At 71.7% G+C, this 114,362-nt stretch carries 100 protein-coding genes, 2 tRNA genes and 2 pseudogenes (2 of these 104 only partly in view); 57 read left to right on the forward strand and 47 right to left on the reverse strand.

The genetic code is table 11. The features are described from left to right. Together OG933_RS24910 and OG933_RS24915 are read left to right on the forward strand one after the other, a co-directional pair. Positions 1-585: the 3' portion of an ALF repeat-containing protein gene (locus OG933_RS24910; protein WP_405633499.1), read on the forward strand. The gene continues 21 nt to the left of window position 1, outside the view; only the last 585 of its 606 coding nucleotides appear in the window; its start codon lies off the left edge, out of view; its stop codon occupies positions 583-585. 59 nt (positions 586-644) lie between these two features. Beyond that, positions 645-1,112, forward strand: coding sequence for a protease inhibitor I42 family protein (locus OG933_RS24915; protein ID WP_405628986.1), 468 nt, complete (start codon positions 645-647; stop codon positions 1,110-1,112). Positions 1,113-1,186: 74 nt separating this feature from the next. Here the strand turns inward: OG933_RS24915 and OG933_RS24920 are convergent, their stop codons facing one another. Further along, positions 1,187-1,645 carry a DUF4265 domain-containing protein gene (locus tag OG933_RS24920; protein ID WP_405628987.1) on the reverse strand — a complete coding sequence of 153 codons (459 nt, stop codon included), beginning with the start codon at positions 1,643-1,645 and terminating at the stop codon, positions 1,187-1,189. Between the two features lie 377 nt (positions 1,646-2,022). On the opposite strand from OG933_RS24920, the gene OG933_RS24925 reads away from it, so the two are divergent. Further along, positions 2,023-2,814: a hypothetical protein gene (locus OG933_RS24925; RefSeq protein ID WP_362522734.1), complete on the forward strand. Its 792-nt coding sequence runs from the start codon at positions 2,023-2,025 to the stop codon at positions 2,812-2,814. Positions 2,815-2,956: 142 nt separating this feature from the next. Further along, on the forward strand, positions 2,957-3,802 hold the full coding sequence (locus OG933_RS24930) for an LLM class F420-dependent oxidoreductase (RefSeq protein WP_362265556.1): 846 nt from the start codon (positions 2,957-2,959) through the stop codon (positions 3,800-3,802). A gap of 20 nt (positions 3,803-3,822) precedes the next feature. Here OG933_RS24930 and OG933_RS24935 read toward each other — a convergent pair whose 3' ends face one another. Beyond that, positions 3,823-4,536 carry a hypothetical protein gene (locus OG933_RS24935; RefSeq protein ID WP_405628989.1) on the reverse strand — a complete coding sequence of 238 codons (714 nt, stop codon included), beginning with the start codon at positions 4,534-4,536 and terminating at the stop codon, positions 3,823-3,825. 180 nt (positions 4,537-4,716) lie between these two features. Between OG933_RS24935 and OG933_RS24940 the strand changes: the two genes are divergently transcribed. Together OG933_RS24940 and OG933_RS24945 are read left to right on the forward strand one after the other, a co-directional pair. Further along, entirely contained in the window at positions 4,717-7,320 is a 2,604-nt protein-coding gene (locus OG933_RS24940; protein WP_362522732.1) for a bifunctional FO biosynthesis protein CofGH, read from the forward strand. Positions 7,321-7,417: 97 nt separating this feature from the next. Continuing rightward, positions 7,418-8,005, forward strand: a complete 588-nt coding sequence (locus tag OG933_RS24945; RefSeq protein WP_362522731.1) for a hypothetical protein — start codon at positions 7,418-7,420, stop codon at positions 8,003-8,005. A gap of 18 nt (positions 8,006-8,023) precedes the next feature. Here the strand turns inward: OG933_RS24945 and OG933_RS24950 are convergent, their stop codons facing one another. Further along, positions 8,024-8,551 (reverse strand): DUF2165 domain-containing protein, encoded by a 528-nt coding sequence (locus OG933_RS24950; RefSeq protein ID WP_362522730.1) that lies wholly within the window; start codon positions 8,549-8,551, stop codon positions 8,024-8,026. 127 nt (positions 8,552-8,678) lie between these two features. Here OG933_RS24950 and OG933_RS24955 point away from each other — a divergent pair, with 127 nt between their 5' ends. After that, positions 8,679-9,797, forward strand: a complete 1,119-nt coding sequence (locus OG933_RS24955) for an ADP-ribosylglycohydrolase family protein (protein WP_362522729.1) — start codon at positions 8,679-8,681, stop codon at positions 9,795-9,797. On the opposite strand, the gene OG933_RS24960 is transcribed toward OG933_RS24955, so the two are convergent. Together OG933_RS24960 and OG933_RS24965 are read right to left on the reverse strand one after the other, a co-directional pair. Then, on the reverse strand, positions 9,794-11,362 hold the full coding sequence (locus tag OG933_RS24960) for a sodium:solute symporter family protein (RefSeq protein WP_362522728.1): 1,569 nt from the start codon (positions 11,360-11,362) through the stop codon (positions 9,794-9,796). The genes OG933_RS24955 and OG933_RS24960 overlap by 4 nt on opposite strands. Before the next feature lie 138 nt (positions 11,363-11,500). Beyond that, a complete protein-coding gene (locus OG933_RS24965) occupies positions 11,501-12,286 on the reverse strand; it encodes an SDR family oxidoreductase (RefSeq protein ID WP_405628990.1) in 786 nt (261 codons plus the stop codon). A 92-nt stretch (positions 12,287-12,378) separates the two neighbouring features. On the opposite strand from OG933_RS24965, the gene OG933_RS24970 reads away from it, so the two are divergent. After that, a complete protein-coding gene (locus tag OG933_RS24970; protein WP_362522726.1) occupies positions 12,379-13,239 on the forward strand; it encodes a hypothetical protein in 861 nt (286 codons plus the stop codon). Positions 13,240-13,313: 74 nt separating this feature from the next. Here OG933_RS24970 and OG933_RS24975 read toward each other — a convergent pair whose 3' ends face one another. Together OG933_RS24975 and OG933_RS24980 are read right to left on the reverse strand one after the other, a co-directional pair. Further along, complete coding sequence (locus OG933_RS24975) at positions 13,314-15,314, reverse strand: MFS transporter (RefSeq protein ID WP_405628991.1); 2,001 nt, start codon at positions 15,312-15,314, stop codon at positions 13,314-13,316. Between the two features lie 170 nt (positions 15,315-15,484). After that, a complete protein-coding gene (locus OG933_RS24980; RefSeq protein ID WP_405628993.1) occupies positions 15,485-18,112 on the reverse strand; it encodes a D-alanyl-D-alanine carboxypeptidase in 2,628 nt (875 codons plus the stop codon). Positions 18,113-18,350: 238 nt separating this feature from the next. On the opposite strand from OG933_RS24980, the gene OG933_RS24985 reads away from it, so the two are divergent. The 3 genes from OG933_RS24985 (at position 18,351) to OG933_RS24995 (ending at position 20,694) form a co-directional block, all read left to right on the forward strand. Continuing rightward, positions 18,351-19,106 carry a GPP34 family phosphoprotein gene (locus OG933_RS24985; protein ID WP_028807190.1) on the forward strand — a complete coding sequence of 252 codons (756 nt, stop codon included), beginning with the start codon at positions 18,351-18,353 and terminating at the stop codon, positions 19,104-19,106. 315 nt (positions 19,107-19,421) lie between these two features. Beyond that, positions 19,422-20,291, forward strand: a complete 870-nt coding sequence (locus OG933_RS24990; RefSeq protein WP_028807189.1) for a helix-turn-helix transcriptional regulator — start codon at positions 19,422-19,424, stop codon at positions 20,289-20,291. Between the two features lie 211 nt (positions 20,292-20,502). Next, positions 20,503-20,694: a DUF397 domain-containing protein gene (locus tag OG933_RS24995; RefSeq protein ID WP_020131958.1), complete on the forward strand. Its 192-nt coding sequence runs from the start codon at positions 20,503-20,505 to the stop codon at positions 20,692-20,694. Positions 20,695-20,874: 180 nt separating this feature from the next. Here OG933_RS24995 and OG933_RS25000 read toward each other — a convergent pair whose 3' ends face one another. The 3 genes from OG933_RS25000 to OG933_RS25010 form a co-directional block, all read right to left on the reverse strand. Beyond that, the gene (locus OG933_RS25000; protein ID WP_405628994.1) at positions 20,875-21,747 is read right to left on the reverse strand and encodes a MerR family transcriptional regulator; all 873 of its coding nucleotides are present in this window, start codon (positions 21,745-21,747) and stop codon (positions 20,875-20,877) included. 115 nt (positions 21,748-21,862) lie between these two features. Continuing rightward, positions 21,863-22,366 carry a glutathione peroxidase gene (locus tag OG933_RS25005; protein WP_362522722.1) on the reverse strand — a complete coding sequence of 168 codons (504 nt, stop codon included), beginning with the start codon at positions 22,364-22,366 and terminating at the stop codon, positions 21,863-21,865. A gap of 83 nt (positions 22,367-22,449) precedes the next feature. Next, positions 22,450-23,421, reverse strand: a complete 972-nt coding sequence (locus OG933_RS25010; protein ID WP_405628995.1) for an ArsR family transcriptional regulator — start codon at positions 23,419-23,421, stop codon at positions 22,450-22,452. A gap of 97 nt (positions 23,422-23,518) precedes the next feature. Between OG933_RS25010 and OG933_RS25015 the strand changes: the two genes are divergently transcribed. Next, positions 23,519-24,721 carry an MFS transporter gene (locus OG933_RS25015; protein WP_405628996.1) on the forward strand — a complete coding sequence of 401 codons (1,203 nt, stop codon included), beginning with the start codon at positions 23,519-23,521 and terminating at the stop codon, positions 24,719-24,721. A 71-nt stretch (positions 24,722-24,792) separates the two neighbouring features. On the opposite strand, the gene OG933_RS25020 is transcribed toward OG933_RS25015, so the two are convergent. Beyond that, complete coding sequence (locus tag OG933_RS25020; RefSeq protein ID WP_362522865.1) at positions 24,793-25,227, reverse strand: MarR family transcriptional regulator; 435 nt, start codon at positions 25,225-25,227, stop codon at positions 24,793-24,795. A gap of 129 nt (positions 25,228-25,356) precedes the next feature. Between OG933_RS25020 and OG933_RS25025 the strand changes: the two genes are divergently transcribed. Further along, on the forward strand, positions 25,357-25,872 hold the full coding sequence (locus OG933_RS25025; protein ID WP_405628997.1) for a hypothetical protein: 516 nt from the start codon (positions 25,357-25,359) through the stop codon (positions 25,870-25,872). Between the two features lie 64 nt (positions 25,873-25,936). On the opposite strand, the gene OG933_RS25030 is transcribed toward OG933_RS25025, so the two are convergent. Continuing rightward, complete coding sequence (locus OG933_RS25030) at positions 25,937-26,449, reverse strand: DUF4396 domain-containing protein (RefSeq protein WP_405628998.1); 513 nt, start codon at positions 26,447-26,449, stop codon at positions 25,937-25,939. Positions 26,450-26,576: 127 nt separating this feature from the next. On the opposite strand from OG933_RS25030, the gene OG933_RS25035 reads away from it, so the two are divergent. Together OG933_RS25035 and OG933_RS25040 are read left to right on the forward strand one after the other, a co-directional pair. After that, complete coding sequence (locus OG933_RS25035) at positions 26,577-26,981, forward strand: BlaI/MecI/CopY family transcriptional regulator (RefSeq protein ID WP_405629000.1); 405 nt, start codon at positions 26,577-26,579, stop codon at positions 26,979-26,981. A 222-nt stretch (positions 26,982-27,203) separates the two neighbouring features. After that, positions 27,204-28,355, forward strand: coding sequence for an acyltransferase family protein (locus tag OG933_RS25040; RefSeq protein WP_405629001.1), 1,152 nt, complete (start codon positions 27,204-27,206; stop codon positions 28,353-28,355). Between the two features lie 6 nt (positions 28,356-28,361). Here the strand turns inward: OG933_RS25040 and OG933_RS25045 are convergent, their stop codons facing one another. Beyond that, entirely contained in the window at positions 28,362-30,746 is a 2,385-nt protein-coding gene (locus OG933_RS25045) for an FtsX-like permease family protein (protein WP_405629002.1), read from the reverse strand. Then, on the reverse strand, positions 30,743-31,429 hold the full coding sequence (locus tag OG933_RS25050) for an ABC transporter ATP-binding protein (protein WP_362522863.1): 687 nt from the start codon (positions 31,427-31,429) through the stop codon (positions 30,743-30,745). The genes OG933_RS25045 and OG933_RS25050 overlap by 4 nt, the downstream gene beginning before the upstream one ends. A 240-nt stretch (positions 31,430-31,669) precedes the next feature. On the opposite strand from OG933_RS25050, the gene OG933_RS25055 reads away from it, so the two are divergent. The 5 genes from OG933_RS25055 (at position 31,670) to chvE (ending at position 38,114) form a co-directional block, all read left to right on the forward strand. After that, positions 31,670-33,049, forward strand: a complete 1,380-nt coding sequence (locus OG933_RS25055) for a sensor histidine kinase (protein WP_405629004.1) — start codon at positions 31,670-31,672, stop codon at positions 33,047-33,049. Continuing rightward, positions 33,046-33,744, forward strand: a complete 699-nt coding sequence (locus OG933_RS25060; RefSeq protein ID WP_405629006.1) for a response regulator — start codon at positions 33,046-33,048, stop codon at positions 33,742-33,744. Before OG933_RS25055 ends, OG933_RS25060 begins: the two co-directional genes overlap by 4 nt. Positions 33,745-33,938: 194 nt before the next feature. Beyond that, a complete protein-coding gene (locus OG933_RS25065) occupies positions 33,939-35,138 on the forward strand; it encodes an NAD(P)/FAD-dependent oxidoreductase (RefSeq protein WP_405629007.1) in 1,200 nt (399 codons plus the stop codon). 106 nt (positions 35,139-35,244) lie between these two features. Beyond that, the gene (locus OG933_RS25070) at positions 35,245-36,141 is read left to right on the forward strand and encodes an RNA polymerase sigma-70 factor (protein WP_405629009.1); all 897 of its coding nucleotides are present in this window, start codon (positions 35,245-35,247) and stop codon (positions 36,139-36,141) included. A gap of 875 nt (positions 36,142-37,016) precedes the next feature. Beyond that, positions 37,017-38,114 (forward strand): multiple monosaccharide ABC transporter substrate-binding protein, encoded by a 1,098-nt coding sequence (chvE, locus tag OG933_RS25075; protein WP_405629010.1) that lies wholly within the window; start codon positions 37,017-37,019, stop codon positions 38,112-38,114. Between the two features lie 118 nt (positions 38,115-38,232). Here chvE and OG933_RS25080 read toward each other — a convergent pair whose 3' ends face one another. After that, a complete protein-coding gene (locus tag OG933_RS25080) occupies positions 38,233-39,942 on the reverse strand; it encodes a dolichyl-phosphate-mannose--protein mannosyltransferase (RefSeq protein ID WP_405633501.1) in 1,710 nt (569 codons plus the stop codon). A gap of 355 nt (positions 39,943-40,297) precedes the next feature. Here OG933_RS25080 and OG933_RS25085 point away from each other — a divergent pair, with 355 nt between their 5' ends. Then, positions 40,298-42,082, forward strand: coding sequence for an RNA polymerase sigma factor (locus OG933_RS25085; protein WP_405629012.1), 1,785 nt, complete (start codon positions 40,298-40,300; stop codon positions 42,080-42,082). A 268-nt stretch (positions 42,083-42,350) separates the two neighbouring features. Then, on the forward strand, positions 42,351-43,382 hold the full coding sequence (locus OG933_RS25090; protein ID WP_405629013.1) for an N-acetylmuramoyl-L-alanine amidase: 1,032 nt from the start codon (positions 42,351-42,353) through the stop codon (positions 43,380-43,382). 464 nt (positions 43,383-43,846) lie between these two features. On the opposite strand, the gene OG933_RS25095 is transcribed toward OG933_RS25090, so the two are convergent. Together OG933_RS25095 and OG933_RS25100 are read right to left on the reverse strand one after the other, a co-directional pair. Further along, positions 43,847-44,173, reverse strand: coding sequence for a GYD domain-containing protein (locus tag OG933_RS25095; RefSeq protein ID WP_362522707.1), 327 nt, complete (start codon positions 44,171-44,173; stop codon positions 43,847-43,849). Between the two features lie 104 nt (positions 44,174-44,277). Further along, on the reverse strand, positions 44,278-45,894 hold the full coding sequence (locus tag OG933_RS25100; RefSeq protein WP_362522706.1) for an MFS transporter: 1,617 nt from the start codon (positions 45,892-45,894) through the stop codon (positions 44,278-44,280). Between the two features lie 376 nt (positions 45,895-46,270). On the opposite strand from OG933_RS25100, the gene OG933_RS25105 reads away from it, so the two are divergent. Continuing rightward, positions 46,271-47,608, forward strand: a complete 1,338-nt coding sequence (locus OG933_RS25105; protein WP_405629014.1) for a hypothetical protein — start codon at positions 46,271-46,273, stop codon at positions 47,606-47,608. 204 nt (positions 47,609-47,812) lie between these two features. Here the strand turns inward: OG933_RS25105 and OG933_RS25110 are convergent, their stop codons facing one another. Both OG933_RS25110 and OG933_RS25115 read right to left on the reverse strand, forming a co-directional pair. After that, positions 47,813-48,094, reverse strand: coding sequence for a hypothetical protein (locus tag OG933_RS25110; protein ID WP_362522704.1), 282 nt, complete (start codon positions 48,092-48,094; stop codon positions 47,813-47,815). A 51-nt stretch (positions 48,095-48,145) separates the two neighbouring features. After that, a pseudogene (locus tag OG933_RS25115) lies at positions 48,146-48,241 on the reverse strand (cold shock domain-containing protein); the annotation flags it as partial. Between OG933_RS25115 and OG933_RS25120 the strand changes: the two are divergent. Continuing rightward, positions 48,235-48,400, forward strand: a pseudogene (locus tag OG933_RS25120) (site-specific integrase); the annotation flags it as partial. The pseudogenes OG933_RS25115 and OG933_RS25120 sit on opposite strands and share 7 nt — an antisense overlap. A 64-nt stretch (positions 48,401-48,464) precedes the next feature. Here the strand turns inward: OG933_RS25120 and OG933_RS25125 are convergent. From OG933_RS25125 to OG933_RS25135, 3 genes are all read right to left on the reverse strand, one after another. Continuing rightward, a tRNA-Arg gene (locus OG933_RS25125) sits at positions 48,465-48,540 on the reverse strand. 63 nt (positions 48,541-48,603) lie between these two features. Then, the gene (locus OG933_RS25130) at positions 48,604-50,223 is read right to left on the reverse strand and encodes a helix-turn-helix domain-containing protein (protein ID WP_362522695.1); all 1,620 of its coding nucleotides are present in this window, start codon (positions 50,221-50,223) and stop codon (positions 48,604-48,606) included. A gap of 359 nt (positions 50,224-50,582) precedes the next feature. Beyond that, entirely contained in the window at positions 50,583-51,908 is a 1,326-nt protein-coding gene (locus OG933_RS25135; RefSeq protein ID WP_362522694.1) for a M6 family metalloprotease domain-containing protein, read from the reverse strand. A 462-nt stretch (positions 51,909-52,370) separates the two neighbouring features. Here OG933_RS25135 and OG933_RS25140 point away from each other — a divergent pair, with 462 nt between their 5' ends. Together OG933_RS25140 and OG933_RS25145 are read left to right on the forward strand one after the other, a co-directional pair. Further along, positions 52,371-53,018 (forward strand): TetR/AcrR family transcriptional regulator, encoded by a 648-nt coding sequence (locus OG933_RS25140; RefSeq protein ID WP_020131925.1) that lies wholly within the window; start codon positions 52,371-52,373, stop codon positions 53,016-53,018. Between the two features lie 238 nt (positions 53,019-53,256). Then, positions 53,257-54,795 (forward strand): MFS transporter, encoded by a 1,539-nt coding sequence (locus OG933_RS25145; protein ID WP_362522693.1) that lies wholly within the window; start codon positions 53,257-53,259, stop codon positions 54,793-54,795. Positions 54,796-54,808: 13 nt separating this feature from the next. Here the strand turns inward: OG933_RS25145 and OG933_RS25150 are convergent, their stop codons facing one another. After that, positions 54,809-55,318 carry a MarR family winged helix-turn-helix transcriptional regulator gene (locus OG933_RS25150; RefSeq protein ID WP_405629017.1) on the reverse strand — a complete coding sequence of 170 codons (510 nt, stop codon included), beginning with the start codon at positions 55,316-55,318 and terminating at the stop codon, positions 54,809-54,811. Positions 55,319-55,508: 190 nt separating this feature from the next. Between OG933_RS25150 and OG933_RS25155 the strand changes: the two genes are divergently transcribed. Beyond that, on the forward strand, positions 55,509-56,318 hold the full coding sequence (locus tag OG933_RS25155; protein WP_405629019.1) for a DODA-type extradiol aromatic ring-opening family dioxygenase: 810 nt from the start codon (positions 55,509-55,511) through the stop codon (positions 56,316-56,318). 186 nt (positions 56,319-56,504) lie between these two features. Here the strand turns inward: OG933_RS25155 and OG933_RS25160 are convergent, their stop codons facing one another. Next, on the reverse strand, positions 56,505-57,044 hold the full coding sequence (locus tag OG933_RS25160) for a GNAT family N-acetyltransferase (RefSeq protein WP_405629021.1): 540 nt from the start codon (positions 57,042-57,044) through the stop codon (positions 56,505-56,507). Positions 57,045-57,229: 185 nt separating this feature from the next. On the opposite strand from OG933_RS25160, the gene OG933_RS25165 reads away from it, so the two are divergent. Then, positions 57,230-58,228, forward strand: a complete 999-nt coding sequence (locus tag OG933_RS25165; protein ID WP_020131920.1) for an RNA polymerase sigma factor RpoD/SigA — start codon at positions 57,230-57,232, stop codon at positions 58,226-58,228. A 917-nt stretch (positions 58,229-59,145) separates the two neighbouring features. Beyond that, entirely contained in the window at positions 59,146-59,880 is a 735-nt protein-coding gene (locus OG933_RS25170; RefSeq protein ID WP_405633503.1) for a TetR/AcrR family transcriptional regulator, read from the forward strand. Here OG933_RS25170 and OG933_RS25175 read toward each other — a convergent pair. Continuing rightward, on the reverse strand, positions 59,877-60,947 hold the full coding sequence (locus OG933_RS25175) for a helix-turn-helix transcriptional regulator (protein ID WP_405629022.1): 1,071 nt from the start codon (positions 60,945-60,947) through the stop codon (positions 59,877-59,879). The genes OG933_RS25170 and OG933_RS25175 overlap by 4 nt on opposite strands. A gap of 62 nt (positions 60,948-61,009) precedes the next feature. Between OG933_RS25175 and OG933_RS25180 the strand changes: the two genes are divergently transcribed. The 5 genes from OG933_RS25180 (at position 61,010) to OG933_RS25200 (ending at position 67,801) form a co-directional block, all read left to right on the forward strand. After that, the gene (locus OG933_RS25180) at positions 61,010-62,569 is read left to right on the forward strand and encodes an MFS transporter (protein WP_405629023.1); all 1,560 of its coding nucleotides are present in this window, start codon (positions 61,010-61,012) and stop codon (positions 62,567-62,569) included. Between the two features lie 427 nt (positions 62,570-62,996). Then, a complete protein-coding gene (locus OG933_RS25185; protein WP_362522688.1) occupies positions 62,997-63,758 on the forward strand; it encodes a DeoR/GlpR family DNA-binding transcription regulator in 762 nt (253 codons plus the stop codon). Continuing rightward, positions 63,755-64,702, forward strand: coding sequence for a 1-phosphofructokinase (gene pfkB / locus OG933_RS25190; protein ID WP_267022639.1), 948 nt, complete (start codon positions 63,755-63,757; stop codon positions 64,700-64,702). Before OG933_RS25185 ends, pfkB begins: the two co-directional genes overlap by 4 nt. Before the next feature lie 478 nt (positions 64,703-65,180). Next, positions 65,181-67,298: a fructose-specific PTS transporter subunit EIIC gene (locus tag OG933_RS25195; RefSeq protein WP_405629025.1), complete on the forward strand. Its 2,118-nt coding sequence runs from the start codon at positions 65,181-65,183 to the stop codon at positions 67,296-67,298. A 239-nt stretch (positions 67,299-67,537) separates the two neighbouring features. Then, entirely contained in the window at positions 67,538-67,801 is a 264-nt protein-coding gene (locus OG933_RS25200) for a hypothetical protein (RefSeq protein WP_362522686.1), read from the forward strand. Between the two features lie 29 nt (positions 67,802-67,830). Here the strand turns inward: OG933_RS25200 and OG933_RS25205 are convergent, their stop codons facing one another. The 4 genes from OG933_RS25205 to OG933_RS25220 all read right to left on the reverse strand — a co-directional run bounded on the left by OG933_RS25205 (position 67,831) and on the right by OG933_RS25220 (position 72,474). Further along, positions 67,831-68,577: a DUF6227 family protein gene (locus OG933_RS25205; protein WP_362522685.1), complete on the reverse strand. Its 747-nt coding sequence runs from the start codon at positions 68,575-68,577 to the stop codon at positions 67,831-67,833. Between the two features lie 177 nt (positions 68,578-68,754). Beyond that, a complete protein-coding gene (locus OG933_RS25210) occupies positions 68,755-69,981 on the reverse strand; it encodes an Ig-like domain-containing protein (RefSeq protein ID WP_362522684.1) in 1,227 nt (408 codons plus the stop codon). Positions 69,982-70,126: 145 nt separating this feature from the next. After that, positions 70,127-71,155: a P1 family peptidase gene (locus OG933_RS25215; RefSeq protein ID WP_362522683.1), complete on the reverse strand. Its 1,029-nt coding sequence runs from the start codon at positions 71,153-71,155 to the stop codon at positions 70,127-70,129. 50 nt (positions 71,156-71,205) lie between these two features. Then, on the reverse strand, positions 71,206-72,474 hold the full coding sequence (locus OG933_RS25220) for a low temperature requirement protein A (RefSeq protein WP_405629027.1): 1,269 nt from the start codon (positions 72,472-72,474) through the stop codon (positions 71,206-71,208). Positions 72,475-72,593: 119 nt separating this feature from the next. On the opposite strand from OG933_RS25220, the gene OG933_RS25225 reads away from it, so the two are divergent. Continuing rightward, the gene (locus OG933_RS25225) at positions 72,594-72,776 is read left to right on the forward strand and encodes a hypothetical protein (protein ID WP_054244066.1); all 183 of its coding nucleotides are present in this window, start codon (positions 72,594-72,596) and stop codon (positions 72,774-72,776) included. 76 nt (positions 72,777-72,852) lie between these two features. On the opposite strand, the gene mscL is transcribed toward OG933_RS25225, so the two are convergent. The 6 genes from mscL to OG933_RS25255 all read right to left on the reverse strand — a co-directional run bounded on the left by mscL (position 72,853) and on the right by OG933_RS25255 (position 78,640). Then, the gene (gene mscL, locus OG933_RS25230; RefSeq protein WP_362265431.1) at positions 72,853-73,320 is read right to left on the reverse strand and encodes a large conductance mechanosensitive channel protein MscL; all 468 of its coding nucleotides are present in this window, start codon (positions 73,318-73,320) and stop codon (positions 72,853-72,855) included. Positions 73,321-73,428: 108 nt separating this feature from the next. Next, the gene (locus OG933_RS25235) at positions 73,429-74,097 is read right to left on the reverse strand and encodes an RcpC/CpaB family pilus assembly protein (protein ID WP_405629030.1); all 669 of its coding nucleotides are present in this window, start codon (positions 74,095-74,097) and stop codon (positions 73,429-73,431) included. 165 nt (positions 74,098-74,262) lie between these two features. Continuing rightward, positions 74,263-75,105 (reverse strand): S-methyl-5'-thioadenosine phosphorylase, encoded by an 843-nt coding sequence (locus OG933_RS25240; protein ID WP_362522680.1) that lies wholly within the window; start codon positions 75,103-75,105, stop codon positions 74,263-74,265. A 77-nt stretch (positions 75,106-75,182) separates the two neighbouring features. Next, positions 75,183-75,503 (reverse strand): FmdB family zinc ribbon protein, encoded by a 321-nt coding sequence (locus OG933_RS25245; RefSeq protein WP_020128373.1) that lies wholly within the window; start codon positions 75,501-75,503, stop codon positions 75,183-75,185. Positions 75,504-75,570: 67 nt separating this feature from the next. Beyond that, positions 75,571-76,863: an MFS transporter gene (locus OG933_RS25250; protein ID WP_405629031.1), complete on the reverse strand. Its 1,293-nt coding sequence runs from the start codon at positions 76,861-76,863 to the stop codon at positions 75,571-75,573. 277 nt (positions 76,864-77,140) lie between these two features. Beyond that, positions 77,141-78,640: a potassium/proton antiporter gene (locus OG933_RS25255; RefSeq protein ID WP_362522853.1), complete on the reverse strand. Its 1,500-nt coding sequence runs from the start codon at positions 78,638-78,640 to the stop codon at positions 77,141-77,143. A gap of 267 nt (positions 78,641-78,907) precedes the next feature. Here OG933_RS25255 and OG933_RS25260 point away from each other — a divergent pair, with 267 nt between their 5' ends. After that, the gene (locus OG933_RS25260) at positions 78,908-81,688 is read left to right on the forward strand and encodes a penicillin acylase family protein (RefSeq protein WP_405629032.1); all 2,781 of its coding nucleotides are present in this window, start codon (positions 78,908-78,910) and stop codon (positions 81,686-81,688) included. A gap of 91 nt (positions 81,689-81,779) precedes the next feature. Here the strand turns inward: OG933_RS25260 and OG933_RS25265 are convergent, their stop codons facing one another. After that, positions 81,780-82,394, reverse strand: coding sequence for a 5-formyltetrahydrofolate cyclo-ligase (locus OG933_RS25265; RefSeq protein ID WP_405629033.1), 615 nt, complete (start codon positions 82,392-82,394; stop codon positions 81,780-81,782). A 104-nt stretch (positions 82,395-82,498) separates the two neighbouring features. Here OG933_RS25265 and galU point away from each other — a divergent pair, with 104 nt between their 5' ends. The 7 genes from galU to OG933_RS25300 all read left to right on the forward strand — a co-directional run bounded on the left by galU (position 82,499) and on the right by OG933_RS25300 (position 88,075). Further along, a complete protein-coding gene (galU, locus tag OG933_RS25270; RefSeq protein WP_054244072.1) occupies positions 82,499-83,401 on the forward strand; it encodes a UTP--glucose-1-phosphate uridylyltransferase GalU in 903 nt (300 codons plus the stop codon). Positions 83,402-83,406: 5 nt separating this feature from the next. Then, positions 83,407-84,732 carry a gephyrin-like molybdotransferase Glp gene (gene glp / locus OG933_RS25275; RefSeq protein WP_362523629.1) on the forward strand — a complete coding sequence of 442 codons (1,326 nt, stop codon included), beginning with the start codon at positions 83,407-83,409 and terminating at the stop codon, positions 84,730-84,732. 63 nt (positions 84,733-84,795) lie between these two features. Continuing rightward, the gene (moaC, locus tag OG933_RS25280) at positions 84,796-85,275 is read left to right on the forward strand and encodes a cyclic pyranopterin monophosphate synthase MoaC (RefSeq protein WP_020128380.1); all 480 of its coding nucleotides are present in this window, start codon (positions 84,796-84,798) and stop codon (positions 85,273-85,275) included. Then, on the forward strand, positions 85,272-85,808 hold the full coding sequence (locus OG933_RS25285) for a molybdenum cofactor biosynthesis protein B (protein WP_405629036.1): 537 nt from the start codon (positions 85,272-85,274) through the stop codon (positions 85,806-85,808). Before moaC ends, OG933_RS25285 begins: the two co-directional genes overlap by 4 nt. Positions 85,809-85,834: 26 nt before the next feature. Next, on the forward strand, positions 85,835-86,431 hold the full coding sequence (locus tag OG933_RS25290; protein ID WP_020128382.1) for a GNAT family N-acetyltransferase: 597 nt from the start codon (positions 85,835-85,837) through the stop codon (positions 86,429-86,431). 144 nt (positions 86,432-86,575) lie between these two features. Continuing rightward, on the forward strand, positions 86,576-87,919 hold the full coding sequence (gene glpR / locus OG933_RS25295) for a gephyrin-like molybdotransferase receptor GlpR (protein ID WP_405629037.1): 1,344 nt from the start codon (positions 86,576-86,578) through the stop codon (positions 87,917-87,919). 82 nt (positions 87,920-88,001) lie between these two features. After that, positions 88,002-88,075, forward strand: a tRNA-Ala gene (locus OG933_RS25300). Positions 88,076-88,180: 105 nt separating this feature from the next. Here OG933_RS25300 and OG933_RS25305 read toward each other — a convergent pair. Together OG933_RS25305 and OG933_RS25310 are read right to left on the reverse strand one after the other, a co-directional pair. Continuing rightward, positions 88,181-90,694 (reverse strand): ABC transporter permease, encoded by a 2,514-nt coding sequence (locus OG933_RS25305; protein ID WP_405629039.1) that lies wholly within the window; start codon positions 90,692-90,694, stop codon positions 88,181-88,183. Then, entirely contained in the window at positions 90,688-91,464 is a 777-nt protein-coding gene (locus tag OG933_RS25310) for an ABC transporter ATP-binding protein (RefSeq protein ID WP_054244077.1), read from the reverse strand. The genes OG933_RS25305 and OG933_RS25310 overlap by 7 nt, the downstream gene beginning before the upstream one ends. A 133-nt stretch (positions 91,465-91,597) precedes the next feature. Between OG933_RS25310 and OG933_RS25315 the strand changes: the two genes are divergently transcribed. Beyond that, entirely contained in the window at positions 91,598-92,980 is a 1,383-nt protein-coding gene (locus tag OG933_RS25315) for a sensor histidine kinase (protein ID WP_405629040.1), read from the forward strand. Between the two features lie 20 nt (positions 92,981-93,000). Continuing rightward, positions 93,001-93,612 (forward strand): response regulator transcription factor, encoded by a 612-nt coding sequence (locus OG933_RS25320; protein ID WP_028806619.1) that lies wholly within the window; start codon positions 93,001-93,003, stop codon positions 93,610-93,612. Between the two features lie 57 nt (positions 93,613-93,669). On the opposite strand, the gene OG933_RS25325 is transcribed toward OG933_RS25320, so the two are convergent. Then, complete coding sequence (locus OG933_RS25325; protein WP_362523643.1) at positions 93,670-94,152, reverse strand: GNAT family N-acetyltransferase; 483 nt, start codon at positions 94,150-94,152, stop codon at positions 93,670-93,672. A gap of 139 nt (positions 94,153-94,291) precedes the next feature. On the opposite strand from OG933_RS25325, the gene OG933_RS25330 reads away from it, so the two are divergent. Beyond that, positions 94,292-95,095 (forward strand): exodeoxyribonuclease III, encoded by an 804-nt coding sequence (locus OG933_RS25330; RefSeq protein ID WP_142264751.1) that lies wholly within the window; start codon positions 94,292-94,294, stop codon positions 95,093-95,095. Positions 95,096-95,227: 132 nt separating this feature from the next. Here the strand turns inward: OG933_RS25330 and OG933_RS25335 are convergent, their stop codons facing one another. Then, a complete protein-coding gene (locus OG933_RS25335) occupies positions 95,228-95,872 on the reverse strand; it encodes a MerR family transcriptional regulator (protein ID WP_142264750.1) in 645 nt (214 codons plus the stop codon). Between the two features lie 141 nt (positions 95,873-96,013). Between OG933_RS25335 and OG933_RS25340 the strand changes: the two genes are divergently transcribed. The 4 genes from OG933_RS25340 to OG933_RS25355 all read left to right on the forward strand — a co-directional run bounded on the left by OG933_RS25340 (position 96,014) and on the right by OG933_RS25355 (position 99,655). Then, the gene (locus OG933_RS25340; protein WP_405629042.1) at positions 96,014-97,531 is read left to right on the forward strand and encodes a flavin-containing monooxygenase; all 1,518 of its coding nucleotides are present in this window, start codon (positions 96,014-96,016) and stop codon (positions 97,529-97,531) included. Further along, a complete protein-coding gene (locus OG933_RS25345) occupies positions 97,528-98,403 on the forward strand; it encodes an alpha/beta hydrolase (protein ID WP_362523649.1) in 876 nt (291 codons plus the stop codon). The genes OG933_RS25340 and OG933_RS25345 overlap by 4 nt, the downstream gene beginning before the upstream one ends. Continuing rightward, positions 98,400-99,284: an SDR family oxidoreductase gene (locus tag OG933_RS25350; RefSeq protein ID WP_405629044.1), complete on the forward strand. Its 885-nt coding sequence runs from the start codon at positions 98,400-98,402 to the stop codon at positions 99,282-99,284. The genes OG933_RS25345 and OG933_RS25350 overlap by 4 nt, the downstream gene beginning before the upstream one ends. 92 nt (positions 99,285-99,376) lie before the next feature. Beyond that, a complete protein-coding gene (locus tag OG933_RS25355; protein ID WP_362523653.1) occupies positions 99,377-99,655 on the forward strand; it encodes a hypothetical protein in 279 nt (92 codons plus the stop codon). Between the two features lie 184 nt (positions 99,656-99,839). Here the strand turns inward: OG933_RS25355 and OG933_RS25360 are convergent, their stop codons facing one another. Further along, positions 99,840-103,235, reverse strand: a complete 3,396-nt coding sequence (locus OG933_RS25360) for a S41 family peptidase (protein WP_362523655.1) — start codon at positions 103,233-103,235, stop codon at positions 99,840-99,842. 171 nt (positions 103,236-103,406) lie between these two features. On the opposite strand from OG933_RS25360, the gene OG933_RS25365 reads away from it, so the two are divergent. The 7 genes from OG933_RS25365 (at position 103,407) to OG933_RS25395 (ending at position 109,474) form a co-directional block, all read left to right on the forward strand. After that, positions 103,407-104,012, forward strand: coding sequence for a TetR/AcrR family transcriptional regulator (locus tag OG933_RS25365; RefSeq protein ID WP_020128396.1), 606 nt, complete (start codon positions 103,407-103,409; stop codon positions 104,010-104,012). Positions 104,013-104,149: 137 nt separating this feature from the next. Next, on the forward strand, positions 104,150-106,447 hold the full coding sequence (locus tag OG933_RS25370) for an MMPL family transporter (protein ID WP_405629045.1): 2,298 nt from the start codon (positions 104,150-104,152) through the stop codon (positions 106,445-106,447). 26 nt (positions 106,448-106,473) lie between these two features. Further along, positions 106,474-106,758: a hypothetical protein gene (locus OG933_RS25375; RefSeq protein WP_405629047.1), complete on the forward strand. Its 285-nt coding sequence runs from the start codon at positions 106,474-106,476 to the stop codon at positions 106,756-106,758. Positions 106,759-106,810: 52 nt separating this feature from the next. Continuing rightward, entirely contained in the window at positions 106,811-107,302 is a 492-nt protein-coding gene (locus tag OG933_RS25380; protein ID WP_405629049.1) for a YbaK/EbsC family protein, read from the forward strand. After that, positions 107,299-108,144: a DMT family transporter gene (locus OG933_RS25385; RefSeq protein ID WP_362523663.1), complete on the forward strand. Its 846-nt coding sequence runs from the start codon at positions 107,299-107,301 to the stop codon at positions 108,142-108,144. The genes OG933_RS25380 and OG933_RS25385 overlap by 4 nt, the downstream gene beginning before the upstream one ends. Positions 108,145-108,197: 53 nt before the next feature. Then, positions 108,198-109,127 carry an arylamine N-acetyltransferase gene (locus OG933_RS25390; RefSeq protein WP_405629052.1) on the forward strand — a complete coding sequence of 310 codons (930 nt, stop codon included), beginning with the start codon at positions 108,198-108,200 and terminating at the stop codon, positions 109,125-109,127. A 74-nt stretch (positions 109,128-109,201) separates the two neighbouring features. Further along, a complete protein-coding gene (locus tag OG933_RS25395; RefSeq protein WP_020128401.1) occupies positions 109,202-109,474 on the forward strand; it encodes a dsRBD fold-containing protein in 273 nt (90 codons plus the stop codon). Between the two features lie 10 nt (positions 109,475-109,484). Here OG933_RS25395 and OG933_RS25400 read toward each other — a convergent pair whose 3' ends face one another. The 6 genes from OG933_RS25400 to OG933_RS25425 all read right to left on the reverse strand — a co-directional run. Next, positions 109,485-110,672 carry a serine hydrolase domain-containing protein gene (locus OG933_RS25400; RefSeq protein WP_362523668.1) on the reverse strand — a complete coding sequence of 396 codons (1,188 nt, stop codon included), beginning with the start codon at positions 110,670-110,672 and terminating at the stop codon, positions 109,485-109,487. 76 nt (positions 110,673-110,748) lie between these two features. Further along, positions 110,749-111,213: an organic hydroperoxide resistance protein gene (locus tag OG933_RS25405; protein ID WP_142264737.1), complete on the reverse strand. Its 465-nt coding sequence runs from the start codon at positions 111,211-111,213 to the stop codon at positions 110,749-110,751. 208 nt (positions 111,214-111,421) lie between these two features. Continuing rightward, complete coding sequence (locus OG933_RS25410) at positions 111,422-111,889, reverse strand: MarR family transcriptional regulator (protein WP_362523672.1); 468 nt, start codon at positions 111,887-111,889, stop codon at positions 111,422-111,424. An 11-nt stretch (positions 111,890-111,900) separates the two neighbouring features. After that, the gene (locus OG933_RS25415; RefSeq protein WP_405629053.1) at positions 111,901-112,665 is read right to left on the reverse strand and encodes an energy-coupling factor ABC transporter ATP-binding protein; all 765 of its coding nucleotides are present in this window, start codon (positions 112,663-112,665) and stop codon (positions 111,901-111,903) included. 11 nt (positions 112,666-112,676) lie between these two features. Next, complete coding sequence (gene cbiQ, locus OG933_RS25420) at positions 112,677-113,438, reverse strand: cobalt ECF transporter T component CbiQ (RefSeq protein WP_405629054.1); 762 nt, start codon at positions 113,436-113,438, stop codon at positions 112,677-112,679. A 4-nt stretch (positions 113,439-113,442) separates the two neighbouring features. After that, on the reverse strand, positions 113,443-114,362 hold the 3' portion of the coding sequence (locus OG933_RS25425) for an energy-coupling factor ABC transporter permease (RefSeq protein ID WP_362523675.1). It continues 151 nt past the right edge of the window; 920 of the gene's 1,071 nt are visible here — the last part of the coding sequence; its start codon lies off the right edge, out of view — the gene reads right to left on this strand; its stop codon occupies positions 113,443-113,445.

The following is a 114,362-nucleotide window of genomic DNA, read 5'->3' on the forward strand; positions in this document are numbered from 1 at the left end:
CTGCTCGTCACGGCCACCGTCCTGACGCCGGCCCTCCTCCTCACCACCCCGGCGTTCGCCACCGGCACGACGGCGGCAACGGTCCCGGCGACGACCACGACGGCGTCGGTGGTGACGACCGATACGCCGGTGGACGAGATGTCCGAGGAGGACCTCCGCGTCGCGATCGCGCGCATCCTGGCGGACGAGGACAGCGGCAGGAGGGTCCTCCGGGAGGCCGGCGAGGCCCTCGACGGCACCGCGGAGGACATGCGCACCTTTTTGAAGACCGGCTACCGCCTCGCCCAGGCCGAGGACGACGCCGTCGCCATCGCTCGGATCCTGGCGGACAAGAACTCCGGCAAGGGTGTCGTCCGCGAGGCCGACAAGGCCCTCGACATCGGCACCCCGGAGGCTCTGCGCGCCTTCCTGGAGACCGGCTACCGCCTGGCCCAGGCCGAGGACGACCGCGTCGCCGTCTCCCGCATCCTGGCCGACCCGAAGATCAGTGCCGCCCTGCGCGCCGCCGCCGAGGAGGTCATCGACGGGACGCCGGAGGAGCTGCGGTACTTCCTGGAGGTCGGCCGGTACGAGGTCGACGGCTAGGACTCGTCCGCCGGGCGGGTGTTGGCCTCCCGGCGGTCAAGATCGAAACGGGGGAGCCGATGACGGCCGGGTCGAGCAGGGGCACGCGGGCCGTCGCGGCGGCACTCTGCACCGTCACGCTGGTGGCGGGCTGCGCGTCGGGCTCCGACGTGGACGGGCCCACGAGTCACCCCACGCGGGACCTGAGCATCACCGCCGAGGTCGGCGAGCGCTTCACGCTCTCCGTCCCGGAGAACGCGTCCACCCGCGAGCACTGGTTCGTGGTCGCCCCGCAGCCGGACGCGTCGGTGGTCCGCGCCGCCGACCGCGGCTACGAGCCGGCCGACGACGGCAAGTCGGTCGGCGGTGGCGGCACCCTCGTCCTCACCTTCGAGGCCACCGGCAGGGGCAGCACCCGGATCGTGCTGCTGCACTGCACGTTCCCCACGGCGCAGACCACGGCCTGCGGCGGCGGCGCCGGCCCGTCCCCGACCCCGTCCCCGACGACCGAGCCGGAGCGGGTCACCTACCGGGTCGACGTGCGCTGACCGCGTCGAGCAGGGCGGCGAAGGCGGTGCGGGTCCGTGATCCACAGGTGGTGGACCGAGTCGCCCTTCGGCCGCTACTGAGCGGCCTCACCGTTTCCGAACCACCACGCCACGTGCCCGGTCCGGTCGGCCCAGGCGTCCAGCGCGTTCTCGAGGGCGGCGGGATCCGTGGAACGCTCGATCGTGATCACGGCGAAGCGCAGGGTGGCAGGGGACTCGACCAGCCCGCCCAGACCTTCGACGGCTTCGTGCAGCGCGGTCAGGGCTTCCGGTGAGAAGGTTCCGGCCTCCGGAGCGGCCTGGACGCAGAGCCAGGGGCCCTGTCGCGTCACCTCGAACCCCCCGTCGTCCGAGATCCGCAGCACGTCCCCGGCCGCGCATCCCAGGACCAGTCCCGGACTTCCGGCCAACTCGAAGAGATCCCCGTCGAGCGTGCGCGCGGGAAGCACCTCGTAGGCGGGCCGCCCGTTGCCGGCATATCCGGCGAGCAGCCTGACGTGGGTGTCGGCGGGAGGGAGCATCACAGACGTCATGGGCACGATCGTTTCATCCCCGGCACAGACCGCTCCTTCCCAAGCCCCAGGTAGTCGACGGCGCGTCGGTGGTCCGTGGAGTGTTCGTCCGCCTGACCGTCGTCCTCGTTCTCGTACGTGATCGCGGAAAGGCGGCGGTGAAGCTCGCTAAGAGGGGTGCGATGCCGATGCGCACGAGCGGCAACGGGAGCGCCGGCAGGCAGGGTTGGGGCCGCACTGCCGGTTCGCACGAACGGGCGTGGTCCGTACATGGATTCCTCGGCGCACGGGAAACTCCGGCATGTGAGCTGATCGGTGCGTTCCTGCCGTCGTCCCCGCCGCCGTCCCTGTCGCCGCCTCCGCCTCCGTGCGCGTCTTCGTCCGAGAGGAAGCCTGCCGTGAGTCAAGTGGACCTGCTCCTGGCCGTGTTGACGGCATTCTGCGTGGTGTACGCCGTGCTCGGCGTGCTGTGGTGGATCACCGACCGGGCCGACCGGGCCGTCGTCGCGCGGGTGGACGGGACGCGCGTCGACCCGTACCACGCGGTTGCCACGATCGACGGTGACCAGGGCGCGGACCGGGCCGCCGCCGCCGAGCTGCTGCTGGCCGGCCTGATCCGGATCGAGGAGGACGGACAGGCGACGGTCACCGACATGGGCGCGGACACCGCCCGGACGCCGGAGCATCCGGTCCCGGCCGCCGTACTGGTCACGCTGCGCGGGAAGACCGGGCCGTGGCCGCTGAACTGGCTGTATGTGGACGCCGAGCACCGCCGACGGCGCGACCCCTTCCTGCGGGCCGAGGACGCCAGGTGGCCGCGTTGGTCGGGGCACGCCGAGGACCGCCTCCAGATCGCCGCGATCCTGGTCGCCCCGCTGCTCGCGGGGTGGCTCGCCGCCCAGCTGATGTACGTGAGCGGGGCGTTCTCCGCGGGTGCGACCGAGATCGTGGTGGGCGTGGTCGCGGGCCTGCCGACGTGGGTCGTGTTCGCGCTGGTCCTGCACGTGGTGGTGATGACCGTGTGGCCGGAGCGCCGGGACCGGTTCGCGGAGTACTGCCGGGGCCTCCCGCCGCACCCGGCCGAGGCCGCCCTCGACGCGGCGCAGCGCGAGCGGCTCGGCCGGGCCATGGCGTACAGCCCTCCGTCGGAGCCGGACAGATGGCCGCTCGACACTCCCGGCGCGTTCTGACGCCGATGCCGCCCGGGTGCCGCCCCGATGCCGCCCCGATGCCGACCAGTCGGTATGGACAGTGGATCGTTCCGCAGGTAGAGATGGGATCGTCACTCGCGACGACGCCGTCGACAGAGCCGTACGCAGCGAAAGGCCCCCCATGCGCATCGCCGTCACGATCTTCCTCACCGACGAGACGATCACCCCCACCCGCCTCGCCCGTGAGCTGGAGCAGCGCGGCTTCGCCGGGCTCTATCTGCCCGAGCACACGCACATCCCCGTCGAGCGCACCAGCCCCTACCCGGCCGGCGGCGACCTGCCCCCCGAATACGGCCGCACCCTCGACCCCTTCGTCGCCCTCGGTCAGGCGGCGGCGGTGACGGAGACGCTGGGCCTCGGCACCGGCATCACGCTCGTCGCCCAGCACGACCCGATCGACCTCGCCAAGCAGATCGCCACCGTCGACCACCTGTCGGGCGGCCGCCTCACCCTCGGCCTCGGCTACGGCTGGAACGTGGAGGAGGCCGCCGACCACGGCGTCGAGTGGCGTACCCGCCGCGAGCTGGTCCGGGACCGGATGCGGCTGATGCAGGCCCTGTGGGCGGAGCAACCGACGGCGTACGAGGGCGAGTACGGCAGCGTTCGCGCCAGCACGGCGTACCCCAAGCCGGTGCAGAAGCCGCGCGGGCCGGTCACCGGCCCCCGCACCCTCGTCGGCGGTGCCGCGGGACCGAAGCTGTTCTCGCACATCGCCGAGTACGCCGACGGCTGGCTGCCGATCGGCGGCCGCGGCCTCTCCGAGGCGCTCCCCGTGCTGCGCTCGGCGTGGGCGGACGCGGGCCGTGAGCCGGACGCGCTCCAGGTCGTGCCGTACGCCGTCCACCCGTCCCCCGGGAAGCTCGCGTACTACGCCGAGCTGGGCATCGAGGAGGTCGTGGTGCAACTGCCGCCGGTGGGGGAGGCGGAGGCGCTGCGCGCCCTGGACGAGTTCGCGCCGTACCTCTAGGCCCCGTTCGCGCCGTGCCTTCAGGACCCGTTCCGCTTCGCCGTCGGCCCGAAGTCGGGCGGCCACAGCTCGTCCCCGGCGGGCTCGTCGTCGCCCTGCCGCCAACCCGGGTCCACGGCGCAGGGCGTGGAGGTGCCGCCGGCGAAGTAGTCGCGGTCCGCGAACCACTGGAAGGACATGCGCTCGTCGCCGTCCGAACGCGAGGCGTACAGAGCCCAGTAGTCCCCGGAGACGTTCTCCCGGTAGGAGGTGATGTCCCAGCCGGTGTCCTCCAGATGGTCGCGCAGCCGGCGCAGACCGGGCACCGCCTGCTCGGCGGGGACGTGGTCGAGCGCCCAGCTGTGACTGACGCTGTAGGCGCCGTCGACGGTCTCGTCGGTCAGACCGCCCCGGTAGCAGTGGTCGGAGCCGACCGTGTTCTCGGTGGAGACCCCGATCTCCTCGACACCGGGCCTGATGGTGCGGGTGAAGCCGAGGACGTCGTACGCCTCCCGGGAGCGGTCGACGGCCCGGCTCACCATCTCCTCGGGCGCGACCCGCGGGAAGTCCGACGCGTCCTTCGTCACCACGGCGAGCCAGCCGACGAAGGCGAGGACGAGGAGCAGCGGCACGGCGACGAGCACCGCGCAGCCGATGCCGAAGGCCTGCGCGGCGGTGCGGCCGGTCGCGGCGGGTGCGGACACGGGTGCCGGTACGGGGGTGGTGGCGGGGGCGGTGGTGATCTCCTCGGGCATGCGGCGACCGTAGGCCCGGCGGGGTGCGCGGGGCATCGGTACGGCTGCGTACGGGGGATGGGTACGCGTACTCAGAGTCCGCGGCGCCGGGGTCCGGGCCGGGCCCGGGTGCCGCTGCCGGTTCCGTTCCGGGCCCCGGTCCCGCCCCGGGCTCGGAAAACGTGATCGTATGCTCGAAGGATGACGACTTCCGCGACCTCCGGAACCGGCCCCGGCCCGACCCCCGGCCCCACCGAGAACTCCATGCGTCGCGCTCTCAAACGGGCCCGTGACGGCGTCGCCCTGGACGTCGGCGAGGCGGCCGTGCTGCTCCAGGCGCGCGGCGAGCGGCTGGAGGACCTCGCCGCCTCCGCCGCCCGGGTGCGGGACGCCGGCCTGGAGGCGGCCGGCCGGCCCGGTGTCATCACGTACTCGAAGAGCGTCTTCATCCCGCTCACCCGGCTCTGCCGTGACAAGTGCCACTACTGCACCTTCGTCACCGTCCCCGGCAAGCTGCGCCGGGCCGGACACGGGATGTTCATGTCGCCCGACGAGGTGCTCGACATCGCCCGGCGCGGTGCCGCCCTCGGCTGCAAGGAAGCCCTCATCACCCTCGGTGACAAGCCGGAGGACCGCTGGCCGGAAGCGCGCGAGTGGCTCGACGCGCACGGCTACGACGACACCATCGCCTATGTCCGCGCCATCTCCATCCGCATCCTCGAGGAGACGGGACTGCTGCCGCACCTCAACCCCGGGGTGATGAGCTGGACCGACTTCCAGCGGCTGAAGCCCGTCGCGCCCAGCATGGGCATGATGCTGGAGACCACCGCCACCCGGCTGTGGTCCGAGCCCGGCGGCCCCCACCACGGCTCTCCGGACAAGGAGCCCGCCGTCCGGCTGCGCGTCCTGGAGGACGCCGGCCGCTCCTCCGTCCCGTTCACCTCCGGGATCCTGATCGGCATCGGCGAGACCTACGAGGAGCGCGCCGAGTCGCTGTTCGCGCTGCGCAAGATCTCCCGCGCCTACCACGGCGTCCAGGAGCTGATCATCCAGAACTTCCGCGCCAAGCCGGACACCGCGATGCGCGGCATGCCGGACGCGGAACTCGACGAACTGGTCGCGACCGTGGCCGTGGCCCGCCACATCATGGGCCCGGCCGCCAACCTCCAGGCGCCGCCCAACCTCGTCGACAGCGAGTACGAGCGGCTGATCGGGGCCGGGATCGACGACTGGGGCGGGGTGTCCCCGCTCACCATCGACCACGTCAACCCCGAGCGCCCCTGGCCGCAGATCGACGAGCTCGCCGAGAAGTCCGCCGCGGTCGGTTTCGAGCTGCGGGAACGGCTCTGCGTCTACCCGGAGTTCGTCCGGCGCGGCGAGCCGTGGCTCGACCCGCGGCTGCTGCCGCACGTGCGCGCGCTGGCCGACCCGGAGACGGGACTGGCCGTGTCGGACGCCGTCGTCGAGGGCCGCCCCTGGCAGGAGCCGGAGGAGGTGTTCGTGCCGTCCGGCCGTACCGACCTGCACCGCACCATCGACACCGACGGCCGGACCTCCGACCGCCGTGACGACTTCGACGAGGTGTACGGCGACTGGGGCGCCCTGCGCGAGGCGGCCGCCCCCGGCATGGCGCCGGAGCGCATCGACACGGACGTACGCCAGGCCCTCGCGACGGCCGCCGACGATCCGACGAAGCTCACCGACGACGAGGCCCTCGCCCTGCTCCACGCGGACGGCCCGGCCCTGGACGCCCTGACCCGCATCGCGGACGACGTCCGCCGCTCGACCGTCGGCGACGACGTCACGTACATCGTCACGCGGAACATCAACTTCACCAACGTCTGCTACACGGGCTGCCGTTTCTGCGCCTTCGCGCAGCGCCGGACCGACGCCGACGCCTACACGCTCTCCCTCGACCAGGTCGCCGACCGGGCCCAACAGGCCTGGGAACTGGGCGCGGTGGAGGTCTGCATGCAGGGCGGCATCCACCCGGACCTGCCCGGCACCGCCTACTTCGACATCGCGAAGGCGGTGAAGGAGCGGGTCCCCGGCATGCATGTGCACGCCTTCTCGCCGATGGAGGTCGTCAACGGCGCGACCCGCACCGGCCTGTCGATCCGCGAGTGGCTGACGGCGGCGAAGGAGGCCGGGCTCGACTCCATCCCCGGCACGGCGGCCGAGATCCTGGACGACGAGGTCCGCTGGGTGCTGACCAAGGGCAAGCTGCCGGCCGCGACCTGGATCGAGGTCGTCACGACGGCGCACGAGCTCGGGATCCGGTCGTCCTCGACGATGATGTACGGCCATGTCGACCAGCCCCGGCACTGGCTGGGCCACCTGCGGACCCTGGCCGGGATCCAGCAGCGGACGGGCGGCTTCACGGAGTTCGTCACCCTGCCGTTCATCCACACGAACGCGCCGGTGTACCTGGCGGGCATCTCCCGCCCCGGTCCGACCATGCGGGACAACCGGGCGGTGACGGCGATGGCCCGGCTGCTCCTGCACCCGCACATCCCCAACATCCAGACAAGCTGGGTGAAACTGGGCTCGGAGGGGGCCGCCGAGATGCTCCGCTCGGGAGCGAACGACCTGGGCGGCACGCTGATGGAGGAGACGATCTCGCGGATGGCGGGCTCGTCGTACGGCTCCTACAAGTCCGTCAAGGACCTGATCGCGGTCGCGGACGCGGCGGGCCGCCCGGCCAGGCCGCGTACGACGCTGTACGGCGAGGTGCCGCAGGAGCGGCGGCTGGCGGCATCGGCGTCGGACGGCCATCTGCCCGAACTGCTGCCGGTGCTGGACTGAGGGGACCACTCAGGGGCTATTCAGGGACCGGGGAGCGGGCCCCTCGCAGTACGATGATCGGGCCCCGACCGGAGGGGTCCCGTAGCTGAGGAGATGCGTGCCCGTGCCTGCCCGACGGCTTCCCTCCTGGGTTTGGGTCACCGGCCTGACGACCGGCGCGATCGCCGCGGTCGTCTTCCTGACGGCGCAGGCCGAACAGGGCCCGCACCCGACGGCGTCGGCGGCGAACCGTCCGAGCGCCTCGGCGTCGGCGGGCGCGCAGCCCTCGGCCTCACCGAAACCGTCGGCCACCCCCAAGGCGGCCGAGGTGCCGGCCGCTTCGGGCACCGGCCGGCGGATCGTCTACTCGCTGGAGCAGCACCGGGTCTGGCTGGTCGACGCGGACGACACGGCCCGCCGCACCTTCACGGTCTGGCCCGGCACGGTGGACCCGGCCGTCGGCAGCTTCACGGTCTCGCTCCGCAAGGACGCCACCACGGGCTCCGACGGCGTGGCGATCGAGCACATCGTCTACTTCTCCGCCACCTCGGGCGTCAACATCGCCTTCTCCAACGCCGTCGACGGCTCCTCCCCGCCCCCGGCCGCCGCCGGCACGCAGACCGGCGGCATCCGGATGGCCAAGGCGGACGGGACGGCGCTGTGGGCGTTCGGCGAGACGGGGACGAAGGTCAGGGTCGTCGAGTAGGTCCCGGGACTTCGGGCGTCAGGCCCGGGAGTCGTCCCGCGCCTGTCCGGTCGGCAGCTGGTTCACGATCAGCACGACCCCGGCGAACAGGAAGGCCCGGGTCGCCGCGTCCAGCCCGTTCCAGGTGTCCGACTGCCACATCGAGAACCACTCCCCGCCGATCGCGATGAACCCGGCGCCGAACAGCAGCATCACCATGACCAGCCCGTACGTGGACAGCGACCGTCCGCGTATGTCGTCCCGCCGCGCCCAGAACCACGTCCCTGCGGCCAGCACCACGCCCGCGACGGTCTCCCACGCGATGATCGCGACGTAGGCGGCGTCCTGAAGCCCCTTGCTCGTCACCGCCCGCCACATCACGTCGTCGTCCTCGAACGTCGTGTCCATCGCCAGCACATGCCGCACGAACTGCTGGTTCGTGCCGAAGTCCGTGATGTTGCCGAAGGAGACGAGAAGCATGTAGAGCGCGACCGTCCCGGTGAGGAGGGCGGCGCTGAGCGGAAGCACGCGTGACGCGTGTGGGATACGTGTGGTGGGGGTGGTCATGCCGGTGTCCTTACCCCACCAGGTCTTCATCACCCCTCCACCGGACAGCACGTGCACCGGGCCGGAACGGAGCACTGTTCGATTACAGTGACGGACGTCGTATGTACGCACGGTGCGGGAGGACTGGGTGGGTGCGACTGCCGGGCCCGTCTGGGGCCGTGCCGAACAGCAGGACTTCCGCGGCCGGGTGCGTGGCACGCTGCTGGGCGCGGCCGTCGGGGACGCCCTCGGGGCGCCCGTCGACGGGCTCGGGATCGAGGAGATCCGGCAGGTGCACGGGCCCGAGGGGATCGTGGACCTGGCCCCCGCGCACGGGCGGCGCGGCGCGGTCACCCATCTCACCCAGCTGACCCTGTTCACCGTGGACGGGCTGATCCGCGCCCAGGTGCGGCGGGACACCGGCGCCTGGCATCCGCCGACCGATCTGCACCGGGCGTATCTGAGATGGGCGGCCACCCAGCGCGACTGGGGGCCCGACCTGCGCCGCAAGGACGACGGCTGGCTGGCCCGCGAGGAGTGGCTGTACGCCCGGCGCGATCCGACCCGGACGCTGCTGCTCGGGCTCGGCGACGAGGTCATGGGCACCCTGGACTCGCCGAAGAGCCCCGGCGCGGCCGGGCCCGAGGTGGTTCCCCGGTCGGTGCCCTTCGGGCTGCTCGTCGGCTGGGAGCCCCAACTGGTCGCCCAGCTCGCCGTCGAGTGCGCCGCCCAGACCCACGGCCACCCCACGGCGTACCTCGCGGCGGCCGCGTACGCCGTCACCGTGCACGCGCTGGCCTGCGGCGAGAGTCTCGACGGCGCGGTGCAGCGGGCACTCGCCCTGCTGGCCGCGCGGCCGGGGCACGAGGCGGTGTCGGAGGCGTTGCAGCACGCGCTGGGTGCCGTACGGCAGGGGCTGCCGGGGCCGGCGAGGGTGGAGGAGCTCGCGGGTGCGGGGACCGCGGAGGCCGTGCTGTCCGGTGCCGTCTACTGCGCGCTCGTCGCGGAGGACGTCCGGCACGGGCTGCGGCTCGCGGTGAACCACGGTGCGCCCTCGGGGCCGACCGCCGCCCTCGCCGGCGGCCTGCTCGGCGCCCTGCACGGCGAGACGGCCCTCCCGCCGGCCTGGCTGGCCGAGCTGGAGGGCCGTCCCACGATCCTGGAACTGGCCGACGACTTCGCCATGGAGATGACCCAGGGGCCGGCCCTGCACGGTCCCGCCGGGGCGTCCCCGGGCTGGATGGCCCGGTACCCCAGGGGCAGTTAGTCCGTCACCGCCGTGGGGACCTCGTCCTTGGGCCGCGGCACCTGCGCGGCGGCCGAAGCGCTGCCGTCCCCGTCCGTGTTGATCCGCTCGATGATCGCCAGGCGTTCCGGGGTGTCCTCGGGCTTGATGAACCCGATGAGGATGTAGAGGACCAGCGACACGGCCAGCGGGATCGACACCTGGTACTGGAGCGGCACTCCGCCGTCGACGTTCCAGTTGATCGGGTAGTTGACCAGCCAGAAGGCCAGCAGCCCCATCGACCAGCTGGTCAGCGCGGCCGTCGGGCCGGAGCGGCGGAACGGGCGCAGCAGGCCCAGCATCATCGGGATCGCCATCGGGCCCATCAGTCCGGCCACCCACTTGATGACGACCGTGATGATGTCCTTGAAGGCGGGGGAGTTGACCTGCGTGGCCGCCGCCATGGACAGACCCAGGAAGACGACGGTCGCCACCCGCGCCGCGATCAGCCCCGACCGCTGGTTCCACTCCCGTGCCCTGGCCCAGATCACCGGCGCGCAGTCCCGGGTGAAGACGGCGGCGATGGCGTTGGCGTCGGACGAGCACATGGCCATCGTGTGGGAGAAGAAGCCGACGATGACGAGTCCCAGCAGGCCGTGCGGCAGCAGCTGTTCGGTCATCAGGGCGTAGGAGTCGGAGCCGTCCGGCTTGTTCGACGTCACCAGCAGCGGCGACATCCACATCGGGAAGAACAGCACCAGCGGCCAGACCAGCCACAGCACCGCAGACAGCCGCGCCGACCGCTCGGCCTCTTTCGGGGTGGCCGTGGCCATGTACCGCTGGGCCTGGTTGAGCATGCCGCCGTTGTACTCGAAGAGCTTGATGAACAGGAATGCGAGCAGGAACACCGTGCCGTACTGGGCGACCAGGGGCTTGTCGTGACCCTGGAGTGCCGGCTGGTCCCAGGCGTCCAGGAATCCGATGCCCTTGTCGTTCAGCTTCAGCACGACGGCGACGAACATCGCGACGCCGGCCAGCAACTGGATGACGAACTGGCCGAGTTCGGTCAGCGCGTCCGCCCACAGACCGCCGATCGTGCAGTAGACGGCGGTGATCGCGCCGGTGATGAGGATGCCCTGGTTGAGGGAGATCCCGGTGAAGACGGACAGCAGGGTCGCGATGGCGGCCCACTTCGCGCCGACGTCCACGATCTTCAGCAGCATCCCCGACCAGGCCAGTGCCTGCTGGGTCTTGAGGTCGTAGCGGTTCTTCAGATACTCCAGCGGGGAAGCCACGTGGAGCCGCGACCGCAGCCGGTTGATGCGCGGCGCGAACAGCTTCGAGCCGATGGCGATGCCGAGCGCGATGGGGAAGGACCAGGTGACGAAGGAGGTGACGCCGTAGGTGTAGGCGATGCCCGCGTACCCGGTGAACATCACCGCGCTGTAGCCCGACATGTGGTGCGAGATGCCGGACAGCCACCAGGGCATCCTGCCGCCGGCGGTGAAGAAGTCGCTCACGTTGTCGACGCGCTTGTGCGACCAGACGCCGATCGCGACCATCACGCCGAAATAGCCGATGAGCACGGCCCAGTCGAGACCGTTCATGTGCGCCCTCCCAGGGTTCAGACCGGCGTTCAGTCCGGCGCTCATCGTGGGCGCTGCCGCGTGAACACGACAAGTAACCGTAAGGTCAAAGGGAGGTAAAGGAATTCGGTATGGTGGTTCGCGTTCACCTACATGAACTCATCGCATCAGCTCCCCGGCGTTGACCAGCAACGACTGTCCGGTGATCGCCCGCGCCCGGTCCGACGCCAGGAACGCCGCCGCGTCCGCCACATCCCCGTCCGTCGCCAGCTCGGGCAACGCCATCCGCTCGGTGAGCCGCCCCAGCACCTCCTCCTGCGCCACCCCCTCCGTCTGCGCGGTGAACTGGACGTAGGCCTGCACCGGCGGTCCCCACATCCACCCCGGCAGCACGGTGTTGACCCGGATCCGGTGCGGCCCCCACTCCCGCGCGAGCGAGTACATGGCGCTGGTCAGCGCCCCCTTGGAGGCCGCGTACGCCGCCTGCCGCACCTGCGAGGGAGCCGCCACGGCGGACTGCGTCCCGATGAACACCACCGACCCGCCCCGCATCCGCAGCCCGGCCAGACAGGCCCGCGTCATCCGCAGCGACCCCAGCAGGTTCACGTCGATCACCGACTGCCAGGTCGTGAAGTCGGCGTCCTCGACCCCGCCGAAGCAGGAGTCCCAGGCCGCCACGTTCACCACGGCGTCGATCCCCCCGAACCGCTCCCGCGCCAGCTCGGCCAGCGCCTCGCACTGCCCCTCGTCGGTGATGTCGGTGACCCGGTACGCCGTACGCGCCCCCTCCGGATCGATACCGGCCGCGCTCTTCGCGAGATTCGCCTCGGTCCGCGCCCCCAGCACGGCGTTCCCGCCGTCCCGGACGACCGCGGCGGCGACCTGGTGCCCGAGCCCGGCGCCGACTCCCGAGACGACGACGGTCTTGCCGTTGAGCAATGACATGAGCCCTCCTTGACTCCCGACCCTGGCGCATTAACTGACGGACCGTCAGAGTATGAGCGACCGCAGGAGGACGGAAGGGAAGGGAAGTTCCCATGTCCGAGGAGACGCACAGCGAGAGGTACGCCGAACTGGCCGCCGTCGGCCCCTACGGGGTGCGCCCCGGCCACGCCCTGATCACCATGGTCGAACCGCACCCCGGCCACGAGTACGCCTACAACCGCTGGTACGAGGACGACCACTACTACGCCGGTGCGATGGCGATGCCCTGGATGTACGCCGGCCGCAGGTGGGTGGCGACCCGCGACCTCCAGCTCCTGCGCCGGCCGGAGGAGTCGGCGATCGCCCGGCCGGTCACCGCCGGGTGCTACCTCTCCACCTACTGGATCACCGACGGCCGCTACGACGACCACATGAAGTGGACGGTCGCCATCAACAGGCGCCTCAACCGCGACGCCCGCGTCTACCAGGACCGCACCCACGTCTTCACGGCGTTCCAGGACCACGAGACGACCGTGTACCGGGACGGCGCCGCCGGTCCCCGCGACTTCCACGCCCTGGACCACCCGTACGCGGGCCTGGTGCTCGAGGTGATCGACACCGACTCGGCGCAGCAGCGCGCCGAACTCCTGGAGTGGCTGCGCGCCCGCCACCTCCCCAAGCGGGTGGCGGGCTCCCCGACGGCCATGGTCACCGTCTTCCGCCCCACCCCGCTCCCCGGCGACCGCATGACCTACGTCAAGCAGGTCGAGGGCGTCGACACCCGCCTGACCCTCCTGTGGTTCCTGGAAACCGACCCGAGGGACTGCTGGGACCCGCACTTCAGCGGCCTGGAGGAGACGCTGACGGAGTCGGGCCTGGGCCGGGTGGAACTGCTCGCACCCTTCATCCCGACGGTCCCGGGCACGGACCTCCACGTGACCGAGCTGCGCACTCCGAGCCCGTCCGGCGTTTGAGGACGAGGCCCGTTCAGGGCCGAAGCGGGGGTCTGGGGGCGGCAGCCCCCGGAGGCCCCGGCGTCAGGCCACGCTCACTTCAACTCGTCCGGACACGGCGTGCCCCGCGGCAGCTGATAGGGCGCGGCCAGCCGGTACACCCCCGCCCGCGGAGCGACCAGCATCGTCCACTTGTCCCCCTCCGCGTCCTCCTCCGTCTCGAACAGGCACCCGTCGACGTTGTCGTACGTCTTCGGCTCCCCCTCGGCCCGGTCCTTGGACGCGTCCGTCTCCTGCGGCGGCTTCAGGCTCTTGCCCTGCGCGTCGACGACGCTCAGCCACGGCGAGTACGGGATCCGGATCAGGATCCGCCCCGCCCTCTTCACGTCGATCGTCATCTCGTCCTGCTTGGCCCGCTGCACCACCGCGTTCGGCTCGGCGAGCGAGGCGGGGTCGGTGACCCTGAACAGCTGCCAGTTGGCGTCGCCCCAGATCTGCACCAGATACGGCAGCCCCCGCTGCACCAGCTCCCGCTCCCGTTCGCCGCCGTCCCCGTCCAGCGCCTCCTTCGGCACGACGACGAAGTGCACGGCCCACCGCTGGAGCCACTCGTGGTAGTTCGCCGAGTTGAGGGTGTCGTCGTAGAAGAGCGGGTTGCGCTCCATGTCGGCCTGGCGGTTCCAGCCCCGGGCGAGGTTGACGTACGGCGCGAGCGCGGACGCCTCGCGGTGCGAGCGGGCCGGTACGACCTCCACCCGCCCCTTCTCCGCGCCGATCTCCTGGAGTTCGTTGACGAGCGGCGCCAGCTCACGCGCCCAGGAGGCCGCCGGGGTCGTCCGCAGGACGTCGTCGACCGACTTGAAGCCGATCCAGCCCACGAAGCCGAGGAACGCCACGACGATCGCGTACCACTTGCGGCTGCGCGGCACGGCGAACGGCAGCGCCGCCATCAGCACCACGCCCGTGAACAGCATCGCGAGACGCGTGATGTTGGACCCGATCTGCGAGCTGATCAGCCACACCAGCAGGACGCCGAGCCCGTACACCGCCGAGGTGATCCGTACCGTCTTCCAGTCGCGCGGGACGACCGCGAAGACGGCCACCGCGGACAGCAGCGGCAGCGACGCCGAACCGAAGGACATCGGCTGGGTGCCGGAGAACGGGAACAGCCAGGCGGACAGGGCGACCACGGCCGTCGGCGCGAGCCCCAGCGCCCACGCGCCCGGCCGCCGCTTCTGGAGGAACAGCGCGGCGGCGACGAGCCCCACGAAGAGCCCCGCCACCGGCGAGCCCATCGTGGCGAGCGCGGCGAGCGGGGCGGCGCACAGCGCCTTCGCCCAGCGTTTGTAGCGCCAGCGGTACGGCCAGCAGAACACGACGGCGACCGCGCCCAGCGCGAACGTGTTGCCGAGCCCGAACGTCACGCGCCCGGAAGCCGCGTTGCACAGCAGGGCGAAGACCCCGGCCAGCGCCGGCCACAACGGGTTCTTCACCGGCCGGCAGCGCAGCAGGATCAGGGTGAGCAGCCCCGCCGACAGCGTCCCGGCGATCATCATCGTCGTCCGGACGCCGAGCAGGGACATCAGATACGGCGACACCATGCTGTACGACACCGGGTGCATGCCGCCGTACCAGGCGAGGTTGTACGCGGAGTCGGGGTGCCGGCCGACGAACTCGGCCCAGGCGTCCTGCGCCGCGAGGTCGCCACCACTGTTCGCGAACGTGAAGAACCAGACGAGGTGCAGGGCGCCGGACAGTCCCGTCATGGACAGCACGGGATGGCGTCGCAGCCAGCCGCCCAGCCGGTCGAGCGCTGATCTCATCCGGGACGGCTCACGCGCGGCGCCCGCGTCGCCCGTACGGCCGTCCGCAGGGTCGTCCGGTCGGCCGTCCGCGCGGCCGTCCGCGCGGCTGTCCGCCGCCTCGGGGTCCGGGACGTGGTCCCGTTCGAGCTCTACCATCGCGCCATGGCCGGCACGGTCGCCGCGGTCGTCACGGTCGTGGTCGCCCGACTGCGGGGCGGGCACCCTCGGTCGCGCGTCGGCGTCCGGGTCCGGACCGGTGTCGTCGGCGCGTGTCGGCTCCGCAGTGGCCACCTGAAGGCACTCCCCGTGTCCCGTCTTCTGCTCTCGGCCGCATGCCGTTCGCGTCCGCTTCACGGCTGCGTCCTTGCGACCGGCGACCTGTCCCGTTTCGTGACGCTAGCACGCACCCCGCCGGGCGGCTGCCCGACGGGGTGACGCAGGCGTACGTGCGGGGTCGCGGGTCAGCCGATGCGTGTCAGCTTGTCCGAGAAGCCCGGCTCGGTCAGATCGGACTGCAGGGCGACGGGCACCTTCACGGCACTGCTGGTGCCGTCCCCGACGGTGAGCGTGCCCACCTGGGTGCCGGCCTTCGCCGTGTGCGGCACGTCGTCGGCGGTGAAGGACAGCTTCACCGTCATGCCCGCCCAGCCGACCGCCGAGACGTCCTTGGTGATGACGACGGGCGTGCGGCCGCCCAGCTGGTCGTCCACGTACCCGACGACGTCGCCCTTCTTGAGGATCTTCGCCGAGGTGAGCGCGTCCTGGGCGGCGAGCAGCGCCGTCTTGCTGACCGCGTTGACCGTTTCGAGGATCTTCGGCTTGTGCTGGCCGAGGACCGCGCCGACGAGGGTCACCGTCTGCCCGTTCACCTTCTTGCGGGAGGCGAAGAGCAGGTTGCCGCCGGCCGCGGTGGTGCTGCCGGTCTTGATGCCGATCGCGCCGATGTAGTACGGCAGGGTGTTGTAGTTGTTCCAGTACTTGCCGGACGGGTCGGTCCAGCTGGCCGCGCTGGAGATGGAGACCAGGGCCGGGACCTTCACGAACGCGCGGCCGAGCTTCACCTGGTCCTCGGCCGTGGAGACGGTGGTCTCCTTCAGGCCCGAGGGGTCGGTGTACGTCGTGTCGCTCATCCCCAGTTCCTTGGCGGTGGCGTTCATCTTCTTCACGAACGCCGCCTCCGTACCCGCGTCCCAGCGCGCGAGCAGCCGCGCGATGTTGTTGGCGGAGGGGATCAGGACGGCCGACAGGGCCTGCTTCTCGGTGAGCCGGTCGCCGGCCTTGACGGTGTTGAGCGTCGACTCGTCGCCGGAGACGTCGTAGCCGCCCTCCTTCTCCGCCGTCGCGTCGACCTCGATCTCAGGGCCTTCCTCCCCGGCCTTCATCGGGTGGTCCTTGAGGATGATGTACGCCGTCATGGTCTTGGCGACCGAGCCGATGGCCACAGGCGTCTGCTTGCCGAAGCTGCCCACCGTGCCGACGCCGTCGGCGTCCATCCAGCCCTGCCCCTCACTCGGCCAGGGCAGCTGCGTCTTGCCGCCCTCGAAGGTGTACGAGTCCTCCGCGGTGAGGGCCAACGCGGTCGCCGGCAGCGGCCGCACGGCCTGCGCGATCGCAAACGCGACCAGCAGCAGGATGACCAGGGGCGTCCAGATCTTGAGCCGCCGTCCGAGCGTGCGCAGCGGGGTGGGCGGGGGCGGCGGGGTGTTCGTCAGCTCCGCCAGCAGGTCCAGCGGCGGCCTCGGCGGCAGCGGCTGCTGGGTGGTGCGCTCGGGGCCGACCTGCGGGACCAGGGCGGTGACGTCGGCCTGCTTCGGCGGCCGGGGCTCGTCGAGCGGCTTGAGCGCGACGAACTTGCTGGTCCGCTCGGCAGGGGCCTCGGGCTCGGCCGGCCGGCCGGCCTTCGGGGCGTCCTTCGCAGCGGCCTCGTCCTCGTCCGGCTCGGGCTTGGTGGCGCCGCCCAGCTTCAGCATGGTGGTCGGCTGGTCGACGGCGGGCCTGGGCCGGGGCGCCTTGAAGACGGCGGTGGGCTGGTCGACGGGGGAGTGGTCGGGCTCGTCGGCGTCGGCGTCGGCGTCGGTGCCGGCACCGGCGTCCTCGGCCCGACCGGGCTTGGCGTCTTCGCCGGCTTCCTCGTCGGTGTCCGACGCCCACTTCGGCGCGGGCTTGGAGGCCGACTTGGGCGTGGACTTGGGCGCGGAGGCGGACACGGAGGCGGCCTTGGCCTCGGCGTCCGGCTTCGCGTCGGAGGGCTCGTCCGCTTTGTCGTGTTCGTCGGATTCATCGGCTTCCGCGGCGTCGCTCGCGGAACGTTCCTCCGCTTCGGCGCCGGCGCCCCGGTCCGAGGCGCCCCGGTCCGAGGTGTCCTCGTCCGAGGTGTCCTCGTCCGAGGCGTCCCCGTCCGAGGTGTCCTCGTCCGAGGCGTCCCCGTCCGCCGCCGAGTCCGTCGCGGACTCCGCGGCGGAGCCCTTGTCGTCCGCCGAGGCCACCACCCACTGGGCCACGGCCTCCCGCAGGCGCTCGTCGCTGCCCCCGGAAGCGCCCCCGGCGGTCCCGGACGCGCTCTCGGCCGCCTCGGCGCCCTCAGGGCCGTCCTGGGCGCCCTCGGAGCCGCTCTCGGCGTCCTCGGCCTCGGTGGACCCGGTCCTGGCGGCCGTGCCGCTGTTTTCGGCCTCTGTGGCCTCGGCGTCCTCGGTGGCCTCCGCGGGCTCCTCGGCGTCGTCGGCCCCGGTGCCGCCCTCGGGCGCCTCCGTGCCCTCGGCCTCCGTGGCGTCCTCGGCGGGCTCGCTCGCCGTGGCCTCGTCGCCGTCCCCGGTCCCCGTGGGCTCCTCGCCCTCCTCGGGTTCCGCGGACGCCTCGGGCTGTTCGGACTCCGCGGTCTTCAGGTCCCGTACCGAGAACACTCGCGTCGCCGTGTCCACGCCGCCCCGTGACGCCGACGGCTCGGCCTCCCGCGCCACGGCGACCCGCGGATCGCGGACTTCGCGGGAATCGCGAGGCTCACGCGCCTCGGGAACCGTGCTCGCGCTCCCCGACGTCGGTTCTGCCGACGACTCGCGCTGCTTCGACCTGTCGGGGGACTCGCCCGCCACCGATGCCTCCTCCTGTGCCGCACGCCCACCGCGCGCTCGTGCCGAACCGTGAACCGCCCGCCCGAGACACGCCTCACGGCATGTCCGAACCATGTACCAGTGTCCTGTGTAGAGGGCTTGGCTCCTGCGGTAGACGAGAACGACATACCTACTGGTTCCACTACAAACAGGTCACGCACCCTCGACAGACCAATGTGAGAGGGGTCACCCTGTCATTCATCCACGCGGGGAGGCATGGATGGGCAGGAGCCGCAGAACAATTCCGGAAGAGCTTTTGTTGCTGGCGCTGGACCCGACCACGGGTACCACCGCACAGCCGCAGTCGCTCGACCTCGGTCTGGCCGGAGCACAGCTAGTGGAGCTGGCGCTGGCCGGACGGATAGCCCCTGACGGGGATCGTATCGCCGTGGTGTCCCCACGGCCGACTGGAGACCCAACGCTGGACTGCGCGTTGGAGTTGCTGCGAAGGCGTGGCGCTCCTGTACGTGCCGTCCACTGGATCGGCGGGCCGCGTCTCGGGCTACGCCAGACCTACCTCTCGCATCTGGAGCGGTGCGGCATGGTTCATGCCGTGGCGGGACAGATGTGCGGAGTGCTGCCGACGACTCGCTACCAGGCGACGGACACCGACATCAGCCGGGAGATCAAGGCCCGGCTGGACTCCGCGATCCGCACCGGCGTACCGCCGGACCCGCGGACCGCGGCGCTCGCCGCACTGGCGCACGCGGTCGGCCTCGGCAAGCACCTGTATCCGGGCAACGAGGGACGTTCGTCCCGCTCCCGGCTGCGGGATCTGATCAGGCACGACCCGATGGGCGGCCTCGTGGCGCACGCCGTGATGGACGTCCAGAACGGCGCGGTGGCACAGCCGCGTCGTAACCAGGCACCACCCGGCCGGCAGGCCGGACCCGGTGCCAGGCCCGCACCGGAACCCGCCCGTGGCGTTCCGGCGCAGCCGCACCGCGGTCCCATGGCGCGTGTCGTGGCTCACTGAGCCGCAGTCCCACGACATCGCGCCGGCCGGGCCGGAGAACCGCAGGACGTAGGAACCGCAGGACGTAAGACCCGCAGGGCCAGTTGGACCCGTCGGACACAGGACCCGTTCCGGGAGCCGCAGCGGCCGCGCGGGGTGGTGGACGTATCGATCCGCCACCCCGCGCGGACGCATGTCGGGGGACGGACCCGAACTGGCGTGTACCCGCCGCATATCCACCGTTTTCCAGCGGTAGAAAGCGCCCTGGTGGCAGTCTGCTGAACAGCAGATACGCAAAGTGTCAGTTACAGACACGCAGCCGGAGGTGCACGTCCCGTGGCGTCCAATGTCAATCCCACTGTCAGGCGACGCCGGCTCGGCCAGGAGCTGCGTCGGCTCCGTGAGCTCAAGGGCATGACGGCCGAAGAGGTGGCCGAGCGCCTGCTGGTGTCCCAGTCGAAGATCAGCCGGCTGGAGAACGGCCGGCGCAGTATCAGTCAGCGTGACGTCCGTGACCTGTGCGGGGTGTACGAGGTCGAGGACCAGCGGATGGTCGACTCGCTGATGGAGATGGCCAAGGACTCCCGCCAGCAGGGCTGGTGGCATGCCTTCGGCGATGTTCCGTACAGCGTCTACATCGGCCTGGAGACGGACGCGGCGAGTCTGCGCGTGTACGACCCGCAGGTCGTGCCCGGGCTGCTCCAGACCCGTCAGTACGCGGAGGCGCTGATCTCGGGCGCGCTGCCGGAGGCCCCGCCGGCGGACATCGAGAAGCGGATCCAGGTGCGCCTGCGCCGACAGGAACGTATTTCCACAGCCGACAACCCGCTGCGTCTGTGGGCGGTCCTGGACGAGGCGGCGCTGCGCCGCGAGGTCGGCAACCGGCAGGTGATGATCGAGCAGCTGGACTACCTGCTGGAGATGTCCCAGCTGCCGCACGTGACCGTGCAGTTGATCCCGTTCACCATGGGAGCGCATCCGGGGGTGAGCGGCCAGTACGCGATCCTCGAGTTCCCGGACGCCGCCGACTCCAGCGTGGTCTACATCGAGGGAGTCACCAGCGACCTGTACCTGGAGAAGCCGCAGGACGTGCAGAAGTACAGCGTGATGTACGAGCACCTGCGGGCGCAGGCCCTGAACGCCGACCAGACCCGGGAGTTCATCGCGAAGGTGGCGAAGGACTACGCCAGGGAGGTCGCCCCGTGAGGCGCCGCAAGGTACACCTTCGGCCGGGCCGGAGGGAAGTCCCTATGGAATATGCCATCCGGACGGGTGAATAGTCGCTCCGCATCACGATGTTGGCGAGTAGCGTCGATCACGCCATCAAGCAACAACGGTGGCGCAAACCATGCCGTGCAGACGGAGATCTGCGCACGGCGTGGTGACAGCAACTCAGCAACTGACTACCGGAGCGAACATGGCAATCCAGCAGGGCGCCGCGAACGAGTGGGTCAAGTCCTCCTACTCCCAGGGCAACGGCGCATGCGTCGAGATCAAGTCCCCTCTCCGTGCGGCCATGGCCGTCCGTGACTCCAAGGTCACCGAGGGCCCGACCCTGGCCTTCCCCGCCGACGCGTGGAACACCTTCGTGGCATCGGTCAAGGCGTAAGGGGACGATCCCCTGAGACCGCCCCACCAGCACGACCAGCTTCACCTGCACGACCGGCTTCACCTGCACGACCGGCTTCACCAGCACGACCCAAGAGCCCCCTCGACCAGCTCGCCGTCCTTGCCGAGGGGGCTCGGCACATCCCCGGCGCGGGCGGCCTAGCCGGGCCCGCGGGCCCGGCTAGCCCCGCTTCACCGGGAACGCCACGTCACACACCGGGTCCTCGGCTCCCGCCGCGTCCCAGTCGGCGAAGTAGATCTCCCGGCAGGGACCGTCGTAGTCCCAGCCCTCCCGCTTCATCCACGCCTCCACCGCCTCGTACGGGGCGAGGATCTGAGGGTGCGCCACCTGCGCCTTGGTGATCCTCGTGTACGCGAGCCGCCGGGCGGGCTCCACCCGCACCTGGAACTGCCGGCCCCGGCCCTGCGCGGCGGCCGCCCAGGCCCGGGCCCCGGACTCGTCGGCGACCGGCACACAGGACTCGACCGGCCCGTCGCTCTCCATGGACACCGCGGAGTAGTAGACGACGTACGGCGCCCCGACCACACCCCCGCACTCCCCGGCCGCCTCCTCCAGCCGCCCCAGCGAGGCGGGGATCCACAGGGGCAGCTCGTCCGCGAGCGTGTGCCGTGTCTCGGTGACGATCACCTGCTCGGGCACGTCGGCCAACCGGACCTCGAACTTCTCGTACATCTCGGAGCTCCTCCCCGACAGCCGTGCACGGAGGTAGACGGCGAGGGTGCGCTGGGCGGCGAACCGGGCCTCGACATCGCCCCAGTAGGCGGCGAGCAGCTCCCCGGACGCGGGCCCGTCAGCGGTCTCCACCAGCTCGGCGATCCGCGCGAGCGGCATGTCCAGCTGACGCAGCATGGCCACCAGCCGGGCGCGTTCCACCTGGCCGGCCCGGTAGTAGCGGTAGCCGCTGGCCTCGTCGATGTGCGCCGGGGCGAGCAGCCCGAGCCGGTCGTACAGCCGCAGCGCCTTGGTCGAGAGCCGGGCCCGCGCGGCGAACGCGCCGATCGTGAGCAGCGCGCCGTCATCCCTGATGTCCACCACGCACCCCCCGTCGTCCTCCGTCGCCGGGCGGCCTTCGCGCCCGGCGTCGAGGAGGCTCCGCCCTGCCCCAGGGGCAAGGTCAAGCCGGACGATCCCTTCGGTCGGGAACCGCCTAGCCCAGCTGGCTCTCGATGGCCGCGACGACCTCGGCGGCCTCGGGCTCGGTCTGCGGGGAGAAGCGGGCGACGACGGACCCGTCCCGTCCGATCAGGAACTTCTCGAAGTTCCAGCGGATGTCGCCGTCGTGGCCCTCGGCGTCCGCGAACCCGACGAGTCGCTCGTACAGCGGGTGCCGCTCCTCGCCGTTGACCTCGACCTTCTCGGTCAGCGGGAAGGACACGCCGTAGGTGGCCGAGCAGAACTCGGCGATCTCCTCGGCGGTGCCGGGCTCCTGCCCGAGGAACTGGTTGCAGGGCACGCCGAGCACGGTGAAGCCCTGGGCGGCGTACCGCTCCTGGAGCTTCTCCAGGCCCGTGTACTGCGGGGTCAGGCCGCACTTGGAGGCCACGTTCACCACGAGCACGGGCTTGCCCGCGTACTGGGAGAGCTCCGCGGAACCGCCCTTGAGGGCATCGATCCGAACGTCGAGGGGAGAGGCACCTGCGTCAGTAGTCATGCTCCGGATGCTAGCCCCGGGCGGTGAACCCACCCCTTCCGGGGCCGTCCCCCGCTTCCGGTTCCGGCCGGGACGGCCAGAACCTACCCGGCGGCGGCCCGGGCCAGGACCTCGCCCGCCGCCGTCCGCGAATACAGCACCGACCGTCCCGCGCGCCGCCGCTCCACCAGCCCCGCCTCCAGCAGCACCCGCAGATGGCGGCCGACCGAGCCGAGGCCCTGGCCGGTCAGGGCGACCAGCTGGGTGGTGCTCAGGGGGCCGGCCAGGAGGACGAGCACCGCGGCCCGGCCGGGCCCCAGCAGGGCGCCCAACGCGGCCGGTACGGCGCGGGCCCGGTCCCGGTGGTCCTCGGCGAGCGCTCCCGTGCAGGGATAGACGACGGCGTACCGCTCCCACTCGTCCCACGACACCCACCCCGTCTTCGGGGTGACCGGTACGAACACCAGTTCGGCACCGGAGATCTCGCGGGGCGGATACTCGTGCAGGTTGACCTGAAACCGACTCTCGCCCAGCCACCGCGTCCCCGGCCGCAGCGAGTCCAGTACGGCCGCCCAGCCGCCCCGGCTGACCTGCGCGGTCCGTGCGACGACATCGGCCTCCAGGACGCGCCGCCGCCGCTCCCAGTGCGGTCGTACGCCCGCCTCCCACACGTACTCCAGCAGCCCGGCCGCCCGGTCCGGCAGGTCCTCCCGGTCCAGGGCGGCGGGGAGCGGGCCGCCCAGGGACATCCGCAGATGGGCGCGGGCCTGCGCCGGATCGGCCGACCGTACCCGGGCGACGCCCTCCTCGAAGCTCTCGCCGTCCCTCGGGGTGGGCGTGAGGAAGTCGGCGACCCAGCTCCGCCCCAGCCCGGCCCGCACCAGCAGCGCGGTCACCGGGTCGGCCGCCAGTACGGCGCGGTAGCCGGGGAGCCGGTCGCGCAGCCAGTCGCGCTCGCCGGGATGCGTCCCCACGCCCGCGTGCAGCAGCTTCAGGCTCGCGAAGGTCTCGGCGAGCGGCGAGAGCACGAACCGGCTGCGCGCCAGGGTGTCCGCGTTCACCTGCCACCAGCCCATGCCCCTGCGCCCCCACCCCGTGCCCGTACGACCGACGACGTTTCGCGGTCCCGCGAAACAATAACCACCCCTCCACGGCCCGTCGCAGACTCCGCCCATGACCGGCCACACATACCGACAGCTCTTCCGCACGCCAGAGTTCACGCCCCTCTTCCTCTCCGCCGCCGCCCAGACCGCCGCCGGGACGGTGAGCGGGCTCGCCCTCGGCACGCTCGTCTACCGGGCCACCGACTCCCCGCTGCTGTCGGCGGCGAGCATGTTCGGCCCGTCGCTCGCGCAGGTGCTGGGCGCGACCTTCTTCCTCTCGGGCGCCGACCGGCTGCCCCCGAGGTCGGCGCTGACCGGCCTCTCCCTCGCCTTCGCCGCCGCGACGGCCGTCCTGGCGCTGCCCGGACTGCCGGTGTGGGGTGTCTTCGCGGTCGTGCTCCTCCAAGGACTGATCGCCTCGCTCGGCGGAGGCGTCCGCTGGGGCCTGCTGAACGAGATCCTCACCAAGGACGGCTATCTGCCGGGGCGTTCGCTCTTCAACATGCTGAGCGGACTGATGCAGATCATCGGCTTCGCCGCCGGCGGCGCGCTCGTGACCGTGCTCTCCCCGCGTCCGGTCCTGCTGCTCGCCGCCCTGCTCTACGCGACCGCCGCCGTGATCACCCGCCTCGGCCTGACCGTCCGACCGCCGCGGGCCTGTGGCCGTCCCTCGGTCGCGGCGACCCGGCGCACGAACGCCGAGCTGTGGTCCTCGCGGCCCCGCCGCCTCACCTATCTGGGCCTGTGGCTCCCCAACGGGCTGGTCGTCGGCTGCGAGGCGCTGTTCGTGTCCTACGACCCCGACGCGGCAGGCACGTTGTTCGCGTGCGGCGCGCTGGGCATGCTGGCCGGTGACGTGACCGTGGGCCGCCTCGTCCCGCCGGCCCTGCGCCCCCGCCTGGCCACGCCCCTCCTGCTGCTGCTGGCCACTCCCTACGCCTTCTTCGCCCTGCGCCCCGCCCTTCCGCTCGCGGCGGCCTGCGCGGCCCTCGCCTCCGTCGGATTCGGCGCGAGCCTGGTCCAGCAGGAGCGGCTGATGGCCCTCACCCCGTCCGAACTCAGCGGCCACGCACTGGGGTTGCACTCGGCCGGCATGCTCACGATGCAGGGCATCAGCGCGGCGCTGGCCGGAGCGGTCGCCCAACTCACCTCACCCGCAACGGCGATGACGGTGATGGCGCTGACGTCGATCGTGGTGACCCTGACACTGAAGGTCGCCGGACGAGCCGACGCGGAGCACGAGGCGAACCACTTCGGTCGGGTGAGCGGGTGAGCGGGTGCGTGCGTGCGTGAGTGAGTGGGAGCTGGCAAGGTGACCGGGATCAGCCCGGGTTCAGACCGGGTTCAGGCGTCGGGGTCGGTGAAGACCTCGGGCACCTTGTTGTCGACGACGACGCGGGCGAGCAGCGCGGCGAGCCGGTCGCGTTCGCTCGTGTTCAGCCCCGAGGGCAGGTTCTCGAGGCGGCGGCACGTCTCGTCGTAGAACCCCTGCGCCAGCCGGTGGCCTTCCTCGGTGAGTTCGACGCGGACGGCCCGCCCGTCCCGCGGATCCGGCTCGCGCCGGACCAGTCCGCGCTGGACCGTCCGGTCCACCAGCCCCGTCAGGCTGGACTTGGCGAGCCCGAGCGTCTCGCCGAGTTCGCTCATGCCGTACGGCTGCGGCATCAGCACGCACAGCAGTTGGCCCTGCTGCGGTGTGATGCCGTGGGCGCGGCTCGACTCGGCGTACACGGCGTTCACGAGGAACGCCGACCGCACCAACGCGGCCACGACCGCCATCTGCCCACCTGCGGTTTTCCCCATGAGGGGAAAGACTAGCGGCGGGCGTGGGGACGGTTCGACCCTCGGTCGGACGAGATGTCCGGGCGGCCCGGACGGTCGTACCCGCCCTTGCCCTAGGTTGATCGGATGGGTTTCTTCGACAGGCTGACCGGAACCAGGTACCCCGGGAGCGGTCTCGTGCCGCGCTCCGCCGAGGAGGTCCGGGCCGCGCTGTTCGCCGTCAACGGCCCGGAGGTTGCGTACCGCGTACGCAACGCGCTGCCCGAGGAACGTGCCGATCTGGTGGCGGAGTGGCGGGTCAGGGAGCCCTCCTGGCACTCGTACTTCGTCCAGGTACGCATGCGGCAGACGCTCAAGACACGGATGCGTCTGCTGCCGGGGACCCATGAGGTGCGCAGCGTCGACGAGTTGCGTGAGGTCACGTGGGTGGGCAACCCTCCCCGGCTGGCCGTGGCGCGGGAGTTCGGCCGCGGCCAGGTGACCGCGGTCTCCCGCCAATGGGCGGTCGAGCGTGGTCCCGACGGCCGCCGGCGCCTCCAGGAGACGTACCGCTTCGACCCGGCGGAGATGAAGGATCCGCTGCGGGAGGCGGTGCTGGCGGCGGGCTGGATCTGGCGAGGGGTGGCGTTCGGCAGGCTGTGAGCGGAGCCGGGGGAGAGACGCGGGGGGGCGGCGCGGGGAGCGGCGAGGGAGGAGGCGAGGAGCCTCAGGCGTGCTGGGCGTGGGCGACGGCGTGGCCCTTGCCGCGGCCGATCATCCACTTGTTCACGGGCGTGGTGATCAGGAAGGCGATCACGAAGCCGCCCAGGAGGGCCGCCCAGAACAGCCCGTCCGACAGCTCGGCCTCCATCGCGCCCGGGGTGAGGGCGACGACGGTGTTGTCGACCAGCTCCATCACGGCGATCGACACGGTGTCGGCGGCCAGCGCCACCTTGACCGCGGCCCTGAGGCCCAGGCCGGCCCGGCGCACCGCGAACAGGGTGAAGGAGTAGCCGAACAGGAACGCGAGAACGATCGCGACGACCATGGTCGGCGCATTGCCCCAGCCGAGGGCGGTACCGAGGACCATCCCGAGGATCTCGCCGATGGCGCACCCGGTGAGGCAGTGCAGGGTCGCCTTCATCGCCATGGACCAGGAGACGCCCCCGTGCTTCGCCGCCGGGGAGGCGTGATCGTGGTGCCGGTCGCCGTGCGGAGGGTGGTGCTGGTCGTGGTCCATACGTTCTGTATACCCCCTGGGGGTATGGAGGGCAAGGGTCCACCCGGGCGACGAGAGGCGGGTGCGGCGGGCGGCGTCTATACGATGTCCGACCGGGAAACGGACGGCGGCGGAGAGGAGACGGGGCGTGACGGATCACCGGCAGCGTCCCCGGCGGCGCGGACAGGGCGAGCTGGAGGCGTTGGTCCTGTCGGCGCTGCGGGAGGCGGACGGTCCGGCCACCGCCGGGTGGGTGCAGGAACGCCTGGGCGGCGGCCTCGCCTATACGACGGTGATCACGATCCTCACCCGGCTGCTCGCCAAGGGCGCGGTCACCCGCGAGCGCGACGGGCGGTCGTTCGCCTGGCTGCCCGCGTCCGACGAGGCCGGTCTCGCCGCCCGGCGCATGCGCAGGGTGCTGGACGCCGAGCGGGACCGCGAGGCCGTGCTGGCCAGTTTCGTCAACGGGCTCGGCCCCGATGACGAACGGCTGCTGCGCGAACTCCTTGGCCGGCCCCGCGACGAAGAGGAAGAGGAAGAGGAGGAAGGCTGACGTCTCAGGTGCTGCCGCTCAGCGCGTGGCCGGTCGCGCGGCCGGCCGAACGGCATCTGCATCCATACGCCGCGACGCGCCTCGGACCGTTCGGCCGCGTCGCGAGGTTTATCCGGCCGAAAGCCGGTAAGCAGGGCCCGGGTAATGGTGTCGGAGCTTCCGCCCCCGGCGGGTCCTGGGCGGGGAGCACGGTCGTGTGAGAGGTGTTCTGGTCTGTCCGGGTTGCGCCAGGAGGGCATCGGGCAGGCCACACTGCCCTCGAACGGCACCGAGCCGACACCGGCGGAGCCGACACCCGCGGAGCCGACCCCCACGGAGCCGAAACCCGCGGAGCCGACACGGGCCGCGCCCGCGAAGAAGCGGGACGCCTTCTTCGACAACGCCAAGTACCTGGCGATCCTGCTGGTCGCCGTGGGCCACGCCTGGGAACCCCTGCGCGAGGGCAGCCGCACGGTCACCGCGTTCTACACGCTCGTGTACGCCTTCCACATGCCGGCGTTCATCGTCATCTCCGGCCACTTCTCCCGCGGCTTCGACGGCAGTCCGCGGCGCGTCAAGCGCCTGATCACCGGCGTGGCCGTGCCGTACGTGGTTTTCGAGGTGGCGTACACCCTCGTCACGAGGTGGACCGACGACGCCCCGGACCGCGACATCAGCCTGCTGGACCCCCTCTACCTGACCTGGTTCCTGGCCGCCCTGTTCATCTGGCGGCTGACCGCGCCGGTCTGGCGCCTCGTACGCCGGCCGCTGCCGCTCGCGCTGGCCGTCGCGATGCTCGCGACCCTTTCGCCCGCCATCGGCAAGGACCTCGACCTCCAGCGGGTCCTCCAGTTCCTGCCCTACTTCGTCCTGGGCCTGCTGCTGAAGCCGGAGCACTTCCGGCTGGTGCGCCGCCGCGCGGTACGCGTCGCCGCGGTGCCGGCCTTCGCGGCCGCCCTGGCCGTGGCGTACTGGGCGGCCCCGCGCGGTGTCTACCCCTGGTTCTTCCACAACGACAGCGCCGTACAGCTCGGGGCGCCCGCCTGGTACGGCCCGGTGATGACCCTGGCCACCTTCGGCTGCTCCCTCGTCCTGGTGGCCTGCTTCCTGGCCTGGGTGCCGGGACGCCACACCTGGTTCACCGCCCTCGGCGCGGCCACGCTCTACGGCTATCTCCTGCACGGCTTCGTCAAGCAGGCCGCCGGCCCCGCCCACTGGTACGACCACCCCTGGATCCACCAGCCGCTCGGCGCCCTCGCCGTCACCCTCGTCGCCGCCCTGACCGTGACCCTGCTGTGCACGTCCCCCGTCCGGCGGGTCTTCCGGTGCGTGGTGGAGCCGAGGGCGGAGTGGGCGTTCAGGCGGGGCGGCGAGGGCGGGCGCGCGACGGCGTAGGCACGGTCACTCGGTGCGCAGGGCGGTGGCCGTCCTCGTCCTGGCGGCCCAGCCGGCCGGGAGCAGGGCGCCCGCCACCGCGATGACCAGCCCGCCCAGGGCGAGCAGGGCCAGCTCGGGCGCGTCGTAGACGGCGACGTGCGACGGCGGCAGCGTCATGCCGACGGCGTCGCCCATGAGCGGTGTGACGTAGTGGTGCAGGGCCACGCCGACCGGGACGGCCACCGCTCCGGCCACCAGACCGATCCCGGCGACCGAGGTGACGACCATGGTCACGGTCTGCCGGGGGGCCATGCCCAGGGCCTTGAGGACACCGAGGTCGTGCACCCGGTCGCGGGTGTCGAGGACGACCGTGTTGAGCACGCCCAGGCCCGCGACCACGACCAGCATCAGGGTGAGGGTCCCGATCAGCGCGTCCATGGCGACGATCACGCTGGATTCGTCGTCGGTGTTCGCCAGGGCGACGGCGCCGAGCGGGTCGAGCCTGTCGTTGAGCGCGGTCAGATAGCGCGTCAGATCCGTGCCCGGTTCCGTCTCCACGTTGTACTGCCCCGGCGTCGCGTCGAGCCCGAGCGCGGTGAGGGTCGAGGTCGGGGTCAGCAGTTCCATGCCCTCGCCCTCGGTGAAGAACGCCTCGCCGACGATCCGTACCGTGACGTGCCGTCCCTGCTCCGTCAGCGTCACCGTGTCGCCGACCCGGATTCCGGCGGCCTTCAGGAACCGGGTGGTGACCACGGCCTGGCCCGGCCCGTCCAGCCAGTCGCCCGAGACCATCGGGGGGCCGGCCCAGGACGCGTCGCCCTGGTACGCCACCACGGTGGTGGCGCCGGTGATGCCGGACGCGCTCACCTCCGCCTGGGTCGTGCCGTAGAAGCGGCCGGTCCCCTGCTGTGCGCGGAGCGCGGCGGCGATCTCGGCCGGGTCGGCCTTCGGCTCTTCGGGCCCGCCGCCCACGTGGACCGCCTGCGCGCCGGGCGGCGCCTGCCCGCCGCCCGTGCCGACGACGACCGACCCGGCCGAGTTCAGCATGCGGCCCGACTGGACGGCCCCGAGCGTGAGGGCGAGCCCCACCCCGAAGGTGACGGCGGCGGCGCCGAAGACCACCGCGGCGGCCATCGTCGCCGAACGCGCCGGCCGGGCGAAGGGGCCCGCCAGCCCGAGACTGACCGCCCGTGGCACCGCCAGCCGCCCGGTGAGCCGCCGCGCCAGGCGCCCCCGGCCGGTGCCGGGCGTACGTCCGGTGGTGATCGCCGACACGGTGCGCAGCCGTCCGGCGCGCAGCGCGGGCACCAGAGCGGCGCAGGCGACCAGGGCGAGGGCCGTGGCGGGCACGGCGACGTCGATCCACAGCGGGATCGACGCCGCCGGACCGTCGAAGGCCTCGCCGACCTCGGCGAGCACCGGGACGGCCAGCAGATGGCCCACCACCAGCCCCAGGGCGCAGCCGACGGCCGCGGGGACCAGCGCCTGCCCGACGTAGGCCCGTACGACCTGCGCGGGGGTGAAGCCGAGGGACTTGAGGATGCCGATGCGCCGGGTCGCGGCACCCACCGCGCCGCTCACGACGATGCCGATGACCAGGACCGACAGGAGCAGCCCGAGGACACCGAAGGCGGCCAGGAACGGCACGAACGCCTTCGCGTTGGCGGTCTCCTCCTGCTTGACCGTCAGATAGGACTGCGACCCGGTCAGCGCGCCCTTCGGCACCGCCGCGGTGATCGCGGCCCGGCCGGCGGCCACCTGGGCGTCCGTCCCCGCGGCAGCGAGGCGGTAGAGCATCTCGTACTCGGGGGTGCCGCCCGGCGCGGCCAGCGACGCGGCCCGCGCGGGGGTCACCCAGGCGTCCGCGGTGCCGGTCACCGACCGGGCGACGCCGACCACGGTCAGCGTGGGGCTGCCCGGCGCGTCGGGGAACGTCAGCCGCGCGCCCGGTTCGACGGGCAGCATGTCCTTGGCCACCACGATCTGGCCGGGCCCGGTGAGCCAGGTGCCGGAGACGAGGTCGACCCGGTCGACACCGCCCCCGGCGTCCGCCCGGCCGGCGACGGTCACCGGCGGCAGATCGACCCCTTCCGGGAGGATGTCCGAGGACGAGGCGGTACGCGCGCGTACCGCGACGGTCCGGAAGGGCCCGGCCGCGGCGGTCACGCCCTTCGCGTGGGCGGTCGCCGTGAGTTCCGCCGCCGTCGCCTTCGCGCCGTCGAACCGCGCGGTCAGGTGGGCGCCGCGCTGCTGGGCGAAGGCGTGGTCGAAAGGCGCCTGGGACGCGACGAGCAGCCCGGCGGCAAGGAACGACGCGGTGACGGCCATGAGCGTCGTCATGATCATCACGGCGGTCTGCACCCGCCGCCGCCCGACCCCGGCGCGCACCACCCGGCCGAGGGCGCTCATCGGGACACCGCCGCCGCGCCCTTGGCGCTCCTGGTGTCCCGGACGACACGGCCGTCGACCAGCTCGACGGTCCGGGTCGCGCAGGATGCCGCGAGGCTCAGATCGTGGGTGACCAGGACGATCGTCTGCCCCGACGCGTTGAGTTCGGCGAGCAGTTCCCGCACGTCCGCGCCGGAGGCGGTGTCCAGCGCGCCGGTGGGCTCGTCGGCCAGCAGCAGGGCCGGACGGTTCATCAGGGCCCGGGCGACCGCGACGCGCTGCCGCTCCCCGCCGGACAACCTGCCGGGGTAGGCGTCCGCGTGCCGGTCGATGCGCAGGTCCGCCAGCAGACCGGCGGCCCGCGCGCGGGCCTCGGCCCGGGGCATCCCCGCCAACTGGGCGGGCAGCAGCACGTTGTCGGTGACCGTCAGATCGTCCAGCAGGTTGAAGAACTGGAAGACCGTCCCGACCTTCGCACGCCGGTACCGCGCCGACCCGGCCTCGCTCAGCTCGTCCACCCGCACCCCGTCCACCGTGACACTGCCCGTGCTCGGCCGGTCGAGTCCCGCGATCAGGTTGAGCAGCGTGGACTTGCCGCTGCCGGACGGCCCGAGGACGGCGAGCGCCTCTCCGGCGGCCACGCTCAGCGTCACGTCGGCGAGGGCCGGCGGCCCTTCCCCGTACGTCCTGCTCACAGCCCGCATGTCGATGACGGGCGCGGTCGCTGCCACGGTGCCTCCAGGGTCGGCGGTCGACGGTTCGGTCCGAAGCTAGGGGCGGACCCCGGTCGGAGTCGTCGCCTGCTGTGGCGAGACCGGCTGCCGCCCCGGGATGACCCGCCGGGCATGTCATCCCTGCGATGTACGCGGCGGATGTAGGCCGCCCGCGCCGCCGTCCGCAGCGGGACGGATGTGGGAGGGCACGCGGGTTGCCACACTGGGCGCATGGGCGGGGCGGGCGGGGCTGTGCGGGCGGAGATCGTGGAGCGGTGGCGGACGGGGGCCGCGGCTCTGCTGCGCCGGAGTCCGCTGCCCCGCCCGTCCCGGTGGATGTGGACGGCCGACGCGATCCTCGCCTTCGTCCTCGCCGCCTGCACGGTGGGCGCCGCCTACCGGCAGGGCGACGGCGACGGGCCGGTTCCGCCGATGCTCGTGCCGGTGCCGCCACGGGTGCCCGAGCCCGGCGTCCCGCCGTTCGGCCCGTTCCCGGACGTGGGGGTGGGCGTGGCGCAGTTCGCCGGCGCCGTCGAGCCCTGGCAGCTGGTGCTGGCCGCCCTGACCGCGTTGCCCCTGGTGGTGCGCCGCCGGTTCCCGCTGTCCGCGTTCGGGGCGGTGGTCGTCGCGAGCCTGCTGTTCAACCAGCATCTGCGCGGCGGTGACCCGACCCTGTACACGTTCATGTCCTGTGTGGTCGCCGCCTACAGCGCGGCCGTGTACAGCCCGTACCGGGCGCGTGCGCTCGTCGGCCTGGTGGCCGCCGCCCTGCTCGCCGTACTGCGCGACGAGACCTTCCCGTCGTTCGCTCCCGGTCTCGTGCCGTTCCTCGCGCTGCTCGGGGTGGGACTGGGAGCCAACGCGATCCACATCTGGAAGCAGCGGCTGACCGCTCTGGAGGGGGAGCACGAGGCCGCCATGCGGCTCGCCGTCGACCGCGAGCGTTCCCGGATCGCGCGGGAACTGCACGATGTCGTCACCCACAATGTGAGCGTGATGGTGATCCAGGCGGGCGCGGCCCGCAAGGTGATGGACACCGCGCCCGACCGGGCCCGCCAGGCGCTGCTGGCCGTCGAGGCCGGCGGTCGTACGGCGATGGCCGAACTGCGGCACGTCATGGGCCTGCTCACCATGGCCGGTGCCGAGGGCGACGCGGCGGGGCACGCGGCGGGGGCCGGGGGCGCCTCCGGTCCGGCCGCCGGGGCCGATCTGGCGCCGCAGCCGGGCCTCGCCCAGGTGCCCGCCCTCACCGACCGGGTCCGCGAGACCGGCGTGCCCGTCGAGCTGACCGTCACCGGCACCCCGGCCCCGCTCGCCGCCGGCGCCGACCTGGCCGCGTACCGCGTGGTGCAGGAGGCGCTGACCAACACGGTCCGGCATGCGGTCGGCAGCCGGGTGCGGATCGTCATCGAGCACGTCCCCCGCGCGGTGCGCATCGAGGTGTCCGACACCGGCGGCACGTCCGCGGCACCGGACGGCCTCGGCGGCGGCCGCGGACTGATCGGCCTGCGCGAACGCCTCGCCGTCTACGGCGGCACCCTCCACGCGGGCGAACGCCCCACGGGCGGCTTCGAGGTCCGCGCCGTCATACCCGCGGAGGAGATCGCGTGACCGAACAGCCGCCGCGCGTGGTGATCGCCGACGATCAGGCGCTGGTCCGCACCGGCTTCGGCATGATCCTGGCGGCGGACGGCATCGACGTCGTCGCCGAGGCCCGCGACGGGGACGAGGCCGTCGACGCGGTCCGCCGCACCCGGCCCGACCTGGTCCTCATGGACATCCGGATGCCCGGGACCGACGGCCTGGAGGCCACCCGGCGGATCCTCTCCGGCGCCGGATCCCCCGAGCGGCCCCGCGTCATCATGCTGACCACCTTCGACCTCGACCGTTACGTGTACGCCGCCCTCGCCGCCGGGGCGAGCGGCTTCCTCCTCAAGGACGTCACCCCCGAGCACCTGGTCGCCGCCGTCCGTCTCGCCCGCACCGGTGACGCGCTGCTCGCGCCGGCCATCACCCGGCGCCTGGTCGAACGCTTCGTCGCCCGTGAGACAGCGGCTTCCGTCGCTCTGCACCGCGACCTGACGGTGCTCACCCCTCGGGAACTCGAGGTCCTCCGCTCGCTCGGCACCGGCCTGAGCAACGCCGAACTCGCCGCGCGCTTCCGGCTGAGCGAGGCCACCGTGAAGACCCACGTGGCCCGGATCCTCGCCAAGCTCCGGCTGCGGGACCGCGCGCAGGCCGTCGTCGTGGCCTACGAGACCGGCCTGATCGCCCCGGGAGCGGGACCCCAGGCGGGCGACCTCTAGCTCTGGACCCCCTCCGGGCCTTCCCCGGGCGTTCCCCGGGCCTTCCCCCGGCCTTCCCCGGGTCTCCCCCGGATCTTCTTCCGGTCCTCCGAGGGTCCTCCCCGGGCCCAGCGGAGTGATCTGCCTCACACGCTGTCACAGGGATCGGCGAGGCGGTGTCTTGAGGCCGAACCACCGAACATGGAGGAGACGACATGGCCGAGAACACCGATGTTGTCGTGATCGGCGGCGGATACGCCGGCGTCATGGCAGCCAACCGCCTGACGCAGCGCGACGACGTGACCGTGACGCTGATCAACCCCCGCCGCACCTTCGTCGAGCGGATCAGGCTGCACCAACTGGTGGGCGGGTCGGACGACGCGGTCGTCGACTACGCGAAGATCCTGGCCGACCGCGTCCGGCTGACGGTCGACACCGTGACCCGGATCGACGCGGCCGGGCGCCAGGTGGAGCTGGCCTCGGGCGGCACGGTCGACTACGACTACCTGATCTACGCGGTGGGCAGCGGCAGCGCCGACCCGCGGGTGCCCGGCGCGGCGGAGCACGCCCACCCGCTCGCCTGCCTGGAGGAGGCCGAGCGGCTGCGGCCGGTCATCGCCGCCGCGCCCGCCTCGGCCGCGGTGTCGGTCGTCGGCGCCGGCCCGGCCGGCATCGAGACCGCCGCCGAACTGGCGGAGGAGGGCCGCACCGTGACCCTGCTCTGCGGCGGCGTGCTCGGCCCCTATCTGCACCCTCGGGGTCGTCGCGCGGTCGCCGGGCGACTGGCCGAGCTCGGCGTGACCGTGCTCGACGGCCCCGACAGCCGGGTGACGGAGGTGACCCGCGAGACCGTGCGGCTCGCCGACGGCCGCGAGCTGCCGAGCGAGGTGACCGTCTGGACCGCCGGGTTCGGCGTGCCGGACCTGGCCGCGCGCAGCGGACTGAGCACCGACGCCCTGGGCCGTCTGCGCACCGACGAGACCCTGACCAGCGTGGACGACCCGCGCATCGTCGCGGCCGGGGACTCCGCGGCGCCGTCGGACCTGCCGTTCCGGCAGGGCTGCCAGTCCGCGGTCCAACTCGGCCCGCAGGCCGCCGAGACGGTGCTCAGCCGCCTCGCCGGCGAGCAGCCCGCGCCCATCGGCGTGGGGTTCGCGGGCCAGTGCCTGAGCCTCGGACGGCGCTCCGGCGTCTTCCAGTTCTCCCGCAGGAACGACACGGCGGTCAGCGTGTACCTCGGGGGCCGTCTGGGCGGGAGGGTCAAGGAGATCGTGTGCAGGAGCACCGTCTGGCAACTGGCGTACGAGGCGCGCAAGCCCGGCGTGCGCACCTGGTGGAGCAAGGACGGCAAGCGCGCGGAACTGCTCCGGGCGAAGCAGGACGAAGCCTCCGACACCGCCGGCCGGGCGGCCTAGCGACACGGGCGCGTCCGCACGGGGAAGAATGGAACTCGGTGTGCACGCACGCCTGAAGACCGTCGGCGGCCAGGGCCGGCCGCGAGGAAGAGGAAAGGGACGAGACATGGGCGACGACACCGCTGATCCGGCGACCGACACGTTCGTCGCCCATCGCAACCTCCTCTTCACGGTCGCGTACGAGATGCTCGGATCGGCGGCGGACGCCGAGGACGTCCTCCAGGAGACCTGGCTGCGCTGGATCGACGTCGACCTGGCGCAGGTGCGCGACCGGCGCGCCTACCTGGTCCGGATCACGACCCGCCAGGCGCTCAACCGGCTGCGCACCATGACGCGCCGCAAGGAGGCGTACATCGGCCCCTGGCTGCCCGAGCCACTGCTCACCGCCTCGGACGTGGCCCAGGACGCCGAGCTCGCCGAGAGTGTGTCGATGGCGCTGATGCTCGTCCTCGAAACCCTGTCGCCGACGGAGCGCGCCGTCTTCGTGCTGCGCGAGGCCTTCGACGTGGGTTACGAGGAGATCGCGGCCGCGGTCGACAAGAGCCCCGCGGCCGTTCGCCAGATCGCGCACCGCGCCCGTAAGCACGTCGACGCCCGCCGTCCGCGCGAGGTGGTCTCCCCGCGCGAGACCCGGGCGGTGCTGGAGTCGTTCCGGCGCGCGCTCGACACCGGGGACCTCCAGGGCCTGCTCGACGTGCTCGCGCCCGAGGTGGTCCTGCTGAGCGACGGCGGCGGCGTCAAACAGGCCGCGCGACGGCCCGTCGTCGGCGCCGACAAGGTGGCCCGCTTCGTCATCGGCGGCGCCGGCAGGATCGATGCCACCCTCACCGGCGAACTCGCCCTGGTCAACGGCCACCCGGCACTCCTCGTCCGGCTCGACGGCGAGAACGACGGCGTCATGGCGGTCCGCGTCGAGGACGCCCGCATCACCGGCATCTACTACGTCCGCAACCCCGAGAAGCTGACCCGGGTCGCCTCCGAGACCCCCCTCACGCTGCACTGAACACCACGGGGGCGGATTCCGTCGGCTCCGGGCCGTTATTCATGGCGTATTCACAGCAAGGGCCGTCGTGCTCCCCGGCATGCCGTGGCCCGGTCGGGCCAAGGCGTTGACCAGGCCACATGCGGAAGCCCGTCGGGTTTTTCCGGCGTCACGACGAAGGCGCCGCCGCGGACAGAAAGCGATCTCCACCACTTTCCGGAACCGTTTCTGTTCGTAGCGTTGACACCCCGCACACCCCCTTTTATTGTCACGCCACCATTCCGACCACGTGACGATATTTCGAACGCCTGAAAGGCAAGTGCCCTGCGCGCCACCGAAATCAGCACATACGTGGCAGGCGCGCCCCGGCGCCGCCCGGCGTATGTACAGGTGCGCCCCGGGGACACGATCGCGGGAGTCGGCGAGGCCTGCTTACAGGGCCGCAGCGCCGCACTGATCGACGATCCACCGGACACCGAGGCGCCCGAGCGCCGGCCCGAGCGACGCGCCGGGCGATCCGATCGTCGGTCGGTTCAGCGTGACCCTCCGCCTGTTCACCGTCCATGAACAGGTGCGCCTGGCCCCTGACGGCCTCGCGGCCGCACGCCGATCCAGAAGATCGCCACGCGGATCCGCGCCGCGGGGCCCACCGCTCCACCGCACGCCCGGTCGGTACGGAGCCCCCCGAACCCACCCGCACGGCACCCCCCTGAGGGGTCGACACCCGACCCCGCACCGAGCCCGCGCGGAAGCGGACACGGCGTGTCCCACCCCGGATCGCCCACCCCCCGGGCTGGCCGGCCGCCCGGCCCGCTCCACCGGTTCCCCACAGCCTTCTGGCACCCCCCACGCACCCCCCATCCTCTCAACGACGAGAAGAACGAGGAACGATCACCATGCGCAACCGAAGAGCCGCCCTCGCCGCCACCGCCGGAGCCGTCTCTCTCGCCCTCACGCTGTCCGCCTGCGGCAGCAGCATCGGGGGCAGCTCCGAGGGCGACTCCGAGGGCGGCACCATCGGCATCGCCATGCCGACCCAGGCCTCCGAGCGCTGGCTCACCGACGGCAAGAGCGTCGTCGACGACCTGAAGGCCGACGGCTACCAGACCAAGCTGGTGTACGGCGAGGACGACCCGAAGACGCAGGTCGCACAGATCGAAGGCCTGATCAAGCAGGGCGTCGACGCGCTGATCATCGCGGCCATCGACAACAAGTCGCTGAACGGCGTGCTCCAGAAGGCCGCCGACGCGGACATCCCGGTGATCTCCTACGACCGGCTCATCCTCGGCACCGAGAACGTCGACTACTACGTGTCCTTCGACAACGAGCAGGTCGGCCGGTTCCAGGCCCGCTACATCATCGACAAACTCGGCCTGGAGGACGGCGCGGGCCCGTTCAACATCGAGCTGTTCGCCGGCTCCCCCGACGACAACAACACCAAGTTCTTCTTCGACGGCGCGATGCACCTCCTCCAGCCGTACCTGGACACCAAGCAGTTGGTGGTCCGGTCCGGCCAGACCGCGCTCAAGGAGGTCACCACCCTGCGCTGGGACGGGCCCACCGCGCAGAAGCGCCTGGACGGCATCCTCGCCGACGCGTACGGGAGCAAGAAGGTCGACGCCGTCCTGTCGCCGTACGACGGCATCTCCATCGGCGTCCTGAACGCGCTCAAGGCGGACGGCTACGGCTCCGGCAGCAAACCCCTGCCGATCGTCACCGGGCAGGACGCCGAACTCGCCTCGGTGAAGTCGATCATCGCGGGTGAGCAGTCGCAGACCGTCTACAAGGACCTCCGTCAACTCGCCGGTGTCGCCGCCGAGATGGCCGACGACATACTCAACGACAAGACGCCGAAGGTGAACAACAGAAGGGCCTACGACAACGGAGTCAAGGCCGTGCCCGCCTACCTGCTGCAGCCGACGACCGTCGACAAGAGCAACTACGAGTACGTCCTGGTCGCGGGCGGCTACTACACCGACGCCGAACTCAAGTAGCCACGGCCCGGATCCCTCGCTGCCGGGCCACGACCGACGACGACCACGCCGACCGCAGTTCGCCGCGGCCGGCGTGGTCGTCGTCGGCCATGGTGGTCATCGGGGTGCGTCCGCCCGGCTAGATCCACGTGTCCAGCCACATCCGTGACCGCCAGTCGCCGACCGGGATCGCCTGGCCCGTGTACACGGGCCAGAAATAGATGAAGTTCCAGGCGATGAGCAGCACGAGCCCGCCCGCGACGACCGCGCCCGGCATCCGGCGTCTGGCGTCCGCGCCCGGCGGGCCCAGGAGCGCGCCCAGCGTCATCGCCACGGCCAGACACAGGTACGGCACGAAGGCGACCGCGTAGAAGGAGAAGACCGTACGGTCCTGGTACAGGAACCAGGGCAGATAGCCGGCCGCCACCGCGCACAGCACGGCTCCCGCGCGCCAGTCGCGGCGCAGCGCCCACCGGTAGAGCAGATACACGAGCGCGCAGCACGCCGACCACCACAGCAGCGGCGTGCCGAGCGCGAGGACCGCCTGCGCGCAGTCGGCCGTGGCGTGACACCCGTCCCGCCCCGCCTTCGGCGACCGGTAGTCGAACAGCACCGGGCGGCCCAGGACCAGCCAGCTCCAGGGGTTCGACTCGTACCGGTGCCAGGTGTGCAGCCCCACATTGAACTGATAGACGCCGTACTCGTAGTGCCACAGGCTGCGGAGCGGGGCCGGTATCCACGACCAGGTGCCGCCCCGGCCGTCCGCCCAGTGCCGCCCGTAACCGCCGTCGGACCGGAACCAGCCGGCCCACGTCACCAGGTAGGTCACGACGGCGACCGGCACGACGGACAGCAGGGACCAGCCGAGATCCTTGCGCAGCACCGCCCGGTACGGACGCCCCGCCCCGGCCACGCGGCGCGAGCCGACGTCCCACAGCAGGGTGAGGACCACGAAGAAGGCGAGGAAGTACAGGCCGTTCCACTTGGTCGAGGCCGCCAGCCCCAGGAGGACGCCGGCCGCGAGCCGCCACGGGCGCGGTCCCGTCCCGGCACGGTCGCCGGTGACCCGGTCGGGGCGCGCGTGGCCGTCCCCGTCCACCGGGAGGGCCGCCGCGAGCCGGGCCCGCGCGTGGTCCCGGTCCAGCAGCAGACAGCCGAACGCCGCCAGCACGAAGAACATGACGACGAGGTCCAGCAGCGCGGACCGGCTCATCACCACATGCAGACCGTCGAGCGCCATCAGCGTGCCGGCCAGACAGCCCAGCGCCGTCGACCGGAACAGCCGGCGCCCGATCCGGCACAGCATCAGCACCGACAGCGTGCCCAGGACCGCGGTCATGAAGCGCCAGCCGAACGGGGTGAGGCCGAACATCCACTCACCGAGGGCGATCACCCACTTGCCCGTCGGCGGATGCGCGACGAACGCCCCGGTGTCGGAGAGCGGGATCACCGAAGGGTCGGCGAGGATCTGCGGGTCGGTGACCTTGCGGTCCGGCCAGGTGCCCTCGTAGCCGAGCCGCAGCAGTGCCCAGGCGTCCTTGGCGTAGTAGGTCTCGTCGAAGACGAGGCCCCGCGGCTGCCCGAGACGCCGGAACCGGATCACTCCGGCCAGCAAGGCGACGAGCACCGGCCCCAGCCAGTCCATCACCTTCGCGGCGCGGTACGCCCCGGACGGGCCGAGGCGTATGAGCTCCCCCCAGCGGGTCGACGGCCCCGGAAAGGGCGGAACCAGACGTTCCCGGACGCCGGTCAGGGGGCGCCCGGCGTATCCGAACCGACGCAGCCGGCCCTGCCAGTCGTCGGACACCTTCGTCGGCCGGCCGCCGTCGAGGACGGGGGAGCTCCGCACACTGCTACTCGTCACCGGACGACCCTAGACGCCGACCTGCGCGAACGACCGCGCGATCCCGCATTCCCCCGTCCGGTCCGGCGCCGGCCGTAAAACCTGGACGGCATGTCGACGGCATGTCATGAGAACGGCCCGCCCAGACCTCTCTTCTGTGAACGGCCGCCGCTCCCCCTGAGCGCCAAAGGCCGACACAACGAGGGAGGTTGGACGGTGGAGCTCGCCGCCGCACTCTTGTCCGTGGTCGCCCCGCTGGCCCCTGCTCTGGCCCCTGCGATCAAGAACTGGCTCGACAGCGTGGCACAACGCAACCGGTCCTCGGCCGGACGCGACAGGCACCCGAGGAGAGAGGAAGACAATGGCTGAGCGGGAGGCGGTGACCGCCGAGGCGCTGGGCGACCTGTACACGACGTCCCGGGCCGGCCTGACGGCGACCGCTCGGCAGGCGCTCCTCGCCCGCGGCGTGCCGGACTCGGTCGTCTCGGCCGAGGACATCGTGCAGAACGCCTTCACCAAGGCCCTGCGCGACCCGGCGTCCATCCAGCACCCGATCAGCTACCTGCGTGCGGTGATCCGCACCGAGGTGGCCAACCGGGCCCGGCAACAGGCCGATCGGAGCCGCCTGGAGGCCCGTCGCGCGGCCGATCCGCTGCGTTTCGACCCGGTGCACGCGCCGGACTTCGCCGCACTGGTGGCCAACCGGTGCGCCGTCGAGCGGGCGCTGGCCGATCTGCCGCTCCAGCAGCGCACCGCGGTATGGGCGACGAAGGCGCTGGACTGCACCCAGGGCGAGGCCGCGGCCCTCATGGACAGGGCCCCGGGCACGGTCGCCACGCACGTCTCCCGCGGCATGGTTCTGCTCCGTGCGAGCCTGGTCGCCGCCGCGGTCGCCGCGGTTGCCGCCCTCGTGGGTGTCGCGGGTCGTCTCGCCGACGGCCCGCTGCAACACACCGAACCGGCCAGGAAACCCGGCGAGGGGGCGGACACATCGCCCTCTCGGTGGTGGCACGAGGGGCGAGCCGTACTGGCGGCGCTTTACGAGCGTCGGCCGGAGTTCGCCATCCTGTCGCTCCTGTCGCTCCTGTCGCTCCTGGCGCTCCTGGCCGGGTGCGGACTCCTCTGGTGGGCCCGGCGACGCCGCACGCACAGCGGCAGGTCCGGCACGTTTCCCGGCAGGTGGCTGAGCATCCGGAGGACGAGGCGGGCGTGGCTGAGCGCCACGAGCCGGCTCGGCACGCCCTTCGTCGCGCGCGCCATCACCAGCGACGTCATCGTCTTCACGGCCCAGGGCGCATCCGACCCCGACACCGTCTCGAAGGGCATGGAACAGGTCTCCCTCCACCTGGAGCGAAAGCTGGGCCGCGTCGTTCGCCTGGAGCTGTCCGACGAGCATCCCCGCCGACAACACCTCACCCCCAACACCCGCCTGCACGACCTGTTCCGCCTGGCCGGCTGGTCCAAGGGCGAGCTCGCCGGACTGGTGAACAGGCGGGCGGCCGCCATGGGACACCCGGAACCGGCGACCGACACCTCCCGGGTGCGGCGTTGGATCGAAGCGGGAGAGATCCCGCGCGACCCCGTCCCCCGGGTGCTGGCCGCCCTGTTCACCGAACGACTCGGCCGTGTCGTGACCGTCGAGGACCTCGGACTGAGCAGGCACGGACGCACGCGGAGGCGGCCCGGCGGCGGGAGCGCGGCACATCCCGACGACGTGCCGTGGGCGCCGGAGCGGACCGCCGCGGTCCTCACCGAGTTCACGGGAATGGACCTCATGCTCAACCGGCGAGGCTCGGTGGGCGCGGGCGCAGCGCTGACCGCACGCGCCGCCACCATGCACCACCGGCAGCCCACCGAGCGTGTGGGCAACCTGGACACGCGGACACCTCACGCGACCCGGGAAGCCCTGAAGATCCTGGAGGTCGTCACGCACGCACCGCACGGGGTGCTGTCACGGGCACAGATCGCCCGCTCCCTGACGACATTCGGCACGGCCGAGGCAGCGGCCCTGTCGATGCTGATCCGCCAGGGCTACCTCCAACGCCTCCCGGACAGCAGGTACACGACCGGGCGGAACCTGGACGTCCCCGCGACCGATCAGGCCACCGAAAGCCCCTTGCTCCTGCCGCGGCCGATCCTGCCCTAGGCGCGCCCACACCCAGGGACACCACACCTGTTCGCGGGACCGGAACCGTAACCGGAAACAGAACCGCGGCAGTGACCACCTGATGTGACGTCATGGACCGATGTCGACGGATACGCCGCCCCTTTCCCCTGTGCGCAGGCTGGGCCGGGAGCGGGATGAATTGCCCTGCCGCGAACGGCGGACTCCGTCGCGGCGGCGGCAGGTTCGACGGTGGCGAAGCGATTGACGGGGCAACCGGATAGGCACGGCTTCTCTGAAAGGAACCACCATGGCAACTCCCCTGACCGCAGCCAGGGTTCTCGCCGCCCTCAGAGCCGAGGGCGTCACCGTCGTCGAGGTCGGCGGCTGGCGCACCCACAACCGCGCGGGACACGGCGCGTGGGGCCCGGTCGCGGGGGTGGTCGTCCACCACACCGTGACCTCCGGGACGGCCGCCTCCGTGGCGATATGCCGCGACGGATACGCCGGTCTCCCCGGACCGCTGTGCCACGGCGTCATCGACAAACGGGGCGTCGTGCACCTCGTCGGCTGGGGCCGCGCCAACCACGCCGGCAGGGGCGACGGCGACGTCCTGAAGGCGGTCATCGCCGAGAAGGGGCTACCCGCGCCGAACGAGAACGACACCGACGGCAACGTCCACTTCTACGGCTTCGAGTGCGTCAACCTCGGCGACGGCAAGGACCCCTGGCCGGCGGTCCAGCTGGAAGCCATGGTCCGCGCCTCGGCCGCGCTGTGCCGGGCGCACGGCTGGTCGGCCGCCTCCGTGATCGGCCACAAGGAGTGGACGAACACGAAGACGGACCCGCGCGGCTTCACCATGGCCGACTTCCGCGCCAGGGTCGCGAACCGGCTGCGCAAGGCCCCCGACACCGACACACCGATCCCCACCCCGACCGACCCGAGCCAGGAGGACACCGTGCCCAACCCCTCGATGCTGAACGAATCGAACGTCACCGATGTGGAGCTGCCCTCCGGCGAGTGGGTCGGCCTGGCGTTCGCGGACCCGGTCGTCCACTCCGGGCCGCGCCTGCACAACACCCTGGTGCACGTCTCACTCGAGGAGAAGACCCCGGACGACGCGCTCGTCGAGGGCCGCTTCTACCTGACGGACACCTCGGGCAAGCACCCGTCCGCGTTCCAGACCGTCACCCGCTACGGCGGCGGTGGCCACCAGTTCGCCCTGTCCGGCACCGTCCCGGCCGGCAAGCACCTGCGGTTCCAGCTCCGCGTGCGGACCGCCGACGCCAGCCCCCTCACGCTCCTGCACCGCACCGCGACCGGCCCCTACTGGGCCGCCTGACCCACCCGCTCCACCCGGGCGACCGAGAGGACCACATGAGGATCACCGCCCCCAGCGGACCCGCCCTGCCGGCGCGGACCCCTGACGAAGAGCCCGCCGTCGTACAGGCCCCGGCAGGCCCGGAGGATCCCGGTGCTGCGGCACAGCCCGCCACACCCGGCCCAGCCGCCGCCACCGGACCACGGAAACCCCAGCCCCCGTCCGGCCCCACCGAAGCGGCCGAACGGGAGTTACGCATCCCCACCCACCCGGCGGCCGCCGGACGCTAGGACCCGGCCCAAGTGCCCCCGCCCCGACGCCTCATGACGTCGGGGCGGGGCGCGTCCGTCGCCGGCCATGGCGACGATCCCAGCTCGGGAAGCGAAACGCATCCAGGGCTTGCACGAGTCGTACGCCTCATTCGCCGCCGTCGGCTCTCGGAGCGCTGTTGCCGGAACCCGGCCGCCGCCCCAGCCGGTCCGCTGCTACGCGCCAGGAGGCCGGTACCGGACTTGCTCGGCTGTGCGCAGGGCCGTCAGCGTTTCGTCGACGGTCAGGAGAACCGTCGTCTCGAACGAGCTGAGCGCGCCGCCTGCGCTGATCGCCAGCGCGACCGCGGCCATGGACACGTTGTCCGGAGCCTCCCAGAGGTTGTAGCCGTCGTGCGTGCCGAACGCGTACCAGAAACCGTGGAGCTTCCCGCCGACGGACTCGATGTACGACTGAGCGGCCCGTGCGCGGTCCTCCGGGTGGTCGATCAGCCGCGCCCAGGTCTCCGGCGTGTAGCTGAACCTCGATAGATAGAGCGGCATGATGTCTCCCTTTCGTTTCCGTCAAGGGATGCCCCCACGAGGGGGGAAGCGCGCAGGCGGCGGCCCGTGTCCCCCGAACGGCCGGGCCGATGACCGTCCCGCGGCTATGGCACCGTCGAACGGGGCTGGGTCTTCGGGATGCGGGAGGTGAAGAACATCGCGAGGACGGCGGTGAGGGCGAGGATGGCGAGTGCGGCGCGCAGACCGTCGAGCCTGGCGGCGGCGTTCGCGTCGAGCACGCCCTCGGTCACCTCCGTGCTCGTGCCCGCTTCGTCGAGGGCGTCCTTGAGCTGGGCGTCCGACAGGAAGGGAACGCCGCTTTCGAGTTCGACGACCGCCTGGCTCCTGACCTCGGCCGGGACCGCCGGATTCTGCTCCACGCTGGTAAGGAACGAGGACGTGAGCGCGGCGATCATGATCGACCCGGCGAGTGCCGTGCCGATCGAGGCGCCGAGGTTGGTGGCGGCGTTCTGGACGCCGCCGACCTCCGCGCTCTGTGCTTCAGGCACCGCGGACACGGTGACCGACCCGAGCTGGGACGCCAGCGCGCCCATGCCGAGCCCGATCAGCAGAAGGGGAATGGTGACGATTTCCGCGCCGGCGTCCGCGTCGAGCGCGGCCATCAGGGCCACCGCGCCCGCGAGCATCGCGAGGATCCCCAGCCGTACCACCCGCCGGGGCGAGACGTCGGGGAAGAAACGGGGGATCAGGACCGCGGCCGCCAGCAGTGTCACGGAGAGCGGCAGGATGTGGGCGCCGGTCTTGAGCGCGGACAGGCCCAGGGCCACCGACAGGTAGAGCGGTACGACGAAGAAGACGCCCATCTGGACGAGGTACTGGAAGAAGAACATCGTGAGTCCGCCGGTGAGCTGCTTGTTGTGCAGCATGGCCGGGTCGATGAGTGGTTCCCTGTGCCGCTTCACCAGGCGAGCCTCCCAGCGGAGGAAGATCCAGATCAGCAGCAGACCTGCCAGCATCAGCCACACGACCAGCGAGACCCCGAGCCAGGAGGGCGCGTCGGGCTTCGGCTGGAACCAGCCCCATTCGTCCGAGCGGAGTACGCCGTAGACGAAGATCCCGAGCCCCGCGGCGGAGAGCGCCGCGCCCACGAGATCGATGCGCGGACGTTCGCTGCTCGGCGCGTCGGCGATGCGGCGGGCGAGCACCAGGATGCCGAGCACGAGCAGCACCTCGCCGGCGAAGACCCATCGCCAGGAGAAGTACGTCGTCGCGAGACCCCCGATGAGCGGTCCGACCGCGATCGCCACGGCCCCCGCGGCCGCGACGAGTCCGTAGGCGGCGGGACGGCGTTCGACGGCGAAGTTGCCGGCCACGAGCGCCACGATCGCGGGCAGGATGAGTGCCGCGCCGATCCCTTCGAGGAACGACCAGCCGAGCAGCAGCACGGGCAGGTTCGATGCGAGCGCCGTGGTGAGGGAGCCGCAGCCGTAGATGACGCAGCCGATCGTGAACGCGCGTTTGCGGCCGATCAGCGCGCCGACCTTGCCGCCGGGGATCATGAACATCGCCATCACGAGGGTGTAGGCAGTGATGGCGCCTTGGATCCCCGTCACCGTCGTGCCCACGTCTTCGGCCACTGTCGCGATCGAGACGTTCATGACCGAGCTGTCGAGCGCCATCAGGAACTGACCGGTCGCGAGTGTCAGCAGGACGATTCGCGCCGTTGCCGAACTCTCAGCAGTGCCTGCCCTGGGTGCCATGGGTGGAATCGTCCCAGTTGCCCCGGAGGGCGGCTCCTTGACCCGCCACGGAGATCGACTGATTGGCGGACGTGAGGCCGGTGCGGCGAGAGCGGGCGGGAGCGGTCCTGGGGCGAGGGCGGGAGCGGGCGGGAGCGGTCCTGGGGCGAGGGCGGGAGCGGGCGGGAGCGGTCCTGGGGCGAGGGCGGGAGCGGGAGCGGGCTGGGGCGGGGGATCGGGGCCGACTGCCGTTCCATGTCATCGGCGAGGCGGCTCGGCGCCACCACTCCAGGGCGGTGGACCCTCTCTCGCCCGTACGGCCCACCCGGGCGGGCCGTCCCGCCGCAAAACGGCGGAAATGGAGACAGGTCAATCCCCCAGGAGTCCTGGAGCACCCATGACCAGCTCGCACGAGCCGTCCAAGCCCGATGCCGCCCCAGAAGCGCGTGACGCGGCGGGGAGCGGGCCCCAGCACGGCTCGGCGGCCGGACGGATCACGCGGAACACCGCCTCGGCGGTGCTCATCGTGCTCACCTGCATCCTGGTGCCGATCGCGCTGCTCACGGTGTGGGTGCACGACATCGCGCTGGACACCGACCGGTACGTGGAAACGGTCTCGCCGCTGGCCTCGGATCCGGCGATCGAGGACGCGGCGGTCAAGCGCATCACCCATGCCGCCGATGTGCGGGTGGACGGCAGTCAGGCCGCCTCGGACATCGCCGCGTGGCTGCAGTCGCAAGGGCTGCCGCCGCGCGCCGCGCAGGCCGTGAAGGGACTGGGCCCACAGCTCGACTCCGCGGTCGACGCCACGGTCGAGAAGGTGGCAACCCGCTTCGTGCAGAGCGACCGCTTCGAGCGGATCTGGACGAACGCCAACCGGCGCGCCCACGCCGGGGTCGTGCACGCGCTCACCGGCGAGGGCCGTGGCGCCGTGAACGTGGACGGCGGGACGGTCACCCTCGACGTCGGCGAAGCCGTCGACCAGGTCAAACAGGCGCTCGTGGACGCCGGTCTGTCCCCGGCCTCCAAGATCCCCGAAGTGGACAAGCAGATGGTGCTCCTCCAGTCCGACCAACTGGAGAAGATCCGCAAGGGCGCCCATCTGCTGGACGTGATCGGGAACTGGCTTCCCGTGCTCGTCGTGGTGATCGGCGCGTGCGGCGTGCTGCTGGCGCACCGGCGCCGCCGGGCCCTGGCCCGTACGGCTCTCGGCGCGGCCTTCGCCTGCCTGGTCGTGGCCATCGTCCTGGTGGTCGTCCGCCGCTACTACCTGGACCACCTCCCGCCCCAGGTCCAGTCGGAGGCCGCCGCCGCAGCCGTCTTCGACACCCTGCTGCACTTCCTGAGGGTCAGCCTGCGCACAGCGATCGTGCTCGGTCTGGTCATCGCGCTCGGCGCCTACCTGATCGGCCCCGGACGGCTCCCGCGCGCCATCCGGGGCACATCCGAGCGCGCCGCCGACTCCGCGGCACAGTGGGCGTACGGCCACCAGGTCCGCACCGGCCGGGCGGGAACCTGGACCCAGGCCCACCGCCGGTGGATCGCCCTGGCCGCCCTGCTGATCGTGGCCCTGGCCTTCGCGCTCTGGAACCACCCCACGGCCCTCACCATCCTGCTGCTGGTCATCATCCTGCTGGCCGTGCTCGCACTGCTCGCCCTCCTCGCCGCCACCGGCCGCGCCACCACCGACGCCGAACGGCCGGCACCCTCGCGCCCGAAGGGCACCGCCGGGTGAACGGTTCGCCACCGGTATCACCCGCCGAGGAACGCACCGAGCCCGCAGGGCGCCCCGCGGCGCCCTGCAGCCCCTCACCGATGCAGACCTGCCTCAGACAACACCCGGCGATCCGGTCCGGAGAACCCGCGGTCCGGACAGCAGGCATCGCTCCGCCGGCACCGGGGTCCTGGGCCCGGTGCCGACGGAGCGGCTTCGCCTTCCCTAGCGGGGGAGCGACCCGTTGTGAACGTCGGACGCGGACTGCCACGCCCGCACGCCCGCTCGCGACGCCTCCTTGGCCTGCTGCCACTTCACGGCCGCCTGCTGGGCCGGGGGCACGTCCATGTCGCGGATCATGCGCCGACCTGCCGTGAACACGGCGAAGGCCCCGATGGCCATGCCGACGCATGCCACCGCGGCACCGGCCGCGGTGAGCACGGCACCGGTCGTGACGAGCCGGGTGTCGATCTCGATCGTCCGATGGGACTGGTGGTGCTGGTTCATGACTCCACCATCCGACGGGAGACACGACCTCGCATCCCGACGAAGAACCTGGGACGTCAGATGGAAGCCCTTCGTCCGGATTTCGGCGTAGTGGCCCCAACAACCGCCGGGTGTCTCGGGAGAGTCGAGTACCCCCCACCCTTCCTGATGCTCGCCACGGCACGGCCACGCTCCTCACGGCGTCCGGGGTCGCGCCCCGCGTCGTGATGGAGATCGTGGGCCACTCGCAGATCAGCATCACCATGGACGTCTGCACGCACGCAGCACAGGGACCGGCTGCTCAGGAAGCGTCCCGGTCGTCGGTAACTGCCGCCGTCTGAGGCCAGAAGGGGCCCACCTCCGAAATTTCGGAGGTGGGCCCCTTCTGAACTGGTGCCCCCGGCAGGATTCGAACCTGCGACACCCGCTTTAGGAGAGCGGTGCTCTATCCCCTGAGCTACGAAGGCGGGATGGTGGCCCTGTGGGTCACTGGCGTCAGCGTACCGGATTCGGGTTGGCGGGTGTGGGGGTCAGGTCAGGGGGACGTGGGTGAAGCGGGCGGCTGTGTGGAGGTCTGTCTCGATGTGGGAGGCGGTGGAGAGCAGGGCCGGGAGGATGTCGTGGACGCACTCCTCGGCCGTGCGGCGGGCGACGTGGGTCGCCGCGTTCAGGGCGGCGATCACCTGGCCGTTCCGGTCGTGGATCGGGACCGCGATCGCGCGTACGCCCTGTTCCGGTTCCTCGTCGACCAGGGCGTAGGAGCCGGAGGCCGCCGCCGCTGTGGGGCCGGTGAGCAGGAGGCGGCCCAGTGCTGTGGAGGAGGCCGGGAGACGTGTGCCCACGGCGATGTCCACGCTCATGACATGGTTCGCGGCCGCCCGGGCCGTGTACTGGATCTCGTCGCGCCGTTCGGTCAGGACCGCCAGGGAGGTCGTCTCCTGGATGGCGTCCGTCAGCGTCGTCAGGTGGGGACTCGCGATCCGGGGGAGGGACGTGCGGGAGAGGGGCGGGAAGCCGAGGGAGAGGACCTGGGGGGTGAGCGCGAACGCGCGGTGGGGGGTGGGGGCCACCAGGCCCAGGTGTTCGTAGGTGATCAGGGCGCGGCGCGCCGTCGCCCTCGCCAGGCCGGTCGCCTTCGCGACCTCCGTGAGGGTCAGCTCCGCCCGGCCCTCGTCGAACGCCGCCAGGACCGTCAGGCCCCGGGCGAGGGACTCGATGAACTCGCGGCCCAGTTCCTGCTTGGACGCGCCCGTCCAGGTCGCCAGTCCCGCGGGGGGCGGGCCCGGCTCGGGCTGTGGTGCCCGGCGCAGGTCCTCCTCCATCGCCGCCACGGCCAGACGAAGGCGGGGGAGGAGCGTCTCGCGCAGGTCCGCCGACGTGTGCCGGCTCGTATGGCTGACGACGTTCGCCACGCACGCGATCCGGGCGGTGCGCGGATCCCGTACGGGGACGGAGACGGCCACCAGGCCCGGTTCGATCAACTGGTCGTCCAGGGCGCAGTTCTCCGCGGCCGCGCGCGCGGTCCTTCGGGTGAAGTCCTCGTCGCTCCACGCGTTCTGCGGGGGCGGCGGCACGGTCGGGAAGTCGCGGTTCTGCGGGTCCCTCGTCCTGCGGGCGCGCCAGGCCTGCCACTCCTCGTCCGTCCACTCCGTCGCGAACAGCAGGCCCGGCGCGGTGCGTTCGGCGGGGAGCAGGTCGCCGATGCGGAAGCTGAGGGACATCGCGCGGCGGCGGGTCGCCTGGTGGATGAAGCGGATGCCGTCGCGGTCGGCGACCGCCAGGGACACGGACTCGTCCAGTTCGTCGGCGAGGCGGTCCGCGTGGGTGGACAGCAGCGCGGGCAGACGCAGCGCGGCCAGGTAGGCGTTGCCGAGCTCCATGACGTGGGGGGTCAGGACCGCGTCCCGGCCGTCGAGACGGACGTATCCCATGCGGGTGAGGGTCGCGGTGATGCGGTCGACCGTGGAGCGGGCGAGGCCGGTGGTCCGCTCCAGGGCGCTCAGGCTCATCGTGCCGCCCGCCTCGGTCAGCTGCCGCAACACGGCGACCCCGCGGATCAGCGGCGAGACCGCCTCCGCCGGCGCCTGCCCTGCCCCCGGGGTCGGGACCGGAGCCGGGACCGGGGCGGATGCGGTCGTCTTCGCGGACATGGCTGCTCGGCTCTCCGATACGGCGGCGGAACTGACTGACGGTGGGCGGGTGTGGGGGTGTGGGGGTGTGCGGTGCGTGCTGGGGGTGCGTGGTGTGCGGCGCGTGGTGTGTGGTCGCGGACTGGCGGTCGGTGCTCGGTGGCGGTGGCGGTGTGTGGTGGTGGTCCGTATCCGCCGGGTGCGTCCACGCGCGCGTGCGTGTACGCGTGTGCGTAGTGGTGTTGTGTGGCGGTGTTGTGTGGTTGTACGGCGTCGCGGCAGGCCTACGGTAGCCCCGGTCCTCCCGCGGACCGCACGCCCCCGTCCGCCTGACCGCCCCTCCGTCACCCATCTCCCCGCCCCTCCACCCCTCAGGTCGGCTACCCCCGGCTCACCCGTACGCGGTAGTCGCCCTTCAGGTCCGCCCCCACCACCGAGATGCGGATGCCCCTCTTGGGGTCCTTGAACGTCTCGCCCGGTGCGAAGGGGGCGTCGGAGAGTTCCGCGTGGACGTTGGGGCTGCGGGTGCAGCCGCCGCTGTCGGTGTGGGAGTCGTAGACCGTGACCGGGCCCATGCCGGTGTCCACGTCCGCGTCGACCTTGTAGATGAGGACGCCCGGGCGGCACACCGTCTCGTCGTTGCCGCCGCGGGCGCGCAGTTCGACGGCGTAACCGGTGCGGTTGCTGAGCGGGACGAAGACCAGCTTCGGGCCGGCCGTGCGGGACAGGGGGGTCAGGGGGTACTCCGTCATGCCCGGTGCGGCCGCGCAGGAGATCTGGGAGGCGTCCAGCCAGCCCAGTTTCCACTTGTGCCAGCCGAGCAGATCGTTGTTGGCGCCCCAGTCCTCGCTCATGATGTCCCAGTGGCCGACGGCGCCCCCGCCCTCCTGGGTGTAGAGGTCGGGCAGGCCGAAGACATGGCCGTTCTCGTGGGGGAGGACGCGGTAGCCGGTGCGGTCGTAGGAGCCTGAGCCGTCGTCCTGGCGGGAGTAGACGAAGGACGCGTTCGCCACGGTGACTCCGTCGGCGACCGGTGCCTCGGCGTTGCCGGCGAACGTCACCGAAAGGACCGTGTCGAGGGCGGAGGGGCCCGCGTTCGGGGTGACCAGCACGTTCAGGAGGTCGTACGAGCGGAAGTCCACCGTCGGGTCGGCGGAGGCCACGATGTCCTGGACGAGTTCGCGATAGCCGGGGTCGAAGGGCGCGCCACGCTCTATGCCGTACTCGCGGAACGGCTTGGGCATGCGCAGCCAGCGCCGGATCGGCGTCTCGGCGCGGTAGTCGAGGCGGCCGTAGGACGCCGTGCGGAACCATTCCTCGGTCTGCGGGAAGAACTCGCGATAGCGGTTCAGCGCGCTGCCCCGGCCCGGCGCGTCGGAGAAGTCGATCATCAGGGTGAGGGCGCGGACGGTGCCGGTGGAGCGGGAGTAGCCGCCCGGCGTGGGCAGACCCTCGGACATCTGGACGGTGGCGCGGCCGTTGATCATGCAGGGGGCGAGGGCGGAGGAACGGGCCAGGGAGACGGGGCCCGCGCCGGCCGTCGTCGCACCGGGGGCCGGTGCGAGGTGTCCGGATCCGGCCGACGTGCTGACCGCGAGCGTCAGCACGGAGACGGAGGCGAGGGCGGCGACACGGCGCGGGCGTATCCGGCGGCGGAGTGGCTCGCCTGCGCGGGCCGGGGCGGTGCGCAGGGGCTGCGGCTGCATGCAGGGGGCCTTTCGCTCCAGGCAGCCGCCGATCACCGACTGCACCCTTTCGATCACCCTCCGACGGGGTGCACGCGGGCGCGCGCTGGAGGAGACCGATCGTGGATTACCGACCGGTACGGCTCCGGCGGCCTCGTCCGGGCGCACACATCCCTTGGTCGCACCCTTGGTCGCACCCCTGGTCGCCCCCTGGAAGAACCCCGGAAGCGCCCCTGGTCGCAGCCCTTCTCGGCCGCTCCTGCTTCGGCTGCGCCGCCCGCCCCCGGCCGCCCCGTTCGAGGCGTGATCCAGGTCACATCAAGAAACTTCTGGGTTTGGGAAATAACCGGGGACGCCATCCCCGTTTAGCCATGTGTCCGAGCGAAACGGGGAGTCGATCCCCGGATCGTCACGATCTCGAAACGTCCGGTACGTCAGAGCTCGAAACGCCAGAAACATCCGAAACGTCAGAAGGAGTGTGCCGTGCAGACCGCGACCGCTACCCCCACCGTGCGTAAGGTGACCCGGCCCCGTGCCGACGCTCTGCGCAACCGGGAGCGGATCGTCACCGCCGCCCGCGAGATGTTCGTCGAGTTCGGTGCCGATGTGCCGCTCGACGAGATCGCCCGCCGGGCCGGCGTCGGCAATGCCACGGTGTACCGCAACTTTCCCGACCGTGACGCCCTGGTGCGCGAGGTCGTCTGCTCGGTGCTGGACCGCATGGTCCAGGCCGGACAGGTCGCCCTCGCCGAGAGCGACGCGTTCGGGGCGCTGGAACGGTTCGTGCACGCCTCCGCCGAGGAGCGGCTCAGTGCGCTGTGCCCGATGATCTCCAGCACCTTCGACGAGCACCACCCCGACCTCGAAGCCGCGCGCGAACGGGTCGAGCGGATCATCGGGGAAGTCATGGACCGTGCGAAGGCGGCCGGGCAGCTCAGGCCCGACGTCGGCGTGGGGGACGTGATGATCGCGGTGGCCCAGCTCAGCCGGCCCCCGGCCGGTACCGGCTGCCTGAACGCCGACCGCTTCGTCCACCGCCACCTTCAGGTGTTCCTGGACGGACTGCGGGCCCCGGCCCCGTCGGTCCTGCCGGGTTCGGCCGTGACCCTGGAGGATCTGCGCCAGGCCTGAACGAGCGGTTCGCGGAACCGCAGCAGCAGTCGTCATCACCCTCGCCGGTGGTCGCCGGTGTCCGGTGATCCCGGTGGCCTCGGTCGCCCTCACTTGCCGACGGTGACCTCCGCTGACCGTCGCTGAACCTCACGAGTCATCACGCCCATCACGCCACCGAGCAACGGCCCGTCAGTGCCGACGAGTCGCCCTTTACCTCACTTCTTTTCCGTCACGAAGTCCCGAAGCGGGTATTCCCATGTCTGAAACAGCCCTGAAGGCCCCCGGTAAGACGGGTGGCCCGGACGCCAACCGCTGGAAAGCGCTGGCGTTCATCGCCCTCGCCCAGCTGATGGTCGTCCTCGACGCCACCATCGTGAACATCGCGATGCCCTCCGCCCAGCAGGACCTGGGCATCTCCGACGGCAACCGGCAGTGGATCGTCACCGCCTATGCCCTCGCCTTCGGCGGCCTGCTGCTCTTCGGCGGCCGCATAGCCGACCTGTGGGGCCGCAAGCGCGCCTTCGTCGTCGGTCTGGGCGGCTTCGCCGCGGCCTCCGCGCTCGGTGGCGCCGCCGCCAACGAGGCGATGATGTTCGGTGCCCGCGCCCTGCAAGGCGCGTTCGGCGCCCTGCTCGCGCCCGCCGCGCTCTCCCTGCTCGCCGTGATGTTCACGGACGCCAAGGAGCGCGCCAAGGCCTTCGGCATCTACGGCGCGATCGCCGGTGGTGGTGGCGCCGTCGGCCTCATCCTCGGTGGTTTCCTCACCGAGTACCTGGACTGGCGCTGGACGTTCTTCGTGAACATCCCGTTCGCGATCGTCGCCGCGGCCGGCGCGTACTTCGTCATCCGTGAGCCCGAGGGCGGCCGCAACCGCTCCGCGCTCGACATCCCGGGCGTCATCCTGTCCACCCTCGGCCTGGTCTCCCTGGTCTACGGCTTCACCCGCGCCGAGTCCGAGGGCTGGAGCGACTCCGTGACGATCGGCATGTTCGTCGCGTCCGCCGTGCTGCTGGCCGCCTTCGTGATCGTCGAGTCGAAGGTCAAGGCCCCGCTGCTGCCGCTGCGCGTGATCACCGAGCGCAACCGCGGCGGGATCTACCTCTCCCTCGGCCTCGCGATCATCTCGATGTTCGGTCTGTTCCTCTTCCTGACCTACTACCTGCAGATCGTGAAGGGCTACACGCCGGTCAAGACCGGTTTCGCCTTCCTTCCGATGATCGCGGGCATGATCACCGGCTCCACCCAGATCGGCACCCGTCTGATGACCCGGGTCGCCCCGCGTCTGCTGATGGGTCCCGGCTTCCTGGTCGCCGCCCTCGGCATGCTGCTGCTGACCCAGATGGAGGTCGACACCTCGTACACGGCCGTGCTGATGCCGGCGATGCTGCTGCTCGGCCTCGGTATGGGTACGGCGTTCATGCCGGCCATGTCCCTGGCCACGTACGGCATCGAGCCGCGGGACGCCGGTGTGGCCTCCGCGATGGTCAACACCTCGCAGCAGGTGGGCGGCGCGATCGGCACCGCCCTGCTGAACACCATCGCCGCGTCCGCGACGACCTCGTACATCAAGGACCACGTCGCCGGCGCCACCTCCAAGCCCCAGCAGCAGCTGGTGCAGCTGGAGGGCATGGTGCACGGCTACACCAGCGCCATCTGGTTCGCCGTCGGCATCCTGGTCGCCGCCGCGACCATCGCCTTCACCCTCGTCAACGCCGGCAAGCCGGACATGGGCGCGGTCGCGGGCTCGGGTGCGGAGGACGGCGAGGACGCGGCGGTGCCGGTGATGGTCCACTGACCCGGCTGGGCGACTAGCGGAGCCAGGGCAGGTCCGCACCCGCTTCATCGGGCTGAAGTCCCTCGGCGACGATCTGCATGATCTCGCCGAGGGACTTCTGCTGTTCCGGGGTGAGCCGGTCGAACACGGCGTGGCGTACGACGGCGACATGGCCCGGCGCGGCGCGCTTCAGCACCTCCAGGCCCTGGTCGGTCAGTACGGCGAACTGGCCGCGCTTGTCGGAGTCGCACTCCTCGCGGCGCACCCAGCCGTTCTTCTCCAGCCGGGCGATGGCGTGGGAGAGACGGGAGCGGGTGATCTTCGCGTACTTGGCGAGCTCGGTCATCCGCAGGCGCCGGTGGGCGGACTCGGCGAGCTTGACGAGGAGGCCGTAGTAGATGTGCGGCATACCCGCTTCACGCTGGAGCTGGCGGTCCATGTGATCTTCGAGGAGGGTCGTGGCGTGCACGTAGGAGCGCCAGATGCGCTGCTCCTCGGCGGTGAGCCACTGGGGCTCGTCAGCGGATGCGGGTGCCTTCGTCATGTACTCCACTGTAAACGTCTGCTCCTTGAAATTTAAACCAATCGGGAATATGCTGAGCGACGTTGACGTTTTAGATTTCAAGCAACCGTCGCGAAGCACTCGGCACCGGGCACTCGGAGCCACGGGGGGTTCGGAACGGAAGCGTTCGGATCCGAAGTCAGGGGCCGAGGTCCCGGAAGGAGCAGTCGCCATGTCCGCCGCACCTCAGGAGCGTGCCCTCCCCCGGGAGCGCATGCCCGCGCTCTACCTCAGCCATGGCGCCCCGCCCCTCGCGGACGACCCGATCTGGCCCGGCGAACTCGCCGCCTGGTCCGCCGACCTGCCCCGCCCCAAGGCGATCCTGATGGTCTCCGCCCACTGGGAGGAGGCCCCCCTCGCCCTCGGCGCCGTCGACCCGGTCCCCCTGGTCTACGACTTCTGGGGCTTCCCCGAGCACTACTACCAGGTGAAGTACGGCGCCCCCGGCGCACCCGAGCTCGCCGAGAGCGTCCGGAAGCTGCTGCGCGCCCCCGGTATCCCCGTGCAGGACATCCCCGACCGCGGCCTCGACCACGGCGCCTACGTGCCGCTCGTCGAGATGTTCCCGGCCGCCGACATCCCGGTCCTCCAGATCTCCATGCCGACCCTCGACCCCGTGAAGCTGATGGAGATCGGCCGAAAGCTCGCGCCGCTGCGCGACGAGGGCGTCCTGATCGTCGGCTCCGGCTTCTTCACCCACAACCTGGCCGCGCTGCGGCACACCGGCGGGGGAGTGCCTACCTGGTCCTCGGAGTTCGACGACTGGGGCCGGAACGCGCTGGAGACCCGCGACTGGGACGGCCTGCTGGACTTCCTCCACAAGGCCCCGGCCGGCCGGTACGCCCACCCGCGCACCGAACACTTCGCCCCGCTCTTCGTGACCATGGGCGCGGCGGAGATGTCCGGCGAGCTGGACGCGCAGAAGTCCGTGATCGACGGGTTCTGGATGGGGATGGCGAAGCGCTCCGTGCAGTTCGGCTGACGCCCCTGCGGGGGTCCCAGGGTTCCGTCTGTTGTCGGGACTCCGTCGGTGGTCGGGACTTCGTCTGTTGTCGGGACTCCGTCCGGGGGCAGGGTTCCCGCTGCGGTCGGGGCTCCGTCCGGGGCCAGGATGCTCTCCGGGGCCGGGTTGGGCCGGGGCCGGGGCAGGGGCTGGGGCTCCGGCCGGTCAGAGCTCCTTCTCGTACCAGGCCACGTCCCAGTAGCGGTCGAACTTGCGGCCCACCTCGCGGTACGTGCCGACGTGCCGGAAACCGAAGCGTTCGTGCAGCCGCGCGGACGCTTCGTTCGGTTGCGCGATGCCCGCGTAGGCACGGTGCAGGTCCTCGCCGGCCAGTGCGTCGAAGAGCGACTTGTAGAGGAGCGTGCCGATGCCGCGCCGGCCGGCGTGCGGAGCGACGTAGACCGTCACCTCCACGGAGGTGGAGTAGGCCGCCTTCGGCCGGTAGGCGCTGGATGTGGCGTACCCCAGGATTTGCTGTGAGATCCCCTGGACGTCCTGTGAGTCCGCTTCCGTGGCAACCATCAGGCGGTGCGGCCCGTCTTCAGGGTGGGAGAGCAGCCAAGGACGTCGCTCTTCCGGAGTGAACGCCACGGTGTCGAATGTGATGGGCGTCTCACGTACATAGTGGTTGTAGAGGCTCGTGAGGGCTTCGAGGTCACCCTCGACTCCCGGCCTGACCTGCACCTCTGTACGTTCCGACAACATCGCGCCTCCTCGCGTGGTCGGACAGGGTACTGCAAGATCATAAAAATCGGGGTGCGGGTTGGGAATTCTGTCCTGATTCCAGTCGTTGTTTCCATCAGATGCAGGGCACCCGAGGAGAGTCCGAGTCCGAGAGTGCCTGGTGTCTGAAGGGCCACCCGCTGAACCTCCATCGCAAGGGAGCACGCATGGCAACCCGTGCCGTCGCCCGTCGCAAGTCCGCCAACGGCGAGACGACCGACGCGGCCCGCAGTGTTCGCGCCCATGGCGGCGAGATCGCCGACCGCGACCTGGTCGGCATGTACCTCGACGAAATCGCGCGCACACCTCTGCTCGACGCCGCCAAGGAAGTCGAGTTGTCACAGATCATCGAGGCGGGTGTCTTCGCGCAGCAGGTCCTCGACGGCGACGAGGAGTCGCGGTCCGTCGCCACGCGCGAAGAACTTGAAGCCCTGGTCGCCGAGAGCGAGCGGGCCAAGGATGTCTTCATCCGCTCCAACCTCCGGCTGGTCGTCGCGGTGGCCCGCCGCTACCCCCGCAGCGGTCTCCCGCTCCTCGACCTCATCCAGGAGGGCAACGCCGGTCTGGTCCGCGCGGTCGAGAAGTTCGACTACCGCAAGGGCTTCAAGTTCTCGACGTACGCGACCTGGTGGATCCGTCAGGCCATCACGCGCTCGATAGCGGACCAGTCGCGCACGATCCGCCTGCCCGTCCACCTGGTGGAGGAGCTCGGCCGGATCCGTCGTGTCCAGCGCGAGTTCAACCGCGAGAACGGCCGTGACCCCGAGCCCGCCGAGATCGCGACCGAGCTCGGCTCGACGCCGGAGCGCGTCACGGACGTCCTGGACTGGGCCCGTGACCCGGTCTCGCTGAACATGGCGGTCGACGACCAGGGGGAGACCCAGTTCGGCGACCTGCTGGAGGACACGTCCGCGGTCTCGCCGGAGCAGTCCGTCATGACCCTGCTGCGCAGCGAGGAGCTGGACGGCCTCATCGACCGTCTCGAGCCGCGCACGGCTTCCATCATCAAGATGCGGTACGGCATCGACGACGGCCGCGAGCGCACCCTGACCGAGGTCGGCAAGGAACACGGTCTGACGCGGGAACGCATCCGCCAGATCGAGAAGCACGCCCTGCTGGAACTGAAGAAGCTGGCCCGCGACACGGGCTTCGAGGCAGCGGCGTAAGGCGCCTGAACCTCCGCCGGCCGAACGGGGCATGACGCTCCGTCGGGCGGCGCGGGCTCTTGGCCTGCCCTGCCGATCGTCGAGGGTCGATGGCCGGTCGCAGCTTGTCGGTGGTCGACTGGGGTTGGCGCCGGTGCAGCGGGCGGTGGGCATCGGGCCATCACCCCGTCGGGGGCCGGGAGGCGGCCGGCGAGAGGCACGGCGCGTGAGTCGTTCGGCTGACGTGCATCGAGTGCGTCGAATACATCGGGTACGTGCGGTGCCTGGCGGCTGAAGCCGGTGTTTTCGCCGCGTCGGTGCGCGGGCCGAGTCGGAGTCGCCACGAGGCTCGCGGCGTGGCTCGCGGCCGAATGGGCGCCTGCGTTACGGCCCGGAGTTGCGGCGAATGGGCTTGAGGCGCCTGGTGGTGCCGGGTTCCCGCCCGCGTGCGCCGGGTGGTGGAGAGCCGCGCAAACATGGCGGAGGAACGCCGCTTCAATGGCGAGAACCGCGGGAACAAGACTTCTGGGCACGGGAGTCCGAGTCGGCACAGGAGTTCGGGCCGACCCGACCTCGCAGCCCTTCCCGAGATCTCCGCCGCACATGAGCCAAGTCCCGACGCACATCCCCCCGGCGCCGGGACTTTCCCCGAGCCGGGCTTCGGTGCCTCTCCCCCCAGGCGCCGGGGCCCGGCTCCTCTTCGTACCCGGGCCGTCCGACTTCCTGTCCGGGCGGGGATTGCGGGCGCACACGCCCCGCCGGGCATATGACACGGGGAACGGGCACGCTGGGAGGGCGGGGCACCCCGTACCTGAACCACGGGGTGGCCCGCCCGAATGGCAGATTGTGCCACATGGGCATAGCCTGCCGACGTGATCAGCTCGACCTCCCACTCCGCTTCGGCTTCGCTGACCGAGCGGCGCAAAGCGGCGACCCGTATGGAGATCGCCCGTGCGGCGGCAGGCCTCTTCGTGAGCCGGGGCCTGAAGGCCACCCGTGCCGAGGACATCGCCCTGGCCGCGGGCATCGCCCCGCGCACCTTCTACCGGTACTTCGCGACCAAGGAGGAGGCCGTCGCCCCGCTCTACGCGTCGGGCGCGCAGCGCTGGGCGGAGGCGGTACGCGAGGCGCCGGCCGAACTGACCGTGCCGGAGGCCCTGGAGCACGCGGTGCGGTACACCCTCGTCCCCGGCCGTGGAGTGTCGGCGGCGTCCTGGGAATGGGTCCGCACCCTGATCCGACTGGCCGGAGCCAGCCCCGCCCTGGGCAAGGTCTGGGCGGAGGTCTGCCACGCCTCGGAGGCGACGCTCGCGCAGGTACTGGCGGAGCGGACGGCGGTGTCGTCGTCGTCCCGTACACCGGCTTCCGAGAACCTTTCCGAGAACCTTTCCGAAAACACTTCCGAGAGCACCTCCGAGGCCATGTCCGACGGCACTTCCGGCGCCGCCGCCGATGCGGCTTCCGCCCCCACGCCCGCCTCCGACAACGTTGCCTCGCCCTATCAGCGTTTCACCGCGGCGGTGGCCGGGGCCGCGGTTCGGGTCGCGGTGGAAAGCTGGGCGGTGACCGACTCCCCTCCCACCGGCCGGCAGGGCCCGGCAGAGCTGGCGTTGCGCAATCTGCGGGCCCTGCGCGGGTTCGCGTGGGAAGAGAGCCCGGCGGAGGAGCCCTAACCCGCGCCCGCCGCGCCCGCCGCACCTGCCGTGCCTGCCGTGCCTGCCGCGCCCGCCGTGCCTGCCGTGCTCGCCTTGCCCACCGACCGGCTCAATCGTCCGCCCAACTCCCGTACGCACTGCACAAGTTCCGGCGGCCCCTGGACCGAGAACTCGCAGCCCAGCGTCGCCAGTCGCATCGCCACCCACTCGACCGGGTGGTTGGTCGTCCCCCGCAGTCGGCATCCGCTCCCGCCGTCGGTGTCCGCCGCCGCGTCAGGGTTCGCGACCGGCGTTCCCAGCCACGTCGGCAGGCGTGTCGTCACGAAATCCGCCGGTGCCTCGAACGTGACGTCGAGTTCGTACTCGTAGGCGTCCGGGCGGAGTTGGATGGACCGACGGAGGTATTCCGCCGCGCTCCCCGTCGGCAGCTCGCGCGGAGTGAAGCGGGCCCCGGTCGCGAACGGGTCCTCGACCCGGTCCACCCGGAAGGTCCGCCAGTCGTCGCGGTCGAGGTCGTACGCCACGAGGTACCACCGCCGGCCCGTGGACACGAGCCGGTACGGCTCGGTCAGGCGACGCGACTCAGTGCCGTCCTTCGTGCGGTAGGCGAACCGCAGCCGTTCCTGCCCGGCCACCGTCGAGGCGATGACGGTCAGCGTCTCGGGTGCGATGCTCGCGCCGTCCCCGCTGGTCAGCGGTGTGGTCGCGGCCTGGAGGGTGGCGACGCGGTGGCGCAGCCGGGCCGGCAGCACCTGCTCCAGCTTGGCCAGGGCCCGTACGGACGCCTCGTCGACGCCCTCCAGCGCGTGACCCGCCCCCGCCCGCAGTCCGACGGCGATCGCCACCGCCTCCTCGTCGTCGAGCACCAGCGGCGGCATCGCCTTGCCCGCGACCAGCCGGTACCCACCGTCCGAGCCCAGGGTCGCCTGCACCGGATATCCCAGCTCACGCAGCCGGTCGATGTCCCGTCGGACGGTGCGGCGGGAGACCCGGAGCCGGTCGGCGAGCTCGCCGCCGGGCCATTCGCGGGGCGTCTGGAGGAGCGAGAGGAGCTGGAGCAGCCGAGCCGGAGTGTCCGTCGTCATGCATCCGAGGATGCCGTAGAACTAGGACACGATCTGACCTAGTGCGGTCCTACTGTCACACCATGACCTCCACGGAGACCTCCCTCGAGACCTCGCCCGAGTCCTCGCCCGACCCTCGAACGGCGCAGGCGGCGCCGGGTGACCGTCGTCGCTGGCTCGCGCTCGCCATCGTGATGACCGCGGCCTTCATGGACCTCGTCGACGTCACGATCGTCAACATCGCCATCCCCTCCATCCGGCAGGACGCGGGCGCCTCCTGGAGCCAGATCCAGTGGATCACCGCCGGTTACGCGCTCGCCTTCGCCGCCGGGCTCATCACCGGCGGCCGGCTCGGTGACATCCACGGCCGCAAGCGGCTGTTCCTCCTCGGCATCGGCGGCTTCACCCTCGCCTCCGCGCTGTGCGGGTTCGCCGCGAACCCGGAGATGCTGGTCGCCTCCCGCATCCTGCAGGGAGCCATGGCGGCGATGATGGTGCCGCAGGTGCTGTCGATCGTGCACGCCACCTTCCCGGCGCACGAGCGGGGGAAGGTCTTCGGGCTCTTCGGCGCGATCGTCGGGCTGGGCGCCGTCTCCGGGCCGCTGCTCGGCGCGCTGCTGACGGAGTGGAACCTGTTCGGTCTGGAGTGGCGGCCGATCTTCCTCATCAACCTGCCGGTCGGCATCGCGGGACTGATCCTCGGCAGCCGCTTCATCACGGAGTCCAAGGCGCCGAAAGCGCTGAAGCTGGACCTCGTCGGCGTCGTCCTGGTCACCCTCGGCCTGCTCATGCTGCTCTACCCGCTCACCCGCGGCCGCGAGCTGGACTGGCCGGTGTGGGGGTACGTGTCGATGGCCGGCTCGATCGGCGTCTTCGGGGCGCTGGTCGCGTACGAGCGGCGCAAGGGCGCACGGGACGGCTCGCCGCTGATCGAACTCTCCCTCTTCCGGGTGTGCAGCTTCGCGGCGGGCGTCGCCGTGCAGACCGTCTTCGGAGTCGGTCTCGGTGTGTTCTTCCTGGTCTGGACGCTGTACATGCAGACCGGCCTGGGCTGGAGCCCGCTGCGGGCGGGTCTGACCGGGGTCCCGTTCTCGCTCGCCGTCTCGACGGCCGCCGGACTGTCCGTGCAGAAGCTGGTTCCGCGCTTCGGGCGCAAGGTGCTGCAGACGGGCGCCCTGACCATGGCCATCGGCGTACTCCTCTACATCTGGGAGTCCGAGCGCTACGGCCTCGACATCGCCCCCTGGCAGATGGCGCTTCCGCTGGTCGTGATGGGCGTCGGCATGGGACTGATCGTCGCACCGCTGACGGACGCGGTGCTGTCGGACGTGCCGCGCGAGCACGCCGGTTCGGCGTCCGGGCTGATCAACACCGTCCAGCAGATGGGCAACGCGCTCGGGCTCGGTCTGGTCGCCGTCGTCTTCTTCGGCCGGATCGGCGACCGGCTGACCCCGGCCGAGGTGGGCCCCGCCTTCGTGAACGCCTTCGAGCACGCCCTCGGTTGGGTGGCCCTGGTGATGTTCGCGATCTTCCTGCTGATGTTCGCCCTGCCGAAGCGGCCGGCCCAGCACGTGGAGGGCGGCGCCGATGACGCCCCGGAGGCGGCCCCCTCCGGGGACCGGGAGCGCGAGCTCGTCGCCTGAGCGGACGTTCCCGCATGAGGGGCCCGTCACCCGAGTGGTGACGGGCCCCTCACGCGTGTTCTGCGCGGGAGTGTCCTGACGCGGGAGTGGTGACGGGGCCCACGCGCGCGTGCCCTGGCGCGGGAGTGGTGGCGCGGGAGTGGTGGCGGGCTCCACGCGCGTGTGCCGTGGCACGGGAGTGGTGACGGGCCCCACGCGCGCGTGCCGTGGCGCGGGAGCGGAAGCGGAAGTCCGTTCCTGTCCGGGACGGCAATCCGGTCATCCGGTCATGGCCATGCTCGGGGCGTCATGGCCACGCTCCGGCCGGAAGTCCGTTCATGCCCGGATCACGTCCGAACCTGTTTACTTTCCGGAAATCCGGGCGTAGCCTCCGTGGCGAAACCACAAGTTCGGGCATAAAGCTGGTAACGGCCGGAGGACAACAGACATGTATGCACCGGAGCGGCAGCAGGAGATCCTGCGGCTCGCCCGTGACGGCGGCCGGGTGGACGTCCTGTCGCTGGCCGAGGAGTTCCAGGTCACGGCGGAGACGATCCGCCGCGATCTGAAGGCCCTCGACCGGGCCGGCCTGGTGCGCCGCGTGCACGGCGGTGCCATACCGGCCGGACGCCTCGACTTCGAACCGGACCTCGCCGAACGCGAAGGCACCTCCGCCGACGAGAAGGACCGCATCGCCAAGGCGGCCCTCACGGAACTGCCCGCCGAGGGCACGGTGATCCTCGACGCCGGCACCACGGTCGCCCGCCTGGCCGCGGCCCTCCCGCTCGAGGCCGAACTCACCGTCGTCACGCACAGCCTGCCCATCGCGGCCCGCCTCGCGGATCACCCGGGCATGCAACTGCACCTCGTCGGGGGGCGCGTACGGCACCGTACGCGCGCCGCCGTGGACGCGTGGGCGCTGCGGGCGTACGGCGAGATCCGCGCCGACGTCCTGTTCGTCGCCGCCAACGGGTTCTCCGCCGAGCACGGTCTGACCACCCCCGACCTCGCCGAGGCCGCGGTGAAGCGGGCGGCCGTCGCCGCCGCGCGCCGCGTGGTGCTGCTCGCCGACTCCGCCAAGCACGGCCAGGAGCACTTCGCCCGCTTCGGCGACCTGAGCGACGTGGACCTGCTGATCACCGACAGCGGGCTGAGCCCCGACGACGCGGCCGCCATCGAGCGCGGCGGCACGGAAGTAGTACGCGCATGATCCTCACCGTCACCCCCAACCCGTCCCTGGACCGCACCTACGAGGTCCCGTCCCTCGACCGCGGCGAGGTCATCCGCGCCACCGGCGAGCGGATGGACCCGGGCGGCAAGGGCGTGAACGTCTCGCGGGCCGTCGCGGCCGCCGGACGGCGTACGGTAGCCGTCCTGCCCCTGGGTGGTGCGCCGGGCGCGCTCGTCGCCGACCTGCTCGACGCGCAGGGCATCGAGGTCGCGCCGGTCCCGGTCGCCGGAGCCACCCGCTCGAACATCGCGCTCGCGGAGTCCGACGGCGTCCTGACGAAGATCAACGCACCCGGGCCCGAGCTGTCCCCGGAGGAGCAGGAACTGCTCCTGGAGACGGTCCGCGAGCAGTCCCGCGACGCCGACTGGATCGCCTGCTGCGGCAGCCTGCCGCGCGGCCTCGCGCCCTCCTGGTACGCCGAGGTGGTCGCCCGGGCGCACGCCGGGGGAGCGCGCATCGCCCTGGACACCTCCGGGCGTGCGCTCCTGGAAGCGCTGCGGGAGCGGCCCGACGTGGTGAAGCCGAACGCCGAGGAGCTCGCGGAGGCCGTCGGGCGCCCCCTGGCCACCGTCGGCGACGCGGTGAAGGCGGCCGAGGAACTGCGCGGCATGGGCGCCCGTGCCGTGCTCGCGAGCCTGGGCGCCGACGGACAGCTGCTCGTGGAGGACACGGGTACCTGGTTCGCGAGCGCCCGCGTCGACGTCGTACGCAGCAACGTGGGTGCGGGCGACTCCTCCCTCGCCGGCTTTCTCGTCGCCGGCGGCAGCGGCCCCGCCGCGCTCGCCTCCGCCGTCGCCCACGGAGCTGCGGCCGTCCAGTTGCCCGGCAGCGTGATGCCGACCCCGGACGACCTGGACCCGGCAGCGGTGACGGTCACGGCGCAGGTGCCGGTCGACCGTGAACTGAAGGAGCCGGTGTCATGACGACGAACCCCCCGGTGCCCGCGCCGACGACGACTTCCGCGTCGTCCCTACGGATGAGGACACCTGTGCGGTCCGTGATGCCGAGGACGCCTGCGGTGTCCGTGCTGACGAGGACTCCTGTGGTGTCCGCGTTGCCGAGGACCCCCGCGTTGTCCGCGCCGGCGACGACCGCGGCGTCCTTCGTGGCGACGACGGCTCCCGCGTTTCCCGGGCTGCCCGGCGAACCGGTCGTCGAGCGGCGAAGCTCCTCGTTACTCGCCGCTCGACATGGTCGGCGGGGCCGCCCGAGGCGCCCTGCCGATCAGGGGAGGCATGGCCCGAACCCGCCTGCCACCCCGCGGAGGCGGGGTTTCCCCGGCCCCGCCTCCGCCCCCCTCACCTCCCCCCAATGCACCGCCGCAGCAACCCCCGTCCCCGTTTTCCCCACCCTCGCCCACCACCCCACGCCCCGGGCGATACGCGTGCGAAGGAGCCCGCGATGAGCGACATGATCACCGCGGACCTGGTCGATCTCGACCTGTCCGTCGAAACAAAGGAAGCGGCGGCGCGATCCCTCGCCGAGCGCATGGTCGCCCTGGGCCGGGTGACCGACCTGGAGGGCTTCCTCGCCGATGTGGCCGCCCGTGAGGCCCAGATGCCCACCGGCCTCGACGGCGGCATCGGCATCCCGCACTGTCGCAGCGCCCACGTCACCGAACCGACGCTCGCCTTCGGGCGCAGCGCCACCGGCATCGACTTCGGTGCCCCCGACGGACCCGCCGACCTGATCTTCCTGATCGCCGCCCCCGCCGGCGCGGACGACGCCCATCTGACGATCCTGTCGTCGCTCGCCCGGCAGCTGATGAACGCCGAGTTCACCGACGCGCTGCGCTCGGCCGGCGACGCGGCGGCCGCGGCGGGGCTGATCCGCGGCGACGCGGCCCCGAGCGCCGACGCCCCGGCCGCTGAAGCCCCGGCCACCGACGCCCCGGCCACCGACGCTCCGGCAGCCGAGGCCGAGGGCACCACCGCAGACTCCGTGTCGGCGTCGGCGGCGGCCTCCGCCGACGCCGGCACGGCCACCGGTAAGGACACGGACGCCGAGGCCGCGCGTCCCTTCCGGATCGTCGCCGTCACCTCCTGCCCGACCGGCATCGCCCACACCTACATGGCGGCCGAGTCCCTGGAGAACGCGGGCCGCGAGGCAGGCGTCGAACTGGTCGTCGAGACGCAGGGCTCGGCCGGCTTCACCCGGCTCGACCCGGCCGCCATCGCCGCGGCGGACGGCGTGATCTTCGCCCACGACGTCCCCGTACGCGACAAGGACCGCTTCGCCGGCAAGCCCACCGTGGACGTCGGCGTGAAGGCGGGCATCAACCGGCCCGCCGCACTCATCACCGAGGTGCGCGGGAAGGCGGCGCGCGGTGAGGTGAGCGCGTCGGCCAAGGACGGGACGCCTGTCGAGCGGACCGGCGAGTCCGGCGACAGCTACGGCACCAAGCTGCGCAAGTGGCTGATGACGGGCGTCAGCTACATGGTCCCGTTCGTCGCCGCCGGCGGTCTGCTGCTCGCTCTCGGCTTCGCGATCGGCGGCTGGGAGATCAACAAGGCGCCCTCGGTCATGGAGCACTTCTCCTGGACCCAGGTCGACAGCTGGGGCGCCCTGCTGTTCCAGATCGGCGGCGTCGCCTTCGGCTTCCTCATCCCGGTCCTGGCCGGCTACATCGCGTACGGCATGGCGGACCGGCCCGGTCTCGTGCCCGGCTTCGTCGGCGGCATGATCGCCTCCAACATCGCCGCCGGCTTCCTCGGCGGCCTGGTCGCCGGTCTGCTGGCGGGTGGCATCGTCCTCGCGATCCAGCGCATCAAGATCCCGCCCGTGCTGCGCGGCATCATGCCCGTGGTGGTGATCCCGCTGATCTCCTCGCTGATCGTCGGCTTCCTGATGTTCGTCGTGATCGGCAAGCCCATCGCCGAGGCCCAGAAGGGCATGACGGACTGGCTGTCCGGCCTCTCCGGCACCAACGCCGTCCTGCTGGGTGTGCTGCTCGGCCTGATGATGTGCTTCGACCTCGGCGGCCCCGTCAACAAGGTCGCGTACGCCTTCGCCACGGCCGGCATCGCCGTCCAGGACCCCAGCGACTCCGCGATGAAGGTCATGGCCGCCGTGATGGCCGCGGGCATGGTCCCGCCGCTGGGCATGGCGCTCGCGACCACCGTCCGCAAGAAGCTCTTCACCCCGACCGAGCGCGAGAACGGCAAGGCCGCCTGGGTCCTGGGCGCCTCCTTCATCTCCGAGGGCGCGATCCCGTTCGCCGCGGCCGACCCGCTGCGCGTCATCCCGGCCTCGATGGCGGGCGGCGCGGTCACCGGCGCCCTGTCGATGGTCTTCGGCGCCACGCTCCGCGCCCCGCACGGAGGCATCTTCGTGGTCCCGCTGATCGGCAACCCGTTCCTGTACCTGGTCGCCATCGCGGCGGGCGTGTGCGTGACGACGGCCGTGGTCGTCGTCCTCAAGGGCCTGCGCAAGCCTGCCCCGGGCGCCGTCGAGCCCGGTACGACGCAGGAATCCGCGGCTGCCACGGCGGCGGAGGCCAAGCAGCCGGTGGCCGCCTAGCCTGCGACGGGCCGCGGCCGACTCCGGCCGCGGCCTCCTGCCGTGGGTTGAAGCTGCCCCCGCGGGGCGAAGCCGCCTGCGGCAGGTTGCGGCTACTGGTGACCATCTGCGGTGATTCATGGATCTCCGCACCGAACAGGCCTATCGCGCGGTCTGAGTGATCTGCGTGATGTGTGCGGCATGCGAGATACATCACGGTCCGGGACACAGGTCCCGGACCGTGGTGTCTACTGGTCGGTATGCCCGTGCATCTAACGTTCCCTCAGCTGGCGGTCCTGACGGTTCTCGCCGTGGCGTCCATCGCCTGGCTGATCTTCGTGACCCGCATCCTGCGGCGCAGCCGCTCGGGCAGCGAGGCCCGCATCGCGCTCCCCACCCCGCCGGTACTGCCCGCCCTCCCGCGCCAACGACAGTCCGGTCCCGGCCGTGAGGCCGTCGAACTGACCCCGGCCGAGCGGGACGCCTTCGCCGGCCTCGTACGACAACTCGGCGGGGGCCGCTGACCGACGGCCGGGCGGGGCCGCTGAACGGCTCAGGAGACCTGCGCCGCCCGGCGTTCCATCGCGTCCCGGGCCGCGGCCTCGGACACGTACACCTCGCACATGTGCCGCCCGTCGGGCGTCGCCGTGTGCTCGACCTCCCACAGGGAGATCTCCCGGCCGTCCCCCAGCAGGAACGCGTGCTCGTAGAGCGAGTAGCCCAGCCCGATCCTGCCCGCGCGGCAGGGGCGCCCGAAGGCCTGGGTGATCTGGTGCGCGAACGCCGACTTCAGCAGCGCGGCCGTGTCCGCGTCGGGCTGGTCGGGGTTCTCCGCGCGGCGCAGCAGTCTGCGCGCGTGGTCCGCCGAGTCGTCCGGCACGTACACATGCCGGGGTCCGGGGATCGGCGACAGCTGCACCAGCACCGGCAGTTCGAAGTCCGGGGTGTCCGACGGCAGGGGCAGCCGGGCCGTGGCGGCCCGCAGCTCCTCCTCGTCGACGTACACCTCGTGCTGCGGCTCGCTGCCCGGCGCGGTGTTGTGCACGAGCTCCCACAGCGTGAGCGCGCAGCCGTCGGCCAGCAGCCAGGTGTGCCGGTACGTCTCCCGGTGCAGGCCCGCGCTGTGGTGCGCGGAGTGCAGGGAGCTGTCATGCGCGAGTGCGCAGTCGAGCCGCCGTAGTGCTTCGTCGGGCAGCTCGAACGAGTTCAGGGCGCGACCGAGCAGTCGCGCGAGGTGCTCCTCCGGAGACTCGGGCGACTCGGCTGGTTCGTACGCTGTTGTCTCGTACGGAACGCTCAAGGTTTCTCCCGGCGTTGCTGCATGTCACCTTGTGGGTGCATACCGTAGCCCCTCGGTCGGACATCATGTCCGGGAACCGAGAAAACGTACGCCGTGAAAACGCCGGGGCCGCGCGAAAAATTCCCGCACGGCCCGACGGCCCATCAGAAATCGCCGGTCAGAGGGCATCTCCGGCGATCAGGAGGAGCTCCCCGCGGTCCACTCGGACCAGGACAGGTTCCACCCGTTGAGCCCGTTGTCCGGCGACACCGTCTTGTCGGGCGAGTTCTTGACGATCACCACATCGCCGATCAGCGAGTTGTCGTAGAACCACTTGGCGGGCGTGTCGCCCTGCGCGCCCTGCGCGTCCGCGAGCCCCACGCAACCGTGGCTGGTGCCCGTACGGCCGAAGGGCGGATTGCCCCTGTCGTACCAGTAGTTGCCGTGAATGAAGGTGCCGGACTGCGTCAGGCGCATCGCGTGCGGCACGTCCGGGATGTCGTACTCGCCGCCCAGGCCCACCGTCCGGCTGTTCATCCGGGTCTGCGTGAACTTCTCGGAGATCACCATCTGCCCGTTGTAGGTGGTGTGCTCCGGGCTGCCCGACGAGATCGGAACCGTCTTCAGGGTCTGCCCGTCCCGCACCACCGTCATGGTCTGCGTGTCGACGTCGACCGTGGACACCTGCGACCGCCCGATGGTGAAGGTGACCGTCTTCTTCTGCACCCCGAACACGCCGTTGGCGCCCTCGACCCCGTCCAGGTCGATCTTCATCGTCACCTTGGAGCCGGCCTTCCAGTACTCCTCGGGACGGAAGTCGAGCCGCTGCGCCCCGAACCAGTGCCCGACCACCTGCTGGCCGCTGCTGGAGGTGACCGTGATGTGCGACTGCACGGCCTTCGTGTCGCTGATGGTCTTGTCGAAGGTGAAAGACACCGGCATTCCGACGCCGACCGTGGTGCCGTTGTCCGGCGTGTACGTCCCTATGAAGCTGTTGGCCGAGGAGACGGTGGTGAAGATGGAGTTGGCGGCGGCGGTCTTGCCGTTCGCGTCCTTCGCGGTCGCCGATATCTGGTACTTCGTCCCGCGCTCCAGCTGCTCCTTCGGCTTCCAGGTGCTGCCGTCGGCCGACAGGGAACCCTCGACGGCCTGCCCCGACCCGGCCACCGTCATCTTCACCTCGGTGAGCCGGCCGTCGCTCACCTTCACGCCGGTCGCGTTGATCGACGCGCTCGTCGAGCCGTCCTTCGCCGAGATGACGATCTTCGCCGTGGACGTCTTGACGCTGCTCGTGCCGCCCTTGGCGTCCCCGTCCTTGTCCTTGGCGTTGGCGCTGCCCCCGCAGGCGGTCAGGGTCAGGGCACCGACCACCAGGACGGCACAGGCTCCGACCGCGCGCCGCACCGCTATGTCCGCCGTTGTCACGGGCTGCTCCAGCTTCGTGTGATGTGAGTGATCCGCTCTGGTACGTGGAGAAGGAGGGATCCGGCGGCCGGTGGGGTTCCCTCCGGTCGCCGTTGGCACCATCACGTGACGGAACCGGGACAATCGCCTTTCCCGGCCCGCGCGTTCACCGGCCCCCGTACAACTCCTCGTACGACGGCCACGCCCCGCCCGGACCGGACACCGGCTCGGCGGCGCGCACGGCCCGTACGATCGCGCGCGTCACCACGTCGGCACCCGCCGCGAGAACTTCGTTCGGAGCGAGCGGGTGGCCGGGGTCGAGCGGGCGCGCGCCCGTCGCGAGCGTGAAGACGGTGTCCCCGTCGTTGAGCAGATGCACGGGACGCACGGCCCGCGCGATCCCGTCGTGCGCCGTGCCCGCCAGCTTCTGCGCCTGCGCCTTCGTCAGGTCCGCGTCGGTGGCGACCACCGCGAGCGTGGTGTTGAGCAGGGGAGGCGCGTTCTTCGCCGTGGCCTCGGCGAGACGCCGGCGCGCGCTCTCGTGCACACGGGCCTCTGGATACTCGGCGCGCCCCTGGAACAGCTCCCCGTACAGCACACCCGTCTCCGGATCCGTCACCGATCCCGCGGCGTTGACCACCACCAGCGCGGCCACCGTGATCCCCGAGTCGAGAAGCACGCTCGCGCTGCCGACCCCACCCTTCAAGGGCCCGACGACGGCACCCGTCCCCGCGCCCACGCATCCCTCCCGCACCCGAGTCCCCGGAGCGGTCGCCGCAGCCGCCTCCACGGCCGCCCGGCCGGTGGCAGCGTCGGGGCGGGCCCGGAAGTCGCCGCCCCGCGCCAGGTCGAAGACGCAGGCGGCGGGCACCACCGGCACGACGTGCGCCGGGTCCGTGCCGACGGGAATCCCGCGCCCCTGCTCCTCCAGCCAGGCCATCACGCCGGACGCCGCGTCGAGCCCGTAGGCGCTGCCGCCGGTCAGCACGATCGCCTCGACCCGCTGCACCACATTGCGTGGATCGAGGGCGTCGGTCTCCTTCGTGCCGGGACCACCACCGCGTACGTCCACGGCGGCCACGGCACCGCCCTCCGGTGCGAGGACGACCGTGGTGCCGGTGAGCCAACCGTCGCCGGTCCGCGTGGCGTGTCCCACGCGCAGGCCGGCGACGTCCGTCAGAGCATCAACTGTCATGGGGGTAAGTCTTGCCCGACCCGCGTCGCGCGTGGCGGTGTCACGCCCCGTCACATCACCGCGCTCGATGCTTGCCCGGGGCTCTCCCGTGACTCCCGCGCGACCAGGCGCGCCGTCAGGGTCGTCCCGGTCGCCACCGCCAGCGCCGACACCAGGCCGGCCGCCAGGACCGCCCACTCGCCGAGGAAGGTGCTGCAGATCACCAGCAGAGCGGCGACGGGCAGCACCAGTTGCTGGGCCAGGCCCACCTTGAAGTGGCGTGCGTGCAGGATCCAGACCGCCAGCAGGTACAGCGCCGTCGGCAGGGTGACCGCGGCCGACGCGGCGAGCGTCGAGATATGGGCCTCGCCGACCGCCTGCTCGACGGCCACCTCCAGACCCGCACCGATCGCGGCGGCCGAGGCGAAGACGACGTAGTGCCCGTAGCCCCAGAGAAACGCCTGCCTGTTGGAGCGCAGATGCCCATGGATGGGCACCACGAAGTAGATCCACCAGGCGGCGAAGACGATCAGTAGCCCGCCCACCGCGATCGGCAGCAGCTCGCCCAGCGCGTCGTTCTCGTCGATGCCGGACTTCACGGCGACCGTCGCCGCCGCGATCGTCTCGCCCAGCACGATGATCGTGAACAGCCCGTAGCGCTCGGCGATGTGATGCGGATGCCAGGACGTCGGATGGTCCTTCTCCGCGTAGATCGGCACGCACATCTCCAGCGGCGCCATCACCAGGAACAGCCATGCCCTGCCGTCCTCCGGCAGGATCAGCAGCCCCAGCCACCCGATCTGGCAGATCAGCACGCCCGCCGCGTACCGCAGCGCCATCGTCCGCTCCGCGCCCTCGGCGGACCACGCGACGCGCAGCCACTGCCAGCTCAGCGCGAACCTCATGATCGCGTAGCCCAACCAGACGGCCACGAACTCGTGGTCCTCGAACGCCCGCGAGATGCCCGCCGCCAGCACCAGGACCCCGGCGATCTGCACCAGCGTGACGATCCGGTACAGGACGTCGTCGTTGTCGTACGCCGACGCGAACCAGGTGAAGTTCATCCACGCCCACCAGATGGCGAAGAAGACCATCGCGTAGTTGAGGATTCCCTCGCCCGCGTGGGACTCGGCCACGGCGTGCACCAGTTGGATGCCCGCCTGGGCGATGGCCACGACGAAGCACAGGTCGAAGAAGAGCTCGAGGGGCGAGGCGACGCGGTGCGTCTCGCCCTTCCCGCGCGCGGTCAGGCTGCGCAGCGGCTTCAAGCGGACGGGCGCCGGGGAGGCGGTGGTCCGGGGAGGAGGGGGAGAGGCCGACGGGGGCGTACTGGACGTCATGGGGACCAGCACAGCAGACAACGGGCGGAAAATCTTGTGCGGAATCCGCAGGCTCGCGCGGTGCGTGGCCTGCGGCCAGGCCCTGACCCGAGCGGGTCCCGGGGCCGTACTCTGGAGGGATGAGCACCCCCTCCGCCTCCGAGCCGCGCGACCCGAAGGCCGCGCTGATCTTCGACGACCCGCTGGACCGGCAGTCCTCGGACGACACCGACCGAGGTTGGGGCGAGCGTCCGTCCGCAGAGGGCGACAGCGTCGCCGACCTGAAGCGCTTCCTGGACGAGAAGCCGCCCCACCACGTCTGAACCCGACGGGCGGTGCCGGTCCGGCAGGCGCGGGAGCCCTGGCGGAGCACCGCCCGCAGGGCCCCGTCGAGCGCCTCTACCGCTCGTTGTGCCCCGAGCCCCGCTGGGCGACCAGCGCGTCGCGGATCTCCTTGAGCACCTCCAGCTCGGTCAGCTCGACGATCTCCTGCGTGCCCTCCTTGGCCTTCCTGCGGGCCTCCATCTTCGCCAGGTACTTCGACATGGGCAGGACCATCAGGAAGTACACGACGGCAGCGGTGATCACGAAGGTGAGGGTCGCGCCCAGGACGGACCCCCACAGGATCCGGACGCCCGTCGCGCTGTCCCCCGTGCCGGTGCAGGGGCCCTTGAGACAGGAGTTGTAACTGTCCAGGTTCTTGGTGCCGACCGCTCCGATGAGCGGGTTGATGATTCCCTTCACCACCGAGTTGACGATGTTCGTGAAGGCCGCGCCGATCACCACCGCGACTGCCAGATCGACGACGTTGCCACGCATCAGGAAGGCCTTGAAGCCCTGCCAGACGCTTGCCTTCTTTTCGCTCACCTCGGGGACACTCCTCGCATGTACAGGTTGTGGAACAAACAGCTCCGCAACCTACGTCAACGCCAGGAGGGCCTGTCCAATTCGGTTCCTCGGACGAGGGGCTTGACGTCACCACAGGGTCACCGCCAGCCGAGCCGTCGCACTCGCCCCCGCCAGGCGCGCGGCGGTGGACCGGGGCACCGACAGGACGACCAGCGCCCCGTCGTCCGCCGCGCCGGCGGCGCCGTCGGTGTTCAGCGGCTCCGGCACCTTCGTCACCAGTGCCCCGCGCGCGACCACACGGGCGTCGCCGCCCGCGCCGTCCATGCCGCCCAGCGGCGTCGGCTCGGCGGCGATGACATCGACCCGGTCACCGGGGCGCAGCAGCCGGACCGTGGCCGCGTCGGCGATCCGTACCGGTGCCGTCACCTTCTCCCCGGCGCGAGAGTCATGTGCAGGGGCGTGTAGTGGAGCATGCGCGCGGGGGTGCGCGCGCCCGCCCGCGTCCGCGCGCGCGGCCCCACCGGGATGTCCTCGGGCCGGATCGCCGTCCCGGGGGCCGGACGCCACGAGCGCGGCGGCGGTGATGGCGAGCCCCAGGGCGAGGGCCCGCCGCCGGCTCCGTACGAGCCGTCCCAGCCGGTACCGCCCGCCGCGGACCCGCACGGGAGCGAAGGGCGGCACCTCGCAGGTGGCCGGAGCATCCGTGCCGGGTGGGCGCGTCGCGAAGGAGAGAGAGGACGGGGCGGGCGGAGGAAGAGGGGTAAGAGGAGAGGGCGGAACGAGGGAGTCGGACACGGGATCACCACCTGCGACGAGGTACGGGTTTGCGAAGCCACGATGAGCCTTCGCGCCGCCGCTCGCCGGAGCCGGTGGACCACCGCCGTGTTGTGGACAACTCCCTCACCCGAAGGAGAACTTCCGCGCCCGAGGCTCCCTTTCCCGCTCAGCTCCCTGCACCCGCTACGGCAGCTCGAAACCCGGATTCAGCCCGCCCAGCGCGTTCGCGCACAGGCAGTCGCGCTCGTCGGCGGAGGGCAGCGCGGCCACCGCGTCGAACAGCACGTCCCGCAGCCGGTCCACGTTCGCCGCGAACACCCGCAGCACCTCCTCGTGCGACACGCCCTCACCGCTCTCGGCGCCCGCGTCCAGATCGGTGACCAGGTTCAAGGACGTGTAGCAGAGCTCGAGTTCACGAGCCAGCGCGGCCTCCGGGTGACCCGTCATGCCCACCACCGACCAACCCTGCGCCTGGTGCCACAACGATTCGGCGCGGGTCGAGAACCGCGGCCCCTCGATCACGACCAGCGTCCCGCCGTCCACCGGCTCCCACTCCCGGCCACGTGCCGCCTTCAAGGCCGCCGAGCGTCCCGCGGGGCAGTAGGGGTCGGCCAGGGAGACATGCACCACGTTGGGCACCGTGCCGTCGGGCAGGGGCAGCCCGTCGAAGTACGTTCCGATCCGCGACTTAGTGCGGTCGACCAGCTGATCGGGCACGAGCAGCGTGCCGGGCCCGTACTCCGGGCGCAGGCCGCCCACCGCGCACGGGCCGAGGACCTGGCGCGCCCCGACCGAGCGCAGGGCCCACAGGTTGGCCCGGTAGTTGATCCGGTGGGGCGGCAGATGATGTCCGCGTCCGTGCCGGGGCAGGAAGGCGACCCGCCGGCCGGCGATCTCGCCGAGGAAGAGCGAGTCGCTGGGCGGTCCGTAGGGGGTGTCGACCTGGAGCTCGGTCACGTCGTCGAGGAACGAGTAGAAGCCTGAGCCGCCGATCACACCGATCTCTGCGTGCGCCTTGTTCGCCATGCGTCGCACCCTAGCCGCCCCGGGAAACGCCGAAGACCCCGTCGTCGTAAGACGACAGGGTCCTGTGAGCGCGCGCCTTACGCGGCTGAGCTGCTGCCGGTCGAGGTGCCGGTGCTCGACGACTTCGAGTCCGAGGTCGAGGACGTCGAGGTCGACGGCTTCGAGTCGGAGCCGGACGTCGACGACTTCGAGGACGACGCCGGCGAGCTGCTCGACGAGGAGCCGCGGCTGTCGTTGCGGTAGAAGCCGGAGCCCTTGAAGACGATGCCGACGGCGGAGAACACCTTCTTGAGGCGGCCACCGCAGTTGGGGCACTCGGTCAGGGCATCGTCGGTGAACTTCTGCACCGCCTCGAGGCCCTCGCCGCACTCGGTGCACTGGTACTGGTAGGTCGGCACTGTCTTCCTCCTGGCACTCTCACTCAGTGAGTGCTAACGACGGTCTATCTTGACGTATTCCGGGGGATCAGTCCACTGTCACCGGCACGCGGTGACCGACGCCACGTGCGACGGTACGCGCGCGGGGGCGTGTCTCCAGCCGTGAACGCAGTGCCAGCAGGGTCACGAGGGCCAGCAGGGTGCCCCCCAGGGGCACCAGGAAGCCGGCGCCGCCCCAGAAGCGGTCCTCCAGCTGTCCGGCGATCGTGACGGCGGCCGCCTGCCCGAGCGCGACCGCGCCCGTCAGCCAGGTGAACGCCTCGGTGCGGGCGCCGGCCGGAACCAGGTCCTCGACCAGCGTGTAGCCGGTGATCAGCGCGGGCGCGATGCACATGCCGACCAGGAGGCCGAGGCCCGCCAGGACGGGCACCGAGTGCGCCGCCCACAGGCCGGAGGCGACGAGCGCCAGTGCGGCGTAGGCGACGACCAGGCGCCGGCGTGGGGCGACCTTCCAGGCGATGGCGCCGCAGACCAGGCCGGAGAGCATGTTGCCCGCGGCGAAGGTGCCGTACAGGACGCCGTTCAGGCCGGGCTCGCCGATGGACTCGGTGAACGCGGCCAGCGAGACCTGCATGCCGCCGAAGACGGCACCGATGCCCAGGAAGGCCACGATCAGCACGCGCACTCCGGGGACGCGCAGCGCCGAGGCATGCTCCACGCGTGCGTGCCCGGCGACGGCGACCTGGGGCTGCGTGCTCTTGCTCGCGGCGAACAGCAGGCCGCCGAGCAGCGTCAGCGCGGCCTCGGTGACCAGGCCGGCGGCCGGGTTCACGGCGGTGCACAGGGCGGTCGCCAGCAGCGGGCCGAAGACGAAGGTGAGCTCGTCGGTGACGGACTCGAAGGCAGCGGCGGTGGTCATCAGGGGCGAGCCCTTGAGCCGCGCACCCCAGCGGGCCCGCACCATGGGCCCGATCTGCGGTACCGAGGCGCCCGTGGGTACGGCCGCCGCGAACACCGTCCACAGGGGGGCATGGCTCAGGGCGAGCACGGTGAGGGTGAGGCCCGACAGTGTGTGCAGGAGCACGCCGGGGATCAGCACCGCGCGCTGCCCGTAGCGGTCGGCGAGCCGCCCGCTGTAGGGCGCGCACAGCGCCATGGAGACACCGGTGACGGCCGCGGCGGCACCGGCCGCGCCGTACGAGCCGGTGGTGTGCTGCACGAGCAGCACGATGGAGATGGTGAGCATGGCGAACGGCTGGCGGGCCGCGAAGCCGGGCAGCAGGAACGTCCAGGCGCCGCGGGTGCGCAGCAGCTGTCCGTATCCCGGGCGGGACGAGGCCGACGAGTCCTTCGACGGCTCGGTGGTGACCGTGGATGCCACGGCCCGTGCCTTTCTGCCGCCTGGTAGCGCGACCCCGTCCGGAGGGCGGGGGCGCCGAGAGCTGTCCTCTTGCGCGTGCTGCGGTAGATGCCGGTGCTCGCCGCACGAGGTGTCCCGGCCGCCATACGGTCGCGCCAGCTCTGCGTCAGGCAGAGTTGGTTCGATCAAGGTGTGCCTTCATCGTACAGGGATCAAGGCGCGTCATCCCTGTGAAAATGAGCACCGTAAGGCTGGCCGCCTCCGAATGAAGGGGGTGTGAACGGTGCGAAACATGCACTTAACGCGCGCCGCCGCCCGTGCCCAGCCATCCGGCGAGCTTGCCGCCGTGCCCGACGGCGCGCAGTCGCCGTTCGGCCGCGTCGCGGACCGGGTCGGTGGCGACGACGAGGAGTTCGTCGCCGTGTCGCAGTACGGTCGTCGGCAGCGGCACGAACGACGTCCCCTCGCGCACGACGAGGGTGACGGCCGCCCCGGCCGGCAGTCGTAGCTCGTTGACCTCGACGCCGTGCATCTTCGACCCCTCGGGGATCGCCACGGACAGCAGGTGCCCGCGCAGCCGCTCCAGGGGCGCCGACTCGACGCCGAGGTCGGCGGCCTCGGGATCGCCGCCCAGGCGCAGCTTGCGCGCCAGCCAGGGCAGCGTCGGCCCCTGGATCAGGGTGTAGACGACGACCAGGACGAAGACGATGTTGAAGATGCGGCGGCTGCCGTCGACGCCGTTCACCATGGGGATCGTCGCCAAAATGATGGGGACGGCGCCGCGCAGCCCGGCCCAGGACATCAGCGTCTGCTCCTGCCAGGGCACCCGGAACGGTGTCAGGCACAGCACGACGCTGAGCGGGCGGGCCACCATGGTCAGCACCAGGCCGATGACGAGCGCGGGCAGCACGTCGTCGCCCAGCTCGTGCGGGGTCACCAGGAGGCCGAGCAGCACGAACATGCCGATCTGGGCGATCCAGCCGAGCCCGTCGGCGAACCCGCGGGTCGCGGGCCAGTGCGGCAGTTTCGCGTTGCCCATGACCATCGAGGCGAGGTAGACGCCCAGGAAGCCGCTGCCGTGTGCCAGGGAGCCCGCCGCGTACGCGGTGACCGCGATCGCCATGACGGCGATCGGGTAGAGGCCGGAGGCGGGCAGTGCGACGTGCCTGAGGCCCCAGGAGCCCAGCCAGCCGACCGCGAGGCCGATGGCGGCGCCGATGGCCAGCTCCAGCGCTATCTCGCCCACCAGCACGTACCAGTGCTCGACGGGGCCCGCCGTGGAGAAGGCGACCACCAGGATGACCACCGGGGCGTCGTTGAAGCCGGACTCGGCCTCCAGCGTGCCCGTCACGCGCGAGGGGAGGGGGATCTTGCGCAGGACGGAGAAGACCGCCGCCGCGTCGGTCGAGGACACCACCGCGCCGATGATCAGCGCCTGTCTCCACTCCAGCCCGGTCACGAAGTGTGCGGCCGTGGCGGTGACGCCGACGCTGACCGCGACGCCGGCCAGTGCCAGCGCCGTGGCGGACGGCAGGGCCGGTTCGACCTCCTTCCACTTCGTGCCCAGGCCGCCCTCGGCGAGGATCACGACCAGGGCGGCGTAGCCGATGACCTGGGTCATCTCGGCATTGTCGAAGTGGATGTTGCCGATGCCGTCCTGGCCCATGAGGACGCCGATGCCCACGTAGACGAGCAGGCTGGGGAGCCCGCTGCGCGAGGAGATCCGGACCGCTGCGACGGCGACGAGCAGGACGAGCGAGCAGACGAGCAGGAGCTGGTTGAGGTGGTGGACAGTCAGCGGCGGTTCCCTTCACTGGCGCGCGCGGCTTGCGCGCGGGCGCACATGTGCTTCGGATACATCGGACACGAAGCTGCGAGCTTCGCACCCAACTACTTCGTTACCTTACCTAACTCTTGACGATTTCTTGACGCTCGGCGAGGGAAGATCGAACATCCCTCCGTACCGGTACCCGACTCCGCGTCAAGTGGCACAAGGCCCTGCGCCTATGGTTGCTCCAGCACTCCAGGACCGCCTGCCGCTCGCGTTAGGACAGCAAGGACAGCGATGCCCCCCAACACCACCGCCACATCGGGTGACAAGCCCGGCAAGTCCGGCAGGAAGAAGGGGCGCAAAGCCCGTTTGATCGTGCTTGTGCTGGTGCTGGCCATCATCGGAGGCATTGCCTACGGCGCCTACTGGTCCATCAGCACCGTCCGCGCGTCCTTCCCGCAGACCAAGGGTTCGATCACACTCGAGGGCCTGACCGGGCCCGTCGACGTGAAGCGGGACGGCTACGGCATCCCGCAGATCTACGCGGACTCCGACGAGGACCTGTTCATGGCGCAGGGCTATGTCCAGGCCCAGGACCGGTTCTACGAGATGGACGTCCGCCGGCACATGACCTCCGGGCGGCTCTCGGAGATGTTCGGCAAGAGCCAGGTCGACAACGACGAGTTCCTGCGCACCCTGGGCTGGGACCGTGTCGCCAAGGAGGAGTACGACAGCAAGCTGTCGGCCGACACGAAGAAGTACCTCCAGGCCTACGCCAAGGGGGTCAACGCCTACCTCAAGGGCAAGGACGGCGCCGACATCTCCCTGGAGTACGCGGCCCTGGGGTTCACCAACGACTACAAGCCCACCGAGTGGACCCCGGTCGACTCGGTCTCCTGGCTGAAGGCGATGGCCTGGGACCTGCGCGGCAACATGCAGGACGAGATCGACCGCGCCCTGATGACCAGCCGCCTCGGCCCGGCCCAGATCGCCGAGCTGTACCCGCAGTACCCGTACGACCGGAACCAGGCGATCGTCCAGGACGGCCAGTACGACGAGCTGACGAAGACGTTCGAGCAGAGCGACGGCCAGAGCGACTCCGACGACAGCTCCACGGACGGCACGGGTGCGTCCTCGGACTCATCCTCGGGCAGTACGGAGGGCTCGGCCCTCCAGAGCCAGCTCTCGGGCCTCTACAACGTCCTGGACGACCTGCCCACGGCCGTCGGCGTGAACGGCAACGGCATCGGCTCGAACTCCTGGGTCGTCGCCGGCAAGAACACGATCACCAATATGCCGCTGCTGGCCAACGACCCGCACCTGTCGGCGTCGCTGCCGTCCGTCTGGTATCAGATGGGCCTGCACTGCCGCGCCGTCTCGAGCAAGTGCCAGTACGACGTCTCCGGCTACACCTTTGCGGGAATGCCCGGTGTGATCATCGGCCATAACCAGACCATCTCCTGGGGCATGACCAATTCCGGCGTCGATGTCACCGACCTCTACCTGGAGAAGCTCTCCGGGGACGACGGCTACCAGTACGACGGCAAGGTGAAGCCGTTCGTCACGCGCGAGGAGACCATCAAGGTCGCCGGCGGCGAGTCCAAGAAGATCGTCGTCCGGGAGACCGAGGACGGGATGCCCCTGCTGTCCGACCGTGACGACGAACTCGTCGATGTCGGCAAGAAGGCCACCGTCGACACCGCGGCGCCCGACCGCGGCGACGGCTACGGCGTCGCCCTGAAGTGGACCGCGCTGACAGCCGGCACGTCCATGGACGCCGTCTTCGACATCGACAAGGCGAAGGACTGGGACAGTTTCCGCAAGGCGGCCGAGAAATTCGACGTGCCCTCGCAGAACCTCGTCTACGCCGACACCTCGAACCACATCGGCTACCAGCTGCCCGGAAAGATCCCCACGCGCGCGAAGGGCGTCGACGGCTCGATCCCGGCGCCGGGCTGGCTCTCCAAGTACAAGTGGAAGGGCTACATCGACTTCGATGAGCTGCCCTACGAGTACGACCCCGCCCGCGGCTACATCGTCACCGCCAACCAGGCCGTGGTCGACAAGGACAAGTACCCGTACACGCTCACCACGGACTGGGGCTACGGCGCGCGCAGCCAGCGGATCACCGACCTGATCAAGGGCAAGATCAAGGGCGGCGGCAAGATCTCCACCGACGACATGCGCCAGATGCAGCTGGACGACGACAGTGAGATCGCGAAGCTGCTCGTGCCCGTGCTGAAGAAGATCAACCTGGACTCCCCGGACGTCCGTGAGGCACAGAAGCTGCTGGAGAACTGGGACTTCACCCAGGACGCCGACTCGGCCGCGGCCGCCTACTTCAACGCGGTCTGGCGCAACATCCTCAAGCTGGCCTTCGGCAACAAGCTGCCCAAGGAGCTGCGCGTCGAGGACCAGTGCCTGTGGGTCGACCCGGTCAACACCACAGGCCCGGTCGACGACACCGAGAAGGTTCGTGAGTGCGGCCAGCGCGACGCCGACCAGGCGCAGCCGGACGGCGGCGACCGCTGGTTCGAGGTCGTGCGCAACCTCATGACGAAGACGGACAGCGACTGGTGGACGACGCCCGACTCGGGCACCCGTCCCGGCGCCGACCACGACCGCGACAAGCTGTTCGCGCGGGCCATGATCGACGCCCGCTGGGAGCTGACCGCCAAGCTCGGCAAGGACATCGACACCTGGAGCTGGGGCCGGCTGCACCGCCTGTTCCTGAAGAACCAGACCCTGGGCACCAGCGGCCCCGGTTTCCTCCAGTACATCCTCAACCGCGGCCCGTGGAAGCTCGGCGGCGGCGAGGCGACGGTCAACGCGACCGGCTGGAACGCGGCCGGCGGTTACGGCGTCGTATGGGTGCCGTCGATGCGGATGGTGGTCAACCTCGACGACCTCGACAAGTCGAAGTGGATCAACCTCACCGGAGCCTCGGGACACGCCTTCAGCGCTCACTACACCGACCAGACGAGCAAGTGGGCCAACGGTGAACTGCTCGACTGGTCCTTCTCGAAGAAGGCGGTCGACGACAGCACCAGCGACACCCTCGTGCTCAAACCCTGAGCTGCCGACCGTCCGGAAGGGGCCCTCCACGCGCGCGTGGAGGGCCCCTTCCGGCATGAGGGCGGCCCCTTCCGGCATGAGGGCACGGTGGTCAGGTGAAGCGTCGTGTCCCCGAGGGCGTCACCACCGCGTGCACCGGCCGGTCGTGCGTCTCCCCGGGGACGTGCTCGACGACCTCGGCGTCGTACAGGAGCACCACCAGCGCGGGGTGGGCCCCGGAGGCCGCCAGCCGCGCCAGTACGCGGTCGTACGATCCTCCGCCGCGCCCCAGGCGTGTTCCGCGCGCGTCTACCGCCAGTCCCGGCAGCAGCACCACGTCGGCGGCCGTCACGGCGTCCGGGCCGAGGCGCTCGCCGGCGGGCTCCAGGAGGGCCATCTTCCCGCCGTGCAGGACCCGCGCGAGAGCGCCTTCGCCGGTGTAGGCGCCCCAGTCCAGGTCGTTGTCGGGCAGCAGCGCGGGGAGCAGCACCCGCACGCCCCGCGCGCGCAGCGTGTCCAGCAGCGCCAGGGTGCCCGGCTCGGTACCCACGGAGACGTATGCCGCGACCGTGCGCGCGTGCGTCAACTCGGGCAGCTCCAGGGCCCGCTCGGCCAGGGCGACGGCCGCCGCGCGCACGTCATCGGGCGTCAACCTGTTTCTCACGGCGAGGAACCCTCGCCGCAACGTACGTTTGTCAGACTCTGGTACGCCTTCGAGGTGGCTCATATGTCGCTCCCGTACTTGTCCCACACTGCTCCAATGCGTTCATATGATCATCAATTAACCGGAGCCGCAGATCCCTCTCAAAGTCACCGGATAAGGTTGCCGACATGACGCAGTCGCACCCCAGGATCAGCAAGGCTGTCATCCCCGCAGCCGGCCTCGGCACCCGGTTCCTGCCGGCGACCAAGGCCACTCCCAAGGAGATGCTGCCGGTCGTGGACAAGCCGGCTATCCAGTACGTGGTCGAGGAAGCCGTCTCCGCCGGCCTCGACGACGTCCTCATGGTCACAGGCCGCAACAAGCGCCCTCTCGAGGACCACTTCGACCGCAACTACGAACTCGAGTCGGCCCTGCAGAAGAAGGGCGACGCCGCCCGGCTCGCCAAGGTCCAGCAGTCCAGCGACCTCGCGACCATGCACTACGTGCGCCAGGGCGACCCCAAGGGACTCGGACACGCCGTCCTGTGCGCGGCCCCGCATGTAGGGCAGGAGCCCTTCGCCGTCCTGCTGGGCGACGACCTGATCGACCCCCGCGACCCGCTGCTCCAGCGGATGATCGAGGTGCAGGAGCGGCACGGCGGCAGCGTCGTCGCGCTCATGGAGGTCGCCCCCGAGCAGATCCACCTCTACGGCTGCGCGGCCGTGGAGGCCACCGTGGACAGCGACGTCGTCAAGGTGATCGGCCTCGTCGAGAAGCCGGACCCGGCGGACGCCCCGTCGAACTACGCGATCATCGGACGCTACGTCCTCGACCCGAGTGTGTTCGGCATATTGCGGCAGACCGAGCCCGGCCGCGGCGGCGAGATCCAGCTCACCGACGCCCTCCAGCAGCTCGCGCAGGACGAGAAGGTCGGCGGCCCCGTCCACGGAGTCGTCTTCAAGGGCCGCCGCTATGACACCGGCGACCGCGGCGACTACCTGCGTGCCATTGTCAGACTCGCGTGCGAACGTGAGGATCTGGGTCCGGACTTCCGGTCCTGGCTTCGCAGTTACGTCACCGAGGAGATGTAGCCACTTTGAGCACCGCCGCGCACCGCCCCACCGGCCGGGACCAGCTCTGGTCGGTGGACGAACACCTGGAGGACATCCTCGCCACCGTCCGCCCCCTGGAACCCATCGAGCTGCAACTGCCCGACGCCCAGGGCTGCGTCCTGGTCGACGACGTCATGGTGCCGGTCTCACTGCCGCCCTTCGACAACAGCTCCATGGACGGGTACGCGGTGCGGGTCGCGGATGTCGCGGGCGCGAGCGAGGAGTTCCCGGCGGCCCTGGACGTCGTCGGGGACGTCGCGGCGGGACAGGCGGCCGACCTGCTGTACGTGGGACCCGGCCAGGCCGCCCGGATCATGACCGGCGCCCCGCTCCCGGCGGGCGCCGAGGCCGTCGTTCCCGTGGAGTGGACCGACGGCGGACTCGGCGAGGGCCCGGTCAGCGGGATGCGTGCCCGCAGCCTCGCCCCCGAGCAGGCGTCGGGGCACGTGCGCGTGTACCGGCCCGCCGAGGCACGCGCGCACGTACGCGCGAAGGGCAGCGACGTGAAGGCGGGCGACCGCGCCCTCGACGCCGGGACCGTCCTCGGACCGCCCCAGATCGCCCTGCTCGCCGCGATCGGCCGGGGCACCGTACGCGTGCGCCCGCGCCCGCGCGTGGTCGTGATGTCCACCGGCAGCGAACTCGTCCAGCCCGGCGAGGAGCTGGGCAGCGGCCAGATCTACGACTCCAACAGCTTCGCCCTCACCGCGGCCGCCCGGGACGCCGGCGCCATCGCCTACCGGGTCGGCGCGGTCGCCGACGACGCCGAGACGCTCCGCTCCACCATCGAGGACCAGCTCGTCCGCGCCGACCTCGTCGTCACCACCGGCGGGGTGAGCGTCGGGGCGTACGACGTCGTCAAGGAGGCCCTTGAGCACGTCGGCGACGAGGACGAGGCGGGCAGCGGTGTCGAGTTCCGCAAGCTCGCCATGCAGCCCGGCAAGCCCCAGGGCTTCGGCTCCATCGGCCCCGACCACATCCCCCTGCTGGCCCTGCCGGGCAACCCGGTGTCGTCGTACGTCTCGTTCGAGCTGTTCGTGCGCCCCGCCATCCGTACCCTCATGGGCCTCGAGGACGTCCACCGGCCCACCACGCGCGCGAAGCTGATCGCCGACAAGGCGCTGACCTCGCCGAAGGGCCGCAGACAGTTCCTGCGCGCCACCTACGACGACGGCACCGTCCGCCCCGTCGGGGGCGCCGGCTCCCACCTGGTCGCGGCCCTCGCGCACGCCGACTCGCTGATCGTCGTCCCCGAGGACGTGGAGTCCGTCGAGCCCGGTGCCGACGTCGAGGTGGTCCTCCTCGGCTGAGTGGCCCTGGTTGGGGGTACCGTGTCGCGCACAACAGGCCCGGACCGGGAGCGCCACACCACCATGAGTACGCAGGACCGACTGACGCACATCGACGACGTGGGCGCTGCCCGCATGGTCGACGTTTCCGGCAAGGACGTCACCGCGCGCACCGCGCGTGCCAGCGGGCGGGTTCTCGTCTCGCCCCGTGTGGTCGAGCTGCTGCGCGGCGAGGGGGTACCCAAGGGGGACGCGCTGGCCACCGCGCGGATCGCGGGCATCATGGGCGCCAAACGCACCCCGGACCTGATCCCGCTGTGCCACCCCTTGGCCGTCTCCGGTGTGAAACTGGATGTGTCGGTCGCGGACGACGCCGTGGAGATCACCGCCACGGTGAAGACGACGGACCGCACGGGCGTCGAGATGGAGGCGCTCACCGCGGTCTCCGTCGCCGCGCTCACCGTGATCGACATGGTGAAGGCGGTCGACAAGGGAGCGGTCATCACGGACGTGCGCGTGGAGGAGAAGACGGGCGGCAAGTCGGGCGACTGGAGCCGGGCATGACACTCGACACGTCGGCCGGTGGCGCGCTGCTCGCTCCGTACAGCGCACTGGTCGTGACCGCCTCCAACCGGGCCGCCGCCGGCGTCTACGAGGACAGGGGCGGCCCGCTGATCGCCGAGGGCCTGCGCGGCTTCGGGTTCGCCGTCGACGGGCCGCAGGTGGTCCCCGACGGGGATCCGGTGGAGGCGGCGCTGCGGGCCGCCGTCGAGGCCGGGTACGACGCCGTCGTCACCACCGGCGGCACCGGCATCTCGCCCACCGACCGCACCCCGGAGGCCACCCGCGCGGTGATCGACCACGAGGTGCCGGGCATCGCCGAGGCCATCAGGGCGTACGGCCGGGAGAAGGTGCCCACCGCGGCGCTCTCCCGGGGCCTGGCCGGTGTGTCGGGCGGCACGCTGATCGTCAACCTGCCGGGCTCCACCGGCGGGGTGAAGGACGGGCTGGCCGTCCTGGAGCCCCTGCTGATCCACGCCGTCGACCAGATCCGTGGCGGCGACCACCCCAGACCGAGCCACGGGGGTGCGAGCTGAACACCTCATCCTGGCCCGTCGAACTGGTGGAGGGCGACATCGTCCTGCGGCCCATAAAGCTGCGCGACCAGCGGGCCTGGCGCGAGGTCAACCGGCGCAACCGGGACTGGCTGCGCCCCTGGGAGGCGACCATCCCGCCGCCCGCGCCCAGCGGGCCGATCGCACACCGGCCGACCTACCGCCAGATGGTCCGGCATCTGCGGTCCGAGGCGAACGCGGGCCGGATGCTGCCGTTCGTGATCGAGTACCAGGGGCGGCTCGTCGGGCAGTTGACGGTCGCGGGGATCACCTGGGGGTCGATGTGCTCCGGGCACGTCGGCTACTGGGTGGACGAGTCGGTGGCCGGCCGCGGTGTGATGCCGACGGCCGTGGCGCTCATCGTGGACCACTGTTTCCGCACCGTCGGACTGCACCGCATCGAGGTCTGCATTCGGCCGGAGAACGGGCCGAGCCGCCGGGTCGTGGAGAAACTCGGATTCCGTGAGGAAGGGCTGCGGCCGCGCTATCTCCACATCGACGGCGCCTGGCGTGACCACCTCGTCTTCGCGCTCACGGCGGAGGAGGTCCCGGAGGGACTGCTGAACCGGTGGCGGCGCACACGCTCGCAGAAGGCGTCCAATTGAATTAGCCGATTAGCCGAATGCATGTTCGAAAATGATCGGTTGATCGCACCGGTCGCAAAAAAAGTTCGAAATATCAGCCAGATCGTGCGACACACCGGCCCAATTGGCGGATGGCCTCACGTAAACCCCTCTACCGTGTGAGGCGTGAGCAGCAGCGGCCTCATCTACGCAGTCATTGTCGGGGCCTGGGCCGCCTACTTGGTGCCTATGTGGCTCCGTAGGCAGGACGAGCTGAACGAGGCCCGTCCGACGGAACGCTTCAGCACCGCCATCCGGCTGCTGTCCGGACGGGCGGGAATGGAGCGCCGGTACGCCAAGGACCTGCGGGCGCGCTCCACCGAGGAGGGGGAGTCCGACGCCGACGTTCCGGACGCCGTCACCGCATCGGTGGACGTCCGGTCCTTCGCCATGCCTCCGACCCGCCCGCAGGTGAAGGCGCCGGTCCAGGAGCGGGTTCAGGAACGAGCTCAGGACCGAGCCCCGGAGCGCGGACAGGAACGAGCCCCGGAGCGCGGACAGGAACGAGGGGCGGGGCGTCCGGAGGCCGGGCGTCCGGAGGCGGCGCGTGAACCGGCGGCCAAGCCCGCGCACGACCACCGTGAACAGGGCGCCAAGGCCGCACGCGAAGGCGGCGCCGTTCCGGCCGGCCGTCGGGCGCCGGTCGCCCGGCGCACGCCCGCCGAGCAGGCGTCCGCCGCGCGCGCCCAGCGCTCGAAGGCGCTCGCGCGCCGTCGGCGCACCACCGTGATGCTCTTCCTCGCCTTCACGCTCGGCGCGATCGTCGCGGCGGTCGGCGGGCTCGCGTTCCTCTGGGCGCCCGGAGTGCCCGCCGTCCTGCTCAGTGCGTACATCGGGTACCTGCGCGCCCAGGAGCGCCGTCGCTTCGCCTTCCAGATGGACCGCAGGCGCGCCGAGGTCGCCGCGCAGCGGCTGCGGGAGCGTCAGCCGCGCCGACGCGCGCCCGCCGCGGCGAACGCCTCGTCCGTCGACACCGGCCCCGACGCCGGCGCAGAGGAGCCGCACGCGGCCCCCGAGCCGGAGACCGACCCGGGTCTGCTGGCGCTCGCCGCGGACCGCAGGGCACTCGTCGAGCAGACCGATCACGCGGAGTGGGTCGACCAGCAGCGCGAGCGGCAGCGCCGGCCCGGCCACGGCGAGAGCTGGGACCCGGTCCCGGTACCGCTGCCGACGTACGTGACCGCGCCGGTCGCGCCCCGGGCGACCTCCGACGTTGACCTCGGGGCGCCGGACGCCTGGAGCTCGGCCCGTTCGAGTTCGGTGGCGCCCGAGCACGAAGCGGCGGACGCCGGGGACGCACCGGCCGGGGAATCCGGCGAGGCGGACCGCGCGGAGGACCGGGAAGCGGACGGCGACGAGCGGAGCGACGCCCGGCGCGCGGCCTCCGCCCGACGCTCGCGCGAACGCGGCCGCACCCCGCTGTTCGACCAGTACGAGGACGGCGAGCGACCGCTGGCCGCCAACGAATGAGAGGCCCCGCATCCCGCGCCCGGCCTCGGGGAACGGATTTCCAAGCAGGCCGACCGGGGTGCTAGAGTTTCACTCGTTGCAAGGGCCTGTGGCGCAGTCTGGTAGCGCACCTCGTTCGCATCGAGGGGGTCTGGGGTTCAAATCCCCACAGGTCCACGCAGCATAGAGCCCCCGCCGGGTAACCGGCGGGGGCTCTATCGTGTTCGCGCTCGGTCGGTCGGTCGTCGCCGGTGGTTCAGGTCTGGTGGCAGGTCCGGTGGTTCATGACCGGGGCGGGCGTAGAGCCGGTGTCGCCGATGTCACTGCCGTGGTTGTTGCGAGCAGGGCGCAGGCTGCCGTTGCCCAGGTGAGTGCCTGCCAGGGCAGGGCGATGGTCGGTGGGGCCGACAGCAGGTGCAGGGCGGCGCTCAGGCCGGTCAGGTTGACGGCCGTGACCAGGAGGCCCAGCAGTGTGCCGACCGCCACGGCGATCAGTGCCTCGGTGGCGGCCAGTCGCAGTATCTGGCCACTGGTGGCGCCGGCCCGCCGTAGGGCCGTCAGGTCGGCTCTGCGTTCGGCGGCAGCCAGGGCCAGGGTGTTGGCCACCGAGATGCCGGTGTAGAGAAGCGCGATGCCCAGGACGAGCAGCATGCCGAGCCGGGTCGTCCGGTTGGTCTGCGGGAGAGCCGCTCGCACCCACTGCGTCCTGCTCGTCACCCGCACCCCGTCGACGGTCCGCAGCCGGGCACCCACCGCCGTCGGGTCGGCGCCCGCCCGTACCCGTACGTCCACGCGGTCCACGCCCCCGCCGCCGGCGTTGGCCGGGGTGACGTAGGCGCCGTTGTCCCCGGTGCCGATGGACAGTACGGCGGCGATCCGGAGGGTCCTCGGCGTGCCGTCTCCGAGCCACACCCGCACCTGTTGTCCCACCCGGTGTCGCGCCCACTCCTCGGTCACGACGATCGACCCGTCGTCGAGGTCGGTGAGCCGCCCGGCGGTCACCGGCAGCCGTACGGTGGTGGCGAGCAGCGCCGGATCGGCCGCCCTGGCCTCGGACTTCACCAGCGCCACGCCGTCCTCCAGCGTGAACACGGTGGTGGCGGAACTGGCCGACACGACCGTGCCGGGCACCTGCCGCAGCCTCTCGAGTGCTTCCGCCCGCAGGGTTGTTCCGTCCCGCGGGGTCACCACGAAGTCGGCGACCGTCTGCTGCCGTACCTCCGCGGCCCGCGCCGCGCCGATCGTGGCCGTCGCGCCCAGCAGGGAGCCCGCCAGCGCGACGGTCACCAGGACGGGCGCGGCCACCGCGGCGGTACGGCGGACCCCGGCGACCGCCCCGGCCCGCGCCAACAGGCCCACCGCGCCCGGCAGCCGGGGCACCAGCGGACGCACCGTCAGGGGCGAGAGCAGCGCCACGGCAGTGATGAGCAACAGGGGGCGGCTGATGTACGACTTGCGGTGGAGCAGCTCGCCCGGGTCGGTCGCCAGCGTGTACGCCAGGAGCGCGCCCGCCGTGAGCGCGAGAGCCGTACCGCACGCGCGTCGTCCCAGGGTCAGCGCGCGCCCGTCCACCGAGGCCTCGCGCAGCGCCTGGGCCGGGGCGGTGCGTCCGGCCCGCCAGGACGCGGCGAGCGCACCGCACAGGGCGACCAGCAGGCCCGTCCAGAAGGCCAGGTGGTACGGCCAGACGCCGGCCGAAGGGCCGCCGATCGCGTACCACTTCGGCGCGAGCCCGCCGTCGACCACCAGTTCGGCCAGGTGCGGCGCGCCGTACGTGCCCAGCACGCAGCCCGTCGCCGAGGCGAGCGTGCCGATCAGCAGGGCCTCCGCCAGGACCGTCCGCCGGATCTGGCCCGGTGTCGCCCCGGCGGTGCGCAGCAGGCCGAACTCGCGGCGCCGCCGGTCGACCGCGAAGGCGAAGGTGGAGGCCACGACGAAGACGGACACGAAGGCGGTCACGCCACCCGCCGTGCCGAACAGGGCGTTCAGCGCCGTCAGGGCTTCGGCGTCGCGGCCCGGGTCGGCGTCGGCCAGCCGGCGGGCGTCCCCGGTGAGGATCCGTACGTCCTCGCCCTCGCCCTCGTCCCCGTCCCCGTTCTGGTCCTCGTCCTTGACCGCCGCTCGTACGGCCGCCGCGTCGGCCTCGACGACCAGCTGGGTCGACTCCGGGGCCAGGCGGGCGGCTTGGGCGTCCGGGTAGAACACGGCGTGCTCGAAGCCGGGGCCGGTTCCGGGGCCGGTTCCGGCTTCGAGTCCGGTGCCGGGTCCCGGTTCGCTCACCGTCGCGACTGTTCCGACCACGCGCAACGGTCCGTCCGCGGTGTGCAGCCGGGTGCCCACGGTCGCCCAGTCGCCGCTGGTCACCACCTCGTCGGCCGCTGCCGGGGCCCGGCCCGCGGTCAGCCGGTAGGGGGCGAAGCGGGCCGTCGACCAGGGGTGGCCGACCAGGTCGTCCGGTGCGGCAGGGGCGCCGTACGCCCGGACCGGGAAGGAGCGGTCCTCGGTGACCGGGCCGAGCGCGCGGAGCGCGGCGACGGTCCCGGCGGGCACCGGGCGCGGTCGGGCCAGCTCCTTCGTCCGCTCACCGGTGGAGGTCGCCACCCGCAGGGTGTCCTGGCCCCTGACCACCACCGGCGCCGCCGCGAAGCGCTCCGGCGCGCGCACCGGCGCGTCCAGGGACGCGGCCAGCGCCTGTCCCATCACGGTGAGCAGGGCGACGCCGAGCGCGAGGGCGACGAAGCTGCCGGCGAAGGCGGCCCATCGGGCGCGCAGGGTGTGCCACGCGACGCTCAGCACGCGGCACCTGCCGGGGAGAGAGCGGCGCCGTCGGCTGCGGTCTCCAGCCCCGCCATCCGGGTCGCGATCGCCTCCACGGACGCGTCGGCGCCGCGGAGTTCGCCGTGGACGCGGCCGTCGACCAGGAAGACCACCCGGTCCGCGTAGGAGGCGGCGAGCGGGTCGTGGGTGACCATGACGACCGTCCGGCCGGCCTCGTCGACCAGGGAGCGCAGCAGGATCAGCACCTCGCGGCCGGTACGGGAGTCCAGCGCGCCGGTCGGCTCGTCGCCGAACAGGACCTCAGGGCGGGTGATCACCGCGCGGGCCAGGGCGACGCGTTGCTGCTGGCCGCCGGAGAGCCGGTCCGGGCGGTGACCGGCGCGGTCGGCGAGTCCGACCTGGCGCAGGGCGTCGCGGACCTGTGCCCTGGACGGGCGGCGGCCGGCCAGCCGCAGCGGGAGGGCGACGTTCTGCTCGGCGGTGAGGGTGGGCAGCAGGTTGAACGACTGGAAGACGAAGCCGATCCGCTCCCGGCGCAGCAGCGTCAGCCGCCGTTCGCTCAGCCCGGTCAGTTCGGTGCCGCCGATCCGCACCGACCCCGAGGTCGGCCGGTCCAGCCCGGCGGCGCACTGGAGCAGTGTCGACTTGCCCGAGCCGGACGGCCCCATGACGGCGGTGAACGAGCCCCGGGGGAGGGCGAGGGTGACGTCGTCGAGCGCGGTCACCCCGGTGCCCGAGGCGCCGTATCGCCTGCTCACGGAGGTCAGTTGGACGGCGTGTGTGGTCATGGCCCCACGAAACCGTGCGCGCCCCGGTCCCGTCTGTCGGGCAGGACCGAGACCTGGGGTAGGGCCAGGCATACCCCCGAACCTCCGGTCAGGCAGATGGTCCCGGCGCGGCGCCCCTTCTACGGTGATCCGTATGCAACCCCGAAACGTGTGGCAGGCCTTGATCCGCCCGGGTTACCTGCTGTCGCCGTGGCCCTGGCGGGCCGTCGCCTACCTGCTGACGGGGGCCGTCACCGGAGCCGTCGTCCTCGTGGGGCTGGTCGCGGTGGTGGCGGTGGGCGGAGTTCTCGCGGTCGTCCTCGTCGGGCTGCCGCTGCTCGCGGCCGTCGCCTTCGCCGGGCTGCCCGTGGCCGCTCTGGAGCGGCGCCGGCTGCGCCTCGTCGACGCGGACGACGCGCCCGGCGCGCATGTCGAGCCCGCCGCGCCGGGCCTGCGCAGCTGGCTCACCACCCGGCTCCGGGAACGGGCCACCTGGCGTGAGCTCGGCCACACCCTCCTCGCCGCGTGCCTCCTGTGGCCGGCCGAGGCGCTGCTGCTGACCGTCGCCCTGTTCGTCCCTCTCGCGACGGTCGCGGCCCCGCTGCTGCTGGCGACGGTCGGCGAGGGCCGTGAGACGAAGGTGCTCAAGGTGTGGACGGTGACCGGCTGGCCGGCCGCGTTCGGCGCCGCCGCGCTGGGCGTGCTGTTGCTGGCCGTGGGCGGATACGCCCTCGGGGCCGCGGCGGGGGCCAGGGCCGCGCTGACCCGGCTGCTCGTCGCCCCGCGCGGGGGCGATCCGCAGGCCAGGGTCGTCGAACTGACACGCTCACGCGCGCGGTTGGTCGACGCGTTCGAGGGAGAGCGCCGGCGGATCGAACGCGATCTGCACGACGGCGCCCAGCAGCGGCTGGTCGCGCTCACCATGAACCTTGGCCTGGCCCGTCTCGACGCCCCGCCCGGCGGCCCCCTCGCCGAGCAGCTCGCCCGTGCCCATGAGGAGGCGGGTGCGGCCCTCGCGGAACTGCGTGAGCTGATCCACGGCATCCACCCCCAGGTGCTCGCCGACTACGGCCTGGAGGCGGCCGTCGCCGACGCGGCCGACCGCTCGCCCGTCCCGGTGGACGTGGAGTTCGCCCGGCCGGCGCCGCGGCTCCCGCAGGCCGTGGAGGCCGCCGCCTACTTCGTGGTCCGCGAGGCACTGGCCAACGTGGCCCGGCACAGCGGTGCGCGGCGCGCACGCGTGCGTGCGGAGCACCGGGGCGGGCGGCTGCTCGTCCTGGAGGTGACCGACGACGGCCGTGGCGGCGCCGACAGCGCCCGCGGCACCGGCCTCACCGGTCTCGCGGACCGGGTGTCGGTGCTCGATGGAAGACTGATCCTGACCAGCCCGCCGGGCGGACCGACCCTGCTGCGTGTGGAGATCCCTTGCGAGCCGAGCCCGCAGAATCAGCCGAGCCAGTCGAGCCAGTCGAGCCCGCCGAACGAGCCGAGCGAGCCGAGCGAGCGGACGGGGGCGGTCAGCGAGGCCTCCGCGTAGTCCTCGCCGAGGACGGCGTCCTGCTGCGCGACGGCCTGACGACGCTGCTCACCCGCTTCGGGCACGAGGTCGTGGCGGCGGTGGGCGACGCGCCGGGGCTGCTGGAGGCGGTCGCCGACCACGCGCCCGACATCGTCGTGACCGACGTCCGCATGCCGCCCGCCTTCCAGGACGAGGGACTGAGGGCGGCGGTCCTGCTGCGCGCGGAGCGGCCAGGACTGCCGGTGCTCGTCCTCAGCCAGTACGTGCAGCGCGCGTACGCGGCCGAACTCCTCGACTCCGGCGACGGCACCGGCGTCGGCTATCTGCTCAAGGACCGGGTCGGCCAGGTGGAGGAGTTCGTCGACGCGCTGCGCGAGGTCGCGGCCGGCGGCACGGTCGTCGATCCGGAGGTCGTACGGCAACTGCTGCGCCGGCGCCGCGACCCGCTGGCCCGGCTCACCCCACGCGAGCGGGAGGTGCTGGCGCTGGTGGCGGAGGGGCGGTCCAACGGTGCGATAGCCCGTCAGCTGGTGGTGTCGGAGGCGGCCGTCGGCAAGCACATCGGCGGCATCCTCACCAAGCTGGACCTGCCCCCGGCCGACGACACCCACCGCCGCGTCCTGGCGGTGCTCGCCTACCTCAGAAGCTGAGGTTCTCCCGGAGCCGAGCGGTTTTTGGAGCCGAGGTTGCTCAGGAGCCGAGGTTGCTCAGAGGCCGAGCGGCTTGGCGTAGCACCGGCTGTTCTCGTACTCGCGGTAGTAGCCGAACTTCGTGCACGGCGCGTATCCGCTGGAGGTGTACAGGGCGATGGCCTCGGGCTGCTCGGTGCCGGTCTCCAGGACCATCCGGACGCGGCCGGCCGCCCGCGCGTCCTCCTCCAGCGCGGTGAGCATCCGCCGGGCCAGGCCTCTGCCCCGCATCTCCCGGATCACGAACATCCGCTTGAGTTCGGCGTCGCCGTCCTCGTGCCCCTCGCCGTCGTCGTCCTGGCTGCGCCAGCCGCCCGTGGCCACCGGCCGGTCCAGCTCGTCGTACGCGATGAGGTAGACCCCGCGCGGCTGCTGGAAGTCGGACGGCTCCAGGACCGTGGCGTCACCGCCGTCGCCGTAGCGCTCGTGGTACTCGGCCTGGACCTCGTCGTTGAGCTTGACGGCGTCGGGGTGGTCGAAGGCGACCGGACGTATATTCATGCTGCTCACAGTAGTTGTATGCACAATCCTGGAAAAGTCGATTCTGGACCTGGTCCAGTGTGCCGGTATCCGCCGGAGGGCGGAGGGCGGAGGGTGGAGGTCGGAGGCCCGCGCGGGACCGGGCCTGTATCGTGCCGGGGTGCTGACCGTGACCTCCGTGAACGTGAATGGACTGCGTGCCGCCGCGAAGAAGGGCTTCGTGGAGTGGCTCGCCGACACCTCCGCCGACGTGCTGTGCCTCCAGGAGGTGCGTGCCGAGCCGGGGCAGTTGCCGGAGGCGGTCCGGGCCCCCGAGGGCTGGTTCGTCACCCACGCGCCGGCCGCCGCGAAGGGCCGCGCCGGTGTCTCCCTGTACAGCCGCCGTGAGCCGGACGCCGTCCGGATCGGCTTCGGCTCGTCCGAGTTCGACGGCAGCGGCCGTTACGTCGAGGCCGACCTGCCCGGTGTGACGATCGCCTCCCTCTACCTGCCCTCCGGTGAGGTCGGTACCGACCGGCAGGACGAGAAGGTCCGCTTCATGGGCGAGTTCCTGGCCCATCTCAAGGACCTGCGTGCCCGTGCCGCCGCCGACGGCCGCGAGGTCCTCGTGGTGGGCGACTGGAACATCGCCCACCAGCAGGCCGACCTGAAGAACTGGCGCTCCAACACCAAGAACTCCGGCTTCCTCCCGGAGGAGCGCGACTGGCTGACCCAGGTCTTCGCCCCGACGGACGGCGGCTACGTCGACGTCGTGCGGTCGCTGCACCCGGACGTGGCGGGGCCGTACACGTGGTGGTCGTACCGGGGCCGGGCCTTCGACAACGACTCGGGATGGCGCATCGACCTTCACGTATCGACGCCCACCCTCGCGGGCAAGGCCGTCAAGGGATTCGTGGAGCGGGCGGCCACACATGGCGAACGCTGGTCGGACCACGCTCCGGTGACGGTGGTCTACGACCTTTAGGCGACCTCCAGGGTGGCCTCCAGGACGACCTTCAGGACGACCTATGGGGCGACGGCACGTACGACCTGGGTATGACGGCAATCACCACCGCCATCACCACCGCAACCGCAAGTGCGACCGCGGTCGGGATCTCTAGGTCGACTTGTGCAGTCGTCGGTCCAGGGCGAGGGACAGTTCCGCCTCGACCACGCTGCGTGCCAGTGGGCGCAGGCGGGGCAGGTCGTCCTCGGTCGCGTGGCGCAGGATCAGGTCGGTGAAGAGGGTGGCGAGGGCGTCGGCGTGTTCGCGGACCCGGACGCCGGCCGCCAGCACCTCGGCGAGCGGGATGCCCTCGCGGACCAGGGCGGAGGAGACGTCCAGCAGACGGCGGCTGATGTGGACGATCTCGTCGCCGTCGGTGCCCAGGTAGCCGAGGTCCAGGGCGGCGGCGAGGTTCTCGGTGGTGACCTGGCCCTCGAAACGCGCGGCGAGTTCCTCGGGGGTCAGGCGGACCGGTTCCTCCTCGGTGGGGCCGCCGACGCCCAGGAGGTCGGCCACGCCGCGGCCGTGGTCGAGGGCGTCCGCCAGCTCCGCGATGCCGGTGAGGGTGTGGCCGCGTTCCAGCAGCGCCGCGATCGTGCGCAGGCGGGCCAGGTGATGGTCGTCGTACCAGGCGATACGGCCTTCGCGGCGTGGTGGCGCGAGGAGTTTGCGCTCGCGGTAGAAGCGCAGGGTGCGCACCGTGATGCCGGCCTCCGCGGCCAGCTCCTCCGTTCGGTACTCCCGCTTGTCCGTCACGGGTGAAGCCTATGTTGTACCGCCGGTAACTTTCCCTCTCCCGGCCCCTACCCATCGGTACGGAGCTGCTCTACGCTCCCATTGCGCCAGTGTTCACTGGCAGAGTCCGTAGAGTCGCACGCACGGCTAGGAGGTGTCGGGATGACCGAACACGTACGGGTGGCGGTGATCGGGTCCGGTTTCGGTGGGCTGGGCGCGGCCGTGCGGCTGCGCCGCGAGGGGATCACCGACTTCGTCGTCCTGGAGCGGGCGGGCAGCGTCGGCGGGACCTGGCGGGACAACAGCTACCCGGGGTGCGCCTGTGACGTGCCCTCCCACCTGTACTCCTTCTCCTTCGCGCCCAACCCGGACTGGCCGCGCACCTTCTCCGGGCAGGAGCACATCCGCGCCTATCTGGAGCACGTCGCGGACGTCTTCGGGCTCCGTCCGCATCTGCGGCTGGACTCCGAGGTGCTGCGGATGACGTGGGACGCGCAGGAGCTGCGCTGGGACATCGAGACCGGCGGCGGGCGGTACTTCGCCGATGTCGTCGTGTCGGCCACCGGGCCGCTGTCCGACCCGAAGATCCCGGAGATCCCCGGCCTCGACACCTTCCCCGGCAAGGTCTTCCACTCGGCCCGCTGGGACCACGACCACGACCTCACCGGGCAGCGCGTCGCCATGGTCGGCACCGGCGCCTCCGCCATCCAGATCGTGCCCGCCGTCCAGCCCGACGTCTCCCGGCTGACGCTCTTCCAGCGCACCCCGCCCTGGGTGATGCCCCGCATGGACCGGCCCATCAGCGGCGCGGAGCGCGCACTGCACCGCGCCGTGCCCTTCACCACCCAGCTGCGCCGGGGACTGCTCTGGGGCATCCGGGAACTTCAGGTCCAGGCGTTCACCAAGCACCCGAACCAGCTCGGACTCGTCGAGCAGCTCGCCAAGCAGAACATGGCCCGCGCCATCAAGGACCCGGCCCTGCGTGCCAGGCTCACCCCGGACTACCGCATCGGCTGCAAGCGGATCCTGCTGTCCAGCACCTACTATCCGGCCCTCGCCCAGCCCAACGTGGACGTCGTCGCGAGCGGGCTGAGCGAGATCCGCGGCTCCACGCTGGTCGCCGCCGACGGCAGCGAGGCCGAGGTCGACGCGATCGTCTTCGGCACCGGCTTCCACGTCACCGACATGCCGATCGCCGACCGGGTGGTGGGCACCGACGGGCGGACGCTCGCGGAGAGCTGGAAGGACGGCATGGAGGCGCTGCGCGGTGCCTCCGCCGCCGGCTTCCCCAACTGGATGACGATCATCGGCCCCAACACCGGCCTCGGGAACTCCTCCATGATCCTGATGATCGAGTCCCAGCTGAACTACATGGCCGACTATCTGCGCCAGCTCGACGTCCTCGGCGGGCGCGCGGCGCTGGACGCGCGGCCGAGCGCCGTGCACGCCTGGAACCGCCGGGTGCAGGACCGGATGAAGCGGACGGTGTGGAACACGGGCGGCTGCACCAGCTGGTACCTGGACGCGAGCGGCCGCAACACCACCATCTGGCCGGGCACCACGGCCGAGTTCCGGCGGGCCACCCGCCGCGTCGACCTCGCCGAGTACGAGGTTCTGCGCGCACCCGCGGTGCCGCCGGCCCGCGCCGAGCACAGCGAGAACGACGAGGTGACGGCATGACCTCCGCCCGCGAGCTCACCGCCGTCTCCGCCGACGGCACGCTCCTGCACGTCGAGGTCCATGGCCCCGAGACCGCTCCCGCCGTCGTCCTCGCCCACGGCTGGACCTGCTCGACCGCGTTCTGGGCGGCCCAGATCCGGGACCTCGCCGCCGATCACCGGGTCATCGCCTACGACCAGCGCGGCCACGGACGCACCCTGCCGAGCCAGGCGTGCAGCACCGACGCCCTCGCCGACGACCTGGAAGCGGTCCTCGCCGCGACGCTCGCGCCGGGCGAGAAGGCGGTGATCGCCGGGCACTCCATGGGTGGCATGACGGTGCTGGCGGCGGCCGCCAGGGGGGCCTTCCAGGAACACGCGGCGGCCGTCCTGCTGTGCAGCACCGGCGCCTCGGCCCTGGTCGCCGAGTCCACCGTCCTCCCCTTGCGGCCCGGCCCGTTGCGGACCTGGCTGACCCGGCACATCCTCGGGTCGAGGGCGCCCCTCGGACCGGTCACGCCGGTCGCGAAGCGGATCCTCAAGTACGCCACGATGGGCGCCGGTTCCGCCCCGCACATGGTGGACGCGTGTGCCCGCATCGTGCACGCCTGCCCGCGCAAGGTGCGGCACACCTGGTCGCACGTGCTGAACCTGCTCGACCTCGACCACGGCGTACGGGAGTTGCGGGTGCCCACGGCGGTGATCGTCGGCAGCGGCGACCGGCTCACCCCGCCGGTGCACGCCCGCCGGATCGCCGCCGCGCTCCCGAACTGCGTCGGCCTCACCGAACTGCCCGGCCTCGGCCATATGACGCCGGTCGAGGCACCCGACCTGGTCACCGGCCGGATCCGGGAACTCGTCACCACATACGCACAGTTGAAGGAGGGCGCATGAGCAGGGTCGGTCTGGAAGGACAGGTCGCCGTCGTGACCGGGGCCGCGCGGGGCGTCGGGGAGCTGCTGGCCCGCAAACTCTCCGCGCGCGGTGCGAAGGTCGCGCTGGTCGGCCTGGAGCCGGACGCGCTCAAGCAGGTCTCCGAGCGCCTGCACAGCGACAGCGACCACTGGTACGCCGACGTCACCGACCACGAGGCGATGGCCCGGGTCGCGGCGGAGGTGAAGGAGCGCTTCGGCAAGGTGGACATCGTGGTCGCCAACGCCGGTGTGGCCAACGGCGGTCCGTTCGCCGACTCCGACCCGCAGGCCTGGCGACGGGTCATCGAGGTCAACCTGATCGGCTCGGCGGTCACGGCCCGCGCCTTCCTGCCGCTGCTGCGGGAGAGCCGCGGCTACCTCCTCCAGATCGCCTCGCTCGCCGCGATCACCCCGGCGCCGATGATGACCGCGTACTGCGCGTCCAAGTCGGGCGTGGAGGCGTACGCGCACAGCCTGCGCGCCGAGGTCGGCCACCAGGGTGTCCGCGTCGGCGTCGGCTATCTGTCCTGGACCGACACCGACATGGTGCGGGGTGCCGATCAGGACGAGGTGATGCGGGAGTTGAGGCAGCGGCTGCCGTGGCCGTCGAACAAGACGTATCCGCTGGGGCCGGCCGTCGACCGGATCGTGGCCGGGATCGAACGGCGCTCGTCGCACGTGTACGGACAGTGGTGGCTGCGGGGGATGCAGGGGGTGCGCGGCTGTCTGCCCGCGCTCATCGGGACGGTGGGCCAGCGCGAGATGAAGCGGTTCGCGCCCCGGCTGCAGGGGATGCGGACGGGGCTGGTGGGTGCGGGCGGCTCCGCCGACGAACAGGCGAGGGCTACGCAGCGTAGTTGATCGACATGCGCTCGGTGAGTGCCCGTGTGAATCTGGTCGAGGCCCCACCAAGGGGCCCCAACCCCCCTCATCTCCCACAGGAGTGAACCCACATGGGTATGAAGGACAAGTTCCAGGACCAGTCCGAGCAGTTCAAGCAGCAGGCCAAGCAGAAGGTCGGGCAGGCCAAGGAGCAGGCGCAGCAGCGCGGCAAGCAGCACCCGGGCGAGCGTCCCGGTGAGCGTCCGGGCGAGCGGTCCGGCGACCGTCCCGGCGAGCGGCCCGGAGAGCGTTCGGGCCAGCGTCCCGGTGAGCGTTCCGGCCAGCGTCCCGGCCAGGACACGGAGCGCATGCGGCGCGACGACGACGACCGTATCGGCCAGGACTTCTAGCCGAACCCGGTCTGTGCGATGACGTGGGGCGCCCTTCCTTCCGGGAGGGCGCCCTGCCTCGTTTGCGGAGGCCGTCGTTGCGACGGCCCATGAAGCCCGTGCCCCCTGGAGCCCGTGCCTCCTGGAGCTCGTGCCTCCTGGAGCCCGTGCCCTTGGAGCTCGTGCCCCCTGAAGCCCGTGACCCCTAAAGTCCTTGGCGGGGCGGCAACTTGGGCCGGGAGCGGTCGGGGACGTCGTCGTAGGTCGGCGGGCTCGCCGGGGGGCGGCTGGTGAGAAGGTCCAGGGCCAGCCGTACGGCGTCGTCGAGTTGGGCGTGGCGGCCTTCGGCCCAGTCGAGCGGGGTGCGCAGCACCTCGAGGTCGGGGGTGACACCCCGGTTCTCCACGGACCAGCCGTACGCGTCGAACCAGGCCGCGTTCATCGGGACGGTGATGACGGTGCCGTCGCCGAGCTGGTGGCGGCCGGTCATGCCGACCACGCCGCCCCAGGTGCGCTGGCCGACCACCGGGCCCAGCTTCAGCAGCTTGAAGGCGGCCGTGATCATGTCGCCGTCCGAGGACGTCGCCTCGTCGGCCAGCGCCACCACCGGGCCTCGCGGCGCGTTCGAGGCGTACGACACCGGCTGGGCGTCGCGGGTGAGGTCCCAGCCGAGGATGGTGCGGGTCAGCTTCTCCACCACCAGCTCGCTGATGTGCCCGCCCGCGTTGCCGCGCACGTCCACGAGCAGTGCGGGCCTGGACACCTCCATCCGCAGGTCGCGGTTGAACTGGGCCCAGCCCGAGCCGCCCATGTCGGGGATGTGCAGATAGCCGCACCGGCCACCGCTCAACTCGTGTACCACGGCCCGCCGTTTGGCCACCCAGTCCTGGTAGCGCAGCGGGCGTTCGTCGATGAGCGGGACCACGGCCACCCGGCGCGGACGGCCCGAACCGCCCTCGGCCGAGGTGAAGGTGAGTTCCACCGTGGTGCCGCCCGCGCCGGCGAGGAGCGGATACGGGCCGGTCACCGGGTCGACCTGTCGTCCGTCCACGTGCGTGAGGACCGCCCCGTCGCGGATCCCGGTCCCGGCCAGCGGGGAACGCGCCTTGGAGTCGGAGGAGTCGCCGGGCAGGATCCGCCGGACCGTCCAACCTGCTTCGCGGTGTACGAAGTTGGCGCCCAGCAGGCCCTGGAGGCGTTGATAGTGCGGTGGGCCCTCGTTGCGGCGGGCGGCGGTGACGTACGCGTGGGAGGTGCCCAGTTCGCCCAGCACCTCACGCAGCAGGTCCGCGAACTCGTCGGGTGACGCGACCCGTTCGACCAGCGGCCGGTACTGGCCGAGGACCGCGTCCCAGTCGATGCCGCACATCCCCGGGTCCCAGAAGTAGGCGCGGATCAGCCGCCCGGCCTCCTCGTACGACTGACGCCACTCGGCGCCCGGGTCCACCTCGTGCAGGATGCGCCGCAGGTCGATCCAGACCGTGGAGTCCAGGTCGCCGGACTCGGCCGACGGCACCGCCCGCAGGTCGCCCTCGTCGACCACGACCAGCCGGGAGCCGTCCCCGCTGAGCGCGAACCAGTCGAGGTGGTCGACGAGTTCGGACTTCTTCGCCTTGCTGATGTTGAAGTACTCGAGGGTCGGCCGCCCGCTGGTGTCGTCCGGGTTCGCGAAGGTCTCGCCCAGCGCCCCGGAGATCGGCCAGCGCAGCCACACCAGTCCGCCGCCCGCCACCGGGTAGAGCGCCGAGTACTTGGACGCCGGTACCGGGAAGGGCGTGACGCGGCTCTCCAGGCCCTCGATCTCGACGGTCACGGCTCCGTCGCCGCCCTCGTCGTCCTCCACCGGGTCCAGGCCTCCGGCGGCGGGCCGGCCCTCCGGGGTCAGGGCGAAGGGGGAGGGGGTCGCCGACGACAGCGGCACCAGGTAGGGGCGGCAGCCGAGCGGGAAGGACAGGTCGCCGGTGTGCACGTCGTACACCGGGTCGAAGCCGCGCCAGGAGAGGAAGGCCAGGTAGCGGCCGTCCCTGGTGAAGACCGGGTTCTCGTCCTCGAACCGGCCGTTGGTGACGTCCACGATGAGCCGGTCCTTGATGCGGGCCATCTTGATCTGCCGCAGCGACCGGCCGATCCCCGGATGCGACCAGGTCAGCCAGCTCCCGTCGGGGGAGAAGGCCAGGTCCCGCACGGGCCCGTTGACCGACGAGATCAGCTCGGTGACCGCGCCGTCCGCTTCCGTGCCGTCCGCTTCCGTGCCGTCCACGTCCGTGCCGTCCGCCTTCGAGCCGTCCCGGTCCGTAGCGTCCCGGTCCGTAGCGTCCGGGTCCGTGCCGCCCGCGTCGTCGGACCCGGCGATGTCGTCGTCGGCCAGGGCGAGGTCGTCGGACACGGTGATGAGGAGCAGCCGTCCGTCGTGCGCGGCGACGGCGAGCCGCTCGCCGTCGGGGTCGGACACCATCTCCAGCACCCGGCCGAGCCGCCCGGAGGCCAGCCTGCGGGGCGCGCGGTCGCCGGTGGCCCGGGGCAGATGGGCGATCTCGACGGCGTCCTCGCCCTCCGCGTCCGTCACATAGGCGACCTGGCCGCCCGAGCCGAGCATCTCCGGCAGCCGCACCCGTACCCCGGGGGTGTCGGTGATCGTCCGGGCGGGGCCGTCGCGGTGTGTCAGCCAGTACAGGCTGCCGCGTACGACGACGGCGCTCGCCCGTCCCGTCTCGTCGACGGAGATGCCGTCCACGTGCTGGGCGGCCGGGATCTGGTAGGGCCGCCGCCCCGCGCGCGGGCCGCTGAGCCGTACGTCGATCCGGCGCGGCTCGGAGTCGGCGGCGAGGTCGTCGACGATCCACAGGTCGCCGGCGCACTGGTACACCACCCGGGTGCCGTCGCTGGAGGCGTGCCGGGCGTAGAAGGCGTCGTGGTCGGTGTGCCGACGCAGGTCGGAGCCGTCGTGGGCGCAGGAGTAGAGGTTGCCGACGCCTTCGTGGTCGGAGAGGAAAGCGATCCGGCCGCCGACGAAGAGGGGGGAGTGCAGATGGCCGTCGAGGTCCGCCAGGAGCCGCTGCCCGTGCAGCCACAGGCGGCCCGTCGCCCCGCCCCGGTAGCGCTTCCAGGCGGCGGGTTCGTGCGGCGGGGTGCCGGTGAGCAGGAGGGTTTTGCGTTCGCCGGCGATGTCGGCGGTCTGCAGGTCGGAGACCGGGCCCCAGGGGAGCTTGCGGCCGGGTGCGCCGTCGGTGGGGACCTTGTAGGCCCAGGTGAAGTAGGAGAAGGGCTCGCCGTGCGAGGCGACGGCGAGGATGTCGGTGTTCCCGTCCTGGTCGGGGGGCGTCCAGCCGCAGACCTGGGTGTCGGAGCTGCCCCAGTACGTCAGCCGCCGTCCCGGTCCGCCGTCCACGGGCACCAGATGGATCTCCGGGACGAGACTGCGCCAGCTCGTGTACGCGATCAGGGTCCCGTCGGGGGAGAACCGGGGGTGTCCGGCCTTGGTGCGGTCGACGGTGAGCCGCCAGGCGCGGCCGGGGTCGGCCAGGGGGGCCAGCCAGAGGTCGTCCTCGGCCACGAAGCACAGCAGGTCACCACTGAGGTGGGGCAGACGCAGATAGCTCACCTCCCCATGCTTTTCCGGCGAATGGGGCCGGGCAACTTGTGCGCTTGCTTTATGCGCCCTTCACGTTCGTGAGCCAGCACACGTACGAAACGGTTTCGTTTCGCTGTTCCTCAGGGTATCTTCATGGTGTACGAGACGAGTCGGCGACGACGGAGCCGGAAGGTGAGTGACATGACTGAGATCGCAACGACGCGTCGCAGTCGCATCACGCCCGAGCGCGAGGCCGAGCTGTACCGGGCCGTGCTCGACCTGCTCCGCGAGGTCGGCTACGACGCCCTCACCATGGACGCCGTCGCCACCCGCACCCGATCCAGCAAGGCGACGCTCTACCGCCAGTGGGGCGGCAAGGCCGAGCTGGTGGCGAAGGCGGTGCGGCACGACAAGCCGGGCGCTTCCGCCGGCGGCGTCGACACCGGATCGCTCAGGGGCGACCTGCATGCCCTCACGATGCGTTCGGACGACTGCGAGATGGAGCAGAACTCCGCGCTGATGCGAGGGCTGGCCATGGCGATCCATGGCAGCCCGGACCTCCTGAGGGCGTTCAAGGAACACCTCGTCGAGCCGGAGATGGCGGAGTTCCGCAACGTGCTCCAGCGGGCGATCGACCGGGGCGAGGTCCGTGCGGACAACCCCGCGCTCGACTACGTGCCGCACATGATGATCGGCGCGTTCGCCGCCCGCACCATGCTCGACGAACAACCCCCGACGCAGGCCTTCCTCCTCTCGTACATCGACGCCGTGGTCCTCCCTGCCCTCGGCGTCTCCACCACCACCTGACCGTCCCCACGGTCCGCCCACCTGACGTCACCGCTCACGTCGTCGGGCCGATCACCCCTGCTCTCCCCGCCGGGTTGGTCAACCCTGCCCTTGGGGCCTGTGGCCCCACACCACGACCTGACCGGGAGTACGCCTCCGTGGCCACGTTCCTTTACAAACTCGGCCGTCTCGCCTTCAGGCGACGCCACTTCGTCGCCCTGATATGGGTGGCCCTGCTGACCCTGGCCGGCGTCGGCGCCGCCTCCGCGCCCGCCGCCGGCACGACCTCCTTCTCCATCCCGGGTGTCGAGGCCCAGAAGGCCTTCGACCTGCTGGAACAGCGCTTCCCCGGAGCCAGCGCCGACGGCGGGACCGGGCGCATCGTCTTCAAGGCGCCCGAGGGCCAGAAGATGACGGACGCCGCCAACAGGGCGACCGTCGAGAAGACCGTCGACGCCCTCGGCGACGGCTCCGAGGTCGCCTCCGTCACCGACCCGTTCACGACCGGCGCCGTGAGCAAGGACGGCACGGTCGCCTACACGTCGGTGAAGTACGACGCCCCCGGCATGGAACTGAAGGACTCGACCAGGGACGCCCTGGAGAAGGCCGGGGACGACGCCCGGGCGACCGGACTGACCGTCGACGTCGGAGGTGACGCCCTCCAGGCCGGCGCCGAGCCGGGTGCGATCGGCGAGGTCATCGGTCTCGCGATCGCCGCCGTCGTCCTCGTCATCACCCTGGGCTCGCTGGTCGCCGCCGGACTGCCGCTGCTGACGGCGATCATCGGTGTCGGCATCGGCGTCTCCACCATCACCGCCCTCGCCAAGGCACTCGACCTCGGCGACACCACCTCCACCCTCGCGTTGATGATCGGCCTCGCGGTCGGCATCGACTACGCGCTGTTCATCGTCTCCCGCTACCGGAGCGAGCTGGCCGAGGGCCGCGACCGCGAGGAGGCGGTCGGCCGCGCCACCGGCACCGCCGGCTCGGCGGTGGTCTTCGCCGGTCTCACGGTCGTGATCGCCCTGGCGGGCCTCGCGGTCGTCAACGTGCCGATGCTGACCAAGATGGGCCTCGCGGCGGCGGGCACGGTCGTGGTGGCCGTCCTCATCGCGCTGACCATGATCCCCGCGCTGCTCGGCTACGCCGGCAAGAGGGTCAGGGCCACGGGCGAGAAGCGCAGGTCGACCGGTGACAGGACCGGTGACAGGACCGGTGACAGGACCGGCGAGAAGACCGGCGAGAAGACCGGTGCCGGGACCGGTGAGAAGGGGCGGCAGGGCAAGCAGACCAAGCCCGGTCTGGGTGTCCGCTGGGCGAGCTTCGTCATCCGCCGTCCGGCCGCCGTGCTGCTGCTCGGCGTGGTCGGGCTGGGCGCGATCGCCGTCCCCGCCACCCAGCTGGAGCTGGGCCTGCCCGACGACGGCTCGCAGCCGACGTCCACGACGCAGCGCCGGGCCTACGACCTGCTGTCGGAGGGCTTCGGCCCCGGCTTCAACGGGCCCCTGATGATCGTGGTCGACGCCAAGAACAGCGACGACCCCGAGGCCGCGGCCACCACGGTGACCGACGGGATCAAGGACCTCAAGGACGTCGCGACGGTCACCCCGGCGATGTTCAACAAGGCCGGCGACACCGCCACGATCACCGTGATCCCGGGCTCCAAGCCGTCCTCGACCCAGACCGAGGACCTGGTGCACGCCATCCGTGACCAGGGCACCGACGTCAGGGCCGACACCGGCGCGCAGGTGCTGGTCACCGGCACCACCGCGATGAACATCGACTTCTCGCAGAAGCTCAACGACGCGCTGATCCCGTACCTGGGTCTGGTCGTCGGCCTGGCCTTCCTGCTGCTGATCGTGGTGTTCCGCTCCATCCTGGTCCCGCTGAAGGCGGCCCTCGGCTTCCTGCTCAGCGTGCTCGCCGCGCTCGGCGCCGTCGTCGCGGTCTTCCAGTGGGGCTGGCTCGGCGGACTGATCGGCGTCGAGGAGACCGGCCCGATCATGTCGATGATGCCGATCTTCATGGTGGGCGTGGTCTTCGGCCTCGCGATGGACTACGAGGTCTTCCTCGTGACCCGGATGCGGGAGGCGTACGTCCACGGCGAGAGCCCCAGCCAGGCCATCGTCACCGGCTTCCGGCACAGCGCCAAGGTGGTGGCCGCCGCCGCGATCATCATGATGGCCGTCTTCGGCGGCTTCATCAGCTCCACCGAGTCGATGATCAAGATGATCGGCTTCGGCCTCGCGATCGCCGTCTTCTTCGACGCGTTCATCGTGCGCATGGCGATCGTGCCGGCGGTGCTGGCCCTGCTCGGCAAGAAGGCCTGGTGGCTGCCGAAGTGGCTGGACCGCGCCCTGCCCAACGTGGACGTCGAGGGCGAGGGCCTGAAGACCCAGGCCGACGCCGCCTCGTCCCGTGACGGCGACGAGGACCGGGAACTGGTCCGCGCCTGACGTACCGGTCCACCGATAGACCGCCGGTGAGGGCTCCGTGGGGACGGGGCGCCCTCACCGGCTTCTTCTTCGCGATCGGCCACCGGTCGGCCGGGGCCGCCGACCATGATGTCCGGGTGACTCACCGCATCAGCGCTCTGATCTCGTCCTTCGGCGTTCTCGTCAGCGTATTGCTGCTTCTCCTGGCCGTCCGTGAGCACCGCGACGGGGCTCCGGCCCTCTGGATCGGGGCCGGGGCCGCGATCCTGCTCAGCGCTTCGTACGCGCTCGCGCGCGACGTACGACGGCTCCGCACGGGCCCGGTGCCGTGAGGCGGGACAACCCGCTCGCGTGCCCCGTACACGGACCGCTAGCGTGCCGTGCATGACGACGACAGCCGCGCATCCCCGATTCGCCGAGGCACTGCACGACCTGGGCCTCGACCAGCTGCACACCCGGGTCCGCCGGTTCCCCGAGGCGACCAGGACCGCCGCCGAGGCCGCCGCCGCGATCGGGTGTGAACTGAGCCAGATCTGCAAGTCGCTGATCTTCGCCGCGGACGGGGTGCCCGTGCTGGTGCTGATGGACGGCGCCTCGCGCGTCGACGTGGAGCTGGTGCGCAGGGAACTCGGCGTGGCGAAGGTGACCCGGGCCGCCGCCGACCTCGTACGGGAGACCACCGGGTACGCGATCGGGGGTGTACCGCCCTTCGGGCACCGGACGCGCACGCGGGTGCTGGCCGATCGGAACCTCCTCGCGCACGATGTCGTGTGGGCCGCGGCCGGGAACCCGCACGTCGTCTTCCCCATCGCGCCCCGGGAGCTCGTCGAGCACGCCGGCGCGACCCTCGTGGACGTGCGCGAGCGCACCGCGTGACCCCGCTGGTCACCGCGGCCGTCCTGGTCGCCGCGATCACCCACGCCAGTTGGAATGCCATCGCCCACCGGATCACCGACAAACTCGTCGGGTTCACGCTGATCGCCGGCGGCGGCATGCTCATCGGCCTCGCGCTCGTGCCCTTCACCGCGTTCCCGGCGGCCCGCGCGTGGCCGTACCTGCTGTCCTCCGCTCTCGTCCACATCGCCTACTACGTGCTGCTGATGCGGTCGTTCCGGCTCGGCGACTTCGGGCAGGCCTACCCCATCGCGCGCGGCTCAGCGCCGCTCGTCGTCACCGTCCTCGCCGCCGTCTTCGCACACGAGGTGCCGGACGGCTGGGCGGCCGCCGGTGTCGCGCTGTCCTGCGCGGGGCTGACCGGCGTCGCCCTGTGGGGGCTGCGCGGCCGGCGGCCGGACTGGGCGGCGATCGGCGCCGCCCTGGCGACCGGGCTGACCATCGCCACGTACACCGTCGTCGACGGGCTGGGCGTGCGGGCCTCCGGGTCCTCCCTGGGGTACATCGCCTGGCTGATGGCCGTGCAGGGGGTCGTCATCCCGGCGTACGCCGTCCACCGCTGGCGCGGGGAGACCCTCGCCGTGCTCCGCCCCTACGCCGCCCTGGGCCTGCTCGGCTCCGCCCTGTCCGTCCTCGCGTACGCCCTCGTCCTGTGGGCGCAGACCCGCGCCGAACTGGCGCCGATCGCCGCGCTGCGGGAGTCGTCGATCATCGTCGGAGCGGCCATCGGCGCGCTGTTCTTCAAGGAGCGGTTCGGCGCGCCCCGGCTCGTCGCCGCCGGACTGCTCGTCGTCGGTATCGGCCTGATGCTGCACACGGGCTGACCCGCTCGCCCGCACTTCGTCGGTCCGGGTGCGCGGCTGGTTAGGGTGAAGTCATGCCCGAGACAACAGCGTTCGGTCCTGACGATCTCGACTCCTACCTGAGGAGGATCGGCTGGGAGGGGGAACGCCGTGCCGACGCGGCGACCCTGCGGGGTGTGCATCTGGCCCACAGCCGCGCCATCCCCTTCGAGAACCTGGACCCGTTGCGCGGCACGGTTCCCTCGCTCGTCCCCGCGGACCTGATCGCCAAGCTGGTGCGGGGCGGCCGGCGCGGCGGCTACTGCTATGAGCACAACATGCTGCTCGCGGGCGTCCTGGAGGCGCTGGGCTTCGGGGTGACCCTGCTGACGGCGCGGGTCGTCGTGGGCGCGCAGCGGTTCGAGGAGCGGCCCCGCACCCATATGGCGCTCCTCGTCGAGGTCCCGGGCGACCCGCGGCCGTACCTCGCCGACGTCGGTTTCGGCGCCCCCGGAGCGCTGCTCGAAGCCGTCCCGCTCACCGCGGACGTGGAGTTCCACGACGCGGGCCGCCGCCATCGCCTCGTCCACGCCCCGCACCGCGGCCCGCTGGAGCTGTGGGTGCTCCAGGCGTACGCGGCGACGGCCGGGGCGCCCGGGGTGTCCGAGGCGCCCGGGACATCGGGGGAGTCGGGGGAGACGGGGGAATCGGAGGAGACGGAGGAGTCCGGCGGGGGCGTCTGGCAGGCGCAGTACGCGTTCACTCTCGAACCGTTCGAGCGGCCCGACTTCGAGGTGATCAACTGGCACATCGCCACCAACCCCCGCTCGCCGTTCAGCAGCCGCGCCTACGTCCAGCGCAGCACCCCCGACCGCCATCTCCTCCTCAACGGCCCGCTGCTCACCGAGACCCACCCCGACGGCACCGTCAAGCAACGCGAGCTCACCGACGAGACGGAGGCGCGCCGGGTCCTCGACGAGGAGTTCGGCATCGCCCTACCGGACGGAACGCGGCTGCTGCCCTGAGCCGACTGGGTGCGTTCGTCCGCTCTCGGGAGCACCCTGGAAGGAGGACTCCCGGAGGTGACCTCATGACCACTATGCACACCACTGTCGGATGGCATGTCGAGCTGGAGTTCGAGGAGGACGGCCGGCACACGCGCGCGGTGGCGCTGGTACGCCTGCCGGACGGGACCGAGATCAAAACCCAGGGGCATGCCACCCGGCACAACGTGGACGTCAACCAGCCGCGGGTCGGCGAGGAGATCGCCGGCGCCCGCGCCCTCAACGAGATCGCCATGCAGCTGCTGACCAAGGCCCATGTGGAGATCGACGACGACTCGGGCCGCAGGTCTCACTCGATCAACGTGTGACGTGTGGGCGTCAGCGCTCGGCGGTCAGGGCCGTCCGCAGCGCTCGCAGCAGTGCCTGCGCGCGGGGGTCCGCCGTCACGCTCGTCCGGAAGCCGTTGGTGACGTAGCCGAAGGCGACGCCGGACTCGGGGTCGGCGAGGCCGAGCGCGCCCCCGCGGCCCGGGTGGCCGAAGGAGGTGGGGGACAGCAGCGGGGAGGCGGCGCCGTGCAGCATGGGGCCGAGGCCGAACCGGGTGTTCACGACGAGCACCCGGTCGGGGCCCGAGGACTGCTCGCCGCGCGCCAGTTCCACCGTCTCCGGCCGCAGCAGCCGCACCCCGCCCGCCACCTCGCCGATCAGCGACGCGTAGAAGCGGGCCAGGCCGTCGGCGGTGGCGATGCCGTTCGAGGCGGGGAGCGCCGCCGCCCGGTAGGCGGGGTCGTTCTCGTCGGGCAGCGGGGTGATCGCGGCGAAGGCGCGGCGGGTGAGGGAGGCGGGATCGGCGTAGGCGGCGGTGACGGCCGGCTTGGGCCGGGTCTTCAGCGCCCCGCTCTGCGCGGGCGCGTCCACCTGTCCCACACGCCCCACTCGCGCGCGCTGCGCCCGCGGCAGCCCGAGCCACAGGTCGGCCCCCACCGGGCCGGCGATCTCGTCGGCGATCCACTCGCCGATGGTCCGCCCGGTGATCCGCCGCACCAGCTCGCCGGTCAGCCAGCTGTACGTCTGCGCGTGGTACCCGTGGTCCGTCCCGGGCTCCCAGGCCGGTGCCTGCGCCGCCACCGCGGCCGCGCCGAGGTCGGGGTCGGCGGCCTCGGCGGGGGTCAGCGGCCGGTCCAGCACGGGGACGCCCGCGCGGTGCGCGAGCAGGTGCCGGACGAGCGTCCGCTCCTTGCCCGCCGCCTTGTACTGCGGCCAGTACGTCCCCACGGGCGCGTCCAGGTCCAGTTCCCCGCGCTGGTGCAGCAGCAGGAGCGCGACGGCGGCGACGCCCTTGGTCGCCGATCGCACGATCTGCGCGGTGCCCTGTTCCCAGGGCGCCGCGTCGGCCGCACCGACCGCGCCGTCGACGTCTCGCGTGCCGCCCCACAGGTCGACGACCTTGTGCCCGTCCCGGTAGACGGCCACCGCCGCGCCCCGGTCCCCGAGCACCTCGAAGTTCCGTACGAACGCCTCCCGGACCGGCTCGAAGCCCTCGGCCACCGCACCGCTCACGTTCACGCCCGCACGCCCTCTCGGAGATCGCCTTCAACTCCCGGGGGAACACCCCCGTCGAGCCTGCGATTCCTTCGTTTCGCTAGCCGAGAATGATCGTTACATCGATGTTGCCGCGGGTGGCGTTCGAGTACGGGCACACTTGGTGCGCCGCGTCGACCAGCTTCCCGGCGAGTTCCGGGTCGAGTACGGGGAGCGAGACGCTGAGCGCGACGGCGAGCCCGTAGCCCTTGGTCTTGTTGGGGCCGATCCCGACCTTCGCCGCCACCGTGGACCCGGTGAGGTCGAAGCCCGCGCGGTTGCCGACGAGGATCAGCGCGTTGTGGAAGCAGGAGCTGTAACCGGCCGCGAAGAGCTGCTCCGGGTTGGTGCCGTTGCCGTCGCCGCCCAGCTCCGGCGGCATCGCCACCTTCAGCTCGATCTGGCCGTCCTGGCTGGTCACGTACCCGTCGCGGCCGCCGTGCGCGGTTGCCTCGGCGACGTATGTGATCTTCGTCGGACGGGTGTCGACGGTGTTGACGGTGTCGACGGCGCTGCCTTCGGTCACGGCGGGACCTCCCCCGGGAACTTGCCCAATAACGTTGCCCAATTACATCGTGCACAAGGTACCGGCCGGTAGGTAGGTGCTTGTTTACCAGGGGGGTCGTAACCGGGGGTAACTTCCGTCGCGGGCGGCCGTGAGATTCCGCCGGACTCGGTTTGGGTTGGGTCGGACTCGGTCGGACTCGGTCGGACTCGGTCGGACTGGGTCGGACTCAGCGGGTGCGGTCCGCCGCGCCCTGTGCCCGTTCCGCGAGCTCCCACAGCTCCTCGCGCAACCGCGTGACCTCCGCCGTCCCGAGCCCCGTCGTCGCGAGCAGGGAGGCGGGCACGCGCTCCGCGCGCCCCTTCAGCTCCTCACCGCGCCCGGTGCACGCGACGAGCACCGAGCGCTCGTCCCGCGCCGAGCGCTCCCGGCGCACCAGCCCCGCCGCCTCCAGCCGCTTCAGCAGCGGCGACATCGTGCCGTAGTCGAGGCGCAGGGCCGACGCCAGCTCCTTGACGGTCGTCTCGCCGCGCTCCCACAGGACCAGCAGCACGAGGTACTGGGGGTAGGTGAGCCCCAGTTCGTCCAGGAGCGGCCGGTAGGCGGCCGTCACCGCCCGCTGGGCCGCGTACAGCGCGAAGCACAGCTGCTCGTCGAGGAGCAGGGTGCCGTCGGCGGTGGGTGCCTCGTTCGTCACGCGCCCATTGTTCACGCGCCCATTGTTGCGGAGCGCGGGTCGAACCCGAAGGGCAACTCCAGGCGATGGGCGCGCATGAGGGCGTCGTCGGCGAGCAGATCGCCGGTCCGGCCGTCCGCGGCGATCACGCCCTCGCTCAGGATCAGCGCGCGCGGGCACAGCTCCAGGGCGTACGGCAGGTCGTGCGTGACCATGAGCGCGGTGACGTCCAGCGACCGCAGGATGTCGGCCAGTTCACGGCGCGAGGCGGGGTCGAGGTTGGAGGACGGCTCGTCCAGGACGAGGATCTCCGGTTCCATCGCGAGCACCGTCGCGACGGCCACCCGGCGGCGCTGGCCGAAGGACAGGTGGTGCGGCGGACGGTTCTTGAACTCCGCCATGCCGACCTGTTCGAGGGCGTGGTCGACCCGTGCCTCCAGGGCGGCCCCCTTCAGACCGGCGGCGGCCGGCCCGAACGCCACGTCCTCACGGACCGTCGGCATGAACAGCTGGTCGTCCGGGTCCTGGAAGACGATGCCGACCTTGCGGCGGATCTCGGCCATGTGCTGCTTGCCGACGGGCAGTCCGGCCACCGTCACGGTGCCCGCGCCGCCGGTCAGGATGCCGTTGAGATGCAGCACGAGGGTCGTCTTGCCGGCGCCGTTGGGGCCGAGCAGCGCGACCCGCTCGCCTCGCGCGACGGAGAAGTCCACGCCGAACAGAGCCTGGTGGCCGTCGGGATAGGCGAAGGCCAGACCGGCCACTTCCAGGGAGGGCGAGGGCGTCACGGAAGGCATCACAGCGTCAGTCACAGGGACCATCCCAACACGCAGACCAGGAGGGCGACGAACGGGAGGGTCAGCGCGTACGACCACTGCCCCCGTGACGCGGTCACCTCGTCGATCACCGGCATCGAACCGGTGTACCCCCGGCTGATCATGGCCAGATGCACGCGCTCGCCGCGCTCGTAGGAGCGGATGAACAGCGCGCCCGCCGACTTCGCGAGCACCCCCCAGTGCCGTACGCCCCGCGCCTCGAACCCGCGCGACTCCCGGGCGATCCGCATGCGCCGCATCTCGTCCGCGATGACGTCGCCGTAGCGGATCATGAAAGACGCGATCTGCACGAGCAGCGGGGGCAGTCGCAGGCGCTGGAGGCCGAGGAGCAGTTCACGCAGCTCGGTGGTGGACGCCAGCAGTACGGAGGCGGCGACGCCCAGGGTGCCCTTCGCGAGGACGTTCCAGGCGCCCCACAGGCCGTTGACGCTGAGCGACAGGCCGAGGACGTCCACCTGCTCGCCCTCCGCCACGAACGGCATCAGTACCGCGAACGCGACGAACGGCACCTCGATCAGCAGCCGTTTGAGCAGGAAACCGGCGGGCACGCGCGCGTGGCGCGCGACGAACGCCAGCAGGACCGCGTACAGGCCGAACGCCCACATCGCCTCCCGCGGCGTCGACACCACGACCACCACGAAGGCGAAGACGGCGGCGAGCTTGGTGTGCGGCGGCAGGCCGTGCACGGGCGAGTGCCCGTGCCGGTAGAGCCGGTGTGCGTGTCCCGCGCCCATGACGTCAGACGTTCTCTACGGCGGTCGGTGACACGTCGTCGCCCGTCCGGCGCCTGCGCACCGCCCAGAACACCGCGCTGCCCGCGACGACGGTCGTGCCGACGCCGATCACGCCCGCGAGGCCGCCGGACAGCCGGGCGTTCGTCACGTCCTTGACGCCGTAGTCGGCGAGCGGGGAGTCGGCGGACGCGTGCTCCTCGGCCTTCTTGTCGATGCCCTTGTCGGCGGCGACCTTCTCCAGGCCGTCGGGGTTCGCGGAGGCGTAGAAGCTGACGAAGCCGGCCAGGACGAGCGAGGTGACCAGCCCGGTCACCCACAGCGTGCGCCGCGAGGTGCGCGCCGCCACGGGCGTGCGCGCGCCGGCCGGCGCCTCCTCGGCCGCCGGGGCGTCGACGAGTTCGCCGTGCACCCGCAGCTGGAGCTTCTGCCGCAGGTCGCGCGCGCCGTGGACGAGATCCGGCCGGACGGCGACGACGGCGCCCACGGTCAGCGCGGTGATCACGGCCTCGCCGATGCCGATCAGCACGTGCACGCCGATCATCGCGGTCGCCACCTTGCCGATCGACACGTCGGTGGTGCCGCCGATCCAGTAGATGAGCGTGAAGGCGACGGCGGCGGCGGGCACGGACAGTACGGCGGCGACGAAGGACGCGACCGTGATGGACCGGCGGCCGCGGGGCAGCACCTTCACCAGGCCGCGGAAGACGGCGTACGCCACGACGGTCGTCACGATCGCCATGTCGGTGATGTTCACGCCCAGCGCGGTCAGACCGCCGTCGGCGAAGAGGATGCCCTGCATCAGCAGGACCACGGACACGCACAGGACCCCTGTGTAGGGGCCCACGAGTATCGCGGCGAGCGCGCCGCCGAGCAGGTGGCCGCTGGTCCCCGCCGCGACGGGGAAGTTCAGCATCTGCACGGCGA

It is taken from the genome of Streptomyces sp. NBC_00016, from assembly GCF_045040885.1.
In the GTDB taxonomy this organism is placed as follows: Bacteria; Actinomycetota; Actinomycetes; order Streptomycetales; family Streptomycetaceae; genus Streptomyces; species Streptomyces coriariae.

Bases quoted from the DNA above. Each gene is read 5' to 3' on its own strand.
- pfkB (WP_267022639.1), top strand. From the start codon at position 63,755: ATGATCCTCACCGTCACCCCCAACCCGTCCCTGGACCGCACCTACGAG.
- chvE (WP_405629010.1), top strand. From the start codon at position 37,017: ATGCGCAACCGAAGAGCCGCCCTCGCCGCCACCGCCGGAGCCGTCTCT.
- OG933_RS25175 (WP_405629022.1), bottom strand. From the start codon at position 60,947: ATGACGACGGACACTCCGGCTCGGCTGCTCCAGCTCCTCTCGCTCCTC.
- OG933_RS25085 (WP_405629012.1), top strand. From the start codon at position 40,298: ATGGCTGAGCGGGAGGCGGTGACCGCCGAGGCGCTGGGCGACCTGTAC.
- OG933_RS25380 (WP_405629049.1), top strand. From the start codon at position 106,811: ATGACGACGACAGCCGCGCATCCCCGATTCGCCGAGGCACTGCACGAC.
- OG933_RS25100 (WP_362522706.1), bottom strand. From the start codon at position 45,894: ATGGCACCCAGGGCAGGCACTGCTGAGAGTTCGGCAACGGCGCGAATC.
- OG933_RS25145 (WP_362522693.1), top strand. From the start codon at position 53,257: ATGTCTGAAACAGCCCTGAAGGCCCCCGGTAAGACGGGTGGCCCGGAC.
- OG933_RS24985 (WP_028807190.1), top strand. From the start codon at position 18,351: ATGGGCAGGAGCCGCAGAACAATTCCGGAAGAGCTTTTGTTGCTGGCG.
- OG933_RS25025 (WP_405628997.1), top strand. From the start codon at position 25,357: ATGGGTTTCTTCGACAGGCTGACCGGAACCAGGTACCCCGGGAGCGGT.
- OG933_RS25135 (WP_362522694.1), bottom strand. From the start codon at position 51,908: ATGCAGCCGCAGCCCCTGCGCACCGCCCCGGCCCGCGCAGGCGAGCCA.
- OG933_RS24915 (WP_405628986.1), top strand. From the start codon at position 645: ATGACGGCCGGGTCGAGCAGGGGCACGCGGGCCGTCGCGGCGGCACTC.
- OG933_RS25240 (WP_362522680.1), bottom strand. From the start codon at position 75,105: ATGGCGAACAAGGCGCACGCAGAGATCGGTGTGATCGGCGGCTCAGGC.
- OG933_RS25265 (WP_405629033.1), bottom strand. From the start codon at position 82,394: ATGAGCCACCTCGAAGGCGTACCAGAGTCTGACAAACGTACGTTGCGG.
- OG933_RS24920 (WP_405628987.1), bottom strand. From the start codon at position 1,645: ATGACGTCTGTGATGCTCCCTCCCGCCGACACCCACGTCAGGCTGCTC.
- OG933_RS25285 (WP_405629036.1), top strand. From the start codon at position 85,272: ATGACACTCGACACGTCGGCCGGTGGCGCGCTGCTCGCTCCGTACAGC.
- OG933_RS25170 (WP_405633503.1), top strand. From the start codon at position 59,146: ATGGAGATCGCCCGTGCGGCGGCAGGCCTCTTCGTGAGCCGGGGCCTG.
- OG933_RS25010 (WP_405628995.1), bottom strand. From the start codon at position 23,421: ATGGGCTGGTGGCAGGTGAACGCGGACACCCTGGCGCGCAGCCGGTTC.
- OG933_RS24935 (WP_405628989.1), bottom strand. From the start codon at position 4,536: ATGCCCGAGGAGATCACCACCGCCCCCGCCACCACCCCCGTACCGGCA.
- OG933_RS25340 (WP_405629042.1), top strand. From the start codon at position 96,014: ATGACCGAACACGTACGGGTGGCGGTGATCGGGTCCGGTTTCGGTGGG.
- OG933_RS25160 (WP_405629021.1), bottom strand. From the start codon at position 57,044: ATGTTGTCGGAACGTACAGAGGTGCAGGTCAGGCCGGGAGTCGAGGGT.
- OG933_RS24950 (WP_362522730.1), bottom strand. From the start codon at position 8,551: ATGACCACCCCCACCACACGTATCCCACACGCGTCACGCGTGCTTCCG.
- OG933_RS25005 (WP_362522722.1), bottom strand. From the start codon at position 22,366: ATGACTACTGACGCAGGTGCCTCTCCCCTCGACGTTCGGATCGATGCC.
- OG933_RS25055 (WP_405629004.1), top strand. From the start codon at position 31,670: ATGGGCGGGGCGGGCGGGGCTGTGCGGGCGGAGATCGTGGAGCGGTGG.
- OG933_RS25365 (WP_020128396.1), top strand. From the start codon at position 103,407: ATGACTGAGATCGCAACGACGCGTCGCAGTCGCATCACGCCCGAGCGC.
- OG933_RS25105 (WP_405629014.1), top strand. From the start codon at position 46,271: ATGACCAGCTCGCACGAGCCGTCCAAGCCCGATGCCGCCCCAGAAGCG.
- OG933_RS25325 (WP_362523643.1), bottom strand. From the start codon at position 94,152: ATGAATATACGTCCGGTCGCCTTCGACCACCCCGACGCCGTCAAGCTC.
- OG933_RS25345 (WP_362523649.1), top strand. From the start codon at position 97,528: ATGACCTCCGCCCGCGAGCTCACCGCCGTCTCCGCCGACGGCACGCTC.
- OG933_RS25155 (WP_405629019.1), top strand. From the start codon at position 55,509: ATGTCCGCCGCACCTCAGGAGCGTGCCCTCCCCCGGGAGCGCATGCCC.
- OG933_RS25030 (WP_405628998.1), bottom strand. From the start codon at position 26,449: ATGGACCACGACCAGCACCACCCTCCGCACGGCGACCGGCACCACGAT.
- OG933_RS25350 (WP_405629044.1), top strand. From the start codon at position 98,400: ATGAGCAGGGTCGGTCTGGAAGGACAGGTCGCCGTCGTGACCGGGGCC.
- OG933_RS25095 (WP_362522707.1), bottom strand. From the start codon at position 44,173: ATGCCGCTCTATCTATCGAGGTTCAGCTACACGCCGGAGACCTGGGCG.
- OG933_RS25395 (WP_020128401.1), top strand. From the start codon at position 109,202: ATGCACACCACTGTCGGATGGCATGTCGAGCTGGAGTTCGAGGAGGAC.
- OG933_RS25185 (WP_362522688.1), top strand. From the start codon at position 62,997: ATGTATGCACCGGAGCGGCAGCAGGAGATCCTGCGGCTCGCCCGTGAC.
- OG933_RS25225 (WP_054244066.1), top strand. From the start codon at position 72,594: ATGAGCACCCCCTCCGCCTCCGAGCCGCGCGACCCGAAGGCCGCGCTG.
- OG933_RS25020 (WP_362522865.1), bottom strand. From the start codon at position 25,227: ATGGCGGTCGTGGCCGCGTTGGTGCGGTCGGCGTTCCTCGTGAACGCC.
- cbiQ (WP_405629054.1), bottom strand. From the start codon at position 113,438: ATGGGCGCGGGACACGCACACCGGCTCTACCGGCACGGGCACTCGCCC.
- OG933_RS25310 (WP_054244077.1), bottom strand. From the start codon at position 91,464: ATGACCACACACGCCGTCCAACTGACCTCCGTGAGCAGGCGATACGGC.
- OG933_RS25130 (WP_362522695.1), bottom strand. From the start codon at position 50,223: ATGTCCGCGAAGACGACCGCATCCGCCCCGGTCCCGGCTCCGGTCCCG.
- OG933_RS25065 (WP_405629007.1), top strand. From the start codon at position 33,939: ATGGCCGAGAACACCGATGTTGTCGTGATCGGCGGCGGATACGCCGGC.
- OG933_RS24940 (WP_362522732.1), top strand. From the start codon at position 4,717: ATGACGACTTCCGCGACCTCCGGAACCGGCCCCGGCCCGACCCCCGGC.
- OG933_RS24930 (WP_362265556.1), top strand. From the start codon at position 2,957: ATGCGCATCGCCGTCACGATCTTCCTCACCGACGAGACGATCACCCCC.
- OG933_RS25015 (WP_405628996.1), top strand. From the start codon at position 23,519: ATGACCGGCCACACATACCGACAGCTCTTCCGCACGCCAGAGTTCACG.
- OG933_RS24995 (WP_020131958.1), top strand. From the start codon at position 20,503: ATGGCAATCCAGCAGGGCGCCGCGAACGAGTGGGTCAAGTCCTCCTAC.
- OG933_RS25165 (WP_020131920.1), top strand. From the start codon at position 57,230: ATGGCAACCCGTGCCGTCGCCCGTCGCAAGTCCGCCAACGGCGAGACG.
- OG933_RS25180 (WP_405629023.1), top strand. From the start codon at position 61,010: ATGACCTCCACGGAGACCTCCCTCGAGACCTCGCCCGAGTCCTCGCCC.
- OG933_RS25050 (WP_362522863.1), bottom strand. From the start codon at position 31,429: ATGCGGGCTGTGAGCAGGACGTACGGGGAAGGGCCGCCGGCCCTCGCC.
- OG933_RS25200 (WP_362522686.1), top strand. From the start codon at position 67,538: ATGCCCGTGCATCTAACGTTCCCTCAGCTGGCGGTCCTGACGGTTCTC.
- OG933_RS25220 (WP_405629027.1), bottom strand. From the start codon at position 72,474: ATGACGTCCAGTACGCCCCCGTCGGCCTCTCCCCCTCCTCCCCGGACC.
- OG933_RS25070 (WP_405629009.1), top strand. From the start codon at position 35,245: ATGGGCGACGACACCGCTGATCCGGCGACCGACACGTTCGTCGCCCAT.
- OG933_RS25090 (WP_405629013.1), top strand. From the start codon at position 42,351: ATGGCAACTCCCCTGACCGCAGCCAGGGTTCTCGCCGCCCTCAGAGCC.
- OG933_RS25390 (WP_405629052.1), top strand. From the start codon at position 108,198: ATGCCCGAGACAACAGCGTTCGGTCCTGACGATCTCGACTCCTACCTG.
- OG933_RS25355 (WP_362523653.1), top strand. From the start codon at position 99,377: ATGGGTATGAAGGACAAGTTCCAGGACCAGTCCGAGCAGTTCAAGCAG.
- OG933_RS25195 (WP_405629025.1), top strand. From the start codon at position 65,181: ATGAGCGACATGATCACCGCGGACCTGGTCGATCTCGACCTGTCCGTC.
- OG933_RS25045 (WP_405629002.1), bottom strand. From the start codon at position 30,746: ATGAGCGCCCTCGGCCGGGTGGTGCGCGCCGGGGTCGGGCGGCGGCGG.
- galU (WP_054244072.1), top strand. From the start codon at position 82,499: ATGACGCAGTCGCACCCCAGGATCAGCAAGGCTGTCATCCCCGCAGCC.
- OG933_RS25215 (WP_362522683.1), bottom strand. From the start codon at position 71,155: ATGACAGTTGATGCTCTGACGGACGTCGCCGGCCTGCGCGTGGGACAC.
- OG933_RS25315 (WP_405629040.1), top strand. From the start codon at position 91,598: ATGCAACCCCGAAACGTGTGGCAGGCCTTGATCCGCCCGGGTTACCTG.
- OG933_RS25110 (WP_362522704.1), bottom strand. From the start codon at position 48,094: ATGAACCAGCACCACCAGTCCCATCGGACGATCGAGATCGACACCCGG.
- OG933_RS25150 (WP_405629017.1), bottom strand. From the start codon at position 55,318: ATGACGAAGGCACCCGCATCCGCTGACGAGCCCCAGTGGCTCACCGCC.
- OG933_RS24960 (WP_362522728.1), bottom strand. From the start codon at position 11,362: ATGAACGGTCTCGACTGGGCCGTGCTCATCGGCTATTTCGGCGTGATG.
- OG933_RS25415 (WP_405629053.1), bottom strand. From the start codon at position 112,665: ATGCCTTCCGTGACGCCCTCGCCCTCCCTGGAAGTGGCCGGTCTGGCC.
- moaC (WP_020128380.1), top strand. From the start codon at position 84,796: ATGAGTACGCAGGACCGACTGACGCACATCGACGACGTGGGCGCTGCC.
- OG933_RS24965 (WP_405628990.1), bottom strand. From the start codon at position 12,286: ATGTCATTGCTCAACGGCAAGACCGTCGTCGTCTCGGGAGTCGGCGCC.
- OG933_RS25260 (WP_405629032.1), top strand. From the start codon at position 78,908: ATGCCCCCCAACACCACCGCCACATCGGGTGACAAGCCCGGCAAGTCC.
- OG933_RS24970 (WP_362522726.1), top strand. From the start codon at position 12,379: ATGTCCGAGGAGACGCACAGCGAGAGGTACGCCGAACTGGCCGCCGTC.